The organism is Pseudoruegeria aquimaris (genome assembly GCF_900172235.1).
Classification (GTDB): Bacteria; Pseudomonadota; Alphaproteobacteria; order Rhodobacterales; family Rhodobacteraceae; genus Pseudoruegeria; species Pseudoruegeria aquimaris.
The window spans coordinates 56,497-151,962 of the sequence record NZ_FWFQ01000005.1 but is presented as its reverse complement, the minus strand read 5'-3'; the positions used below and the strand labels follow the sequence as shown (position 1 = coordinate 151,962).

The 95,466-nt window shown below is 65.2% G+C and carries 97 protein-coding genes and 1 pseudogene (1 of these 98 only partly in view); 47 read left to right on the top strand and 51 right to left on the bottom strand.

The window, feature by feature from the left end; all coding sequences use genetic code 11:
* The 11 genes from PSA7680_RS05510 to PSA7680_RS05465 form a co-directional block, all read left to right on the top strand.
* A partial coding sequence (locus PSA7680_RS05510; protein WP_217808310.1) for a transposase occupies positions 1–192 on the top strand: 192 nt, incomplete at its 5' end.
* Between the two features lie 11 nt (positions 193–203).
* On the top strand, positions 204–818 hold the full coding sequence (locus PSA7680_RS05505; RefSeq protein WP_275936518.1) for a FecCD family ABC transporter permease: 615 nt from the start codon (positions 204–206) through the stop codon (positions 816–818).
* Positions 818–1,831, top strand: coding sequence for a FecCD family ABC transporter permease (locus PSA7680_RS05500; RefSeq protein ID WP_139838561.1), 1,014 nt, complete (start codon positions 818–820; stop codon positions 1,829–1,831). The genes PSA7680_RS05505 and PSA7680_RS05500 overlap by 1 nt, the downstream gene beginning before the upstream one ends.
* 34 nt (positions 1,832–1,865) lie before the next feature.
* On the top strand, positions 1,866–2,657 hold the full coding sequence (locus PSA7680_RS05495) for an ABC transporter ATP-binding protein (protein WP_085867659.1): 792 nt from the start codon (positions 1,866–1,868) through the stop codon (positions 2,655–2,657).
* An 11-nt stretch (positions 2,658–2,668) separates the two neighbouring features.
* A complete protein-coding gene (locus tag PSA7680_RS05490) occupies positions 2,669–3,733 on the top strand; it encodes a siderophore-interacting protein (RefSeq protein WP_245824454.1) in 1,065 nt (354 codons plus the stop codon).
* Positions 3,734–3,744: 11 nt separating this feature from the next.
* On the top strand, positions 3,745–4,878 hold the full coding sequence (locus PSA7680_RS18930) for a MotA/TolQ/ExbB proton channel family protein (protein WP_245824452.1): 1,134 nt from the start codon (positions 3,745–3,747) through the stop codon (positions 4,876–4,878).
* A gap of 1 nt (position 4,879) precedes the next feature.
* Positions 4,880–5,254, top strand: coding sequence for an ExbD/TolR family protein (locus tag PSA7680_RS05480; protein WP_085867657.1), 375 nt, complete (start codon positions 4,880–4,882; stop codon positions 5,252–5,254).
* 3 nt (positions 5,255–5,257) lie between these two features.
* Positions 5,258–5,641: an ExbD/TolR family protein gene (locus tag PSA7680_RS05475; protein WP_085867656.1), complete on the top strand. Its 384-nt coding sequence runs from the start codon at positions 5,258–5,260 to the stop codon at positions 5,639–5,641.
* Entirely contained in the window at positions 5,638–6,513 is an 876-nt protein-coding gene (locus PSA7680_RS05470; protein ID WP_085867655.1) for an energy transducer TonB family protein, read from the top strand. Before PSA7680_RS05475 ends, PSA7680_RS05470 begins: the two co-directional genes overlap by 4 nt.
* Before the next feature lie 189 nt (positions 6,514–6,702).
* Entirely contained in the window at positions 6,703–6,888 is a 186-nt protein-coding gene (locus PSA7680_RS18475; RefSeq protein ID WP_139838560.1) for a hypothetical protein, read from the top strand.
* A 138-nt stretch (positions 6,889–7,026) separates the two neighbouring features.
* Complete coding sequence (locus tag PSA7680_RS05465) at positions 7,027–8,664, top strand: sulfatase-like hydrolase/transferase (protein ID WP_085867654.1); 1,638 nt, start codon at positions 7,027–7,029, stop codon at positions 8,662–8,664.
* Here the strand turns inward: PSA7680_RS05465 and PSA7680_RS05460 are convergent.
* On the bottom strand, positions 8,634–9,590 hold the full coding sequence (locus tag PSA7680_RS05460) for a formylglycine-generating enzyme family protein (RefSeq protein ID WP_085867653.1): 957 nt from the start codon (positions 9,588–9,590) through the stop codon (positions 8,634–8,636). The genes PSA7680_RS05465 and PSA7680_RS05460 overlap by 31 nt on opposite strands.
* Positions 9,591–9,743: 153 nt before the next feature.
* On the opposite strand from PSA7680_RS05460, the gene PSA7680_RS05455 reads away from it, so the two are divergent.
* The 7 genes from PSA7680_RS05455 to PSA7680_RS05425 all read left to right on the top strand — a co-directional run bounded on the left by PSA7680_RS05455 (position 9,744) and on the right by PSA7680_RS05425 (position 14,526).
* Entirely contained in the window at positions 9,744–10,502 is a 759-nt protein-coding gene (locus PSA7680_RS05455) for a DeoR/GlpR family DNA-binding transcription regulator (protein WP_085867652.1), read from the top strand.
* 88 nt (positions 10,503–10,590) lie between these two features.
* Positions 10,591–11,202: a ribonuclease D gene (locus PSA7680_RS05450; protein ID WP_085867651.1), complete on the top strand. Its 612-nt coding sequence runs from the start codon at positions 10,591–10,593 to the stop codon at positions 11,200–11,202.
* A 21-nt stretch (positions 11,203–11,223) separates the two neighbouring features.
* A complete protein-coding gene (gene lptC, locus PSA7680_RS05445; protein ID WP_085867650.1) occupies positions 11,224–11,847 on the top strand; it encodes an LPS export ABC transporter periplasmic protein LptC in 624 nt (207 codons plus the stop codon).
* An 8-nt stretch (positions 11,848–11,855) separates the two neighbouring features.
* Positions 11,856–12,371 (top strand): lipopolysaccharide transport periplasmic protein LptA, encoded by a 516-nt coding sequence (gene lptA / locus PSA7680_RS05440; protein ID WP_085867669.1) that lies wholly within the window; start codon positions 11,856–11,858, stop codon positions 12,369–12,371.
* Positions 12,368–13,153, top strand: a complete 786-nt coding sequence (lptB, locus tag PSA7680_RS05435; RefSeq protein ID WP_085867649.1) for an LPS export ABC transporter ATP-binding protein — start codon at positions 12,368–12,370, stop codon at positions 13,151–13,153. Before lptA ends, lptB begins: the two co-directional genes overlap by 4 nt.
* Positions 13,154–13,446: 293 nt before the next feature.
* Positions 13,447–14,022 (top strand): ribosome hibernation-promoting factor, HPF/YfiA family, encoded by a 576-nt coding sequence (gene hpf, locus PSA7680_RS05430; protein ID WP_085867648.1) that lies wholly within the window; start codon positions 13,447–13,449, stop codon positions 14,020–14,022.
* Between the two features lie 39 nt (positions 14,023–14,061).
* A complete protein-coding gene (locus PSA7680_RS05425) occupies positions 14,062–14,526 on the top strand; it encodes a PTS sugar transporter subunit IIA (protein WP_085867647.1) in 465 nt (154 codons plus the stop codon).
* Positions 14,527–14,592: 66 nt separating this feature from the next.
* On the opposite strand, the gene PSA7680_RS05420 is transcribed toward PSA7680_RS05425, so the two are convergent.
* The 8 genes and pseudogenes from PSA7680_RS05420 to cysQ all read right to left on the bottom strand — a co-directional run bounded on the left by PSA7680_RS05420 (position 14,593) and on the right by cysQ (position 24,222).
* A complete protein-coding gene (locus PSA7680_RS05420; protein ID WP_085867646.1) occupies positions 14,593–16,011 on the bottom strand; it encodes a nodulation protein NodH in 1,419 nt (472 codons plus the stop codon).
* A gap of 3 nt (positions 16,012–16,014) precedes the next feature.
* A pseudogene (locus tag PSA7680_RS05415) lies at positions 16,015–17,711 on the bottom strand (DUF5927 domain-containing protein).
* Entirely contained in the window at positions 17,708–18,718 is a 1,011-nt protein-coding gene (locus PSA7680_RS05410) for a glycosyltransferase family 2 protein (protein ID WP_085867645.1), read from the bottom strand. The pseudogene PSA7680_RS05415 and the gene PSA7680_RS05410 overlap by 4 nt, the downstream one beginning before the upstream one ends.
* Positions 18,719–18,763: 45 nt before the next feature.
* On the bottom strand, positions 18,764–19,903 hold the full coding sequence (locus PSA7680_RS05405; protein WP_176244083.1) for a glycosyltransferase family 4 protein: 1,140 nt from the start codon (positions 19,901–19,903) through the stop codon (positions 18,764–18,766).
* A gap of 70 nt (positions 19,904–19,973) precedes the next feature.
* On the bottom strand, positions 19,974–20,960 hold the full coding sequence (gene galE, locus PSA7680_RS05400) for a UDP-glucose 4-epimerase GalE (RefSeq protein WP_085867643.1): 987 nt from the start codon (positions 20,958–20,960) through the stop codon (positions 19,974–19,976).
* 25 nt (positions 20,961–20,985) lie between these two features.
* Complete coding sequence (gene galU / locus PSA7680_RS05395; protein WP_085867642.1) at positions 20,986–21,879, bottom strand: UTP--glucose-1-phosphate uridylyltransferase GalU; 894 nt, start codon at positions 21,877–21,879, stop codon at positions 20,986–20,988.
* Positions 21,880–22,066: 187 nt separating this feature from the next.
* Complete coding sequence (locus PSA7680_RS05390) at positions 22,067–23,308, bottom strand: glycosyltransferase family 2 protein (protein ID WP_085867641.1); 1,242 nt, start codon at positions 23,306–23,308, stop codon at positions 22,067–22,069.
* Positions 23,309–23,424: 116 nt separating this feature from the next.
* Entirely contained in the window at positions 23,425–24,222 is a 798-nt protein-coding gene (cysQ, locus tag PSA7680_RS05385) for a 3'(2'),5'-bisphosphate nucleotidase CysQ (RefSeq protein ID WP_085867640.1), read from the bottom strand.
* A gap of 141 nt (positions 24,223–24,363) precedes the next feature.
* Between cysQ and PSA7680_RS05380 the strand changes: the two genes are divergently transcribed.
* Positions 24,364–25,185, top strand: a complete 822-nt coding sequence (locus tag PSA7680_RS05380; RefSeq protein ID WP_085867639.1) for an ABC transporter permease — start codon at positions 24,364–24,366, stop codon at positions 25,183–25,185.
* Positions 25,186–25,197: 12 nt separating this feature from the next.
* Here PSA7680_RS05380 and PSA7680_RS05375 read toward each other — a convergent pair whose 3' ends face one another.
* Positions 25,198–25,809, bottom strand: a complete 612-nt coding sequence (locus PSA7680_RS05375) for an alpha-ketoglutarate-dependent dioxygenase AlkB family protein (RefSeq protein ID WP_085867638.1) — start codon at positions 25,807–25,809, stop codon at positions 25,198–25,200.
* A 207-nt stretch (positions 25,810–26,016) separates the two neighbouring features.
* Between PSA7680_RS05375 and dnaK the strand changes: the two genes are divergently transcribed.
* From dnaK to radC, 3 genes are all read left to right on the top strand, one after another.
* Positions 26,017–27,936, top strand: a complete 1,920-nt coding sequence (dnaK, locus tag PSA7680_RS05370; protein WP_085867637.1) for a molecular chaperone DnaK — start codon at positions 26,017–26,019, stop codon at positions 27,934–27,936.
* 85 nt (positions 27,937–28,021) lie between these two features.
* Positions 28,022–29,170 (top strand): molecular chaperone DnaJ, encoded by a 1,149-nt coding sequence (gene dnaJ / locus PSA7680_RS05365; RefSeq protein ID WP_085867636.1) that lies wholly within the window; start codon positions 28,022–28,024, stop codon positions 29,168–29,170.
* Between the two features lie 143 nt (positions 29,171–29,313).
* On the top strand, positions 29,314–30,075 hold the full coding sequence (radC, locus tag PSA7680_RS05360) for a RadC family protein (RefSeq protein WP_085867635.1): 762 nt from the start codon (positions 29,314–29,316) through the stop codon (positions 30,073–30,075).
* Here the strand turns inward: radC and PSA7680_RS05355 are convergent.
* From PSA7680_RS05355 to secA, 3 genes are all read right to left on the bottom strand, one after another.
* Complete coding sequence (locus PSA7680_RS05355) at positions 30,072–31,643, bottom strand: substrate-binding domain-containing protein (RefSeq protein WP_085867634.1); 1,572 nt, start codon at positions 31,641–31,643, stop codon at positions 30,072–30,074. The genes radC and PSA7680_RS05355 overlap by 4 nt on opposite strands.
* A gap of 21 nt (positions 31,644–31,664) precedes the next feature.
* Positions 31,665–32,651, bottom strand: coding sequence for a hypothetical protein (locus tag PSA7680_RS05350; RefSeq protein WP_085867633.1), 987 nt, complete (start codon positions 32,649–32,651; stop codon positions 31,665–31,667).
* A 125-nt stretch (positions 32,652–32,776) separates the two neighbouring features.
* Positions 32,777–35,512, bottom strand: a complete 2,736-nt coding sequence (gene secA, locus PSA7680_RS05345) for a preprotein translocase subunit SecA (protein ID WP_085867668.1) — start codon at positions 35,510–35,512, stop codon at positions 32,777–32,779.
* A 187-nt stretch (positions 35,513–35,699) separates the two neighbouring features.
* On the opposite strand from secA, the gene PSA7680_RS05340 reads away from it, so the two are divergent.
* The 4 genes from PSA7680_RS05340 (at position 35,700) to PSA7680_RS18695 (ending at position 38,507) form a co-directional block, all read left to right on the top strand.
* The gene (locus PSA7680_RS05340; RefSeq protein WP_085867632.1) at positions 35,700–36,545 is read left to right on the top strand and encodes a peptidylprolyl isomerase; all 846 of its coding nucleotides are present in this window, start codon (positions 35,700–35,702) and stop codon (positions 36,543–36,545) included.
* A gap of 20 nt (positions 36,546–36,565) precedes the next feature.
* Complete coding sequence (gene argJ / locus PSA7680_RS05335; protein WP_085867631.1) at positions 36,566–37,798, top strand: bifunctional glutamate N-acetyltransferase/amino-acid acetyltransferase ArgJ; 1,233 nt, start codon at positions 36,566–36,568, stop codon at positions 37,796–37,798.
* Complete coding sequence (mutT, locus tag PSA7680_RS05330; RefSeq protein ID WP_085867630.1) at positions 37,795–38,193, top strand: 8-oxo-dGTP diphosphatase MutT; 399 nt, start codon at positions 37,795–37,797, stop codon at positions 38,191–38,193. The genes argJ and mutT overlap by 4 nt, the downstream gene beginning before the upstream one ends.
* 176 nt (positions 38,194–38,369) lie before the next feature.
* Positions 38,370–38,507: a hypothetical protein gene (locus PSA7680_RS18695; protein ID WP_176244082.1), complete on the top strand. Its 138-nt coding sequence runs from the start codon at positions 38,370–38,372 to the stop codon at positions 38,505–38,507.
* 162 nt (positions 38,508–38,669) lie between these two features.
* On the opposite strand, the gene infB is transcribed toward PSA7680_RS18695, so the two are convergent.
* From infB to rimP, 4 genes are read right to left on the bottom strand one after another with little or no spacing between them, the layout of a single operon-like run.
* Complete coding sequence (gene infB / locus PSA7680_RS05325; protein ID WP_085867629.1) at positions 38,670–41,183, bottom strand: translation initiation factor IF-2; 2,514 nt, start codon at positions 41,181–41,183, stop codon at positions 38,670–38,672.
* Positions 41,180–41,812 (bottom strand): RNA-binding protein, encoded by a 633-nt coding sequence (locus PSA7680_RS05320; RefSeq protein ID WP_085867628.1) that lies wholly within the window; start codon positions 41,810–41,812, stop codon positions 41,180–41,182. Before PSA7680_RS05320 ends, infB begins: the two co-directional genes overlap by 4 nt.
* Before the next feature lie 26 nt (positions 41,813–41,838).
* Entirely contained in the window at positions 41,839–43,473 is a 1,635-nt protein-coding gene (gene nusA / locus PSA7680_RS05315) for a transcription termination factor NusA (RefSeq protein WP_085867627.1), read from the bottom strand.
* A 2-nt stretch (positions 43,474–43,475) separates the two neighbouring features.
* The gene (rimP, locus tag PSA7680_RS05310) at positions 43,476–44,066 is read right to left on the bottom strand and encodes a ribosome maturation factor RimP (protein WP_139838559.1); all 591 of its coding nucleotides are present in this window, start codon (positions 44,064–44,066) and stop codon (positions 43,476–43,478) included.
* A gap of 255 nt (positions 44,067–44,321) precedes the next feature.
* On the opposite strand from rimP, the gene mgrA reads away from it, so the two are divergent.
* Positions 44,322–45,350, top strand: a complete 1,029-nt coding sequence (mgrA, locus tag PSA7680_RS05305; protein ID WP_085867625.1) for an L-glyceraldehyde 3-phosphate reductase — start codon at positions 44,322–44,324, stop codon at positions 45,348–45,350.
* A 108-nt stretch (positions 45,351–45,458) separates the two neighbouring features.
* Here the strand turns inward: mgrA and PSA7680_RS05300 are convergent, their stop codons facing one another.
* Both PSA7680_RS05300 and pip read right to left on the bottom strand, forming a co-directional pair.
* On the bottom strand, positions 45,459–46,088 hold the full coding sequence (locus PSA7680_RS05300) for a CDGSH iron-sulfur domain-containing protein (RefSeq protein WP_085867624.1): 630 nt from the start codon (positions 46,086–46,088) through the stop codon (positions 45,459–45,461).
* A 72-nt stretch (positions 46,089–46,160) separates the two neighbouring features.
* The gene (pip, locus tag PSA7680_RS05295; protein WP_085867623.1) at positions 46,161–47,150 is read right to left on the bottom strand and encodes a prolyl aminopeptidase; all 990 of its coding nucleotides are present in this window, start codon (positions 47,148–47,150) and stop codon (positions 46,161–46,163) included.
* Between the two features lie 67 nt (positions 47,151–47,217).
* On the opposite strand from pip, the gene ubiG reads away from it, so the two are divergent.
* Positions 47,218–47,961: a bifunctional 2-polyprenyl-6-hydroxyphenol methylase/3-demethylubiquinol 3-O-methyltransferase UbiG gene (ubiG, locus tag PSA7680_RS05290; RefSeq protein ID WP_085867622.1), complete on the top strand. Its 744-nt coding sequence runs from the start codon at positions 47,218–47,220 to the stop codon at positions 47,959–47,961.
* Here the strand turns inward: ubiG and PSA7680_RS05285 are convergent, their stop codons facing one another.
* The 4 genes from PSA7680_RS05285 to PSA7680_RS05270 are packed head-to-tail and all read right to left on the bottom strand — an operon-like array spanning position 47,962 to position 50,253.
* Positions 47,962–48,402, bottom strand: coding sequence for a MarR family winged helix-turn-helix transcriptional regulator (locus PSA7680_RS05285; RefSeq protein WP_085867621.1), 441 nt, complete (start codon positions 48,400–48,402; stop codon positions 47,962–47,964).
* Positions 48,399–49,232 (bottom strand): carbon-nitrogen hydrolase family protein, encoded by an 834-nt coding sequence (locus PSA7680_RS05280; RefSeq protein WP_085867667.1) that lies wholly within the window; start codon positions 49,230–49,232, stop codon positions 48,399–48,401. Before PSA7680_RS05280 ends, PSA7680_RS05285 begins: the two co-directional genes overlap by 4 nt.
* Positions 49,233–49,234: 2 nt before the next feature.
* Positions 49,235–49,492, bottom strand: a complete 258-nt coding sequence (grxC, locus tag PSA7680_RS05275; RefSeq protein ID WP_085867620.1) for a glutaredoxin 3 — start codon at positions 49,490–49,492, stop codon at positions 49,235–49,237.
* 35 nt (positions 49,493–49,527) lie between these two features.
* Positions 49,528–50,253 carry a ComF family protein gene (locus PSA7680_RS05270; RefSeq protein WP_085867619.1) on the bottom strand — a complete coding sequence of 242 codons (726 nt, stop codon included), beginning with the start codon at positions 50,251–50,253 and terminating at the stop codon, positions 49,528–49,530.
* Between the two features lie 38 nt (positions 50,254–50,291).
* On the opposite strand from PSA7680_RS05270, the gene PSA7680_RS05265 reads away from it, so the two are divergent.
* Complete coding sequence (locus PSA7680_RS05265) at positions 50,292–51,140, top strand: methyltransferase domain-containing protein (protein ID WP_085867618.1); 849 nt, start codon at positions 50,292–50,294, stop codon at positions 51,138–51,140.
* A 56-nt stretch (positions 51,141–51,196) separates the two neighbouring features.
* The gene (gene hemH / locus PSA7680_RS05260) at positions 51,197–52,249 is read left to right on the top strand and encodes a ferrochelatase (protein WP_085867617.1); all 1,053 of its coding nucleotides are present in this window, start codon (positions 51,197–51,199) and stop codon (positions 52,247–52,249) included.
* A gap of 81 nt (positions 52,250–52,330) precedes the next feature.
* Here hemH and PSA7680_RS05255 read toward each other — a convergent pair whose 3' ends face one another.
* Both PSA7680_RS05255 and PSA7680_RS05250 read right to left on the bottom strand, forming a co-directional pair.
* Entirely contained in the window at positions 52,331–52,513 is a 183-nt protein-coding gene (locus PSA7680_RS05255; RefSeq protein WP_085867616.1) for a hypothetical protein, read from the bottom strand.
* A gap of 152 nt (positions 52,514–52,665) precedes the next feature.
* Positions 52,666–53,244 (bottom strand): L,D-transpeptidase, encoded by a 579-nt coding sequence (locus PSA7680_RS05250; RefSeq protein ID WP_085867615.1) that lies wholly within the window; start codon positions 53,242–53,244, stop codon positions 52,666–52,668.
* A gap of 167 nt (positions 53,245–53,411) precedes the next feature.
* On the opposite strand from PSA7680_RS05250, the gene dalA reads away from it, so the two are divergent.
* Positions 53,412–53,921: a divisome-associated lipoprotein DalA gene (gene dalA, locus PSA7680_RS05245; protein ID WP_085867614.1), complete on the top strand. Its 510-nt coding sequence runs from the start codon at positions 53,412–53,414 to the stop codon at positions 53,919–53,921.
* Positions 53,922–53,933: 12 nt separating this feature from the next.
* Here the strand turns inward: dalA and PSA7680_RS05240 are convergent, their stop codons facing one another.
* The 8 genes from PSA7680_RS05240 to hslO form a co-directional block, all read right to left on the bottom strand.
* On the bottom strand, positions 53,934–54,428 hold the full coding sequence (locus PSA7680_RS05240) for a L,D-transpeptidase family protein (protein ID WP_085867613.1): 495 nt from the start codon (positions 54,426–54,428) through the stop codon (positions 53,934–53,936).
* Between the two features lie 68 nt (positions 54,429–54,496).
* Positions 54,497–55,717 carry a class I SAM-dependent RNA methyltransferase gene (locus tag PSA7680_RS05235; protein WP_085867612.1) on the bottom strand — a complete coding sequence of 407 codons (1,221 nt, stop codon included), beginning with the start codon at positions 55,715–55,717 and terminating at the stop codon, positions 54,497–54,499.
* The gene (locus tag PSA7680_RS05230; protein WP_085867611.1) at positions 55,714–57,582 is read right to left on the bottom strand and encodes an ABC transporter ATP-binding protein; all 1,869 of its coding nucleotides are present in this window, start codon (positions 57,580–57,582) and stop codon (positions 55,714–55,716) included. Before PSA7680_RS05230 ends, PSA7680_RS05235 begins: the two co-directional genes overlap by 4 nt.
* On the bottom strand, positions 57,579–59,447 hold the full coding sequence (locus tag PSA7680_RS05225) for an ABC transporter ATP-binding protein (RefSeq protein ID WP_085867610.1): 1,869 nt from the start codon (positions 59,445–59,447) through the stop codon (positions 57,579–57,581). The genes PSA7680_RS05230 and PSA7680_RS05225 overlap by 4 nt, the downstream gene beginning before the upstream one ends.
* Positions 59,448–59,548: 101 nt before the next feature.
* Positions 59,549–60,148, bottom strand: coding sequence for a LysE family translocator (locus tag PSA7680_RS05220; RefSeq protein ID WP_085867609.1), 600 nt, complete (start codon positions 60,146–60,148; stop codon positions 59,549–59,551).
* A gap of 62 nt (positions 60,149–60,210) precedes the next feature.
* On the bottom strand, positions 60,211–61,365 hold the full coding sequence (locus PSA7680_RS05215) for a CCA tRNA nucleotidyltransferase (RefSeq protein ID WP_085867608.1): 1,155 nt from the start codon (positions 61,363–61,365) through the stop codon (positions 60,211–60,213).
* Positions 61,362–61,967 (bottom strand): CoA pyrophosphatase, encoded by a 606-nt coding sequence (locus tag PSA7680_RS05210; protein ID WP_085867607.1) that lies wholly within the window; start codon positions 61,965–61,967, stop codon positions 61,362–61,364. The genes PSA7680_RS05215 and PSA7680_RS05210 overlap by 4 nt, the downstream gene beginning before the upstream one ends.
* A complete protein-coding gene (gene hslO, locus PSA7680_RS05205; RefSeq protein ID WP_085867606.1) occupies positions 61,954–62,955 on the bottom strand; it encodes an Hsp33 family molecular chaperone HslO in 1,002 nt (333 codons plus the stop codon). Before hslO ends, PSA7680_RS05210 begins: the two co-directional genes overlap by 14 nt.
* A 78-nt stretch (positions 62,956–63,033) precedes the next feature.
* Here hslO and PSA7680_RS05200 point away from each other — a divergent pair, with 78 nt between their 5' ends.
* Entirely contained in the window at positions 63,034–63,510 is a 477-nt protein-coding gene (locus PSA7680_RS05200) for an NUDIX hydrolase (protein WP_085867605.1), read from the top strand.
* Positions 63,511–63,518: 8 nt separating this feature from the next.
* Here the strand turns inward: PSA7680_RS05200 and PSA7680_RS05195 are convergent, their stop codons facing one another.
* Positions 63,519–64,766 (bottom strand): PP2C family protein-serine/threonine phosphatase, encoded by a 1,248-nt coding sequence (locus tag PSA7680_RS05195; RefSeq protein ID WP_245824450.1) that lies wholly within the window; start codon positions 64,764–64,766, stop codon positions 63,519–63,521.
* 164 nt (positions 64,767–64,930) lie between these two features.
* On the opposite strand from PSA7680_RS05195, the gene PSA7680_RS05190 reads away from it, so the two are divergent.
* A complete protein-coding gene (locus tag PSA7680_RS05190; RefSeq protein WP_085867604.1) occupies positions 64,931–65,260 on the top strand; it encodes an Hpt domain-containing protein in 330 nt (109 codons plus the stop codon).
* Between the two features lie 89 nt (positions 65,261–65,349).
* Here PSA7680_RS05190 and ilvA read toward each other — a convergent pair whose 3' ends face one another.
* Complete coding sequence (ilvA, locus tag PSA7680_RS05185; protein WP_085867603.1) at positions 65,350–66,597, bottom strand: threonine ammonia-lyase IlvA; 1,248 nt, start codon at positions 66,595–66,597, stop codon at positions 65,350–65,352.
* Positions 66,598–66,737: 140 nt separating this feature from the next.
* Here ilvA and PSA7680_RS05180 point away from each other — a divergent pair, with 140 nt between their 5' ends.
* Positions 66,738–67,961 carry an argininosuccinate synthase gene (locus PSA7680_RS05180; protein ID WP_085867602.1) on the top strand — a complete coding sequence of 408 codons (1,224 nt, stop codon included), beginning with the start codon at positions 66,738–66,740 and terminating at the stop codon, positions 67,959–67,961.
* A gap of 168 nt (positions 67,962–68,129) precedes the next feature.
* Positions 68,130–68,801 carry a peptide-methionine (S)-S-oxide reductase MsrA gene (gene msrA, locus PSA7680_RS05175; RefSeq protein WP_085867601.1) on the top strand — a complete coding sequence of 224 codons (672 nt, stop codon included), beginning with the start codon at positions 68,130–68,132 and terminating at the stop codon, positions 68,799–68,801.
* Here msrA and PSA7680_RS05170 read toward each other — a convergent pair.
* Together PSA7680_RS05170 and PSA7680_RS05165 are read right to left on the bottom strand one after the other, a co-directional pair.
* Positions 68,792–69,670, bottom strand: a complete 879-nt coding sequence (locus PSA7680_RS05170) for a ribokinase (RefSeq protein WP_085867600.1) — start codon at positions 69,668–69,670, stop codon at positions 68,792–68,794. The two genes, msrA and PSA7680_RS05170, sit on opposite strands and share 10 nt — an antisense overlap.
* Complete coding sequence (locus tag PSA7680_RS05165; protein WP_085867599.1) at positions 69,667–71,928, bottom strand: NADP-dependent malic enzyme; 2,262 nt, start codon at positions 71,926–71,928, stop codon at positions 69,667–69,669. Before PSA7680_RS05165 ends, PSA7680_RS05170 begins: the two co-directional genes overlap by 4 nt.
* A gap of 332 nt (positions 71,929–72,260) precedes the next feature.
* Between PSA7680_RS05165 and mutS the strand changes: the two genes are divergently transcribed.
* Positions 72,261–74,888 (top strand): DNA mismatch repair protein MutS, encoded by a 2,628-nt coding sequence (gene mutS, locus PSA7680_RS05160; RefSeq protein ID WP_085867665.1) that lies wholly within the window; start codon positions 72,261–72,263, stop codon positions 74,886–74,888.
* Between the two features lie 96 nt (positions 74,889–74,984).
* Here the strand turns inward: mutS and PSA7680_RS05155 are convergent, their stop codons facing one another.
* Positions 74,985–75,593, bottom strand: a complete 609-nt coding sequence (locus PSA7680_RS05155; protein WP_085867598.1) for a nucleotide exchange factor GrpE — start codon at positions 75,591–75,593, stop codon at positions 74,985–74,987.
* Between the two features lie 7 nt (positions 75,594–75,600).
* Positions 75,601–76,668 (bottom strand): heat-inducible transcriptional repressor HrcA, encoded by a 1,068-nt coding sequence (gene hrcA / locus PSA7680_RS05150; RefSeq protein ID WP_085867597.1) that lies wholly within the window; start codon positions 76,666–76,668, stop codon positions 75,601–75,603.
* Between the two features lie 130 nt (positions 76,669–76,798).
* Here hrcA and rph point away from each other — a divergent pair, with 130 nt between their 5' ends.
* From rph to PSA7680_RS05130, 4 genes are read left to right on the top strand one after another with little or no spacing between them, the layout of a single operon-like run.
* Complete coding sequence (gene rph / locus PSA7680_RS05145) at positions 76,799–77,512, top strand: ribonuclease PH (RefSeq protein WP_085867596.1); 714 nt, start codon at positions 76,799–76,801, stop codon at positions 77,510–77,512.
* Positions 77,509–78,117 (top strand): RdgB/HAM1 family non-canonical purine NTP pyrophosphatase, encoded by a 609-nt coding sequence (gene rdgB, locus PSA7680_RS05140; RefSeq protein WP_085867595.1) that lies wholly within the window; start codon positions 77,509–77,511, stop codon positions 78,115–78,117. Before rph ends, rdgB begins: the two co-directional genes overlap by 4 nt.
* Positions 78,114–79,277 carry a radical SAM family heme chaperone HemW gene (hemW, locus tag PSA7680_RS05135; protein WP_085867594.1) on the top strand — a complete coding sequence of 388 codons (1,164 nt, stop codon included), beginning with the start codon at positions 78,114–78,116 and terminating at the stop codon, positions 79,275–79,277. Before rdgB ends, hemW begins: the two co-directional genes overlap by 4 nt.
* Positions 79,278–79,631: a YbaN family protein gene (locus PSA7680_RS05130; protein ID WP_085867593.1), complete on the top strand. Its 354-nt coding sequence runs from the start codon at positions 79,278–79,280 to the stop codon at positions 79,629–79,631.
* On the opposite strand, the gene PSA7680_RS05125 is transcribed toward PSA7680_RS05130, so the two are convergent.
* The 7 genes from PSA7680_RS05125 to hemJ form a co-directional block, all read right to left on the bottom strand.
* Positions 79,606–80,520: a ParB/RepB/Spo0J family partition protein gene (locus PSA7680_RS05125; RefSeq protein WP_085867592.1), complete on the bottom strand. Its 915-nt coding sequence runs from the start codon at positions 80,518–80,520 to the stop codon at positions 79,606–79,608. The genes PSA7680_RS05130 and PSA7680_RS05125 overlap by 26 nt on opposite strands.
* A 16-nt stretch (positions 80,521–80,536) precedes the next feature.
* Positions 80,537–81,346 (bottom strand): ParA family protein, encoded by an 810-nt coding sequence (locus PSA7680_RS05120; protein WP_085867591.1) that lies wholly within the window; start codon positions 81,344–81,346, stop codon positions 80,537–80,539.
* The gene (gene rsmG, locus PSA7680_RS05115) at positions 81,339–81,956 is read right to left on the bottom strand and encodes a 16S rRNA (guanine(527)-N(7))-methyltransferase RsmG (RefSeq protein ID WP_085867590.1); all 618 of its coding nucleotides are present in this window, start codon (positions 81,954–81,956) and stop codon (positions 81,339–81,341) included. Before rsmG ends, PSA7680_RS05120 begins: the two co-directional genes overlap by 8 nt.
* Entirely contained in the window at positions 81,953–83,821 is a 1,869-nt protein-coding gene (gene mnmG / locus PSA7680_RS05110) for a tRNA uridine-5-carboxymethylaminomethyl(34) synthesis enzyme MnmG (RefSeq protein ID WP_085867664.1), read from the bottom strand. The genes rsmG and mnmG overlap by 4 nt, the downstream gene beginning before the upstream one ends.
* 12 nt (positions 83,822–83,833) lie before the next feature.
* Positions 83,834–85,123, bottom strand: a complete 1,290-nt coding sequence (gene mnmE / locus PSA7680_RS05105) for a tRNA uridine-5-carboxymethylaminomethyl(34) synthesis GTPase MnmE (RefSeq protein WP_085867589.1) — start codon at positions 85,121–85,123, stop codon at positions 83,834–83,836.
* A gap of 25 nt (positions 85,124–85,148) precedes the next feature.
* On the bottom strand, positions 85,149–86,420 hold the full coding sequence (rho, locus tag PSA7680_RS05100) for a transcription termination factor Rho (RefSeq protein WP_085867588.1): 1,272 nt from the start codon (positions 86,418–86,420) through the stop codon (positions 85,149–85,151).
* Positions 86,421–86,545: 125 nt separating this feature from the next.
* Positions 86,546–86,998 (bottom strand): protoporphyrinogen oxidase HemJ, encoded by a 453-nt coding sequence (hemJ, locus tag PSA7680_RS05095; protein ID WP_085867587.1) that lies wholly within the window; start codon positions 86,996–86,998, stop codon positions 86,546–86,548.
* A 424-nt stretch (positions 86,999–87,422) separates the two neighbouring features.
* Here hemJ and PSA7680_RS05090 point away from each other — a divergent pair, with 424 nt between their 5' ends.
* Genes PSA7680_RS05090 through dnaQ form a run of 4 tightly spaced genes read left to right on the top strand, consistent with a single transcriptional unit; the run spans position 87,423 to position 90,139 of the window.
* Positions 87,423–88,022, top strand: a complete 600-nt coding sequence (locus PSA7680_RS05090; protein ID WP_085867586.1) for a Maf family protein — start codon at positions 87,423–87,425, stop codon at positions 88,020–88,022.
* Entirely contained in the window at positions 88,019–88,855 is an 837-nt protein-coding gene (locus tag PSA7680_RS05085) for a shikimate dehydrogenase (RefSeq protein ID WP_085867585.1), read from the top strand. Before PSA7680_RS05090 ends, PSA7680_RS05085 begins: the two co-directional genes overlap by 4 nt.
* Positions 88,852–89,451: a dephospho-CoA kinase gene (gene coaE, locus PSA7680_RS05080; protein ID WP_085867584.1), complete on the top strand. Its 600-nt coding sequence runs from the start codon at positions 88,852–88,854 to the stop codon at positions 89,449–89,451. Before PSA7680_RS05085 ends, coaE begins: the two co-directional genes overlap by 4 nt.
* Positions 89,444–90,139: a DNA polymerase III subunit epsilon gene (gene dnaQ / locus PSA7680_RS05075; protein WP_085867583.1), complete on the top strand. Its 696-nt coding sequence runs from the start codon at positions 89,444–89,446 to the stop codon at positions 90,137–90,139. Before coaE ends, dnaQ begins: the two co-directional genes overlap by 8 nt.
* A gap of 98 nt (positions 90,140–90,237) precedes the next feature.
* Here the strand turns inward: dnaQ and secB are convergent, their stop codons facing one another.
* Complete coding sequence (gene secB, locus PSA7680_RS05070) at positions 90,238–90,744, bottom strand: protein-export chaperone SecB (RefSeq protein ID WP_085867582.1); 507 nt, start codon at positions 90,742–90,744, stop codon at positions 90,238–90,240.
* A gap of 61 nt (positions 90,745–90,805) precedes the next feature.
* Entirely contained in the window at positions 90,806–91,333 is a 528-nt protein-coding gene (locus PSA7680_RS05065) for an FxsA family protein (RefSeq protein ID WP_085867581.1), read from the bottom strand.
* 108 nt (positions 91,334–91,441) lie between these two features.
* On the opposite strand from PSA7680_RS05065, the gene PSA7680_RS05060 reads away from it, so the two are divergent.
* The 3 genes from PSA7680_RS05060 (at position 91,442) to PSA7680_RS05050 (ending at position 93,746) form a co-directional block, all read left to right on the top strand.
* Entirely contained in the window at positions 91,442–92,110 is a 669-nt protein-coding gene (locus PSA7680_RS05060) for a Tim44/TimA family putative adaptor protein (protein WP_085867580.1), read from the top strand.
* Complete coding sequence (mltA, locus tag PSA7680_RS05055; RefSeq protein ID WP_085867579.1) at positions 92,107–93,144, top strand: murein transglycosylase A; 1,038 nt, start codon at positions 92,107–92,109, stop codon at positions 93,142–93,144. The genes PSA7680_RS05060 and mltA overlap by 4 nt, the downstream gene beginning before the upstream one ends.
* A 197-nt stretch (positions 93,145–93,341) precedes the next feature.
* A complete protein-coding gene (locus tag PSA7680_RS05050) occupies positions 93,342–93,746 on the top strand; it encodes a Smr/MutS family protein (protein ID WP_306372448.1) in 405 nt (134 codons plus the stop codon).
* Here the strand turns inward: PSA7680_RS05050 and PSA7680_RS05045 are convergent.
* The 3 genes in view from PSA7680_RS05045 to PSA7680_RS05040 are tightly spaced (each overlapping or abutting the next) and all read right to left on the bottom strand, a layout consistent with a single transcriptional unit that may run on beyond the window.
* The gene (locus tag PSA7680_RS05045) at positions 93,729–94,670 is read right to left on the bottom strand and encodes an MFS transporter (protein ID WP_245824446.1); all 942 of its coding nucleotides are present in this window, start codon (positions 94,668–94,670) and stop codon (positions 93,729–93,731) included. The two genes, PSA7680_RS05050 and PSA7680_RS05045, sit on opposite strands and share 18 nt — an antisense overlap.
* A complete protein-coding gene (locus PSA7680_RS18925) occupies positions 94,631–94,945 on the bottom strand; it encodes a hypothetical protein (RefSeq protein WP_245824444.1) in 315 nt (104 codons plus the stop codon). The genes PSA7680_RS05045 and PSA7680_RS18925 overlap by 40 nt, the downstream gene beginning before the upstream one ends.
* Positions 94,942–95,466: the final stretch of an alpha/beta hydrolase gene (locus PSA7680_RS05040; RefSeq protein WP_176244080.1), read on the bottom strand. 591 nt of this gene lie beyond the right edge of the window; 525 of the gene's 1,116 nt are visible here — the last part of the coding sequence; the start codon falls outside the window, past its right edge; its stop codon occupies positions 94,942–94,944. The genes PSA7680_RS18925 and PSA7680_RS05040 overlap by 4 nt, the downstream gene beginning before the upstream one ends.

Genomic DNA, 95,466 nt, shown 5'->3' with positions numbered 1-95,466 from the left:
AACGTCCGCGTGGTCAGGACCGTCGACCGAGACCTCTACCGCGAACGCAACAAGGTCGAACGGTTCTTCAATCGTCTCAAACACTTCCGCGGCATCGCAACGCGATACTTCAAAACCGCAGCAAACTTCCTCGCCGCACTTCACCTCGCTTGCTCAAGGCTCTGGATCAGACATTATGAGTCCACGACCTAGGCGGCGGCGCACTGGGATCTGCCCTGGTCTTTGCTCTTGGTGGCGGCGCGCAGGCCAGCCCGGCGCGACTCCTGCTCGCCGGGGCGGCAATATCGGCTTTCTTTTTCGCGATGATACGCGGCCTCGTGCTGATGAGCCGGCAGAGCCTTGAAACCTACCGGTTCTGGGTTCTGGGCGGGTTCGAAAATGTCACTGCCGAGTCGCTCGCCGCGCTTTGGCCCTTCTTTCTGGCCGGGGCGCTGGTGGCGCTGGCCGCCGCCGCGCTGATCGACGCGCTGGCGCTGGGAGAGGATGCCGCGCGGGGGCTGGGCGTGAATGTCGGTGGCGCAAAACTGCTGGCCGGGCTGGCCATCGTTCTGCTGGCCTCGAGCACCGTCGCTCTGGCCGGTCCCATCGCCTTCGTGGGCCTGATCGTGCCCCACATGGCGCGCGCGGCGGTGCGCAATGACATGCTTTGGCTTGCGCCCTGCGCTGGGGTATTCGGGGCGGCGCTGATGGTGCTGGCTGATCTCGCCGGACGGTCGCCGCTGTTTGGCGGCACCATGCAGGCGGGGGTCTTGTCGGCGCTGATCGGCGGTCCGGTCCTGATCTGGCTGGTTCGTCGAACCGGAGGGCGCAAGCTGTGATGCAGGCATTCCAGTTCGGACCCGTCTCCCTTCCTCTTCACCGGCGCACCCTCACCGTGGTGCTGGGGCTGTCGCTCTTCGTGGCGCTGGTGGCCCTGGCTGCCCTTTCCCTTGGCAGCTATCCGATCGGCGCCGCCGGGCTGTGGCAGGCTCTGACCGGCCGGGCCGATCCGATCCCCGCCATGATCGTTCTGGACCACCGCCTGCCGCGTATCCTCACGGCGATCGGGGCGGGGGCGGCGCTGGGGCTTGCTGGCGCCATGGTCCAGACCATGCTGCGCAACCCGCTGGCCTCGCCCGACATTATCGGCTTTACCGCCGGAGCCAACGCCGGAGCACTGCTCGCCGTGCTGCTGACCGGCGGGATGATCCTGACCGGCGCGCTGACGGGCGGGGCGTTGGTCGCCTGTGCCGTGATCGCGCTCGCCTGGCGCGGCGGGCTGGACACGCAACGCCTGATCCTCGTGGGCATCGGCGCCAGCCTGTCGCTCGGGGCGACGGCCGATCTGCTGCTCAGCTTCACCGACGAGAATACGGCCGCCGACATGGCGCGCTGGCTCACCGGCACGCTGCATGCGCGCGGGCCGGCTGACGTCGCCCTGATCTGGGGCGGGCTGGCGCTGCTGGCTCCGGCGACGGTCTGGCTCGGTTTCCCGCTCGGTCGGATGGCTTTCTCAGACGACATCGGTGTCGGGCTGGGTCTGCCGATGACCCGGCTCAGGCTGGCCGTCACCGGTCTGGCGATCATTCTGGTGGCGCTGGCCGTCAGCGTCGCCGGCCCGCTGCCGTTTGTCGCCTTTGTTTCGGGACCTATCGCGCGCCGCCTGACCCGAAGCGGCGGCCCGGCCCTGGCGGCCGCGGCCTTGACCGGGGCCACGGTCACGCTGGGGGCCGATCTCGCAGCGCGCGCGATTCCGGTCGTCCGACTGCCCGCCGGGGTCTTCACCGCGATGATCGGAGCGCCCGTTCTCGTCTGGCTTCTTTGGATTGAGGCGCGAAAGGGGCGGCTGTGATGTTTGTACGAACCGGACAAGAGGTCCTTTGAACATGGTACAAGACGGAACGAACTGCCGGTTGCGGGCCGAGGCGATCTCGGTCTCTTATCCCGGCCGAGCGGTGCTCGAAAGCTTGTCGCTGGGCATTCCCGAAGGGAAGGTCACGGCGATTGTCGGCCCCAATGCCTGCGGCAAGTCCACGTTGTTGCGCGCCCTGGCGCGGTTGACCCCGGTGACGGCCGGACAAGTCTCGCTCGATGGGCGCCCCATCGACAAACAACGCTCGCGCATCGTCGCCCGACAACTTGCCATTCTGCCCCAATCGCCCCTGGCCCCCGAGGGGTTGACCGTGCTGGACCTTGTCCGTCGCGGGCGCACGCCGTACCAGTCCGCCCTGCGCCAATGGTCCCGCACGGATTCCGAGGCGGTCGAGCGCGCGCTGGCCCTGACGGGGCTGAAGGATATGTCCTCTCGGATGCTTGCCACGCTTTCCGGCGGTCAACGGCAACGCGCCTGGATCGCCATGGCGCTGGCGCAGGACACCGATCTTCTGCTGCTGGACGAGCCCACGACCTACCTGGACCTGCCCCACCAGATCGAGCTGCTCGCGCTTGTCCGGCAACTCAACCGTGACACCGGCCGCACCGTCGCGATGGTGCTTCACGACATCAATCTCGCTGCCCGTTTCGCAGACCATATGGTCGCGCTGAAAGGGGGCAGGGTACGCTATCAGGGTGCGCCTTCCGAGGTCGTCACCGCCAAAATGACGCAAGACATCTTCGCGCTGCGCTGCACCGTGATCGCCGATCCGATCCATGGCCACCCCCATGTCATTCCAGCCTGAAGGAGATGCCCGTGACCCTGTCCCGTCATACCGATTTCGCCCATAGCGCCGAAACCGCGCTTCCCGGTCTAAGCCCGGCGTCCCTGCGAGACGCCATGTTGGCGGAAGCCCGCGAACACGGGTTGGAGATCCTCCACCATGACGGTGGAACACTGGCGGTCGTGACGGCGTACGGCCACTACCGGCTTATCTCCGAAGGTGAGAGCGCGCGGGCGGCGGTGGATTCGCCTCGGGCCGACTGGCTTTTCGCGTTGAAGGAGGCTCTGACCGAGAAGATCTCGGCACTGCATCCCGACGCAGCGGCGCGGATTCGCTGGTCAGATGCCCCGCCCGAAGGCAGCCGACCACCGAATTTCCAGTTCGTCGAGATCCGCTCGGTCGCGCCGCTTGGGCACGATTTTCTGCGCATCACCGTGGGCACCGAGGATCTGTCTGCATTCGGCGACGACGCCATCCATTTTCGCCTCGTGCTTCCGTCTCCGGGCGATACGGCCCCCGAATGGCCTCGAATCGGTGTGGGCGGCGCAACGATCTGGCCAAAGGGGGAAAAGGCGTTGCACCGCCCGGTCTACACGGTGCGCCATGCGGACGCGACGCGCGGCGAGCTGACCTTCGACCTGTTCGTGCACGAAGGCGGGCGGGCCACAGACTGGGCGCGGTCCGTCCGCATCGGCTCTCGGGTCGGGCTGACGGGGCCGGGTGGCGGTGGCATACCGCAGACCCGCAGGATCACGCTCTATGCCGATGAAACAGGCCTGCCTGCAGTGGCCAGGATACTCGAGGCCCTTCCGGCGGATGCGGCCGGCCATGCCGTCCTGAGCGCGGGCCGGGGCGCGGACTGTCTCTACCCCTTGCCGGTCCATCCCGGCGTGCAGGTGCACTGGCTGGAACGGGCTTCTTCCACGCAGCTTGCCGAGCGCGCCATCGCCGAACGCGCGCACCATTCCGGGCACAGCCTGTGGTTTGCAGCGGAAAAGGCAGGTGCGCAGCGATTGCGCGAATGGTGCAAGACCAACGGAGTCGACCTCCGTGATCAATATGTCGCCGCGTTCTGGACGCAGGGCGACCGGACATGAGGAAACCGGACATGACCCACTTCAAGTGCCCTCTGGCGATCGGCCCCTGCACCGCGCGGGTGGCATGGGCCGCCCTTGCGGTCTGCTCGGTTGCCACCGCAGCCGTGGCGCAGGAGTCATCGCTCCCGCCTGGCATAAGCGACGCGCCGTCGTTGATGGCGGCTCCCGCGGAGCCGCAAAGCTCCGGACCAACGCTCCCGGCTGCGCCCGAGACCGACCCGTCCGGGACGGCCCTCCAGGAGCTTGTGCCCGATCTTGCCGATCCGGACAAAGGGATCATGACCCGAGCGGCCGATGGTTCCCTCGGTGCAGCCGGGCAGCAGGCCGAACCGGACGTTGCCCCCGAGACCCCGGCGCAGGTACCAGATCCGCTTCCAGCCGCCACCGCGGCGACTGGGACAGGCCAGACCGGAACAGCCGAGACCGGGACGGACGGCGCGGCGCAAGCCGGGCCTTCGGAACATCGGAACACCACCGAGGCGACCCTGTCGGCGATGGAAAACGCCAGCCGGCAGGCGCTGACGTTCCTGCGCAATGGCGGTCCGGCGATCTGGGCCATCGCGGCGCTTTCGGTGGCGACACTTGCGCTGATCCTGTGGAAGGTCTGGCGCCTTGCCCTCATGGGCGCATGGTCACGTGGCAAGGCCGGGCGCGCGGTCGAAGCCTACCTGCGTGGCGATGCAACTGGCGCGCTGGCCCTGGTCGAGGCGCGGCGCGGCATCCGCTCGCAAGTCCTGGCCACCAGCTTACGCAGTCTCGAACGGCTTTCCGTCGAGGCGGCGCGCGAGGAAACGGCGCGTGTCGCCAAACGCCAGCTGGCCATGGCGCGCGATGGGCTGGGCGCGCTGGAGCTGATCGCCAGCATTGCGCCCCTGCTGGGCCTGCTGGGGACGGTGCTGGGCATGATTGCAGCGTTCCAGGCGTTGCAGGCCGCGGGGTCGCGCGCCGATCCGGCCCTGCTTGCAGGGGGTATCTGGGAAGCGCTGTTGACCACCGCCGCCGGCATGGCCGTTGCGATCCCGGCATCGGCGGCGCTGACATGGTTCGAGTCCGTGGTAGAGCGGATGCGCCGCGACATCGAGGACAACGCCATACGGGTCTTCATCGCGGCGCGGCCCGAGGCTCTCAAGCTGGCGGCCGAGTGAGATGCAGTTCACACTGCCCGCGCGGCCTCGGCGCAAGCCCAGCCTGACACCCATGATCGACGTGGTGTTCCTGCTCCTCGTCTTCTTCATGCTGGCGTCGCGCTTTGGGGTCGAGGCAATGATGCCGCTTCCCCTCGCAGCATCCGGTGGCGACGGCTACAGAGGCCCGCCGCGTCTGGTGGACATATCGCCGGACGCGGTGGCCCTGAACGGCAGGATCGTTCACGACCTGCCCGCCGCGCTGCAGCCTCTGATGGCGGCCCCGACCGACATGGTGATCCTCCGTGGCCGCGAAGGTGCCGACCTTCAGCGAGTTGTCAGCATCAGCGAACAGCTGCGCGACGCAGGGTTTACCGCGCTTGTTCTGGTGGAGTGAGACATGGACCTGAGCGAACCGGTCAAGCGCCCCCGCGGCGAATCCATCGTGCCCATGATCAACGTGGTGTTCCTGTTGCTCATCTTCTTTCTGATGACCTCTCAGCTTGCCCCCCCGGAACCCTTCGAGGTGACGCCACCCGAAGCCGAAACAGAAGCGGAGGCCGAAGCGGACCCGGTCCTTTTCGTCAGCCACGAGGGCAGGATCGCCTTTGACGGGCAGGAAGGGGCGCAAGCGATTGCGACCCTCGCCGGACAGCAGCCTCTGGCAGGGGTAATCCAGCTGCGTGCCGACTCCCGGCTTGAGGCGAGCAAGCTTGCCGCGATCCTGCGCGACTTGTCCGGCGCGGGCCTGTCGCGCGTCGAATTGGTGGTGGCGCACAAATGAAACGCTTCGCCGAAACCGCCGCTTTCGCGACGCTTGCGATGCTGGTGCACCTCATTCTTTTCGCCCAGACGTCAGATTTGGGCCACGAGGCAGGCGGCGCCGGTGGCGAGGCGCTGATCTCGCTCGAAGCGGCAGACGCGACCGTGGCCGAAATGGTCGAGGCCTGGGAACGCCCTCCGCAGACGCCGGTTCCCGAGCCGGAACTGAGCCCGTTGCCCGCGCAGGACAGCCATTCCGTCGACTTCCCGCGCATTGAGTTTGCAGAGGGTCCCCGCTCCGAAATGCGCGTGGCCGCGCTTCCGCCCGTTCAGTCGGACACCCGCCCTCAACTACCCCCGGAAACGGCACGGCCGCTGCCCGTTCCTTCGCGGAGCGAACCGCTTCCACCACCGTCCGAGATTGCCCTGACCGCGTCGCCGCGGCCGCCGAAGCGTCGGGACCCGCCGCCGACCGAGGCGCCCGAAACCGCGCGCAAGGCCGAGCAAAATGCGCCCGGCCGCGCGGCGCAGCGGGCTGCAGGCGCCGGTGGCGGCAGCCAGGCCGGACAGGCCGCGCGCACGGCGACGGCCACGGCTTCAGCGGGCCAGGAGGCCCGGGCCCAGGCCATCTGGGGAGCCAGGATCCGGTCCAGGATCGAGCGCGCCAAGCGCTACCCGCGTGGTACGCAGGCGTCGGGCGAGGTGCGCCTCGCGATCACTGTCTCGACGGGGGGCAAGTTGCTGGGCGTAAGGATCCTACGCTCATCGGGAAACCCGGTGCTGGATCAGGCGGCCCTAGACTCCGTGCGGCGCGCGGGCCGTTTCCCCGCAGCGCCCCGCGAATTGCCCCAAGACTCCTATGTCTTTTCGTTGGCCATCTTGCTGAAACGGTAACAGCAACCTCGCTCTGTTCAGGTAGGGGCCCGGCTATCCCGATCTGTTTGATCGCCCATGCCGGTCCAGTAAATCGCCATGCCATGGCTGCATTTCCGAGAACCGTGTCGAAAACGCAGGCCAACCGCGCGGCGACCCCCTTCACCCACAGAGCGTTCGAGACGATGTACCGCAAGGATCATCCCTTCCTTGAAGCGCTGCGACAGTAGCGCCGCCCACAATCCGACCTTCATGCAAGCCCGTGTCCCAGACACGGGCTTTTTTCATGCTGTCAGTGAGGCCGGCGGCATTCAAAAAAACTTCGAAAAAAGTTTGCGCGGGCTTATCGTTGCCTGCGCGGATTTATTGTTTTCGAGTAAATTTCTGGTTGAGTAACGCATTGAAAAAGCTTGGCTTTTCGAGATCTCCGAATCACCCTTTGTTCTATTTGCGCGCACTTCTGGTTGCTTTGGCAGCATTGATTTTTCAACCGGCCTCACGCCAAATTCGCACAAGCGCGGAAGGAGGCCGGTCTTGGCGAGGAATGTTCTGTTCATCATGTGCGACCAGCTGAGGTTCGACTACCTCGGCTGTGCCGGCCATCCCACGCTGCGCACCCCCAATATCGATGCGCTGGCCCGGCGGGGCGTGCGCTTCACCAACTGCTACGTGCAGTCGCCCATTTGCGGCCCGAGCCGGATGAGCACCTACACCGGGCGCTACGTGAAGAGCCATGGCGCGCGGTTCAACCAGTGCCCGCTCCGCGTCGGGGAATGGACGCTGGGCGATCACCTGAACCAGATCGGCGCGCGGGCGGTGCTGTGCGGCAAGACTCATATGCGGGCCGACATCGCCGGCATGGAGCGGCTGGGAATCGATCCTGACTCGCCCAAGGGCAGGCATATCGCCGAGGGCGGCTTCGAGGTTTGGGACAGGCTCGACGGCCTGCACCCGGACGGCGGCAAGGCGCCGAGCCACTACAACGACTACCTGCGCGCGCAGGGATTCACCGCCGAAAACCCGTGGCAGGCGTTCGCGGCATCGGCGGAAACTCAGGATGGAATGCGCCTTTCGGGCTGGCTGAACGAGAACGCCCATCGCCCGGCGCGCATCCCCGAGGCCCATTCGGAAACGGCCTACAGCACCAACCGCGCGATGGAGTTCATCGCCCAGGCCGGGGAAACGCCGTGGTGCCTGCACCTGAGCTACATCAAGCCGCACTGGCCGTTGCTGGCCCCCGCGCCCTACCACGCGATGTATGGCCCCGAGGATGTGATCCCCGTCGTCCGGTCGGAAGCGGAGCGCCAGGACGCGCACCCGTTCCACGCCGCCCACCGGGCCAATCACTACTCCCGCATCTACAGCCGCCCCGGCGCGCGGGAACGGATGATCGCCACCTACATGGGGCTGATCACCCAGATCGACGATCACATCGGCCGCCTCATGGCCTTTCTCGAAGCCAGCGGCCAGTTGCAGGACACGCTCATCATCTTCACCTCCGATCACGGCGACTACCTCGGCGATCACTGGATGGGGGAGAAGAGCTTCTTCCACGATGTCTCCGCCAAGGTGCCCCTGATCGTGGTGGATCCTTCGCCTGAAGCCGACGGGACCCGCGGAACGGAGGATGCGCGCCTGACGGAAGCCATCGATCTGGCTCCCACCATCGTGGAGGCCATGGGCGGCGTGCCGGCAGCGCATATTCTGGAGGGCCGCTCGCTGCTGCCGCTTCTGCGCGGGGAGGATCCGCCGTGGCGCGGCCATGTCATCAGCGAGATCGATTTCAGCGTCGAGCCCACGCGCCGCCACGCCGGGCGGGACGTAGATCACTGCACGATGACGATGATCTTCGACGGCCGGTTCAAATACTGCTACGCCGAGGGCGTGCGGCCGATCCTGTTCGATCTCGTGGAAGACCCCTTCGAGTTGCGCGATCTGGGCGCGGACCCGTCCCACGCCGAAACCCGCGCCCGGCTGCATGGCGCGCTCGCGGAATGGGCGCTCGCCCGGCACCCGCGCACCACCATGAGCCGGGCCGAGGTCGAGGCCGATCCGGACGCCACGGAATCCGGCATCCTGATCGGCTTCTGGGACGAGTCGGAGGTGCAGGCGGAGCTGGAGGCGCTGGCGCGCCATCGCGCTCAGGCCGGCCAGACCACGCGAAAACCCTGATGGGTCGTCGTGCTGTCGGGCGCATTGCCCGTGCGGGCCGCGATCCGGTAGCGGTAGCAATAGCTCGCGTGGCACAGGAAGGAGCCGCCTTTCATCAGGCGGTAGCCCTTCATCGCCGCCAGCCGGGCCTTCACCTCTTTCCTGAGGGACCGGATCGTGAAGGCCTCTGCCGTCCATTCCCAGGTGTTGCCCACCATGTTGTACAGCCCGTAGCCATTGGGCGCGTAGCTGCGCGCCGGTGCCGTTGTCAGGTAGCCGTCGGCACCGGTGTTCTCCTGCGGGAAGCGACCCTGCCAGATGTTGCACGGGAAGTGATCCCTGTCGTTCGGCTCGGCATCTCCCCAAGGGAAGCGCTGATCACCCCCGCCGCCCCGCGCCGCGTGCTCCCATTCAGCCTCGGTGGGCAGGCGCCCGCCGGCCCAGGCGGCGTAGGCGCGGGCATCGTTCCACGATACATGCACCACCGGATGATCCGGCTTCCAGGCTTCGGCCTGCGTGCCGGGGCCGTTGATCTCGCGCCAGTTGGCCCCGTCCACCCGGCGCCACCATTCCGCACCGGCCACGCCCCGCGTGTCCGGGTAGCCCTCCGGCACCTGCGCCCAGAACACGAAGGACCAGCCGAAGCGCTCCGCTTCGGTGACATGCCCCGTCGCCTCGACGAAGGCGGCGAACTCGGCATTCGTCACCGCCGTCGCCCCGATCCGGAAAGGCTTGATGCGGCTGCGCCGCAGCGGCGCCTCTCCGTCGATCGCAAGCTCAGGGCGATCCGTTCCGATGAAGCCTGAACCACCCGGGATTGCCACGGCCTCCCTGGCGAGATGGGCGGGGCCGCCCGCCCCCGCCGGGGCCGCCACGCCGCCCACCGCCGCGCGCCGCCCGGCCGTCGGTGAACAGCAGGCTGCCTGCTTCTGACCGTCGCTCTTCATGTGGAACCCTGCGTCGCCTTTTTCAGGGCACTTTAGGCGGCCTGCCACCGGAAGGCGAGGGCCGCCACGTCACCGCGGTTTTCGTTTTCGCTTTCTCTTGCGGAGCGGAACAGAAACGAACATCCTGCCCCAAATCACGCAACAGGCAGCCTCATGGTCCAGAATTTCCGCGAACCCCAGATCCTCGAAATCGCCCGCGCCGAAGGCAAGGTGAAGGTGGAAGATCTTGCCCGCCGATTCGACGTGACGGTGCAGACGATCCGCCGCGATCTCACCGAGCTGGCCGAAGCCGGAAAGCTCGAACGGGTGCACGGCGGCGCGGTGCTGCCCTCGGGCGTGTCCAACATCGGCTACGAGGATCGCCGCGGCCTGAACAGCGACGCGAAATCCGGGATCGCGCGGCTCTGCGCCCGCGCCATCCCCGAGGACGCCTCCCTGTTTCTCAACATCGGCACCAGCACCGAGGCCGTTGCCCGCGAGCTGCTGCACCATCGCAACCTGATGGTGGTGACCAACAACATCAACGTCGCCAACATCCTCGTGGCCAACCCCGATTGCCAGATCGTACTGGCCGGCGGCATCCTGCGCCGCTCCGACGGCGGGCTCACCGGGGATCTGACGACGCGCACCATCGAGCAGTTCAAGGTGGATTTCGCGATCATCGGCTGTTCGGCGGTGGACGAAGACGGCGACCTGCTCGATTTCGACGTGCAGGAAGTCGGCGTCTCCAAGGCGATCATCCGGCAGGCCCGGACGACCTTCCTCGTGGCCGACCAATCGAAGTTCACCCGCTCCGCCCCGGCCCGCATCGCCTCGCTCAGGGATGTCGGCGCCGTCTTTTCCGATGCGCCCCTGCCGGGCGATCTTGCGCAGAAATGCGCCGAATGGGGCACCGAGGTGCACATCAGCTGAGGCGCGATGCCGCCGCCGTCAGTTGAGTTTGCCCTCCGGACAGCTTATCTCCGCCGTAACGGAACTCACCGGAAGAAGGGCCCGGCACGTGGCGATACACCTCTACAATGGCGATCTGCCCGACGGCCTCGATCTGGGCCCGGCGGTCGCGATCGACTGCGAAACCATGGGCCTCAACCCGCACCGGGACAGGCTCTGCCTCGTGCAGCTTTCCGGCGGCGACGGCGATGCCCACCTCGTGCAGATCGAAATCGGCCAGACACGGGCCCCGAAACTCTGCCGCCTGCTCGAAGATCCGGGGGTGCTGAAGCTGTTCCACTACGGACGCTTCGACATCGCCGCCCTCTACAAGGCGTTCGGCGCCCTCGCGGCGCCGGTCTACTGCACCAAGATCGCCAGCAAGCTCGTGCGCACCTACACTGATCGCCACGGCCTGAAGAACCTCGTCTCCGAACTTCTGGGCGCGGATATCTCTAAGCAGCAGCAGAGCTCCGACTGGGGCGCCGAGACCCTGACGAAGGCGCAGATGGACTATGCCGCCAGCGACGTGCTCTACCTGCACCAGCTGAAGGAGGAACTGGACAGGCGGCTCGCACGCGAAGGGCGCAGCGAGATGGCGCAGGCCTGTTTCGATTTCCTGCCCACCCGCGCGAAGCTCGATCTGGCCGGCTGGCCCGAGATCGACATCTTCGCGCACTGACGAAGGCCCCGGTTCCCGCGTATGCAACGGCCCTCCGACAGCTACTCGCGCTTCGTGTCGCTCGCGAAGGTCCTGCTGCCCCTCGTGGCGCTCGGCCTGCTCGCCACCCTGTTCCTGGTATCGGCCCAGCGCGAGGAGGCCGGCGGCGTCCCCTATGCGGACGTGGAACTGGAGGAGATCGCGCGCGAACAGCGGATCAAGGCGCCCCAGTTTTCCGGCCTCACCGAAGACGGCGCATCGGTATCCCTTTCCGCTGCCACGGCCCGCCCCGAAGGCGCGGACGGCCGCTCGCTCGATGCGCAAGCGCTCACCTTCGTCTGGACGAGCCCCGACGGCCAGCGCGTGGACGTGATCGCCGACACCGGCGCCTATGCCGCGCAGAGCCGCACCGCGCGGCTGAAGGGGGGCGTGCAGATCCAGACATCCACCGGCCTGCTGGTCACTACCGAAGCGCTGGAGGCCGATCTTTCCACCACCCACCTGCGCAGCGAAGGCGAGGTTCAGGCCGTCGGGCGGATCGGAACGCTGGATGCGCAGCAGATGGAGCTGATTAGAAAAGACGGCCAATACGTTATGGTTTTCAGCGGGGGCGTTAAGCTGGTATACGACCCGGGCCAGAGTGCAGGAAAGACGACGGAATGGTGACGGGGTTCATGATGCGCATTTCAGCCAGTTTTCTCGCGGGCCTGATGCTGCTCGCCGCCACCTTTGCCCAGCCCGCCGCGGCGCAGGGAACGCAGATCGGCTTCGGCGGTTTCCAGGGCGATCCCTCCAAGCCCGTCGACGTGACGGCCGACCAGCTTGAGGTTGACCAGGCCGACGGTGCGGCGATCTTCTCCGGCAACGTGCTCGTCACGCAGGGCGAAATGACCTTGTCGGCCGATACGCTCCGGGTGGAATACGCCGAGGCCGGCAGCGATGCCGCCGGCGGCATCTCGCGCCTGATCGCCACCGGCAATGTCGTGCTCGTCAACGGCCCCGATGCCGCCGAGGCGGCGGAGGCCGTCTACACGATCGCCACCGGCATCGTCGAAATGCAGGGCAATGTGCTGCTCACCCAGGGCCCAAACGTGATCTCATCCGAGCGCATGACGGCCAATCTCGAAACCGGAACCGCACGGCTCGACGGGCGCGTCCGGACGACGCTCAAGAGCAGCCAGTCCGAATGAGTGACGCGAAGGCATTGCAGGCCGAGGCCCGCGCGAAGGAAGCCGCAACGCCTTCGGATACCGGGCTCGTCGTCCGGGCTCTGCGCAAGAGCTATCGAAAGCGCACCGTGATCCGGAACGTGGATCTCCACCTCAATCGCGGCGAGGTCGTCGCGCTGCTGGGGCCGAACGGATCCGGCAAGACGACCTGCTTCTACACGATCGCCGGCCTGGTGACGCCCGAGGGCGGGCAGGTGCTGATCGACGGCCGCGACGTAACGTTGCTGCCGATGTATCGCCGCGCCAAGCTGGGGATCGGCTACCTGCCGCAGGAGGTCTCGATCTTCCGCGGGCTTTCGGTGGAAGAAAACATCCTCGCCATCCTCGAAGTCTCGGTATCGGGCATCCACAAGCGCCGCGAGCGGCTGGACGACCTGCTCAGCGAGTTCTCCATCAGCCACCTGCGCCGTGCCCCCGCGATGGCGCTCTCCGGCGGTGAGCGCCGCCGCGTCGAGATCGCGCGCTGCCTGGCCGCGGATCCGAAATACGTGCTTCTGGACGAACCCTTCGCCGGCGTCGATCCGATCGCCGTGGGCGAGATCCGTGGCCTCGTCGCCGATCTGAAGAACCGCGGCATCGGCGTTCTGATCACCGATCACAACGTTCGGGAAACGCTGGAAATCGTGGACCGCGCCTACATCCTGCACGACGGCGCCATCCTGATGAGCGGCACCACGGAGGACGTGGTGAAAGACGAAAACGTGCGCCGCGTCTACCTGGGCGACAGCTTCTCGATCCGCTGAGTCGCCTGATCGCCGCGGCGCAGGAGAATACTTTTCTTTTTCCTTTGTTTTCAATGCGCCAGCCTTTCGCCGCGGCGCATCACCGCCGGAATCGATTGACAGCCCCCTGCAATCTGGCGCCAAATATCTTCATGGACAGGCTTCATTCGACAGGCCGGCTTCTGGAAGGCAGCAGCGCACCTCAGGCGCTGCGTCAGCTCACCTTAGAAAACGTGTTCCACCCGGCCTGGCGCTGGAGAGTGGCGCCGGTTGCAGGCGCCTGACTGTCCTGTTTTTGAAACAAAGGAGGTTTCATGCGGTACCAAATCAGTGGAAAGCAGATCGACATCGGCGCGGCGCTTCAGCAGCATGTCAAAGGCGAGCTCGGAAGCGTTGTCGAGAAATACGCGGAACGCCCGACGGAGGCGGTCGTCGTGTTCTCGAAGAACGCCCACGAGTTCGTCTGCGAAACCACTGTCCACCTCTCCACCGGGCTCACCGCCCAGGCCCGAAACCATGCCACCGAGATCTACGCCGCCTTCGACGGCTGCGCGGACAAGATGGAGAAGCAGCTCCGCCGCTACAAACGCCGCCTGAAGGACCACCACCGCGAGCGCGCGCAGCCCGTTGAACTTTACGGCGCATCCTCCTATATCCTCGCCTCGTCCGAAGAATCGGCCGATGGGGAGCCGGACTCCCTGCAACCGATGATCATCGCGGAGATGGAAACCAAGGTTCCCGAGCTCTCCGTGGGTGAGGCGGTCATGCAGATGGAAATTGGTGGCGCGCCGCTGTTGGTGTTCCGCAACGAAGGCAACAATGGAATAAACGTGGTGTATCGCCGGGACGACGGCAACATCGGGTGGATCGATCCTCAGAACGCGAAGTAACGCGCGCCGCTCGGATCGCAGGCAACGAAGCGAAGGCACATGGAACTATCGAGTATACTGAAGTCCTCGGCCGTAAAGGTCGTGTCCAACGCATCCTCGAAGAAACGGATGTTCCAGGATCTCTGCGACGTGGCCGAAGCCAGCTACGGCATCCCCGCAAGGGATGCCGTGGAAGCGTTGCTCGAGCGTGAATCCCTCGGCCCCACGGGTGTCGGCAACGGCATCGCCCTGCCCCACGCCCGGATGGAAGGCATCGACCGCGTGGTCGGCGTCTTCCTGAAGATGGACAAGCCGCTGGAATTCGAATCCGTCGACCGCAAGCCGGTGGATCTCGTCTTCGCGCTCTTCGCGCCGGTGGATTCCGGCGTCGAGCACCTGAAGGCGCTGGCGCTCGTGTCGCGCACCATGCGCGATCCGGCGATCTGCGCCAAGCTGCGGGCCAACGATGCCCCGTCGGTGCTTCATGCGATCCTGATTTCCGACCAAGGCGCCCAGGCCGCCTGATCGGCTCATCCGTTCATACTTTGCCAAACACGGGGCGGCCATCGGCCGCCCTTCCTGTTTTGAAGACTAGCGCCTGCCCCAGGGTTTGAACCCGAAGGCGAGGTAGTCGCGCCCGTAGACATCCTTGCACAGGCTTTCGAGCTCGTCGTCATGGATCTCGGCCAGATCGGGCGTGCCCCGAACGGGCTCCGCCAGCTTCGGCGCGTCCACGCCCTGCTCCGCCGCGAGATAGGCCAGACCAAGCTCGAGCGTCGGTTCCCGGATGATGAGATCGGGCGCCACCACCTGCGAAAAGCCCTGGATCACCGCCGACTGCGTGGAAAAGCCGGGATCGGTGCGCATCGGCGTCTGCTCCGCGAGATTGGCCTTCACGAACTTCAGGAAGGCCATGAAACAGGCGCGGTGGGTTTCGGCATCCATCGCCGCGATTTCCCCTTCGGCCGGCAAGGGGGCGGCGAAGGCGCGGGCGAGATATCCGCGGATCTCCATGAAGGCGCCATCGCCTGTGGGCAGGATACGTTCGCGAAACAGCCGGTGGGCACGCTCCATCGGGTGGGAGACGACGGTGAAGGCGCGGTGCGATTTGTGCCGGCGCAGCCACTGGCGCAGATCCTTCTGCGTCATGCCGGAGGTCAGATCGCCCCCGTTGATCGCCGCCAGCCACTGGCGCACGCGCTCAGTCGGCCCGGCCGGGATCGGCTGGAACAGAAGGGGTGGCGCATCGGCGGCCAGGTAGCTGGGCACGGCGGCGTTGCGCGCGGGCTCGATCCGGGGCGCAACGCCGAGGCCGTAGATGTCGAAGCGGGCCAGGGCCTCTTCCATCTCCGCCGGGTTCTTCACCTTGTCCCGCAACGAGCCCGGGTTCTGCCGTTTCAAACCCTTCTGAAGCTCAGGCAACGGCTCCGCCGCCCCGAGGTAGGCGCCCAGGCCGTTGATCACGTCGAGCGATTGCAGATCGCCGTAATCCACCCAGAAGGCCCCCTGCCCCGTCTCCTGAAGAGCGTTGCGGATCACCGCGTGGAATTCGGCGTTGTCGGATTGGAACTGCTGGAATTCGCCGGCATCGAACCGCACCTGCGCCACGCGGTGATGCTTCACGTTGGTGAGCTTCCACTGGCCCGTCTCCCGCGCGATCTTCCAGCTGACGTAGCTTTCCAGCGGATTGCGCGTGAGCACGATCTTGGCGCAGGCCGGATCCCCAAGGACATGGGCCAGCATCCGTGGATCGTGATCGTGGAAGAACCGGAAGCCCGGCACGACGCCGGGCTCGGCCTGCATCGCGGCCAGCAGGCGAAACGGGTCCGCGTCCCGGTCCGCCGCCGTCAGCCCGAGGAGGGTGTCGCGGTTGGGATAGCCGATGAAATGCGGGTTGAAGGCCTCACCGTGGCAGACGAGATCCGGGAAGGCGTTGAGATTGGATTCAAGGAAGTTCGAACCGGTGCGCATCCCGGCCAGAACCACGAAATATTTGAACGGCCCGGCCAAGGGCTACTTCACCAGGTAGGGTTTGCGGCGGCTCGATTTCCCCGGCGAGGGATCGCTGCCGACCGGGAAATCCCCATCAGGTAGGGATGCATCCCCTGGTTCTTCAGGTTCTGCAGGAACTGCCCGAAGCCCGTCAGATCCACCATGCGCGGGGCTTCGTTCAGGCGCCGCAGGGGGCGCGGCGCGATCTCGTCGATCACCGTCTGCAGCGGCTCCATCGGGGCCTCCACGAAATCCGCCATCGTCCAGATCCGGACCCGCGCCTTCGCCGTGGCGGCGCGCAGGGTTTCCAGATGCATGTTCTCGATCTTCTGAAGCTCCGCCGCCTGCTTGCGGATATCGGCGAAGTTCATGTTGGAGTTGAACAGCGGGATCGCCCAGGCGCCCGAGATCACGGCGATCTGGGCATTCGGGTCGCGCGCCAGGGTGGGGCCGATCTTCTGCACGTCACGCGGGCCGAACTGGAAGCACTGCCGCTCCCCGCGGGTGTTCCAGATCAGGCTCGAAAGGAAGGCCTTCGGGTTGTAGTCCCGCAGCGATGCGCTGTCGCTCAGGCAGCCGTTGTAGACACTCTGCTCCCCGGTGAAATGCACCCTGTCCTTCGCGAAGAGATGGCCGTGCACGCGCAGGCCCGTGGCCTTCGTCAGCCAGGCCTCGAAATCCACGAAGAGATCCGAGAAGCCTTCGAGCACCGCGTAGGGCGCCGCCGTCAGCCCATTCTCCCATCCCTCATGCGGAAAGCGGCTCTGCATCACGAGGCCCGGCCGCCCCTTCGCCCGGCGCTCCACGGCTTTCGAGAAGATCCTGTCGATCTTGCCGGGGTTCGGTTCAGCCCGGTTCATCGCCCCCTCCGGCGAGGAGAGGAAGGCCTCGTAGAGCTTGTTGGCCTCGGGCCAGATCTTGCGGGCCACGAAGCAGTCCGACCGGCGCAGAAGCTGGAGGTGATCGTCGTAGAAGATGTGCGGCTTGCCCTGGAAATCGAATTTCGACAGGGTCAGCGACCGGCTCTCGATCCGGGTGGAATAGAGCCTTGCCAGCGTCTGGTAGTAGCTTTCGTCGGGGATCCAGACCCGCCGGAAATAGGCGTCGTAGGTGGCGCGGTCCGGATCCTGCAGGATCGCCGACAGCGTCTGCCGTGTGAGGCACCACCACTGCGATCCCATGTGCGGAACCAGCCCCGGCGGAATGCGCCGCTTGAAGCGCACGAGCCGCTGCAGCCGGACGTAGGCGTCAAACAGCTTGCGGTGCTTCTTCCACGAGAAGGGGAAGCGCAGCGTGAAACGCTCCTTGTCGAGCCCGCCGACCGTCCAGGGCACGTCTTCCGTCGTCGCGGATTCGATGAAATCGGTCTTCGGCCGCTCGGCGAGATAATCGATCAGCTCCTGCACCGGGCGCAGGGGCAAGCAGGAGCCGGACGACAGGTAGACATGGCTGACCTGCGGATATTTCTCCAGCATCATCTCCGAAGCGATCTGGCTCGCCTCGACAAGCGACCACGTGCCCCAATCGCATTTGAGGCGACGGGTGAAGCGGATGTTCTCCAGTTCCGAAAGGCTGTCCACGAAGGGGCGGAACTCGTCATCCGGAACGCGCCTGTCCACGTGGATCACCACCGGGCAGCCGGCCGCATGCCAGTGCCGGGCCACCTGCGAGGCCCTGTGCAGCGCCGTATGGGCCAGCATGACGATCCCGACGGTCATGCCCAGTTCCCCTTCGACATCAGCCCGAGGATCTCGAGCTGGCGCCAGTTGATGTATTTTTCACTCCATTTGCACCAGAGATCCGGGTTGGCCTTCATGGCCTCGTTGTAGGCCTGGTATTCCTTGCTGTTGGCGAAATGCTGCTTGCGCTCCAGCTCTTCCTTGGCCTTCTTCCCGAAGGTGGAGAGGAACTTCGCATGAAGCAGGCAGCCGGAGGCCTTCTCGCCCCCCCATTCGTCATAGACGAGGTTCAGCCCCCGCGGCAGCAGCATGTGGGTCGAGCTTACGAAGGCGTAGCGGCGATCCCATTTCACCAGCGGCACCTTGTTGAGCGCCGGCGCCCGTTCGGGCTGGTCGGCAAAGAACATCCGCGCCCGCGGGCCGCCCTGGATCCAGAGATTTCCATAGAGCGCGTTGCGGCTCATCACGTAGTTGCCGGAGTCGAACCAGGATGCGATCTCGAACGGGTCCTGCCCGCTGCGGTAGGGTTGCTCGTCGATGCGCCCCTTCGGATACATGTCGAGGATCATGGCCCCGAAGCTCTTGATCGAAGAGGCGTCCAGCCAGTCCGTCAGAGCGCGCAGCGAGCGCGTGTCGCAGAACGGGTAGACGAGGAATTCGTCCACGTCCACGGTGAGGCACCAATGCTTGTGGCCGTAGCGCATCTGCAGCCAGTTCAGCCAATCCATGCCGAAGCGCGCGCGCTTGTAGCTTTTCTCGGTTGCCCAGAGCGAAACGTCGGGCTGATCTTCGAGAAACTCGCGGGTGCCGTCGGTGCTGCCGTTGTCCACGAAGACGAAGTGATCGACCCCGAGGTTGCGGTAGTATTTCAGGAAGAACGACAGGCGCACCTTCTCGTTGCGCACCGTGCTGAACACCAGGATGTCACCGGGGCGGATGTGGGAGGTGCGATTGCGCACGGCGGTCAGATCGCGCCGCTTGCGAAGGGCGCGGATCAGCCATTTTCTGCGCTGCAACCGCAGGCGATATGATTGTATCGCACTCACGCCTTGTCCTTGCCGGCCGGCTCCCTCCTCGCAGCTCCGCCCGGATCAGTTTCCGAAAACGGTTGCGAAGTGGTCGCGCCATTGTGGGGGGCGGAACCCGTCCGCGCTGTTTTTTCGTTCCGGAACAGAAGCTTCCGCAAGCTTTCTGACCGTATGGACCCATTGATACTGATCGGAGGCATCGGCGTAAATGGGAATGTCTCCAAGCGTCTCCCGATAAACCGGAAGTGTGTTGCACACGACCGGCACGCCCAGCGCCGCCGCCTCAATGGGGGGCAGGCCATATCCCTCGGCAAGGCTGGGAAACAGCATCGCGCGGGCCCCGGCCATCAGCGCGGCGAGCTCCGCGTCCGGAACGGCGCCCATCTCCCGCACGCAGCCCCGCCATCGCGCGGCCTCATCCAGCCGCGCGAAGACGGCGGCGTTGTTCCAGCCCCGCCGCCCCACGATGCAGAGCGTTGGGGCGCTGCCGGTCTCCGCCAACAGCCGTTCCCAAATGTCGAGCAGGAGCACATGGTTCTTGCGCGGCTCGATCGTGCCGACGATCAGGAAGTAGGGATCGGCGGGGAGGTCCCGCCGCCGCTCGCCGCCGGGCGCCGTGGCTTCGATGTCCACTCCCAGCGGCGCGACGACGGCCGGCGGCACCCGGCCCCAGGCCGCGAAATGGCGCTCGGCATCGGCGCGGGCGGCCCGGCTTGAATAGATGCAGCGGCTGGCCCCTTGGGAAACGGCCCGCATCTTGCGCGTGAACGACTCCACCGTGCCGGGGCGCTGGAACTGCGGATGATCCAGCGGGATGACGTCATGCACCAGAACGTGGCTTTCCCCACCCTGCATGGCCGACAGAACCTCGGGGGAAAGGTTGGCGTGCCCGGTGTTGAAATAGTCGAACCCCTCTGGAAAGGCCGTCCGCAGGCGGCCCCGCAACTGCCGGGGCAGGCAGCGGGCGATGCAGACCGCCCGCGCCGCCGTTTCAATCGCCTGTGCGTCAGCGGTCCTGCGCGGCGGAAGGCGCGAGAGCAGATCCCGCCGCACCAGGGTTTCGGGTGCGGCCAGCCAGCGCTTCAACGCGGAAAGCCCGGATCTGTCCAGCAGCAGGAATCCATAGCGGCTGCGCAGCAGGCCGAAAGCCGGCTCAGGCCGTTCGATCACTTCCGACAGATAGGCCGCCTCGACCCTGTCCACCCCCGTGAACGGACCCTTGCCGAACCGCGACACCAGCCGCGTGACATCCAGCAGCCGCGGGCGTGGGCCCCTATTTCTCGTAGTGGCCGTTCTGGTGCCATCTCCAGGCATCGGCGATCATCGTCTCCAGCGTCGAGCGGGTTGGAGTCCACCCCAGTTCCTTTTCCGCCCTTTCACTGCCCGACACAAGCTTGGTGCAATCCCCGGCGCGGCGGGGCCCCTCGGTGATCGGCACGGGCTTGTTCGTCACGCTGTTGGAGTGCTCCACGACTTCGCGCACCGAAAACCCCTTGCCGGTGCCGAGGTTGAACACCCGGTTGCCCTTGCCCTCTTCCAGCCATTTCAGCCCGAGCACATGGGCATCCACGAGATCCATCACGTGGACGTAATCCCGTATGCAGGTGCCATCCGGAGTCGGATAGTCCGTGCCGAAGATCGTGAGCGCGGGGCGCTTGCCCTCGATCGCGTCCAGCATCAGCGGGATCAGGTGGGTTTCAGGTTGATGGAACTCGCCCACTTCGCCTTCCGGATCGGCACCCGCCACGTTGAAATAGCGGAAGATGACGTGGTTCAGACCGTGGCTCGCCGAGAAATCCGCCAGGATCTGTTCGATCGCGAGCTTGGAGCCCCCGTAGGCGTTGATCGGATGCTGCGGCGTGTTTTCATCGAGTAGAACGTTGTCGTGCTCGCCGTAGGTGGCGCAGGTGGAGGAGAACACGAAGTTCTTGCACCCGGCCTCGACCGCGGCCTCCACGAGGTTGACCGCGCCAAGCACGTTCTCCCGCCAGTATTTTCCCGGCACCTGCATGCTTTCGCCGACCTGGCTCAGGGCCGCGAAATGCATCACCGCGATCGGGGCGTGCTCGGCCAGTGCGGCTTCGATCGCCGGCTTGTCGAGCAGATCGCCTTTCACGAGGGGGCCGAATTTCACCGCCTCCTCCCAGCCGGTGGAAATGTTGTCGAACGTGACGGGCACATAGCCCGCACGCGCGAGCGCCTTGCAGGCGTGCGAGCCGATGTAGCCCGCACCCCCGGTGACAAGCACTTTCTTGGACATCAAATAACTCCGGGAAAAGTGGCCGTTACTCGGCCACCTTCTTCATGTGCATCATTTCTTCGAGGAAGCCGGAAAGCTCTTCGCGCAGTTCGTCGCGCGCGAGACCGAAGGCTACGGTGGCCTGCAGGAACCCTGCCTTGGAACCGCAATCGAACCGCTGACCGCGGAACCGGTAGCCATAGACGTCACGCCCGGCCTCGATCTCTTCCGCGATGGCGTCGGTCAGCTGGATCTCGCCGCCGGCGCCTTCCTTCTTGGCATTCAGGTTCCGCATCACCTGCGGGGTCAGGATGTAGCGCCCGATCACGGCGAGGTTGGACGGCGCATCCTGCGGTTCGGGCTTCTCCACCATGCCCTTCACGGACACGATGCTGCCCATGTCTTCCTTGACGTCGAGCAGACCATAGGCCGAGGCCTTCTCCTGGGGCACTTCCATCGCGGCCACCATGTTGCCGCCGGTTTCCTCGTAGGCTTCCACCATCTGCTTCAGGCAGGACGTCTCCGCCGCAATCACGTCGTCCGGCAGGATGACGGCGAAGGGCTCGTTCGCAACCAGCCGCCGCGCGCACCACACGGCATGCCCGAGCCCGAGGGCATCGTGCTGGCGGATGTAGGCGATCGCACCGCTTTCCATGTTGGTCTTCTTCAACTCTTCCAGCAGAGCCGTCTTGTTCTTCTTGCGCAGGGAGCGCTCAAGCTGCGGGTTGGTGTCGAAGTAATCCTCCAGGGCGCTCTTGCCGCGGGAGGTGACGAAGATGAACTCCTTGATGCCGGCCTCGCGGGCCTCGTCGATCGCGTATTGGATCAGCGGGCGGTCAACGAGGGTCATGATTTCTTTCGGAACCGATTTCGTCGCGGGCAGAAAGCGCGTCCCCATACCGGCTACAGGAAAAATGGCTTTGGTTACTTTACGTCGCATGAGCGGGCCTTGTTACTAATAAGTTTGTATCCAGTAGGGCAGCAATTGCCTGAAGCGAGCATACGCCGCAGCGCAGAATACGCAAAACGGTAATCACTCCAGTGCATCATAGTGCCACGGGATAGTTACGCAGCTTCTGACCAATTTGCAAAACTTTGCTGAAGATTCGAGCATAGCGATCACCATTTCATTCCTTTTCGGGCCACCTCTGGCGCCTGATCCGTTCCTTTTCCAGGGCGGCGCGGCGTTTGATGCGCCATGTTGCGGGCATACCGACCTCCCGTTGAGATTTTCCGAATATGCCCCCGGTCTGGAGCCAAACGCCATCATCCCGGAAGGTGGCGTGGTGGCGCAAAGGGATAGCGCTGAAACGAAACAGGGTGACGACATCACCCGCTTGTCTTGCCGCCGCAGCGCGGGCTTCAAGTCCGGCCCGCTGGCTCCAGTGCCCGGCCAATGCGATTGCGCGGCGCGGTGGCGGCGTTGCCAAAAGAACCGGCTGGCCGGGCGCCGCGGGCAGCCCGTTCCTCGGCGCCAGCGCGATCCGCAGGCCTTCGTCGATGCCGCGCGACAGCCCTGAAAGCAGGCGGCCCACGTCATGCGGGGCAAGCGCGCCGGAAACCATGTGCGCGATCAGGCGCTTGCGCTGGCCGGCCACGAAGGAGCCCAGAGCCTGATCGATACCGGGCTGCGGCAGGTGCTTGCGCAGCAGAATGGCCTGGCTGCGGCCGATCTCGAAGAGATCGCGGGGGGCACGGTCCGCCCGGCGTGTCCTGTTCGCGAAATAGCCGTGATGCACCAAAGCACCGGGCGCGAACGCGGCCAGCATGCCGGCGCGGGCCATGCGCAGGTTCAGATCCGTCTCATCATTGAAGTAGCGAAAGGCCGGATCGAACCCGCCCACCCCGAGCAGCGCCTCGGATCTGAAGGCGCAATTCGTGCCCTGAGTTTTCGCCGCCCACCCCTCCGGCGGGTGCGCCACGAACGGTTCGCGCGATGGCTGCGCGAGGGCCATCTCACCGCCGTCCGGCGCCACCGCGCGCGCCGTCCATTGGTAACTGATTCCATTGCGCCCCAAGACGTAGCCGCCCACGGCCTGCACGCCCGGAAGATCGAAGCCGCGCAACAGCTCCTGCACCCAGATCGGCTCCGCAGCCGAATCATCGTCGATGAAAGCGATGAACGCACCATGCGCCGCCGCGATGCCGCGATTGCGCGCTTCGGAGATTTTGGCCTCATCGAACGGCAGAAGCACAATCCCCGCCTCGGCGGCCAGCGGCTCCACGAAACGGCAGGCAGCACTGTCGGCCACCACGACGACTTCCAGCGGCCGATGGTATTGCTGCAGGATCGACAGCAGGCACCGTCGCAGCGCGCGCGGGCGTTCGTGGGAAACCACGACAACCGAAACCAATGGCTGCTGCGTCATGTCCGGCCCGCTCCAACTCCGCCGAGATCGGCTCGATGGCCTGAGCCTAAGGCAAAAAGCCCCTGCGTGGCAGGGGCTTTCAGAAAGGCTTTCGCCGAGGACGGCCGCATCCGGTGTCAGGCGGGTTGAAGCTCGACGCCCGGCGCGTAGGCGATGAAGAACGTGTTGGCGTATCCGTCCTTGCCGTAGACCAGTTGCTTGTGGTCGTCGAAGGCGACAACGTTGCCGCCCGCGCCCAGCAGGACGGCATGGCCCGCGGCCGTATCCCATTCCATCGTCCGGCCGAGGCGCGGGTAGAGATCGGCCTCGCCGGTGGCCACGAGGCAGAACTTCAGGGAAGAGCCTGCGCTTTTCATGTCCTTCACGTTGTATTTGCCGATGTAGTCATCCGTGGCCTGATCCCGGTGGGATTTCGAAGCCACCACCATCAGCGCCCCCATGTCGGGCTTGGACACGGAGATGGGCTTGGTCGCGCCGGGCTTGTCCTTCGAGAAGGGGCCTTCTTCCTCAACGGAGGTGCCATCGGCCTGCGTGTAGAACAGGCGGCCCTTCGCCGGCGCGTAGACGACACCGCGCACGGGGATGCCGTTTTCGACGTAGGCGATGTTCACCGTGAAATCGCCCCGGCGCTTGATGAATTCCTTGGTGCCGTCCAGCGGATCCACGATCAGGAAGGTATCGGCCTTCTCCGCGTGGCTCGCGGCCTGCTCTTCCGTCACCAGCAGCACGTCCGGGAAGGCCGCGCGCAGGCCGGCGCTGATGATCGCGTCCGCGGCCTCGTCGGCCTCGGTGACGGGGCTGTCGTCCGATTTGACTTTCACGTCGAAGTCGTCGGCGTTGTAGATCTCCATGATCTTGTCGCCCGCTTCCAATGCCAGCCGCCGGCTCACCTCGGTGAGTTTCTCAAAATCCACGCACTTACTCCTTTTACGGCCCCTCGGGGCCGGTCTATTGTAAACAAACAACTTCTTTTTTATCGTTCCTCGCTAAGGGAACAACAAGAATTCCCGGCGATAAATGTGGCACAATGGCCCCATCCGGCAGGGAAAACGTGAATGTTTGGCAGCAAGGCAAAGAAAAACGGCTTCGAAGCGGCGTTCGGAACCCTTGCACTCATCTATCACTCCGCCGTGCGAAAGGTGCGGGACAAGCACAGGAACGCCTTCGTCTCCATCGGGGTGACGATCCTGCAGGCCTTCATCATGCTCGCCGTCTTCATGGTCATGTTCCTCGTGCTGGGGCTGCGGGGCACCACGATCCGGGGCGATTTCTTTCTCTACATCCTGTCCGGCGTCTTTCTCTACCTCACCCATATCCGGGTGGTGAACACGATCGCCAACTCCGAGGGCCCCACCTCGCCGATGATGAAACATGCGCCGATGAACACGGGTATTTCCGTGGCCTCCACGGCGCTCAGTTCGCTCTACGTTTCGGTGCTGGCCGTCATTCTCATGCTCTATTTCTACAACGTGCTGTTCGCGCGGATCTACATCTACGATCCGGTCGGCGTGTTCGGCATGTTCCTGCTCGCTTGGTTCTTCGGCGTCGCCGTCGGGCTGATCTTCCTCGCGATGAAACCCTGGGCGCCGACGCTGACGCAGACGCTCGTGCGCATCTACACGCGAGCCAACATGATCACCTCCGGAAAGATGTTCGTCGCCAACTCTCTGCCCGCATGGATGCTCGCGATCTTCGATTGGAACCCGCTGTTCCACACGATCGATCAGGCGCGGGGCTACATGTTCATCAATTACTTCCCGCACAATTCCTCGTGGAAATATGCGCTGATCGTATCGATCGTGCTTCTTGGCATCGGTATGCTGCTCGAGTTCTACACCCGCAAGAAAGCCTCGCTCAGCTGGAGCGCCACGCAGTAGGGCGGCTGGGGCTCAGTCCACCACCCGAAGGGTCAGGTTGATCCGCCCGCCGTTCTTCAGAAGGCTCGAGGTGCCGGGCCGGATCCTGTCTACGCCGTGGTAGGTCAGCCGCGCCTCGCCCCCCATCACGACGACATCGCCAGACCGCAGCCAGAGGGATTCCGTGCTGCCGCCGCGCGTCCGGTTGCCGATCCGGAACAGCCCTTCGTCGCCCAGCGAGATCGAAACGACGGGCCAGGAGAAATCAGCCTCGTCCTTGTCCTGGTGCATCCCCATGCGGGCGGCTTCCGAATAGAAATTCACGAGGCAGCAGTCCGGCGCGCGTTCGTGCGAGACGAGATCCCGCCAGACGCCCAGCACGCTTTCGGGGATCGGTGGCCAGGGCCGGCCCTGCGGGTGTTCCGTCACGTAGCGGTAGCCGCGGCGATCGGAGAACCAGCCGTATTTTCCCGCCGAGGTCATCCGCACCGACATCGGCCGGCCATAGGGCGTCATCGGGGAAAACAGCGGCGCTTCCGCCTGCACGGCGCGCAGGTCCTCCACCATCGCTTGCTGCCGTGAGGGATCCAGATACCCTTCGTGGATCTCGAATCCCCGCACGCAAATCGTCGCCTGCCTGCCCATTCCGTTCCCCCGCTGCACAGCACCGCATTTTTTTGGCGATTTTGGCCACCTTCAGAGCGCCTCCAACGCTTGCAGCGTCATTGCCCCCTCCTTATATACGCCGGGAAGCCTGATCGGGTAGCTGCCCGGTCGTAACTGGGATCGGAACCGCGATGCCTCAGAAGGGGGTCCGGCTCCTGCACATCGCCAAAGAAAAGGGTAAACATCATGGCTAAAGTCATTGGTATCGACCTCGGCACCACCAACTCCTGTGTTGCCATCATGGACGGCGCTCAGCCTCGCGTCATCGAAAACGCTGAAGGCGCCCGTACCACTCCCTCCATCGTCGCCTTCACCGACGATGAGCGCCTCGTTGGCCAGCCGGCCAAACGCCAGGCCGTCACCAACCCCAACAACACGATTTTCGGCGTGAAACGCCTCATCGGCCGTCGGTTCGACGACGCCGACCTCGCGAAGGACAAGAAGAACCTGCCCTTCAACGTGGTCGACGGCGGCAACGGCGACGCCTGGGTCGAAGCCGGGGGCGAGAAATATTCTCCGAGCCAGATTTCGGCCTTCATCCTCCAGAAGATGAAGGAAACCGCCGAAAGCTACCTGGGTGAGGAAGTCACGCAGGCCGTGATCACCGTGCCCGCCTACTTCAACGACGCCCAGCGTCAGGCCACGAAGGACGCCGGCAAGATCGCCGGCCTCGAAGTGCTGCGCATCATCAACGAGCCGACCGCGGCCGCGCTGGCCTATGGCCTCGACAAGAAGGAATCCAAGACGATCGCCGTCTACGACCTCGGCGGCGGCACCTTCGACGTGACCATCCTCGAGATCGACGACGGCCTGTTCGAAGTGAAATCCACCAACGGCGATACGTTCCTCGGCGGTGAAGACTTCGACATGCGGATCGTCAACTACCTGGCCGACGAGTTCAAGAAAGAGAACGGCGTTGACCTGACGCAGGACAAGATGGCCCTGCAGCGCCTGAAGGAAGCCGCCGAGAAGGCCAAGATCGAGCTGTCTTCGAGCCAGCAGACCGAGATCAACCAGCCGTTCATCTCGATGGATCCGAAAGGCGGTCAGCCGCTGCACCTCGTCATGAAGCTGACCCGCGCCAAGCTGGAAAGCCTCGTGGGCGATCTGATCAAGGCGTCGCTGAAGCCCTGCCAGGCTGCTCTGAAAGACGCTGGCCTCTCCACCTCCGACATCGACGAGGTGGTGCTGGTCGGTGGTATGACCCGGATGCCGAAAGTCATCGAAGAGGTGACCAAGTTCTTCGGCAAGGAGCCGCACAAGGGTGTGAACCCGGACGAAGTGGTGGCCATGGGCGCCGCGATCCAGGCCGGTGTTCTGCAGGGTGACGTGAAAGACGTCGTGCTGCTCGACGTGACCCCGCTGTCGCTCGGCATCGAAACGCTGGGGGGTGTCTTCACCCGCCTGATCGACCGCAACACCACGATCCCGACGAAGAAGCGCCAGATCTTCTCCACCGCGGAAGACAACCAGAACGCCGTGACGATCCGCGTGTTCCAGGGTGAGCGCGAGATGGCTGCCGACAACAAGCTGCTCGGCCAGTTCAACCTCGAGAACATCCCGCCGGCACCGCGCGGCATGCCGCAGATCGAAGTCACCTTCGACATCGACGCCAACGGCATCGTCTCCGTGTCCGCCAAGGACAAGGGCACCGGCAAGGAGCAGAAGATCACGATCCAGGCCTCCGGCGGTCTGTCCGACGAAGAGATCGAACAGATGGTCAAGGATGCCGAGGCCAACGCCGAGGCAGACCGGGAGCGCAAGGAGCTCGTCGAAGCCAAGAACCAGGCCGAGAGCCTCATCCACTCGACCGAGAAGTCGATGGAAGAGCACTCCGACAAGGTGGATCCGACCACGATCGAAGCCATCGAGCTGGCGATTGCCGCCCTCAAGGACGATCTGGAAAAAGACGACGCCGGCAAGATCAAGGCTGGCATCCAGAACGTCACCGAGGCAGCGATGAAGCTGGGCGAGGCCATCTACAAGGCCGAGCAGGCGAAAGCTGAATCCGCCGCTCCGTCGGAAGAGGATTTCGAAGCCGGCGCCAAGTCGGATGACGATATCGTCGATGCCGACTTCGAGGATCTGGGCGACGAAAAACGCTGAGATGAGGGCCTGACACAGGACCTCAGAAGGCCGGTCTGGTGCAACCGGGCCGGCCTTTTACTTGGTCCCAAGGGGGACATTCCAAATGTCGAAGAAAGACTACTACGAACTGCTGGGGATCCAGAAGGGCGCTTCCGCCGACGAGATCAAGAAGGCCTTCCGCAAGAAGGCCAAGGAGCTGCATCCCGATCGCAACGCAGACAATCCGGATGCGGAAGCGCAGTTCAAGGAAGTGAACGAGGCCTACGACGTCCTCAAGGACGCCGACAAGCGCGCCGCGTATGATCGCTACGGCCACGCCGCCTTCGAAGGTGGCATGGGTGGCGGGCGTCCGGGCGGCGGTTTCGGCGGCGGCCACGGCGATTTCGCCTCGGCTTTCTCGGATGTCTTCGACGATCTCTTCGGCGACATGATGGGCGGGCGCGCCGGCGGTGGCCGGCAGCGGGCCACCCGCGGCTCCGACCTGCGCTACAACCTTCGCATCGATCTGGAAGAAGCCTTCGCCGGCGTCCAGAAAACGATCAACGTGCCCACCTCGGTGGCCTGCGATGACTGCAGCGGCACCGGGGCGGAAGGCGGTGCGGAACCGACGACCTGCCCCACCTGTTCGGGCATGGGCAAGGTCCGGGCGCAGCAGGGCTTCTTCACCGTCGAACGCACCTGCCCCACCTGTGGCGGCATGGGCCAGATGATCAAGAATCCCTGCAAGGGCTGCGGCGGCTCGGGCCGTGTCGAGAAGGAACGCGCCCTTTCGGTGAACATCCCAGCCGGCGTGGAGACGGGCACCCGGATCCGGCTCGCCGGCGAGGGCGAGGCCGGCCTGCGCGGCGGGCCTGCCGGGGATCTCTACATCTTCATCGAGGTCCGCGAGCACAAGATCTTCGAACGCGACGGCACCGCCCTGTTCTGCAGGGTGCCCGTGAGCATGGCCACGGCCGCGCTCGGGGGCGAAATCGAGGTGCCGACCATCGAAGGCGGCCGCTCCCGGGTGAAGATCCCGGCTGGCAGCCAGTCCGGCAAGCAGATGCGCCTGCGCGGCAAAGGCATGCCCGCCCTGCGCGGCGCCGGCCGTGGGGACATGTTCATCGAACTGGCCGTGGAAACCCCGGTGAACCTCACCGCCCGCCAGAAGGAACTTCTGCGCGAGTTCGACGGGATCGCCGCGGACAACAACCCGAACAGTTCCAGCTTCTTCGCCTCGGTGAAGAATTTCTGGGACAGCATGAAGGGCTGACGGCCGCACGGCCCCGGGCGCGCAGAAAGGGCCCGCGCCCATTGCCCGCAACCAAGGCGGCGCCGCTCCAACCGGAGCGGCGCCGTTTTCACATGCGGATCACGGTTAACACCGCCTAAAGGGAATCGGGCCAGACTTGCGGCATGAGCCGGAAGAACAGCTTTGCCGAAACGCAGATGAATTTTCTTGCCGACGATGAGGCGCCGGCGCAGCCCCTGCCCGCGGGCCGGCTGCCCTCCTACATCACGGAGCACCGCCGCCGCCTGCGGGAGCGCTTCATGGTGGGCGGCGCCGATGCGCTGCCCGATTACGAGCTGCTCGAACTGCTGCTCTTCCGCGCGCTGCCCCGCAAGGACGTGAAGCCGGTGGCGCGGATGCTGCTGGAGACCTTCGGCAGTTTCGCCGCCGTCGTCTCCGCTCCGCCCGAGATCCTGCGCAAGGTGAAGGGCATCGGGGACGAAACCATCACCGATCTCAAGATCGTCGAGGCCGTGGCGCACCGGCTCGCCCGCTCGCGCGCCATGCACCGCAACGTGATTTCGAGCTGGGACGCCCTGCTCGACTACTGCCATACCTGCATGGCCCATCGGCAGACGGAGCAGTTCCGCGTCCTGTTCCTGGATCGCAAGAACGTGCTGATCGCCGATGAGGAACAGGGCCGCGGCACGGTGGATCACGTGCCCGTCTATCCGCGCGAAGTGGTGAAACGGGCGCTGGAGCTCAACGCCTCCGCGCTCATCCTCGTGCACAACCACCCCTCCGGCGACCCCACCCCCTCCCAGGCCGACATCACGATGACGCAGCAGGTACAGGCCGCCGCGGAGGTGCTGGGGCTTACGTTGCACGATCACCTCGTGATCGGCCACGAGCGCGAAGTCAGCTTCCGTGCCGAAGGGTATCTCTAGCCGTCCTGATCCATCTTCGGCCCGACCCAGACTTCCACGCGGCGGTTGATCTGGCGCCCGATCCCGCTCTCGTCGCAGGCCATAGGCATGGCCTCGCCGAAGGCCTCCGTGCGCATCCTCACACCGCCCTCCGGCAAGGCCCGTGCGGCCCGGCGCACCGCGTCACGCACCCGGCGCGCGCGGTTCTCCGAGATCTGGCGGTTCGTGGCCGCCGCACCTTCTCCGTCGGAGAAACCCACGAAGACGAGGGTCTGGCCGTCATACCGCCCGGCCTCCAGCGCTTCGGCCAGCAACAGCACGTTGGTGCGCGATTGCGCGTCCAGAACCGATGAGCCGGTTTCGAAACGGAAGGTCGTGGTCAGCCGTTCGTAGCCGGCAAGCGCGGTGACCATGCGCTGCAGCTCGCCGAGCGGCACCTCCGCGCCGGCGTTCAGGATGGCGGCGGCAAGCCTGTCCCCCTGCCCGGAGAGGGGCGCCCGCTCGGCGTCCAGATCGACGAAACCGTTGGCCCGGATAAGCGCCTGGGCCGGGGCCGTGTTCAGGTAGCGCAGGAAACCGCGAGCGAATTTCGGCAACCGGCGCGGCGGCGTGTAGAGAAGAAGCGGCAGGGTGAGCGGATAATCCTCGGCCTTGATCGCATGGGCCCCTTTCGGAAAGGCCCGCCCGCAGGCGCCGATCAGATCCAGGGGCCGCGCGTTGCCCTGTTCCGTCAACGTGCCGAACCCCAAGGCCAGCGGATCGCGCGCCACCGCATCGGCAAGGCTGGCCAAGGATTGGTGCCGCGTGACGGCGATGCCCCCGAGGGGTTCCAGCCGGTTGGAGATCGCCTGCTCCAGCCCGGAGTCCGCGGCGAGGGCGTGCAGCACGATGGGCGCATCCGCACCGCCGAGATCGGCCCAGTTCGCAACAAGCCCCGCCCGCACCGCCCGTGCCTGCGCCAGCGAAAGCCCCTGCACCGGGTTCTCCGGGGCCACCAGCAGCGCCAGCCCGTCCAGCGCGATCACGCGCCCACGGGCGGCGGCCTTCAGCCCCCCCAGCCCGGCTTCGCGCGCGGCGGCGAGTTCCTCGCGCGTCATCTCGCGCGCGGCCATCACGATATCGGCCTGATCGCGCAGCAGATCCCCGAATCCCTGCACCGTGGTGCCGAGGTGAAAGGCGATCTCGGCCACGGGCGAGCCGGAGCCCTCTTCCCAGAGCACGTAGTGAAAATTGCGATCGTCGCTGACGATGCGGCGGATCTTCAGCCCACGCTCCTGCGCATAGGCCTCCAGCAGCAGCGGCATCAGCTCCGCGCCGAGCATTTCGTCCCCGGCCACGGTGATCCGCGCGACGAACGTTTCGAGATCCGGACAGCCGGGGCCGGAGCAATCCACCCCGGACCCGTCGAGAACGAGCGGCCCGAACTCCGTCTGGACGCGGTAGAACTCCCCGTCAAACGAAAGCAGCGTTCCGCTCACCGAAAGCCCGCCCCCCTTGGCGGAAAGCGTCACGTCCTGCGCCGCTGCCGGCGCAGCGAGGCTGACAAAAAGGAAAAGTGCGGCGCTGAACGCCGCACGCAGGATCGCCATGGTGGTGCCTGTTGCTGCCCTCTAGTTTCGGGCGATCTTCAGGTCTCGCAGCAGGTTTTTCAACACCAGATAATCGCCGACGGCGGAACAATCGGGCATCGCGAGCGCGATCTCGACACTCGGCTCGGCGGCACCTGCGCGGATCTGGGTGCTGCGGGCGGCCAGGTCCTGGCCGCAGTTGGCCGGCGTCACCTCGGCCTCGACGCTCAGCCGCACAAGCCCGCTGCGCCCCATCAGGCCGCTCGGGAAACTGTAGATCTCCGCCCGGCGGGTGTGGTTCAGGTCGCGGGCGCCCAGCTCGGTGATGAAGCCGCCCAGCGCCCGTGCGGCAAAGCTCGGATCCCGCGGCGAGGCCGCGCTGACGTGGCCCTTCTCGCCGTAGCGGGCCCCGAATTCGAGCGCATGGATGGAGAGGCCGGCCTCCCCCTGCCATTGCAGGATCACGTGATCGAACAGCGCGGCATCCTCGACGCGCAGGGCGGTGGACAGACGGCTGCCATCCTCGAAGCGCACGTCGAGCGCGACGTCCTGCGAAAGTGCCGGCAAGGTGACCGCGAAATCGCCCGTCACGCTCGTCATGTCGGTGAAGGCCAGATCGCCCTGGGTCAGCGTGAAGAAGCGCTCGGGTTCGCAGGGGGCGGAAAGCTGCACGGCAACCATGCCGCCCGGCGCCGGCGCTGCCGCAAGGCGCGGGGTGCAGGGCAGACCGAAGGCGCTCAGCACGGGCTGCGCCGTCCGGCGGGCGTCGGGTTCGGCGCTTCCCTCGGGCAACGCCGGCGCGCGCAGCGGAGCGGCACCGAAGACCACCGAAGCCTCGGGATCGCGCGGCACGGACAGCGCGCCGCCATGCGCCGTCTCCACGGGTTGGTGGGCCGGCGTGGCGCCCTGCGGAGCGGAGGCTGTGACGAAACGGGAGGCGATGGCATCGGATTGCATCACGCCCATGGCCAGCAGGGCCGTCAGCACGGTCGCGGATGCGATCAGGGAATATCTGCGTTGGCTTGCCATGGGGCACCTCTTCCGAACACGGGATCAGAGGGTGTGATGGCAGGGAAATCGGGTGGAATTATGACCGGCCGGGGATCAATTGCGGATCTCCGGCCGGATTTCATGCTTTTTGGGCAACAATCGCCTCAGGCAAGGCGGCCGTGGCAGTGCTTGAACTTCTTGCCGGAGCCACAGGGGCACGGCTCGTTCCGCGAGGGGTTGCCCCAGGTGGCCGGGTCGCTTTCGTCGAAGCCCTCCACCAGCGGCACCGGGACCTCGGCGGCGGCTTCACCGGCGCCCACCGGCTCGGGCTGGGGCGTGGGGGCCGCGGCCTGCCGGGCGCGCTGCAGGCCCTGCTGCTGGGCGATCAGCTGCTGAATCATCTGCTGCTGTTCTTCCTCGGTCAGCGGGCGCACGCGGGAAAGCTGCTGGGTCACGTCCACCCGCAGGGCGTCGAGCATGGATTCGAACAGCTGGAACGCTTCGTTCTTGTATTCGTTCAGCGGATCGCGCTGCGCGTAGCCACGGAAGCCGACGACGGACCGCAGATGTTCCAGCGTCAGGATATGCTCGCGCCACTTGGCGTCGATCGTCTGAAGCAGGATCTGCTTCTCGATCGTGCGCATCGATTCCTCGCCGAAGGCTTCCTTCTTCTCGGCCATCAGCGCATCGGAGGCCTCGTAGAGGCGCTCGCGGATGTCGCCGTCGTCCACGCCTTCCTCCTCGGCCCAGCGGATCACCGGCACGTCCAGCCCCGCCTTCTCGATCAGTGCGGCATAGAGCCCTTCGGTGTTCCACTGGTCGGCATAGGTGTTGGCCGGCATGTAGGTGTCCACGAGATCATCGAGAACCTGGTGGCGCATGTCCTGCACGATCTCGCTGAGATCCTCGGCTTGCATGATCTCCATGCGCTGCTTGAAGATCACTTTCCGCTGATCGTTCATCACGTCGTCGAACTTCAGCAGCTGCTTGCGGATGTCGAAGTTGCGGCCTTCCACCTTCGCCTGCGCCCGTTCCAGCGACTTGTTCACCCAGGGGTGGACGATGGCTTCGCCTTCTTCCATCCCCAGCGTGGAGAGCACCTTCTCCAGCCGCTCGGAGCCGAAGATGCGCATCAGGTCGTCTTCCAGCGAAAGGAAGAAGGCGGAGCGGCCCGGATCGCCCTGACGGCCCGAGCGGCCGCGCAGTTGGTTGTCGATCCGGCGGCTTTCATGGCGCTCGGTCGCAAGGACGAACAGCCCGCCGGCATCCTTCACCGCCTGCTCGTCGGCCGCATGCGCGGCCTCGATCTCGGCGCGGATGGTTTCATGATCGCCGTCGGGGTTGGCCGCGATGGCTTCCATGATCTTGACCTCGACGTTGCCGCCCAGTTTGATGTCGGTGCCGCGGCCGGCCATGTTGGTGGCGATCGTCACCTTGCCCAGCTTGCCGGCATCGGCCACGATCTCGGCCTCGCGCTCGTGCTGGCGGGCGTTGAGCACGTTGTGCTCGATCCCGGCGGCGGTGAGCATCTGGGAGAGCATCTCGGATTTTTCGATCGAAGTGGTGCCGACGAGCACGGGCTGGCCCTTCTCGTGCGCCGCCTTGATCTCCTTGATGATCGCCTCGTATTTCTCGCGCGCGGTGCGGTAGACGGCGTCATTGTCGTCGATCCGGGCGATCGGCTTGTTGGTGGGCACTTCCACCACGCCGAGGCCGTAGATCTCCATGAACTCCTCGGCCTCCGTCGCGGCGGTGCCCGTCATGCCGGCGAGCTTGTCGTAGAGGCGGAAGTAGTTCTGGAACGTCACCGACGCGAGGGTCACGTTCTCGGGGCGGATATCGCAGCCCTCCTTGGCCTCGATGGCCTGGTGCAGCCCGTCCGAGAGCCGGCGCCCGGCCATCATGCGGCCGGTGAATTCGTCGATCAGCACCACCTCGCCGTCACGGACGATGTAATCCTTGTCCTTGGTGAACAGCACGTGCGCCCGCAGGCCCTGGTTCACGTGGTGCACGATGGTGGTGGATTCCGGATCGTAGAGCGATTGCTCCGGCGGCAGGATGCCGGCCGCGTGCAGGCGCTCTTCGAGGAATTCGTTGCCTTCGTCGGTGAAGGAAACGCTCTTGGCCTTCTCGTCGAGCGTGTAGTGCTCTTCGGTCAGTTCCGGGATCAGTTTGTCGATGGTGATGTAGAGTTCGCTGCGATCCTGCGCCGGGCCGGAAATGATGAGCGGGGTGCGCGCTTCGTCAATGAGGATGGAGTCCACCTCGTCCACGATGGCGAAGTAGTGGCCGCGCTGCGCCATGTCCTTCAGATCGGACTTCATGTTGTCGCGCAGGTAGTCGAAGCCCAGCTCGTTGTTGGTGGCGTAGGTCACGTCGCAGGCATAGGCCTCGCGCTTCTCCTCGTCTGGCTGCTGCGGATAGACGACGCCCGTCGTCATCCCGAGCGCGCCGTAGACCTTGCTCATCCACTCCGCATCCCGCTTGGCGAGATAGTCGTTCACCGTGACGATGTGCACACCCTTGCCGGTGAGCGCATTCAGGTAGGCCGGGAAGGTGGCGACGAGCGTCTTGCCCTCGCCCGTCTTCATTTCGGCGATGTTGCCCTGGTGCAGGAAGACGCCGCCCATGAGCTGCGTATCGAAGGCCCGAAGCCCCAGCGAACGGCGCGCGGCTTCGCGGCAGTTGGCAAAGGCTTCCGGCAGGATGTCGTCGAGGGACTCCCCGTCGGCGACCCGTTTCCTGAATTCGTCCGTCTTCGCGATGATGCCTTCGTCGGAGAGTGCTTCGAACTCTGGTTCAAGGGCGTTGATCTTGGCGATCAAGGGGCGAATGGACTTGATCTTGCGATCGTTCGGCGTGCCGAAGACCTTCTTGGCGAGTGTTCCGAAACCCAGCATGTTCTCTCTGCTTGCGGCGATTATCCATGTGTGGTCCTGTGCGGTGAGCCGCTTGCCTGCCTGCCGCATCGCCCATAGAACGGCGAAAAAGCGCGGACCGGCCATCGCAGACCTTTCAGCGATGTAAGGGCCTGCATAGATAGTGTCAACGTCACGCACCTCCGCGTGTCGCCCAGAGGAAACAAATATGCCCAAAAGCCCCAACCTGATGCTCGGCGCCATCTGCGCCATCGTCCTCGCTGCGCCCGCCGTCGCGGAGGAAGTCACGGCGGATACCGTGCTCGCCACCGTCGCCGGAAAGAACATCACGCTGGGCCACATCATCGCCGCCCGGGCCACCCTGCCCGAGCAGTATCAGTCCGCGCCCGACGACGCGCTGTTCGAGGGCCTGCTCGAGAACCTGATCCAGCAGGCCGTGCTCGCTGCCGCGCTGGAAGACGTGCCGCCCGCCATCACCCTGGCCGCCGAGAACGCCGCGCGCAGCCTCGAAGCCGGGGCCGCGCTGGATGCCGCCATCAAGGCCGGCGTCACCGAGGAGATGGTGAAGGAGGCCTACGAGGCCCGCATCGCCGAATTCCAGCCGCAGCCGGAGTTCAACGCCTCCCACATCCTCGTGCCGACGCAGGAAGAAGCCGCCGAGATCAAGAAGATGGTCGACGAGGGCGCCGATTTCGCCGCCACGGCGATGGAGAAATCGACCGGCCCATCCGGCCCCAACGGCGGCCAGCTCGGCTGGTTCGGCCTCGGCATGATGGTGCCGCCCTTCGAGCAGGCGGTGACGCAGCTTGAGCCGGGTCAGGTCTCCGAGCCGGTGCAGACGCAGTTCGGCTGGCACGTGATCCTGCTGAACGAAACCCGCGACAGCCAGCCCCCGGCCTACGCGGATCTGGAAGGCGAACTGCGCGCCGACCTTGAGCAGAAGGTGGTGGAGGAATACATCGCCTCGCTCAACGGCTCGACCGACGTCGAACGCGCGGACGTAAGCGCGATCGACCCCTCGATGATCCGCAACACCGACCTGATCGAGAACTGATCCACCGGAGCCGCCAAGCCATGGGCACCCAGAAAGAACAGATCGTTTCGCCGCTTGCACCCGCGGGCGGCTTCCCGGAGCTTCCGCCGATCAAGGGCGTGCGCTTCGCCGCCACGGCGGCGGGCGTGCGCTACCAGGGCCGCAACGACGTGATGCTCGCGGAGCTTGCGCCGGGCACGGCCGTGGCCGGCGTGTTCACCCGTTCCGCCACCCGCGCGGCGCCGGTTCTGGATTGCCAGGCCAAGCTTGGCGGCGACACCTCCGCAGGCGCGGCGATCATCGTGAACTCCGGCAACGCCAATGCGTTCACCGGCAAGAACGGGCAGAACGCCGTGGACAAGGTGACGGGCGCCGTGGCCGAAGCCCTTGGCCTGCCGCGCGCCCGCGTGTTCAGCGCCTCCACCGGGGTGATCGGTGAGCCGCTGCCGCACGAGAGGATCACGGCGAAGATCGCGGAACTGGCCGCCGGGCTGGCCCCCGACCGCCTGAAGGACGCCGCTGAAGCCATCATGACGACGGACACCTTCCCCAAGGGCGCCAGCGCCCGGGTCGGTGGCGTCACCATCTCTGGCTTCGCGAAGGGCTCCGGCATGATCGCCCCCGACATGGCGACGATGCTCGTCTACATCTTCACGGATGCGAAAATTGCCCAGCCGCTGCTGCAACAGGTTCTGTCGGAGCTGACCGACGTCACTTTCAACGCCATCACCGTGGACAGCGACACCTCCACCTCGGATTCGCTGCTGCTCTGCGCCACGGGTGCCGCCGATGCGGAGGAGATCACCGCCGCCAACATCGGCCCCTTCCGCGACGCGCTGCACGGGGTGATGCTAGATCTCGCCCACCAGGTGGTGCGCGATGGCGAGGGCGCGACGAAATTCGTCGAGGTCCGCGTCACCGGCGCGGCCAGCGATGCCGACGCCCGCAAGGTCGCCATGGCCACCGCCAACTCGCCGCTCGTCAAGACGGCGATCGCCGGCGAGGATCCCAACTGGGGCCGCGTCGTCATGGCGGTAGGCAAATCCGGCGCAGCCGCTGACCGCGACAGGCTTTCGATCCGTTTCGGCGACATCCTGGTGGCGGAGAACGGCTGGGTGGCGGAGAGCTACAGCGAGGCCGCCGGCGCCGCCTACATGAAGCAGCAGGAGCTCGTGATCGGGATCGACCTGGGGCTGGGCGACGGCAAATCCACCGTCTGGACCTGCGATCTCACCCATCGCTACATCGAAATCAACGCGGACTATCGCTCGTGAAAGTTGTGCTCGTCTCCGCCGTGGCGCTCGTCGATGTCGACGGGCGCGTGCTCATCGCCCAGAGGCCCGAAGGCAAATCCATGGCCGGGCTCTGGGAGTTCCCCGGTGGCAAGGTGGAGCCCGGCGAAACGCCCGAGGCCGCCTTGATCCGGGAGCTGCACGAGGAACTGGGAATCAATACCTGGGAAAGCTGCCTCGCGCCGCTCACCTTCGCCAGCCACAGCTACGAATCGTTCCACCTGTTGATGCCGCTCTACATCTGCCGGAAGTGGGAAGGCACGGTCGTCCCCCGCGAAGGGCAGACCATCAAGTGGGCGCATGTCAGGGAGCTGTCCAAGTACCCGATGCCGGCCGCCGATCTGCCTTTGATTCCGATACTTCGCGACTGGTTGTGATGTTTTCGCAACAGTTTTCCAACCCGTTGATCTACAACGGATTTGTGAATCTGACGTAACGAAATCCTTTCAGAAGTGTCAAAATGTTCAACTTACGTTGAGAAAACATGGTGTTTTGTTAATCAGTTTCCATATAAAATCCATCCACACCAATTTTGACTGGGGAGAAATTGGAAATGATGAAAACGATCACTCTGGGCAGTTATGTCTCGGTGCAGGGGACTTTCATCCGCGCACTGAGCAACGGGAAGATCGTCGTACGCGTCGGTTCGCGCGACTTCGAAGGCTACCCGGTGGCTGGCAAGGCTGCCTGATATCATCTCGGTCTCCGGACCAACGGAAAGAAAAAAGGACAAGGTGAAAGCCTTGTCCTTTTTCTTTTGTCCAGCCCGGCATTCCCACCCCAAAAGAGTCATCCCACAGCAAAAAAGGGCCGCCCGAAGGCGGCCCTTTGAATGCTTCCCGCTGTGCGGCGATCAGAGCGTGCGCTCAACTTCCTCGCGTTCGAAGATCTCGATCACGTCGCCGGGGCGGATGTCATCGTAGTTCTCGAAGGCCATGCCGCACTCCTGGCCAGACTGCACTTCCTTGACCTCGTCCTTGAAGCGCTTGAGCGTCTTCAGCGTGCCTTCGTGAATCACCACGTCGTCGCGCAGCAGGCGCACGCCGGCGGAGCGGCGGGCAACGCCCTCGGTCACGAGACAGCCGGCAACCTTGCCAACGCCCGTAACCTTGAAGACTTCCTTGATCGAGGCGTACCCGATGAACTTCTCGCGGATCTCGGCAGAGAGCAGGCCGGAAGCGGCCGCCTTCACGTCATCCACCAGATCGTAGATCACCGAGTAGTAGCGGATCTCGATGCCCTTCTGGTTCGCGGTGTTGCGGGCCGAAGCATTGGCGCGGACGTTGAAGCCGAAGACCGGCGCGCCGGAGGCTTCCGCAAGGCCGATGTCGGATTCGGTGATCGCGCCCACACCGGAGTGCAGCACGCGCACGCGCACCTCGTCATTGCCGATCTTTTCCATCGCCTGAACGATGGCCTCGGCAGAGCCCTGAACGTCGGCCTTCACGAGAATCGGCAGCTCGACCATGTTCTCGTCTTCTTTGGCTTTCGCCATCAGCTGTTCCAGCGTCGTCGCGGCACCGGCAGCAGCACGTTTGTCTTTCGCGGCCTGCTCACGGTATTCGGCAATCTCGCGGGCCTGCGCCTCGGTGTCGACCACGTTCAGCACGTCCCCGGCTTCCGGGGTGCCGTTCAGGCCCAGGACCTCGACCGGCACGGAGGGGCCCGCTTCATCGACGCGCTCGCCCTTGTCGTTGATCAGCGCACGGACCTTGCCCCACTGCTCGCCGACGACGAAAATATCGCCTTTGTGCAGCGTGCCGTTCTGTACGAGAACGGTGGCAACCGGGCCGCGGCCCACGTCCAGCTGGGCCTCGATGACTGCGCCGGAGGCGGCACGTTTCGGGTTCGCCTTCAGTTCCAGGATCTCAGCCTGCAGCGCGATGGCTTCCAGAAGCTCGTCGAGCCCCTTGCCGGTGATGGCGGAGACCTCGACATCCTGCACGTCGCCCGACATCGCCTCGACGACGACCTCGTGCTGCAGAAGCTCGGTGCGCACGCGCATCGGATCGGCCTCGGGCTTGTCGCACTTGTTGATCGCAACGATCATCGGCACGCCGGCGGCCTTGGCGTGATTGATGGCTTCCACCGTCTGCGGCATCACCGAGTCATCGGCGGCCACCACGAGCACCACGATGTCCGTCACCTGGGCCCCGCGGGCCCGCATGGAGGTGAAGGCGGCGTGGCCCGGTGTGTCGAGGAAGGTCAGAACCGCGCCGGAGTCCGTCGTCACCTGGTAGGCGCCGATGTGCTGGGTGATGCCACCGGCTTCGCCGGCAACCACTTTCGCATCGCGGATCGCGTCCAGCAGCGAGGTCTTGCCGTGGTCCACGTGGCCCATGATGGTGATCACCGGCGGGCGGGGCTCCAGATCTTCCGGCTTGTCCTCCACGGTATCGATCACGTCTTCCACGTCGGCATCGGAGACACGGACGATCTTGTGGCCGAATTCCTCGATGATCAGCTCGGCGGTATCGGCGTCGATCGCCTGGTTCTGGTTGACCATCATGCCCATTTTCATGAGCTCTTTCACGACGTCCGCCACGCGTTCGGCCATACGGTTGGCCAGCTCCGAAACCACGATGGTTTCCGGCAGCTGAACCTCGCGGATCACCTTTTCACGCTCTTGCGCGCCACCCATCGCCTTCTGGCGGGCGCGCTCCTGCTTGCGGCGCATCGCGGCCACGGAGCGTTGGCGGCCGTCGCCACCCGACAGAGCCTGGTTCAGCGTCAGCTTGCCGGAACGGCGGCCATCGTCGCGGCCACCCTTGCGGGCCGGGCGATCCCGGTTGTCGCGGTCGGACTTGCGATCGCTGGTGCCGGGCTTGCCGCCACCGCGGGGGCCGGTGTCCTCGCGGCCGGGTTGCGGCTGCGGCGCGGAGGCCGTGGCACGATCATCCTTCGCGCGGGCCGCTGCGGCGGCTTCGCGTTTCTTGGCTTCTTCCGCTTCCTTGGTCTTGCGTTCTTCTTCCTCGGCACGCTGGCGGGCGCGCTCCAGGCGCTCCTGCTCCTCGCGTTCCTTGGCTTCCTGCTCGGCCCGGCGGCGCTCGCGCTCCGCGGCGCGCGCTTCTTCCTCGGCCTTGCGGCGTGCTTCGTCCTCGGCTTCACGGGCCTTGGCGGCCTGGAGTGCCTTCAGACGGCGCTGCATTTCCGCATCGGAAATCCCGGCCGGGCGTTTGGAGGCGTCGCCACCCGGCGTTCCACCGCCGGCAGACTTCGTGGCGCCGGGCTTGGGCACCACAACGCGCTTGCGTTTGGTTTCCACGACCACGTTCTTCGTGCGGCCATGGGAAAAGCTCTGCTTCACATTGCCGGAACGCGGCCCGCCCCGCAGGCCCAGTGTCTTTTTGCCGTCGCTATCGCTCATGTGGTCTTCGTACCCTTTCCGGTGGACGTTCCACCGTTCTTATCGCGCAAACCCGTAAGTTTCGTGGCTTCCTCTACAACACGTGTCGTGAGTCCACCAGCCGCGAGCGCGCCATGTATCACATTTTCCCGCCCGAAAGCCAAACCCAATTCCGACGCACTCAAAACGCCGATATAGGCCCCTTCCCCGGGCGGTGGGCGCAGCTTTGATTTGCCACGCTCCGATCCGTCATTTGCCTGGATCAGGACCACCCCGTGGCCCGATACGATCCAGTCTTTCACCTTTTCGAAGCCCGTCACCGCGAGCCCGGCCTTCCGGGCCAGCGAGATCAGCTCGATCACACGCTGCGCCAGCAGCGCCTCGACCCGGTCCGCGAGCCCCTCCGGCACGTTCACCTGCTGGCGCGCGGCCCGGCTGAACAGCTTCTTGCGGGCCGCCAGATCCAGGGCCGCCCGATCCGCCGAAACCCAGAGCCCCCGCCCCGGCAGCTTGCCGGCCAGATCGGGCACCACGGAGCCATCAGGGCCGACGACGAAACGGATCAGCCCCGCCTTCGGCGCCACCTCGCCGGTGGCGATGCACCGGCGTTCGGGGTCTCCCCGCTGCTTGTCTCGGCCACCCCGCGACATGCGCTCAAGCCCTCCGAGGCCTGAAATCAGGCCTCGTCCTCCGCGGCGGCTTCTTCGCCTTCGGCAAGGGCGTCTTCTTCGGCGTCGTCCTCGCCTTCAAGCTCGACCGGATCCACCCAGCCAAGCTGGATGCGGGCCGTCATCACGAGGTTCTGCGCCTCTTCGAGGCTCACGTCGAATTTCTCGAGGATACCGTCGTCCTTGACGCGCTGCCCGTCCACGGTCGTCCAGCCACCGGCCAGTTCCCAATCCGCGCAGGTGGCGAAATCGTCGAGCGATTTCACGCCGTCCTCGGCAAGTGCCTCAATCATCTGGGGCGTGAGGCCCTCGAATTCAACCAGGCTGTCTTCGACGCCCAGCTCACGCGCGTGCTCCAGCGCCTTGCGGTTCTGCTCTTCGAGGTAGTCGCGTGCACGGGCCTGGAGTTCCTCGGCGGTGCCTTCGTCCACGCCGTCGATGACCAGAAGCTCGTCCAGTTCCACGTAGGCAACCTCTTCGAGGTTGGTGAAACCTTCGGAGACCAGCAGCTGGGCGAAGAACTCGTCCAGATCCAGCGTATCCATGAACAGCTTGGTGCGCTCTTCGAACTCGGCCTGGCGGCGGGCCGATTCCTCGGCTTCCGTCATGATGTCGATGTCGAGGCCTGTCAGCTGGCTGGCGAGGCGCACGTTCTGGCCGCGGCGGCCGATGGCGAGCGAAAGCTGCTCGTCGGGCACCACCACCTCGATCTTGCCGGCGTCCTCATCGAGCACCACCTTCGAGACTTCCGCCGGCTGCAGCGCATTCACGAGGAAGGTCGGTGCATCCTCGTTCCACGGGATGATGTCGATCTTCTCGCCCTGCAGCTCGTTCACGACGGCTTGCACGCGGGAGCCGCGCATACCCACGCAGGCGCCCACCGGATCGATGGAGCCATCGTAGGAGATGACGGCGATCTTCGCGCGGGAGCCCGGATCGCGGGCCACGGCCTTGATCTCGATGATGCCGTCGTAGATCTCCGGCACTTCCATCTTGAACAGCTCGGCCATGAATTCGGGCGCGGTGCGGCTCAGGAAGATCTGCGGGCCACGCACTTCGCGGCGCACGTCCTTGATGTAGCAGCGGATGCGATCGTTCGGGCGGTAGCTTTCGCGGCCGATCTTCTCGTTGCGGCGCAGCACGGCTTCGCCGCGGCCCACGTCCACGATGACGTTGCCGTATTCCTCGCGCTTCACCACGCCGTTGATGATGGTGCCGACGCGATCCTTGAATTCCTCGTACTGGCGGTCACGCTCGGCTTCGCGCACCTTCTGCAGGATCACCTGCTTGGCGCTCTGGGCGGCGATGCGGCCCAGTTCGACCGGCGGCACCTCGTCGCGCAGCTCGTCGCCGATCTGCGGGTTTTCCATGTATTGCTTGGCCTGCTCGACGGTGAGCTCGGCCTGGTAGTTCTCCAGTTCGTCGTCGGCCACCACGGTGCGCACGCGGGTGAACGTCGCCTTGCCCGTCTTGCGGTCGATGGAGACGCGGATGTCCATTTCGGCGCCGTAGCGCGACTTCGCGGCGCGGGCGAGGGACTCTTCCATCGCCTCGATCACCAGCGCCGGATCGATCATCTTCTCGCGGGCCACGGCCTCGGCCGTCTGGAGCAGCTCAAGCTGGTTTGCTGAGGTAATTGCCATGTTCACTCCTCCTCGGAAGCGGTGTCTTCGTCTGTTTCGATGTCGTCGAACTGATCTTCGTCGACGATGCCGGCGGCCTTGCGCTGGCGGAGCATTTCGTTGATGAGCTCGTCGGTCAGCACGAGCTTGGCGTCGGAGAGCCAGTCGAACTTGAGCCCGATGATGACGTCTTCGCCGTTGTTCTCGATTTCGATCAGCACTTCGTCATCCTCGGTGCCCTTGAGGATGCCCTTGAAGCGCTTGCGGCCGTCGATCAGCTCGCTCGTCTCGATCTTGGCCTCGTAGCCCTCGAAGGTGTCGAAATCCTTCAGCCGCGTCAGCGGGCGATCGATGCCGGGGCTGGAGACTTCCAGCGTGTAGTTGTCGGCGATCGGATCTTCCACGTCGAGGATCGCGCTCACCGCGGTGGAAATCGTCGCGCATTCGTCCACTTCGATGCCGCCCTCGGGGCGCTCGGCCATGATCTGCAGCGTCGAGGTCTTGCCGCTCATCAGGCGGATCCGCACGAGTTCGAAGCCCAGATCCTCGATCACGGGCTGGACGATCTCGGCAAGGCGCCTGTCGATGGCGGCTTTTGCGATCAGGTCAGACAAGGGTGTCTCCAAAACAAAAAAGCGGGCTTGCGGCCCGCTGAACTTTTTCGGTGGGGCTGACCGAGGCCAACCGCCGCTGTTAAGGGGGATATACGCCCTTGATCTCGAGTCTGCAAGGGGGCGCGTTCACAATGACGCGCACACGGGTTCGCATGCCCGCCGCACGGGTGGCCCGCCGCCGGAACCAAGGTTGACAGCCCCGAGGTCACCGCCCACACAAGGCGCAACACGCAACAGCCGTTTCGGAGCTTTCCCATGCCCTATGTTCCCGCCGCCGACCGCTACCAGACCATGCCCTACCGCCGCTGCGGGCGCTCCGGGCTGAAGCTGCCGGCGATCTCGCTCGGGCTGTGGCACAACTTCGGCCACGACACCCCGCATGACACCAAGCGCGCGATCTGCCGGACGGCCTTCGACAAGGGCATCACCCATTTCGACCTGGCCAACAACTACGGCCCGCCCCCGGGCAGCGCCGAGGAAGCCTTCGGCGAGATCCTGAGAACCGATTTCGCCGGCTACCGCGATGAGCTGGTCATCTCGTCCAAGGCCGGCTACATGATGTGGGACGGCCCCTACGGCGAATTCGGCTCGCGCAAATACCTGATGGCCTCCTGCGACCAGAGCCTCAAGCGCATGGGGCTCGACTACGTGGACATCTTCTACTCCCACCGCTTCGACCCGGACACGCCGCTTGAGGAAACCATGCAGGCGCTGCACGACATCGTGCGCGCGGGCAAGGCGCTCTACGTCGGCATCTCCTCCTACAACTCACGGCGCACCCGCGAGGCGGCGGCGATCCTCAAGGATCTCGGCACCCCCTGCCTGATCCACCAGCCGAGCTACAACATGCTCAACCGCTGGGTCGAGGAGGACGGGCTGAAGGACACGTTGAAGGAGCTCGGCATCGGCTCCATCGCCTTCACCCCGCTGGCGCAGGGGCTGCTGACCGCGAAATACCTGAACGGCGTGCCCGAGGGCAGCCGCGCCACGCAGGGCAAATCCCTCGATCAGGCGCTGGTGAACGCGGACTCGGTGAAGAAGCTCAACAAGCTGAACGAGATCGCGCAGGCGCGCGGGCAGACGCTGGCGCAGATGGCGATTGCCTGGGTGCTGCGCGACGGCGGCATCACCACGGCGCTGATCGGGGCCTCCAAACCCTCGCAGGTGGAGGATTGCGTGGGCGCCGTCGGCAACCTCGAATTCACCGCCGAAGAACTGGCCGCGATCGACGAGAACACCGATCTCGGGGAGATCAACCTCTGGGCGCGCTCGTCGGAGTCGTAGTATTTTTCGCCCAACAGGCACTGTTAGGCCGCGCCGTCCCGCCCCCACGGGGCGGCGCGCATGCGCCACCCCTCGGGACGGCGCTACCATGGCCCTATCGAACGATCCTCAAGTATTCCCGCTCTTCCACCCCGCGCTGCGGTGCGTGCCGTCGCAATAGGGCTTGTTGCCGGATTTCCCGCACCGGCACAGGATGTATTTCCGCTCCGAAACCCCTTCCGCGGTGGCATCCGTCACCACCGGCACCCCGGTGACCCAATAAGGCCCATCCTTCTGCACCGTGATCTGGGCGCGGGTTTCATCGACGATTGTCTGCGGCGGCGTGCCCATCTGAAGCGCCCCCGACGGGCAGGCCGCCACCACGGCCTCCACCTGCGCCACGGTGCCATTGTCGGGCTGCACCCAGGGCTTCTGGTTCACGTCGAAGATGTTGGAGGCGATCCGCCCGCATTCCGCCGCATGGCCGCAGAGGCGCGGGTTGAAAGAGACGGTCACCTCCCTGCCTTCATAGGTGAAGAACCGGTCCGGGCCTTCGGGCTTGCCGCCCCGGCTTTCAAAACCAATCTTGGTGTGCGTGCCATCACAGAAGGGCTTGTTCGCGCTCTGCCCGCAGCGGCACAGGGCCATGACCGGCTTCACCTCCAGCGCCGCGCCATCCTCGCCCGTCAGGCTGCGGATGTGTTTCGCGATGAGCGGCCCGTTCTCGCGCTCTTCGATTTTCGGGGTCTCGTCACTCATCGCTGGCTCCTCCTGCTGGCTTTACACAAAGGGTAACGCGGGTGGGTGCGCGATCAATGATCGTCCTGTGCGTCAGAGCATGAGTGCTGTGCGCCGCAGCCGCAGCGCGTTCATTTCCTTCACCAGCTCCGCCGTGATCCCGGCTTCCGAAAGCGCGTGGCCCGCAAGGTGCACCATCTTCAGGCGGGCGTGCGGCAGGGCCTTGGCAAGATCATAGGCCGAGCGCGGCGGGCAGATCATGTCGAACCGGCCCTGCACGATGGACACCGGGATATGGGCGATCTTCGGCAGATCGCGCAGGATCTGGCCATCCTCCTCGAGGAAGCCCTTGTTGACGAAGTAGTGGTTTTCGAGCCGTGCGAAGGCGCGGGCGTAGTCCGAAGGCGCTTCCATCCGCGCGCCCTGGTTGTGGATGGAAGCCAGCGCGTTCTCCCACCCGGCCCAGGCGCGGGCGAAGCGGGATTCCTGCACCCGGTCGCCGGAGAACAGGCGCGCGTGGTAGGCGGCAATCAGGTCGCCGCGCTCCTCCTCGGGGATCAGGCTGACGAAATCGTCCCAGATCTCGGGCCAGAAGGCACCGGCCCCGCCGCCGTAGAACCAGTCCAGTTCCCGCTGCATCATCAGGAACACCCCCCGCAGCACCAGCGCGGCGGCGCGATCGGGGTGGGTCTCGGCGTAGATCAGCGCCAGGGTCGCGCCCCAGCTGCCGCCGAAAACGATCCAACGCTCGATGCCGAGCGCCGCGCGGATGGTCTCGATGTCCCGGACGAGATGCCAGGTGGTATTGTCCTCCACCGAGGCATGGGGGCGGGAGCGCCCGCAGCCGCGCTGGTCGAACAGGATGATGCGATAGGCCTGCGGATCGAAATACCGCCGCATCGCAGGGCTGCACCCCCCGCCGGGGCCGCCGTGCAGAACCACCACGGGAATGCCGTCCGGATTGCCGCATTGCTCGACGTAGAGCCGGTGGCCTTCCCCGACATCCAGCGTGCGCTGGTCAAAGGGGGCGATCGCGGGGTAGAGAAACCCGCCTGCGCCGTTTTGGTCTGCGACTCTGTCCATATCCAACCTATATAAGCTGCAAAGGCGCCCTGCCATGGGCCCACAGGAGAAATCAACGGAGGCAAGGATGCAAGCCGCTCAAACCACCGTCGACCCGACGGAAGTCGCAAAGTTCGAGGCCATGGCCGCGGAATGGTGGGACGTGAACGGCAAATTCAAGCCGCTGCACATGCTCAACCCCTGCCGGCTGGACTACATCACCAGCCAGATCGCGCTGGAGTTCGACCGCGATCTCACGGGCCCGGAGCCCTTCAAGGGCCTGCGCCTGCTCGATATCGGCTGCGGCGGGGGGCTGCTCTCCGAACCGATGGCGCGGTTGGGCGCCGAGGTGGTGGGCGCCGATGCCGCCGCCGGCAACATCCCGGTGGCGCAGGTTCATGCCAAACAGCAGGGGCTCGAGATCGATTACCGCAACGTGACGGCCGAGGCGCTGGCCGAAGCCGGCGAACAGTTCGACGTGGTGCTGAACATGGAAGTCGTCGAGCACGTGGCCGATCCGCAGGCCTACATCGACGCCTGCGCCGCGCTGCTCAAGCCGGGCGGGCTGATGATCTGCTCCACCATCAACCGCAACCCCAAAAGCTTCATGATGGCCATCGTCGGCGCGGAGCACGTGATGCGCTGGCTGCCCAAGGGCACGCACGACTGGAACAAGTTCATCACGCCCGACGAGCTTTACGGGCTGATCGAAACCGCCGGGCTGCTGCCGGTGGATCGCAAGGGATTCGTCTTCAACCCGATCAGCTGGAGCTGGTCCATCTCGGATCGGGATCTCTCGGTGAACTACGTCACCGCCTCCACCAAACCCTGATCACGTCTCGCCGAGGTGCTCGCGCAGCTCGCGGAGCACCCGCAGCGTCGTGCGGGCGCTGTCGGCGCCGATGTCGGCGGTGGCATCCGCGAGAATCGGCGCGATCGCCTGGATCGCCGCCTGAAGTGCGGCGCGGCCGGCCGGGCTGATCGAGACGAACTTGCGGCGCGCGTCGTCCCAATCGGGGCGGATGTGCACATGGCCGGCCCATTCGAGCTTCGACAGCGTGTTCGTCATCGCCCCACGCGTCACGTGGAAGGTGGCCGCAAGCTGTGCCGGGGTGCGTTCGCCCTTCACGTGGTCGAGGTGGTTGAGCACGGAGAAATGGGAAAGCTCCATGCCCTTGGGCAGGGCCTTGGAGATCTGGCTGCGCGCCAGCTGCCCGGCCATGAACAGCTCGCTGAAGAGGGCGGCGGCCAAGGAGTCGTTCGGTGTGTTCATGCCGGCGGCCCGTATTCCCTGTCGTGCGTGATCGCGGGGATCTTGTGGCGACACTTCTCCACCAGCGACAGGTCAAGATCAACCACGCTCACGCCCGCAGCCGTGCCCGCATCGTGCAAAACCTCGCCCCAGGGCGAGACCACGAGCGAATGCCCGTATGTCTGGCGGCTTTTGCCTGCGGTCGCGGCATGATGGCCCGTCTGCGCCGGGGCCAGCACGAAGCAGCCCGTCTCGATCGCGCGGGCGCGCAGCAGCACCTCCCAATGGGCGGCACCGGACACGGGCGAGAAGGCTGCCGGCACCGTGAGGATCTGCGCGCCGGCCTTGGCAAGATCGCGGTGCAGATGGGGAAAGCGCAGATCGTAGCAGATCGTCATGCCGACCTTCGCGAAACCGGCATCGGCCACGACGGCCTGCCTGCCGGGCCGGTAGCCGGCGCTTTCGCGGTAGGATTCGGTTTCGCTGATGTCCACGTCGAACATGTGGATCTTGTCGTAGCGGGCGGCGATGGCCCCATCCGGCGCGATCAGGAACGAACGGTTGGCAAAGCGGCCGTCTGGATCATCCGTCTTGAGGCCGAGCGAGCCGATCAGCAGCCAGATGCCATGCCGGGCGGCGGCGTCGCGCAGTCCGGCAAGGGTCGCGTCTTCGCTTTCAGGCCGAAGCATGTCCTGCTGGCGGCGGCGCGAGGCCGAAAGGCAGTTCGTCACCTCCGGGGTCAGCACGAACTGCGCGCCCTGCGCCACGGCCTCCGCGAGCATGGCCTCCGTCACCGGCAGGTTCGCCGCCGGATCATCGGACACGTTGAGCTGGAGAAGGCCCGCGCGCAGCATCAGGCGGCGAGCAGCGGATCGAGTTTCCCGGCGCGCTCCAGTTCGAAGAGATCGTCGCAACCGCCGACGTGGATGTCGCCCACGAATATCTGCGGCACGGTGTGGCGGCCGTGGGCGCGCTTCATCATCTTCTGGCGAAGATCCGGATCGCGCGAGACGTCGAACTCGGTAAACTCGATGCCTTTCTTCTTGAGAAGGCGCTTGGCGGCGTGGCAGTAGCCGCAGAGCGGCGAGGTGTAGATTTCGACGGAAGCCATGAGAGATATCCTTGTTTGCGCGGAACTATAGGCATCTAGGCATCCTTCGCAACGCGTGCGAGGGCCAGAACGCAAACCTCGCCTGCGCCCACCGCAATGCAGGCCTCGGTGCAGGCCGCCAGCGTGGCGCCCGAGGTCATGACGTCATCGACCAGCAGCACCGGCCGCCCGGAAGCCAGTTCGGCGCGGCGGCGATGCGCCCGGATGGTGCCAGCCATCGCGGTGAACCGTTCCTCCGCGCCGAGCCCCTCCAGAACCGGCGTCGCCTTGTGGCGGACAAGCAGATCGGGGCAGTGGCCGAGACCCGCGCGGCGCGCGATGGCCCGCGACAGGAGCGCCGACTGGTTGTAGCGCCTGCGCAGGAAGCGGAACGGGTGCAACGGCACCGGCGCCACCAGCATGTCTTCGCGCAGAAGCGGCGCCGCTGCGCGCAGCATCCAGCCCGCGGCCGGCTCCACCAGATCGAACCGCGCGCTGCGCTTGAAGGCCAGCACGAGGCGGCGCGCATTGCCTTCGTAGAGAAGCGCCGCACGGCCGGACCGCCACGGGCGGGCCGTTTGGCGGCATTCGTCGCAGAACTCCACCGCCCCCGCCTCGGCCTCACCGGGCAGCGGCACGCCGCAGGCATCGCAGACCAGCCCCGAGATGAAGGGAGTTTCGCGCCAGCAGGGGCCGCAGAGGCCGCCATCCCCGGCCACCAACGCGCCACAGGCGAGGCAGCGGGGCGGGTAAATCAGGTGCAGGGCACTTTGCATCCGCATCGTTCCCTCCTATCTTGCCGCGAATCTCAGGAAAGAGCATGAGCAGCCCCACCCCGATCACAGATCCCAAGGCCCTTGCCCGCGCCCGTGCCCGCGCCGCGCGCGCGGCTGAGCCAGCGCTGTTCCTGCAGGAAGAGGCTCTGTTCGAGATCAAGGAAAGACTCGCCGAGGTTAACAGAACGTTTAGCAAGATCGCCGTGATCACCCCCTGGCCCGATCTCTGGGCACCGGCTTTCCCCGACGCCGAGGTGATCGTCGACGGCGCCGATGTGCTGCCCTTCCGCGATCCTCCCTATGATCTGGTGATCCACGCAATGGGGCTGCACTGGGCAGCGGATGTCGTCGGCCAGCTGATCCAGTGCCGCCACGCCCTGCGGCCGGACGGGCTCTTCCTCGGTGCCGCGCTCGGCGGGCAGACGTTGCACGAGCTGCGCGCGGCGCTGGCGCAGGCGGAAGCGCGCGTCTCCGGCGGTCTGAGCCCGCGGGTTCTGCCGATGGCTGAGATCCGCGATCTGGGCGGCCTGCTGCAACGCGCCGGCTTCGCCCTGCCGGTGGCCGACAGCGCCACGCAGACCGCGCTCTACCGCGACATCTTCCACCTCGCCGCCGACCTGCGCGCCATGGGTGAAACCAATGTGCTGTCCGCCCGGCGGAAAAACTTCACGCCGCGCGCGCTTTTCACCGAAGCGCAGGCGATCTACGCCGAGGCCTTCGGCCGCGACGCGCGCCTACCGGCCACTTTCGAGATGATCTTCCTCACCGGCTGGGCCCCGGACGAAAGCCAGCCCAAACCCTTGCGCCCCGGCTCCGCCGCCCGCCGCCTTGCCGAGGCGCTGAACACCGAAGAAACGCCCCTGCCCGGCACGAAATCATCCGGCGGAGATTGACACGGCGCTCAATGCCTTATCTTCCTCGCCACGAACGACAGACCAGGACGGACACGATGCCCAACCCAGATGCGACCTGCCCGGCCCATGCGCCGAAGGATCACCCGAAGCTTCCGACCCCGAAAATCGGCGTGCTTCTGGCCAACCTCGGCACGCCGGACGGCACCGACTACTGGTCCATGCGCCGCTACCTGAACGAGTTCCTGTCTGACCAACGCGTGATCGACTATCCGAAGTGGAAGTGGCAGCCGCTGCTCCAGCTCATCATCCTGTCCAAGCGCCCCTTCACTTCGGGCGCGGCCTACAAATCGATCTGGAACGAAGAGCTCGACGAAAGCCCGCTGGCGACGATCACCAAGGCGCAGGTGGCCAAGGTGGCCGAGGCCATGGAGGCGCTGCACGGCGCGGAGGTGGTGGTGGACTACTGCATGCGCTACGGCAACCCTTCGACGGAGTCCAAGGTGCGCGCGCTGGTGGAGCAGGGCTGCGAGAAGATCCTCTTCTTCCCCCTCTACCCGCAATACGCCGGCGCCACGACGGCCACGGCCAACGATCAGTTCTTCCGGGCGCTGATGAAGGAGAAATGGCAGCCCGCCTCGCGGACGGTGCCACCCTACTTCGCGCAGGAGTCCTACATCGACGCACTGGCGGCCTCGGTCGAAAATGCCTACGCCGCGATGGAGGAAAAGCCCGACATTCTCGTGTGTTCCTACCACGGCGTGCCGAAACGCTACCTGATGGAGGGCGATCCCTACCATTGCCAGTGCCAGAAGACGACGCGGCTCCTGAAGGAGCGCCTCGGATGGGGCGACGACGCGATCACGACGACCTTCCAGAGCCGATTCGGCCCCGAGGAATGGCTGAAACCCTACACCGTGGAAGAGGTCGCGCGGCTGGCGGAGAGCGGCAAGAAGAAGATCGCGGTGATCGCTCCGGCCTTCTCTGCGGACTGCATCGAAACGCTGGAAGAGATCAACGAGGAGATCCGCGAAAGCTTCGAGGAAGCGGGCGGCGAGAGCTTCACCTACATCCCCTGCCTCAACGACGACGACGCGCATATCGCCGCGCTGGTGGAAGCCATCCAGACCAACCTGGCCGGCTGGATCTAGCGGCCATCAGGCCCGGAATTTCCAATAAAAAAAGGCGGTGGCCAAGCGGCCACCGCCTTCTTTGTTCGTGTAGTGCCGATATTAGTTGGCAGCAACGGCAGCGGCCACGACGGCCAGCAGCAGAAGCGGAACAACCCAGCCGCCGGAAGAACCAGTGGTTTCTTCGACGATCACCGGCTCTTCGATGATCGGCTCTTCGTAGCCGCCAGCAAAAGCGGTCGAAGCAGCAGCGGTCAGCGCAGCGGCGAGAACGAGTTTCTTCATGTTAACCTCCAGTAATCACCTAACGCCGCGTTAAACAAAATGAGGACGGCGCAGGCAGTTCAGACTGTACCTCGTATTTTCCAATAAGCAGGCTATGTGTCCGATTGCAAATGTATCTTTCGAATTCCGCCATTTCCCGCCGTTTCGTGGCGTCAAATAAGCAACACTTGGGTGCCCGGGCCGGTCAACTGGTACAATTCGGCGATGTGCTCGTTGTAGAGGCCGATGCATCCGTTGGACGAACGGCGCCCGATCTTGCGCGTATCGTGGGTTCCGTGGATCCGGTAATACTTCCATCCGAGGTAGAGCGCGTGGGTGCCCAACGGGTTGTCCGGGCCGGGCGGCACGTAGCTGGGCCATTCCGGGTTGCGTTTCAGCATGGCCGGCGTCGGAGACCAGCTCGGCCCCTCCACCTTGCGCACGACGCTGGTGCGGCCCCGGCGCGTGAGATCCTCGGTGAGAGGCACGCTGGTGGGATAGAGCTTGTAGACCGACTGATCGGCCGACCAGAAGTGCAGCACGCGCGCGTTGACGTCCACGAGGATGGCGCCGTTGCGCAGGCTGCCGAAATGATCCTGCCAGCGCCGGGCCTGGAAGCCCGAAAGGTTGCGCGGGACGGTGGGTTCAAGCACGGTCTGGGCCAGCGCAGGGGCGGCGAGCCCGGCAAGAGTGGCGGCGGAAGAAGTAAGAAAAATGCGGCGGCCAAGGCGCCGAGAATCCTGTTGAGCCATGGAATGCCCCCCGATTCGGTCATGAAAAGCAGCCCTTGAATGTTATGGCCCCGATACCTCAGTCGCAAATTAAACACGGAATCTTGCGGGGTTGCCCCTGCCTCGGCGTTTGATCCGCGGGCCTTCGCCCTGTAATGAGGGTGCGTTCAGCTTATACGGTGGAGCCCATGTCGAAGCTTCTTGCTACCCTTTTTACCGGCCTTCTTTTCCTCGCCGCCTGCGAGCCGGCCACGCCGCCCGTCGGGCCAGATGGCCGTCCGGCGACCACCGTCTACAAGATTTCCAACCGGGATGCGGGGCAGATCCAGTTTCGCATGCTCGAAGGCGTCAACACGCTGCGCGCCGCCGCCGGCGTACCGCAGGTGCAGCTGAACACCGCCCTCAACAATGCCGCCGCCGCCCACTCGCGCGACATGTCGATCCAGAACCGCCCGTGGCACTTCGGTTCCGACGGCTCCTCCCCGCTGGACCGCGTGGCCCGCGCCGGATACCCCGGCCCTGCCGTCGGCGAAGCGATCTCGGAAACTTTCGAGACCGAGCTTCAAACCCTTGCCGCCTGGATGGAAGATCCGGGCTCGCGCGGCGTGATCCTCGATCCGGCGGCCCGCAATATGGGCTTCTCCTGGTTCCAGGAATCCAACGGCAAGATCTGGTGGACGCTGGTGATGGGCGGCTGACGCCCTCCACATTCACGGATAGATGGAGATCACCGTTCCGTCGTTGACCATCGCGTAGATGTCTTCGATCTCGTGGTTCTTCACCGAGATGCAGCCCCACGTCCAATCCCGGCCCTTCGGCTTGAAGGCGTTGGGTTGGCCGTGGATGAAGATGTCGCCGCCGGGCGATTTTCCCAGCGCCCGCGCCACTTCCACGTCGCGGGCATTGGGGTAGGAAATCCCGACCGACAGGTGGAACTTCGAATTCGGGTTGCGCCTGTCGATCGTGTAGTCGCCTTCCGGCGTGCGCCCGTCACCCTCGAACTGCTTGTGGCCCTCGGGCGCGAAACCGAGATCGATGTCGTAGGCTTTCAACACCTGGTCATGGTGCAGCAGATACATCTTGCGCCGCCCCTTGTAGACGACGACGCGGGTCACCTCGGGGCCGTTGTACGTCTTGAATTTCGAGCTGCAGGCCGCCAGCGGGGCAAGCAGCAGCGAAAGGAGGATGGATCTGCGCGAAACCATTGAAACACTGCCCGTACTCTTATTTTCTTGCGCGCTTTTTACACCAGAATCGCCTTGAAAAAAAGGCGTCACGCGCCCGGGCGGCGGAAGGCGGCGGCAAGTTCCACGTGGGGCGACCAGCGGAACTGGTCCACCACGTCGATCCACTGCAACTGATACCCCACGGCGCAGAGCGCGGCGGCATCGCGCGCGAAGCTCTGCGGGTTGCATGAGACATAGGCGATGCGCGCAACGTCCGTGCGCGCCAGCTCGGCGACCTGCGCCTCTGCGCCGGCGCGGGGAGGGTCCAGAACCACGGCATCGAATCGGGAAAGCTCGTCCGGCAACAGGGGCCTGCGGAACAGATCGCGGGTTGCCACCTCGACCCGCTTCAGCCCCTGCGCCCGGCGCCAGCCCCTGTCCAGCGCCGCCAGCATGTCGGCCTCGCCCTCCACCGCCAGCACCTCGGCCTGCTCGGCCAGAGGCAGCGAGAAGGTGCCGCAACCGGCGAAGAGATCGACGATGCGCGCCGATCCGCCCACCGCTTCGCGCACCGCGGCCAGAAGCGCCGCCTCTCCTTCCGCCGTGGCCTGAAGGAAGGCGCCCGGCGGCGGCGCGACCCGCGCCTTGCCGAAGGGCAGCACCGGATCCTGCCACTGGGCGATCGTCTCCCCGTTCCAGGAAAGCCGCGCCAGTCCGGCTTCCGCACCGAGCGCCGTGGCCTTTGCCCGCAGCGATTCATCGAGCGGATGCAGGCCCTCCGCCGCCAGATCCACGCCGCAGAGGGTCAGCGTTGCCGTCAGGCTCACCTCCCCCTTGCGCGAGGCGCCCAGCAGCACCAGCGCGGCCATCGTTTCCCGCAGGGCAAAAAGCTCCGGCCGCACCACATGGCATTCCGCGAGGTCCACGATCGTGCCCGAGGCGCGGCCATGGAAGCCGATCAGCGCGCCCCTCTTGGTGCGCCGGCCCGAAAAGACGGCCCGGCGGCGTGATTGGCGCGGCGAGGTGTGCACATCCCGGATCGGCGCCGGCAGCCCGTGGGCCGCAAGCGCATTGGCCACGATGTCGCGCTTCCAGCCGGCCACCAGGGTATCGCTGGCGTGCTGCATGGTGCAGCCGCCACAGGCCTTGAAATGCCGGCAGGGCGCCTTCACCCGCTGCTCCGAGGGCACGAGGATGCGCGGCGCGGCGATCCGGCCGTTTTCCACCTCCCCCTCGACGACCTCGCCAGGAAGGGTCATGGCGGCAAAGATCGGGCCCTCGGCGATCCCGTCCCCGAGATGGCCCAGTTTCTGGATGGTGATACTCACTCGGCTGCCTCTTGAATATTGAGAAATCCGCCGGACTGCCGCTCCCAGTAGCGGGCATAGAGGCCGCCCTTCGCCAGCAGCGCCTCGTGGCTGCCCTCTTCGGCGATGCGGCCCTGATCCAGCACGATGATGCGGTCCATCTGGGCGATGGTCGAAAGCCTGTGGGCGATGGCGAGCACCGTCTTGCCCTCCATGACCCGCTCAAGCGCGGCCTGGATGGCGGCTTCCACCTCGGAGTCCAGCGCGCTCGTGGCCTCGTCCAGCACGAGAATCGGCGCGTTCTTGAGAATGGCCCGCGCGAGCGCGATCCGCTGCCGCTGGCCACCCGAGAGCTTCACACCGCGCTCCCCGAGGTGCGCATCATACCCGGTGCGTCCCTTGTGATCGCGCAGCTGCAGCACGAACTCATGCGCTTCGGCGCGCCGGGCGGCCTCCTGCACCTCTTCCAGCGTCGCGCCGGGGGTGCCGTAACGGATGTTCTCGAAGGCGGACCGGTTGAACATCGCGGTTTCCTGCGTGACCGTCCCGATCTGGGCGCGCAGCGAGTCCTGCGTCACCATCTTGATGTTCTGCCCGTCGATCTCGACGCGGCCGCCCTCGGGATCGTAGAGCCGCAGCAACAGGTTCACGAGGGTCGATTTTCCCGCCCCCGAGGCCCCGACGATGCCGATCTTCTCGCCGCCGCGCACGTTCAGCGTGATCCCGTTCACGCCGCCCGACCGCTGGCCGTAGGCGAAGCGCACATCCTCGAAGGTGATCGCGCCCTCCGTCACCGCGAGCGGCTTGGCGTGGCGGCTGTCCGTCAGCCTGTGGGCCGGGGTGAGCGTGTTCATCCCGTCCTCCACCTCGCCGATGTTGGCATAGATCGCCATCAGCACGAAGCTCACCCAGCCCGTCATCTGCGCGATCCGCAACGAAACCGCCCCCGTGGCTGCGATGGCCCCGGCGGTGACTTCGCCGGCGTTCCACAGCAGCAGCGTGCTGCCGATCAGGATCACCGGCACGACCCCGGCCACCGCCATCAGGGCGAAGCGGAAGAAGGTAGCAAGCTCTCCGAAATGCACGGCGGTCTCCCGCCAGGCACTCATCGATTCATTCGCCGCGCTGTCCTCGTGGGCGTCATGCGCGAAGAGCTTGACCGTCTTGATGTTGGTGATCGTATCGACGATCTGCCCCGAAACCATCGCCCGCGCCGCGGCGCGCCTTCCAGAGCGCAGCCGGACGCGCGGCATGAACCAGCGGATCATCAGCAGGTAGCCCACCAGCCAGACCGAGAGAATCGCCCCGATGCGCCAGTCGATCCCCATCAGGAGCGCCGCCGCCCCCACAAGCGAGGCCAGCGCAAAGGCCACCACGTTGATCATTTCCATCGTCACGTCGGTGACGGCCCGGCTCGTCTGCATCTGCTTCTGGGCGATGCGCCCGGCGAAATCATTGTCGAAGAAATCGACGGAATGGCCCAGCGCGTAGCGGTTCAGGCGCGAGAGAACCAGCGGCATGACGTTGGGCGCCACCGCGAGGCTCTGGATCGCCGCCGAAGCCCCGAACACCAGCGGCCGCAGGACGAGGAAGAACGCGGCCACGCCCAGCAGCAGGGGCCATTCCTGCGCAAGCCCCCCGGCGCCGGCACGCAGGGCGCCGTCCACCACGAGGCCAAGCAGGAAGGCGCTGCCAACCTCGATCACCCCGGCCAGAACGGAGACGAAGGCGGCGAAACCGAGCACCGGCCAGCTGCCCTTGAGGCACCAGCCGAAGAAGGCCAGAAGCGTGCGCGGCGGCGAGCCGTCCGCCGGTTGCAGCGGATCGATCAGCCGGTCCAGCCTGAGCCTGTCGAGCAGGCGGGATGCCACGCGGTAGGGGCTCATTCGGTGGCCTCCCCGCTATCACCTTCCGGGGCGTCATCGGTGCCGATGAAGCCGCCGGACTGCCGGCTCCAGAAGGCCGCGTAGAGCCCGCCCAGCGCCAGAAGTTCGGCATGGGTGCCCTCTTCCGCGATGCGCCCTTCGTCGAGCACGACGATGCGGTCCATGTGGGCGATGGTGGACAGCCGGTGCGCGATGGCGATCACCGTCTTGCCCTCCATCATGCCGTAGAGCGTTTCCTGGATCGCGGCCTCCACCTCGGAGTCGAGCGCGCTGGTGGCTTCGTCCAGCACGAGGATCGGTGCGTTCTTCAGGATCACCCGCGCCAGCGTGATCCGCTGACGCTGCCCGCCCGACAGCTTCACGCCGCGCTCGCCGACGTGGGCGTCGTAGCCGGTTCGGCCTTCCGGATCTTCCAGATCAAGGATGAACTCATGCGCTTCGGCCCGCCGGGCGGCCTCGATGACCTCTTCCTCGGTTGCGTCCGGGCGCCCGTAGAGGATGTTGTCACGCACCGAGCGGTGCAGCAGCGCGCTGTCCTGCTGGACCATGCCGATGGCGGCGCGCAAGGAGGCCTGCTGCACCCGGGAGATGTCCTGCCCGTCGATCAGGATGCGCCCGGTCTCCACGTCGTAGAACCGCAGAAGCAGCTTGACGAGGGTCGATTTCCCGGCGCCCGAGCGGCCCACGAGGCCCACTTTCTCGCCCGGGCGGATCGCCAGAGAAATGGCATCCAGCCCCCCGGCCTCCCGGCCGTAATGGTGCGACACGCCCTCGAAGGTGATCGCGCCCTCCGTCAGCTTCAGCGGCTTCGCACCCGGCGCATCCACGAGGGTGATCGGCTGGGCGATGGTCTCCATGCCCTCGGACACCACGCCGAGCGAGCGGAAGAAGGTGGAAAGCGCCCACATGATCCAGCCGGTCATCGCGTTGAGGCGCAGGGTCAGCGCCGTGGCAGCCGCCACCGTGCCGATCGTCGCCGCATCGTTCATCCACAGCGCCACCGCCCATCCGACGACCCCGACGATCAACGCGCCGTTCAGCGTCACGAGGCCGAGATCCATCTTGGTGAAGATCCGCATCTCCTTCGCGAAGGTGCGGCGCGTGTTCTCGATCGCTTCCTTTGCATAGTCGATCTCGTGATCGTGGTGCGCGAAGAGTTTCACCGAATGGATGTTGGTGTAGCTGTCCACCACGCGGCCCGTCACCTCGCTCCGGGCATCAGAAGAGGCTTTGGAAGCCGGGCCCACGGTACGGATCGTCCAGCGCACGAGAAACATGTAGAGCACGAACCAGATCACCAGAGGGATCGCCAGCCGCGGATCGGAATCCGCCAGCAGGATCGCCGCCCCCACGAGATAGGCCACCGCGAAGGTCATCATGTCGAAGACCTGGAACACCGCGTCGCCCGCGGCGGGCGGCGTCTGCATGATCCGGTTGGCGATGCGGCCGGCGAAATCGTTCTCGAACCAACCCACGGACTGGCGCAGAACGTGTTTGTGCGCCCGCCAGCGGATGAGGGTGCCGAAGTTGGGCAGGATCGCGTTGTTGAGCAGCGCCACGTCCAGCGCCTGGATCACCGGGCGGGCGAAGAGGATGAACAGCGCAACCAGCAGGAATTCCAGCCCGTAATCGGCGCGCACACTCTCAGGCGTCCCGCTGGCAAGGATATCGACCACGCGGCCCATGTAGTAGATCAGCCAGATCTCGATCACCGCCACGACGAGCGACATCACCCCGGCATAGAGAAAGACACGGTGGAACGGCCGCGCGTATTCGCGCAGAAACGGCCACAGCCGCTGCGGGGGGCGGTCGCTCTCCTCATACTGCGTATAGGGATCGACGAAATTCTCGAAATACCGGAACACAGGAAAAACCTTCCGTCGCTGCCCGGTGGATATAAACCGTCCGGGCGGAAAGGGAAACCGCGGGCGGCGGATTCACCCTGGGGCGTGCTCCGGCGGCACCCTCAGTCGGCAAACAGCATCACCACGGAGGCTGCGATCATCGCCGCCATCGCGTAGTTGAACCAGCGCAGCCGGTTCTCCGTCGTCAGCCAGCGTGTCATCGCTTGCCCGGCGATGGCCCACGTCGAGGCCGAACTGAACCCCATGAAGACGAAGGTGAGGGCCACGATCAGCGCCGCCGTGACCCCACCCTGCCCGCTCACGAACTGCGCCGTCACGGCGATGGCCATGGCCCAGCCCTTCGGGTTGATCCACTGGAAGGCCGCCGCCTCGGTGGCCCGCATCGGCCGGGCGGCCCGGTTGCCCTTGCGCGAGAGCCCGCCGGAGCGCGCGATCTGGAAGGCGATGAAGAGCAGCAGCGCCGCGCCACCCCAGCGCAGCCCCTCCCGCAGCGCCTCGCTGCGGGAAAACAGCTCGCCGAGAAACAGGCCGACGATGAAGATCATAAGTGGAAACCCGAGGCCGATCCCCACGATATGGGGAATCGTGCGCCGGAAACCGAAGTTGGCCCCTGAAGCGGCCACCATCGCGTTGTTCGGCCCCGGCGTGAAAGCCGCGGTGAAGGCCAGCAGCAGAAGCGCAAGGTAGCTTTCGGGGGTCATCGGCGGGCCTGTTCTTTTTTGCAGGGGGAAGCCGGCCGAAGATATCGGCCCTCCCGCCGGGTTCAAGCCAGAAGTTCGTCCCGCGTCAGGGTGAAGCCCGAGGCGATCCACCGAGCTTCAAGCTCCTTCAGACGGGCGCCCAGCGCCGGGCCGGAATAGGCAGGCATGAGATCGGCTGCCGCCACCGGAAACGCCGCGCCCGCGCCCGCGCCGACAGCGTCGAGATCCGCCGCCGCCGCCGGAACTTCGAAGAGCGCCGCCCGCAGCAGCAGGACGTTTCGGGCCGTCTCAGCGCCAAGCCTGTAGCCCAGCGCGCCGGGCGCTTCGCCCGATCCGATCGCTTCCCGCATCTGGGCGAGCTGGCGGGCTTCCTGGCGGCTGAGGCGCAGCCGCGCGGCCACGTCTTCTCCGCCCAGAACGGCAAGCCGGCGCATCGGATCCGCCGGAAAGCCGTGTTCCGCTTCGAAGGCCACGAGGAGCGGCAGCCCGCGGGCATCGGCGCCGGGCAGCACCGCCGCCAGAACGCCGGCCTGCTGCATGGAGGCCACCGAGGGCGCCGGATCGGGCGCCGACAGCAGCTTCTTCATCTCCGCTCCGATCCGCTCTGCCGAAAGCGTCTCTATTCCGGCGGAATTTTCCGCACAGGCCGCCAAACCCTCGGCATCGATCCCCTGTTCGGGATCGCCATACCAGGCGTGGAACCGGAAGAAGCGCAGGATGCGCAGGTAGTCTTCGCGGATCCGCTGGGCGGGATCGTCGATGAAGCGCACCCGGCGGGCGTCGAGATCGGCGAGCCCGTCGCCAAGCGGATCGCTCACGTGTCCGGACGCATCGGCGTAAAGGGCGTTCATCGTGAAGTCGCGGCGCTGCGCATCCTCCTCGATCCTGTCCGCGAAAGCCACGACGGCACGGCGGCCGTCGGTTTCAACATCCCTGCGGTAGGTGGTGATTTCGAAGGGAATGCCGCCCGCGATCACCGTCACGGTGCCGTGGTCGATCCCCGTCGGCACGACGCGAAACCCCTGCCCTTCGAACAGCGCCGTCGTCTCCTGCGGGCGGGCGCGCGTCGTCACGTCCAGATCGCCCACCGGCGCGCCCAGAAGCGCGTTGCGCACGCAGCCACCCACGAAATAGGCTTCGTGGCCGGCATCGGCGAGCACGGCCATCACCGCCTGTGCCTCCGGCGCTTCGATCCACTCTCCAGTGACCCGCCTCATCGGGCCACCGCCCCGGCCAGCGATCGCAGCATCCGCGCCGTGGCGCCCCAGATGTAATAGGGGCCATAGGGAACGGTGAAATACTTGCGCTGCTGTCCACGCCAGAGGCGCGATTGAACGAGGAATTTCTCCTCATCCATCACATGCGCCAGCGGCACTTCGAAGACTTCCTCCACTTCGCCCGCCTCGGCAATGACATCGAATGGCGCGGTAACGAGCCCGACGATCGGCGTCACTAGAAAGCCCGTCACCGTCTCATGTGGGGCGAGTTCACCAAGGATAGAGACGTTTTCAGGTGGAAGGCCGATTTCTTCCCGCGCTTCGCGCAGCGCGGTATCGGTGAGCGTGGCGTCGCCCTCGTCCTGCTTGCCGCCGGGAAAGGCGATCTGCCCAGGGTGGTGCTTCAGCCCCGAGGCCCGCTTGGTGAGGATCAGCCGCAGGCCATCTTCCTGCCCGCCGATCAACGGCACCAGCACGGCCGCCGGGCGCAGCCTGCGGCCCTCCGGCAGCACGAGATCCGGGTGCAGGTCGTAGTCCGACGAGGCCGCGCCGCCCTGTTGAAGGGCGGCGCGGATCCGATCGATGGTTTCAGGAGTCCCCATCCGGCGCCTTTTCGGCCTCGAAGCCCAGCGTCGCAGGATCGAGCACGTAATGCGCCCCGCAGAACTGGCAGTCTGCGGTGACATGGCCTTCGTCCGTCGTCATGTGGGCGATATCCTTGGCTGAGTAAATCGAGAGGCTATCGCGCACTCTTTCTTCCGAGCAGGTGCAGCCAAAGCTCACCGGCTGGGCGTCGAACACCCGCGGCGCTTCCTCGTGGAACAGGCGCACGAGCAGATCCGTGGGCTGGACGGTCGGGCCGATCAGCTCAAGATCGTCCACCGTATCCAGCAGCGTGTTGGCCCGGACCCAATTCTCCTCGGCATCGGCATCCAGGATGTCGGAGGCGCTGAGCAGGCCACCCTCGGCGGAGCCGCCATCCTGTGCCACATGCGGGGAGGCCTTGGGCATCAGCTGGAGCATCACGCCCCCGGCGCGCCAACTTTCCGGGCCGCCTGCCAGCGTGGATTTGCCGAAACTCAGCTCGAAACGGGTCGGCAGCTGCTCGGACTGGGCGAAGTAGGTTTCCGCACAGGTGGCCAGCGATCCGCCCGCGATCGGGGTGATGCCCTGGTAGGGCGTGGTGCCCTTGCCCTGGTCGATCAGCACGGCGAAATAGCCCTTGCCGATCTGATCGTAAGGGTCGCCCGTGGGCTCCAGCCGCTCGGCGTCATAGCTGGCGTAGGCCCGGATGCGGGCCGGCTCGCCCTCCTTGCTGGGGCCGTAGTAATCCGTGGCGATCAGGCGCGCCGGGCCATCCCCACGCACCTGGAGCGAGAGCTTCCAGCGCAGCTTGATCGTCTGACCGATCAGGGCCGTCAGCAGAGCCATCTCCGCCACCAGCGCTTCGACGCTCGGCGGGTAATCGTGCTGCTTGAGGACCTCGTCCAGCACGCCATCGAGGCGCGCGACGCGGCCACGCACGTCCGAGCGGTCAAGCTGAAAGGGCAGGACGGTATCGTCCCAGGCGATTTTCGAACCAATCATAATGGGGTTTCCTTACGCGTCTCGCGTTGGCATACCGCGAGTATATAAGCCTCGCAACCGCTCCTCCAAGTCCCAGGGCCCATGATCAGACGATTCGGTGACACCCCGGCCCCCGGGCGCCGCTACCGGCAACGCCCTGGCGCCTACGCCATCCTGCCGCTGCGCGGCCGGATCCTCCTGACGTTCCAGGCAAGCCCGGCACCGGAGTTCCAGCTTCCCGGAGGCGGCATCGATCCGGGGGAATCACCGGTCGCCGCGCTGCACCGGGAGGCCTTCGAGGAAACCGGGTGGAAGATCACCGCGCCACGGCGACTGGGCGCCTTCCGGCGCTTCACCTACATGCCAGAATACGATCTCTGGGCCGAGAAGCTCTGCCATATCTACGTCGCGACGCCGACGCGGCGGCTCGGCCCCCCCACGGAGCCCGGCCACGCCGCATGCCTGCTGGACGGCGAGGAAGCCCTGCACCGGCTGGCCAATGACGGCGATCGCCATTTCCTTGCCCGGTTCCTGAAGGCAGGCCGGAACGGGAAGACGGGCCGCAACAGGGTGGCCTGAAACGCAGATCAGGCCATGTTCGAGCCGTATTCGAGCAGGACGCCCGAGACGTCGTCCCCGGGATCGCCCCCTTGGCAGAAGCTCTCGAGCGCCTGTTGAAGCGCGACGAAATAAGCCTGCCCCGCGGCCTGCGCATGGGCCTGCATGTGCTCTGAAAGACGGGTTTCGCCGAACAGGGCGCCATCCGGGGCGGCGGCCTCCGTCACGCCGTCGGAATAGAGCAGAAGCCTGTCGCCCGGAGTGAGATCGAAATCGAAGCCGGTGAACTGCGCGCCCGGAATGAGCCCCACCGGCAGGCCGCCTTCGCCGAGGAAGGCCAATTCGCCACCGGCGCGCCGCAACAGGGGCGCGGGGTGCCCGGCCTGGACCATCCGCCCTTGCCCGGTGGCAAGGTTCAGCACGCCCAGCGCGATGGTGAAGTAGAGATCGGTGTCCATCCCGTCGAGAATGGCTTCGTTCAGAAGCGCCGCCGTTTCTTCCGGCGGGCGCGGCGCGACCCCGCCGTCTTCAAGCCGGCGCAGCGCGATGTTGTGCTCCGGGTTGTCGGCACTCAGCATGCCGGCAAGGCGCAGGGTGAGCAGCGCCGACGGCACGCCGTGCCCTGAAACGTCCAGCGAGAAGAAGCCGACATCCCCCTCCCCGGCGCGGAACCAGCCCACCAGATCGCCGCCCACGTGGCCGCTGGGCTCCAGCAGGAAGGAAAGCGCCAGCGGCCCGCGCTGCACCTCCCGATCCCGTACGAGGGATTGCTGCAGTTTCCCGGCTTCGATCAGATCCTGATCGAGCTTGTCGTAGAGTTTCTGCAACTGCTCCATCTGGGCATTGAGCCGCCGCTGCATCAGCAGGATCCGCTCCGCTGCATTGATGCGGGCGCGCAGTTCGTCGGGGTTCACCGGTTTCGTCAGGAACTCGTCCGCCCCCACGTCGAGGCCCGTGGCGATATCCTGCTTCTCGTTCTTCGAGGTGACGAGGATGAAATAGCCGTAGCGATCGGTGGGCAGGCCGCGGAAAGCCCGGCAGAAGGCCAGCCCGTCCATTCCCGGCATCATCCAATCGCTGATGACGAGATCCACCGGCGCGCGGCGGCAGATCTCCAGCGCCTCTTCGCCGGAGGCCGCGGTTTCGAACGTGTATCCCCATCGTCGCATCATCGCCGACAGCAGCGAAAGCTGCGCACGGCTGTCATCCACCAGAAGCACGGTGTTGATCGCCCGCATGTCGCCCGACTGCTCCGCCGCCGCTGTGCTGAAATTCACTGTCGCCACGTTGCGCCCTTTTCCTGCATCTTTTCCGGAGTCTGCCAACCGCGCCTTAACATCGGCTGAACGCCCGCCGGATCAAACATTGAACAAGACGAACGAAATCTTAAGGAAGCGCGCGCATTCTGCCAGAGCCATGTGACAAAGGCGGGGTGCCACCGATGATAGACTGGAACCGGGTAAACGAATTGCGCGAGGAAGTCGGGCCGGAAGCCTTTGACGAGGTGGTCGAGATATTCCTGGAGGAGGTCGATGAAACGGTCCAGCGGCTGAAAGGGCAGATTCAGCCGGAGACATTCCGCGCGGACATGCATTTCCTGAAAGGCAGCGCGCTTAACCTCGGTTTCTCGGAGTTTGCCAGCCTCTGCCAGGAGGGTGAAACGGGCGGTGAAGTCAGCGAGCGCGATCCGACGTTTCTGCAAGCGCTTTTTGCCAGCTACGCCAATTCACGCACGGCCTTCCTCGCCAGCCTGCCCCTGCACCCGGCCTGACCGGGCCCGCCCGAGGACAACGACTCGAGAAACCCGCCGGGGATGCCGGCCCCTGCGAACCGGGCGGAACATCCTGATCCAAGCCCGGCTCAGACGACAAGGGCCGAAAGCGTCTCGTCGTTCGTGATGTCGCGGAAGGTGAATCCGGCTGCGTCCATGCGGCTGAACAAGGCTGGGAAATTGGCGGCATCGGTCGTTTCGAGCCCGATCAGAACGGAGCCGAAGTTGCGCGCCGATTTCTTGAGGTATTCAAAGCGTGCGATGTCGTCTTCGGGGCCGAGCATCCCGAGGAAATCCTTCAGCGCGCCGGGGCGCTGGGGCATCCGCAGGATGAGGTATTTCTTCAGCCCCCTGAATTTCTGCGCCCGCTCCTTCACCTCCGGCAACCGTTCGAAATCGAAATTGCCGCCGGAGGTCACGCAGACGATCCGCTTGCCCGTGATCTCCCCCGCGAGTTCTCCGAGCGCGTCCACCGCCAGCGCGCCCGCGGGCTCCAGCACGATTCCCTCCACGTTGAGCATGTCGAGCATGGTTGTGCAGATCCTGTCTTCCGGTGCCTGAAGCACCGTGGCCGGATCTACGTCTTTCAGGATGCCGAAGGGCCTGGCCCCGATCCGGGCGACCGCGGCACCATCCACGAAGCTGTCCACCTGCGGCAGGCTCACCGGCTCACCGGCGGCAAGCGCCGCGGCGAGGCTTGCCCCGCCGGCCGGCTCCACGAAGCGGAAGGCAACGTCCGGCGCTTCCGCCGCCATGTAGCGCACCACGCCCGAGGCCAGCCCGCCGCCACCGACCGGCAGGACGATCATGTCGGGCACGCCTTGCATCTGCGCCAGGATTTCCACCGCAACCGAGGCCTGCCCCTCGATCACGTCAGGATCGTCGAACGGAGCGAGGAAATGGCCGGAAGCCTCCTTGCAGAAGGCCTGCGCCGAGGCGAGCGTATCGTCGAAATAGTCACCGACAAGTCGGATTTCGACGGAATCCCCGCCGAAGATCCGCGTCTTCTCGATCTTCTGCTGCGGTGTCGTGACGGGCATGAAGATCACCGCGCGTACGCCGAAATGCCGGCAACAGTAGGCCACGCCCTGCGCGTGATTGCCCGCGCTGGCGCAGACGAAGAGATCCTGCTCCGGGTTCGCCGCGCGCACCTTGCGGATCGCATTGAAGGCACCCCGGATCTTGTAGGAGCGCACCGGCGTGAGATCCTCGCGCTTGAGCCAGATCTCCGCGCCGTATTTCGCGGAGAGATGCGCGTTCAGCTGCAAGGGCGTTTCCGTGAAGAGGCTGCGCATCCGGGAGGCGGCGGCAAGGGCGGTATCGGTGAAATCGGACATGACGGCAGCTTTGCCCCGTGCCGTGCCGCCGCGCAAGCCCGCTTTCGGCCGCCGCGCCGGGCCAAAGCCCCGCATCTTCTTGCCCCCGCGTCCAAAACCCGGTAACGCGCTTGGCGTAGTTCCAACCATGGGAGAAACGGATGTCCGCGCCCAAGAAAGTCGTGCTTGCCTACTCCGGCGGCCTCGACACCTCGATCATTCTGAAATGGCTCCAGACGGAATACGGTTGCAAGGTCGTGACCTTCACCGCCGACCTCGGCCAGGGAGAAGAGCTCGAGCCGGCGCGACGAAAAGCCGAGATGCTGGGCATCAAGCCGGAGAACATCTTCATCGAAGACCTGCGCGAGGAATTCGTGCGGGATTTCGTCTTCCCCATGTTCCGCGCCAACGCGGTGTATGAAGGGCTCTACCTGCTGGGCACCTCCATCGCGCGGCCGCTGATCTCAAAGCGGCTGGTGGAAATCGCCGAAGCCACCGGCGCCGATGCCGTCTCCCACGGGGCGACGGGCAAGGGCAACGACCAGGTCCGTTTCGAGCTTTCGGCCTATGCGCTGAACCCCGACATCAAGGTGATCGCCCCCTGGCGCGAATGGGATCTTTCGAGCCGCACCCGGCTTCTGGAGTTCGCCGAGGCGCACCAGATCCCGATCGCGAAAGACAAGCGCGGCGAAGCGCCCTTCTCGGTGGATGCGAACCTGCTGCACACCTCCTCCGAAGGCAAGGTGCTGGAGGATCCGGCCGAGATGGCGCCGGATTACGTCTACCAGCGCACCGACAGCCCTCTGACCGCGCCGGATGAGCCCGAATTCATCGAGATCGGTTTTGAAAAGGGCGATGCGGTTTCGATCAACGGCACCCCGATGAGCCCGGCCACGCTTCTGACCGCGCTCAACGAGTATGGCCGCAAGCATGGCGTGGGCCGGCTCGATTTCGTGGAAAACCGGTTCGTCGGCATGAAATCCCGCGGCATCTACGAAACGCCGGGCGGCACGATCCTGCTGGAAGCCCACCGCGGCATCGAGCAGATCACGCTGGATTCCGGCGCCGGCCACCTGAAGGACAGCCTGATGCCGCGCTACGCGGAGCTGATCTACAACGGCTTCTGGTTCTCCCCGGAGCGCGAGATGCTGCAGGCCGCGATTGACAAATCGCAGGAGCATGTCACCGGCACCGTGCGCGTCATGCTGTTCAAGGGCAGCGCACGCACCGTGGGCCGCTGGTCGGATCACTCGCTCTACTCCGAAGCCCATGTGACCTTCGAAGATGATGCGGGCGCCTACGATCAGAAGGATGCCGCAGGCTTCATCCAGCTCAACGCCCTGCGCCTGAAATTGCTGGCCGCGCGCAACCGCCGCGTAAAGTAAGCCGTTCCGGCCGCGCCTGACACAGGGCGCGGCCGTTTTTCACCGTTCAGGCGTAACAATCCCCCCGAAATCGGTCACGCCCGATCACCAGACGGTGAACTCACCATCCGGTGAATTGCCCGGAGCCGTATTGCCTGTAACCAACAGGGCATCACGGAGGGCAAACCCATGTACATTCTCACCGACTACGCCAAGGCCATGTTCCTGAGCCTCGCCATCACTTTCGGCTTCTTGCTGAGCTGCGCCGAGGCGCGGGCGCAGAGCACGGAAACCGCGATTTTCGCCGGGGGGTGCTTCTGGTGCGTCGAAAGCGATTTCGAAAGCGTAAGGGGCGTGATCGAGGCCGAGAGCGGCTTTACCGGGGGCGCGGTGTCCGATCCCAGCTACAAGCAGGTGACGAAGGGCGGCACCGGGCACTACGAGGCGGTGCGCATCACCTATGATCCCGCGCAGGTAAGCTATGCGCAGCTGGTGGATCTCTTCTTCCGTTCGGTCGATCCGACGGACGCCGGCGGCCAGTTCTGTGACAGGGGCGACAGCTACCGCACCGCGATTTTCGTCTCTGATCCGGCGCAGAAAGCCGCTGCCGAGGCCGCCAAGCGCAAGGCCCGTGCCGCGCTTGGCCAGGAAATCGTGACGCCGATCCTCGAAGCGCAGCCCTTCTACCTCGCCGAGGCCTACCACCAGGATTACTACAAGGGCAGCAAGCGCGTGCTCACCCGTTTCGGCCCGAAGAAGCAGTCAGACGCCTACAAGCTCTATCGCAACGCCTGCGGCCGGGATCAGCGCGTGAAACAGCTTTGGGGTGATGCCGCGCCCTTCGCCTCCGGTCACTCCTGAGCGGCGATGAAAGCTTCAACCTCCGCGCGTGTCGGGATGGCATCCGCCGCCCCCGCGCGGGTCACCTTCAGCGCCGCTGCCCCCGCCGCCAACCGCATCGCCTCGGGCACGGCGAGCCCTTGCTCGCAGGCTGCCGCGAAATAGCCGGCGAACGTATCCCCGGCAGCGGTCGTGTCTTTCGGCGTCACGCTGAAGCTCGCCACCACGTGGCGCTCCCCTGAAGCCGCACGCCAGACAGCCCCCTTCGCACCTTGCGTGATAAGCGTTTCCGGCACTTCCAGTGCTTCGGGCGTGGTGCCCAGCGCCTCCGACAGCTGCGCCGCCTCGATCTCGTTCATCGCCAGCAGATCCACATGGGGCAGCACCGCCTTCACCGCCTCAACCGAGAAGGGCGCGGCGGAATAGACGACCCGCACGCCTTTGGACCGGGCGATCCGCGCGGCTTCGGCCTGGTGCGCTGTCTCGTTCTGGAGCAGCAGCACGTCGCCCACGCCCGCGTGAGCGAGCGCAGCCTCCACGAGGGCGGGATCGAAGGCGAAGTTCGCCCCTTTCAGAAGCACGATCGCGTTCTCGCCGCCGGCATCCACATTGATGATCGCATGGCCCGTGGGGCCCTGCACCGTGGCCACGTGATCCACGTTCACGCCGTAGCCCGCGATCCGCTCCCGCGCCCAGGCGCCATCGGCACCGACGGCGCCGATATGCACCACGTGGCTGCCGGCCCGCGCGGCGGCCACCGATTGATTGGTACCTTTGCCGCCCAGCCCGATGTTCAGGCTGTCGGCGGCCAGGGTCTCCCCCGGCCCCGGCAGATGCGGGACCGAATAGACGTGATCGGCGTTGATCGAGCCGAGGTTGTAGATCGTCATGCACGCACCTTGCAGGCGGCCAGAAGCGCCATGTTCAGGATGTCGCCCGCGGTGGAGACCGTCGAGCAGATCTGCACCGGGCGATCCACGCCGGCGAGGATCGGGCCGATCACCGTGGCGCCGGCCATCTCCTGCATCAGCTTTACCGAGATCGAAGCCGAGTGCCGTGCGGGGACCACCAAAACGTTGGCCGGGCCGGTCAGGCGCGAGAACGGATATTGCTCCGCCGCCTTCGGGTTCAGCGCCACGTCCACCGTCATCTCGCCCTCGTATTCGAAATCGACGCCCCATTCATCCAGCACCCGCGGCGCATCGTGCATCTTGGTCGCGCGCTCCGTTACCGGGTAGCCGAAGGTCGAGAAGCTGACGAAGGCCACGCGGGGCTCAAGCCCCAGGAGCCGCGCCACCTCTGCGCCGCGCACGGCGATGCGGGCCAGATCCTCTTTCTCGGGCCATTCGTGCACCAGCGTATCGGTGATGAGCACGATCCGCCCCTTGTGCAGCAGCGCGGTGACGCCCACCGCGCCATCCTCGGCGCGCGCATCGATCACGTGGTTGATCAACTCCAGAACCTGCGCCGATTTGCGCGTCGCGCCGGTGATCAGCCCGTCACCATGGCCATGCGCCAACATCAGCGCCGCGAACACATGGCGATCCCGCGCCGCGAGGCGGTGGATGTCGGCCCCGTCGAACCCTTTGCGTTGCAGGCGGCGATAGAGGAACTCCTTGTAGTCCTGCAGATAGGGCGTGTTGCGGGCATTCACGATCTCGATCTCGCCGAAGGCATCGCCGAGTCCGGCGGTCTCCAGCCGCTGCTTCACGTCGTCTTCCCGGCCCACCACGAGCGCCTGCCCGTAGCCCGAGCGCTGGTAGTTCACCGCGGCACGGAGCACGCGGTTGTCATCCCCTTCGGCGAAGATCATCCGCGCCTGCGCCGCGCGGGCGCGGGTGTTGATGGAGCGCAGCACGGAAGCGGTCGGATCCATCCGGGATTTCAGGGCGTGCTCGTAGGCATCCATGTCGATGATCGGGCGGCGGGCCACGCCGGTGTTCATCCCGGCCTTCGCAACCGCAGGCGGGATCACGTGGATCAGGCGCGGGTCGAACGGCGTCGGGATGATGTAGTCGCGGCCGAAGGTCAGCTTGCGCCCGTAGGCCATGGCCACTTCGTCCGGCACGTCTTCGCGCGCAAGCTGGGCCAGCGCATGGGCGCAGGCGATCTTCATCTCGTCGTTGATGGCGCGGGCGTGGATGTCGAGCGCGCCGCGGAACAGGTAGGGAAAGCCAAGAACGTTGTTCACCTGGTTCGGGTAATCCGAGCGGCCCGTGGCGACGATGGCGTCCTCCCGAACGGCGTGGGCCTCCTCGGGCGTGATCTCCGGATCCGGGTTGGCCATGGCGAAGATCACCGGGTCCGGCGCCATGGACTGTACCATCTCCGGCGTCACCGCGCCCTTCACGGAAACGCCGAGGAAGACATCGGCACCTTTCATCGCCTCTTCGAGCGTGCGCAGCTCTGTGGTGATCGCATGGGCCGATTTCCACTGGTTCATACCCTCGGTGCGGCCCTGGTAAATCACGCCCTTGGTATCGCAGACGATGCAGTTCTGATGCTTCGCGCCCATCGCCTTGAGCAGCTCGATACACGCAATGCCCGCCGCGCCGGCGCCGTTGAGCACGATCTTCACGTCCTCGATCTTCTTGCCGGAGATCTTCAAGGCATTGATCAGCCCGGCGGCACAGATCACCGCGGTGCCGTGCTGATCGTCGTGGAAGACGGGGATGTCCATCTCTTCCTTGAGGCGCTGCTCGATGATGAAGCACTCCGGTGCCTTGATGTCTTCGAGGTTGATGCCGCCGAAGCTGGGGCCCATCAGCTTCACGGCATTGATGAAGGCGTCCGGATCCTCGGTATCCAGCTCGATATCGATGGAGTTCACGTCGGCGAAGCGCTTGAACAGAACGCTCTTGCCTTCCATCACCGGCTTGGAGGCCAGTGCGCCGAGGTTGCCAAGCCCGAGGATCGCCGTGCCGTTGGAGATCACCGCAACGGTGTTGCCCTTGGTGGTGTAGTCGTAGGCGGACTCCGGGTTCTCCGCGATCGCCTCCACCGGGACGGCCACACCCGGCGAATAGGCGAGCGACAGGTCGCGCTGCGTCGTCATCGGTTTGGTCGCCACCACTTCCCATTTCCCCGGTTGGGGGTCCAGGTGATAGGCCAGCGCCTCTTCGGGCGTCACTTTCGTTCTGGATGCCATTCTTGCCTCTCTCTCTCGTCCCACCGGCGTAGGCCACTGGCGGCGCTCATTCAATACGAAGCCGGTCGTTCCTGCCCAGTTTTTTGATTGTTGCGCCAGAATGCCCCATTTCTTTCCGCTTCCACCCGGATCTCGCCCACCAGCAACATATTCGTGCATTCGTCGTGTTATGCCCCTGCCCCCCGCCACTGCCGGCAGCTGTGCACATCGGCCACTTTTTGCGGTCGTGTTCGCGCGTCCGAGGGATTAGAAAGAATGAAATGGCCACGCGGGCTAATGAAGAAGATCTCTGGGGGAAAAGAGTGAACCAGGCGAAATCGGGCGTGACGCCGATGATGGCGCAGTTTCTCGAAATCAAGGCCGAATATCCGGACGCCCTGCTGTTCTACCGCATGGGCGATTTCTACGAGATGTTCTTCGACGATGCCGTCGAAGCGGCGGCGGCGCTCGACATCGCGCTCACCAAGCGCGGCAAGCACCTCGGTGAGGACATCCCCATGTGCGGCGTGCCGGTGCATTCGGCCGAAAGCTACTTCCTCACGCTGATCCGCAAGGGTTTCCGCGTGGCCGTCTGCGAGCAGTTGGAAGATCCGGCGGAAGCCAAGAAGCGCGGCTCCAAATCCGTGGTGAAACGGGGCGTGGTGCGGCTGGTGACACCCGGCACCCTGACGGAAGACACGCTGCTCGAAGCGCGTCGCCACAACTTCCTTGCCGCCTATGCCGAATTGCGCGGCGAAGGGGCGCTGGCCTGGGTGGACATCTCCACCGGAGCGTTTCACGCCATGCCCTGCCCGCGCGTGCGGCTGGGGCCCGAACTGGCGCGGCTGGCCCCGAAGGAAATCCTGCTGTCGGAGGGCGCGGAACAGGATCTGGCCGGAATCGTCTCTGAATCCGGTGCCGCCTGCACGCCGATGGCCCGCGCCGCCTTCGACAGCACCTCCGCCGAGACCCGCCTCACCGAGCTACTTGGCGTGAGTGCGCTCGATGCCTTCGGCCAGTTCGACCGGGCCGAGATCTCGGCCATGGGCGCGCTGGTGGAATACCTCGAGATTACCCAGAAAGGAAAACTGCCGCTGCTGCGCCCGCCCCGGCGGGAGTCGCTTGGCAGCGCCATGCAGATCGACACCGCCACGCGGCGCAATCTCGAACTGACACAGGCCTTGAGCGGCGGGCGCGAAGGCTCGCTGATCTCGGTGATCGATCGCACCGTGACCGCTGGCGGCGCCAGACTTCTGGAGCGCAGGCTTTCGGGCCCCTCCACCGATCTCGCCACGATCCATGCGCGCCTCGATGCCGTGTCCTACTGCACCGAGCACCCCGGTTTCCGTGAAACGCTGCGCGAGATCCTGCGCAAGGCGCCGGATATGGACCGCGCGCTCTCCCGCCTCGGACTCGACCGTGGCGGCCCGCGCGATCTGGCCGCCGTGCGCAACGGGCTGGCCCAGGCGCAGGCGCTATCGGAGCAACTGGCCGGGTTGGAACTGCCGGCGCTGCTGCGCCGGAACGCCGCCGCGCTCTCCGGCCACGATGCGCTGCTGGACCTGCTCGACCAGGCCCTCGTGGCCGAACCGCCCCTGCTGGCGCGCGACGGTGGCTTCATCGCGCCCGGCCATGACGCCGAGCTCGACGAGGCCCGCACCCTGCGCGACGAGGGCCGCGGTGTGATCGCCTCCATGCAAGCGCAATATGCCGAGCTTTCCGGCGTCTCCTCGCTGAAGATCAAGCACAACAACGTGCTGGGCTATTTCATCGAGACCACGGCCACCCATGCCGACAAGATGCTCTCCCCGCCCCTGTCGGAAACCTTCATCCACCGCCAGACCACAGCCAATGCCGTGCGCTTCACCACGGTGGACCTGTCGGAACTGGAAACCAAGATCCTGAACGCCGGACAACGCGCGCTGGAGATCGAGAAAAGGCTCTATGACAGCCTGAAAAGCGCCGTCTTGGCCGAGATCGGCACCATCGGCGCCACCTCCCAGGCCTTGGCGGAGTTCGATCTCAGCGCCGCGCTGGCCGATCTCGCCGCGCGAGAGGACTGGTGCCGGCCCGTTGTCGATGACAGCCGCGCCTTTCTCGTGGAACAAGGGCGGCACCCGGTGGTGGAAGCGGCCCTGCGGCGGCAGGGCGGCGCACCCTTCATCGCCAACGACTGCGACCTCTCCGACGGCAGCAAGCCGGCCGACATCTGGCTTCTGACCGGCCCGAACATGGCCGGTAAATCCACCTTCCTGCGGCAGAACGCACTTATCGCCCTGCTGGCGCAGATGGGCAGCTTCGTGCCCGCCCGCAGTGCCCGGATCGGCCTCGTCTCGCAGCTGTTTTCCCGCGTGGGTGCGGCGGACGATCTGGCCCGTGGCCGCTCCACCTTCATGGTGGAAATGGTGGAAACCGCGGCCATCCTGAACCAGGCGGATGACCGTGCCCTCGTGATCCTCGACGAGATCGGCCGCGGCACAGCCACGTATGACGGCCTGTCCATTGCCTGGGCGACGCTCGAACACCTGCACGACGTCAACCGCTCGCGCGCGCTCTTCGCCACTCACTACCACGAGATGACGGCGCTGGCCGGCACGCTTGAGGGCGTGGAAAACGCAACGGTGGCCGTGAAGGAGTGGGAAGGCGAGGTCATCTTCCTGCACGAGGTGCGGCGCGGTGCGGCCGACCGCTCCTACGGGGTGCAGGTGGCGCAGCTGGCGGGGCTTCCGCGCGCCGTGGTCGAACGCGCGCGCGCCGTGCTCGAAGCTTTGGAAAAAGGCGATCGGGAGAGCGGCGCGAAGCCCAAGGCGTTGATCGATGATCTGCCGCTGTTCTCGGCAGTGGCCGCAGCCCCCGCGCCCGCACCGAAACCCGAGGAGCTTTCGCCCGTCGAAGCGCGCCTGCGGGAAATCCTCCCCGACGAACTGACCCCACGCGAAGCGCTGGATCTGGTCTACGAGCTGAAATCCCTGCTGAAATGAAAAACCCCGGCACATGGCCGGGGTTTCAGTCTGGGTCTTTTTCCCTGAAAACAGGCTCGCTTTCGCCCGCCATGCAAGGGCGGAGGAAGCGGGAGATCAGGACTTCTGCGTGGAGGAAACCCCCACCTGCGCCGGGCGCAGGAGGCGTTCGTGGATCTGGAAGCCCACCGCCATGACCTGGATGATGTCGCCGGCCTGCGTGCCGGGAACCGGAGCCTCGAACATCGCCTGGTGATGCTTTGGATCGAACTTGTCGCCCACCTGGGGCTCGATCTTCTCGATGCCGTGCTTGGAGAAGATGTTCAGAAGCTCGCGCAGGGTCAGTTCCACGCCTTCGATCAGCGCCTTGTTGGCCTCACGGCTTTCTTCAGGCACCGCCGCGATGGCGCGGTTGAGGTTGTCGTAGACGGGCAGCATGTCGCGCGCCAGCTTGGAGCCGCCGTATTGCTCGGCCTCGCGCCGGTCGCGCTCGCTGCGCTTGCGGGAGTTTTCCGCCTCCGCCAGCACGCGCATCACGCGATCCTGCAACTCGTCCCGCTCCGCGCGCAGGGCGGCGAGCTCTTCGGGATCCGCCTTGCTCGCCGGCTTGCTCGGCTCTTCGGAGGCCTCTTCGGACATGATGTCGATCGGCTCTTCGCCATAGAGCTCTTCTTCGAGCGCTTCGATATCGTCCAGAAAATCGTCTTCTTTCTTCGGCTCAGCCATATCTCACCTATTGCCTCTGATCGGACAGCAGCCGGCCGACCAGTTGTGCCGTGTAATCCACGATCGGCACGATCCGTCCATAGTTCAGGCGCGTCGGGCCGATGACACCGACGGCACCCACAATCTTTCGATCCGCGTTCATATAGGGAGAAACCACCAGAGAGGAACCCGAAAGTGAAAAGAGTTTGTTCTCCGAGCCGATAAAAATGCGAACCCCCTCGCCTTCCTCGGCCAATTCGAGGAACTGGGCGATATCCCGCTTGCGTTCGAGATCGTCGAACAGGCTTCTGACACGCTCAAGATCCGCGGCTTCGGCGCTGTCCTGCAGAAGATTCGCGCGGCCCCGCACGATCAGGCGGGGGTTCGTATCCCCTTCGTTGTCCCATACGGCCATGCCGTTCTCGATCATGTCGCGGGCTAGGTCATCAAGCTCCTGCCGCCGCTGCCCGATCTCGGTGGCCACCGCACGGCGCAGTTCGCTCAGGGTGCGCCCCTCGGCGATGGCATTCAGGAAGTTCGCCGCCTCGCGCAGAGACGACGGCGTCTGACCAACGGGCGGGCGGAACACCCGGTTCTCGACGTGGCCATCGGCGAAGACGAGAACCACGAGCGCGCGATCCGGGGCAAGGGAAACGAATTCGATGTGGCGGATCGGCGCTTCGTGCTTGGGCGCCAACACGAGGCTCGCGCCGTGGGTGACGCCCGAAAGCGCCTGCCCGACGCGATCCAGCATCTCGCCCACGTCGGCCCCGGAACCGCCCATCGTCGTGTCGATCTTTTCGCGGTCGTCCTCCGTCAGGTTCTCGACCTCCAGAAGCCCGTCCACGAACAGGCGCAGGCCGGTTTCCGTCGGGATCCGGCCGGCCGAAACATGGGGCGCCTCCAGAAGCCCGAGATATTCCAGATCCTGCATCACGTTGCGCACCGTTGCCGCCGAGACCTTCTCGCTCAGCGTCCGGGACAACGTGCGCGAACCAACTGGGCCGCCGGTTTCAAGGTAGCCCTCCACGACGCGCCGGAACACTTCCCGGCTGCGGTCGTTCATCTCTTCGAAGATTTTGCTGCGTTCCGTCATCTGTATCCGCATTCCTGGGGCCCCTTCGGGCCGCACCATTAAAGAGCACACATCCGGAAGGTCAATCGGGCTTGCCTTCGGCCACACGCGGCGGGTATCTGGACCGCAACTCTTGCAGCAAGGAAAGCCCATGCGTCCGTCAGGCAGAAACGTAAGTGAAATGCGCCCGATTTCAATCGAAACCGGGGTCACGAAACACGCAGAAGGCTCCTGCCTGATCAAATGCGGCGACACGCACGTGCTCTGCACCGCCACGATCGACGAACGCGTGCCCCCCTTCCTGAAGAACTCGGGCCTCGGCTGGGTCACCGCCGAATACGGGATGCTGCCGCGCGCCACCAACACCCGGATGCGCCGCGAGGCCAAGAACGGCCAGTCCGGCCGCACCCAGGAGATCCAGCGCCTGATCGGCCGGAGTTTGCGCGCCGGCGTGGATCGCGTGGCCCTCGGCGAACGCCAGATCACCGTGGACTGCGACGTGATCCAGGCCGACGGCGGCACCCGCTGCGCCTCGATCACCGGCGGCTGGGTGGCGCTGAAACTGGCCGTCAACAAGCTGATGAAGGCCGGCGACGTGATCTCCGATCCCCTCATCGAGCCGGTGGCTGCCGTCTCCTGCGGCATCTACGGGGGCCAGGCGGTGCTTGATCTCGACTACCCGGAAGACAGCGAGGCCGGTGTGGACGGCAACTTCGTCATGCTGGGCAACGGCCAGCTCGTGGAGGCCCAGATGTCGGCCGAGGGCGCGACCTTCTCCCGCGCACAGATGGACGAGCTGATGGCGCTTGCGGAGAAAGGCGTTGCCGAACTCGTCGCCGCGCAGAAAGCGGCCGTGGGCGCATGAGCAGGAAGCTCACCGAGAAGAAGATCGTGCTTGCCTCGCACAACGCGGGCAAACTGCGTGAAATCGGCGCCCTGCTGGCCCCCTACGGCGTGGAGGTCGTCTCCGCCGGGGCGCTCGGCCTTGAGGAACCGGCCGAAACAGAGACGACTTTCGCCGGAAACGCGCGCATCAAGGCGCATTTCGCCGCCAAGGCCTCCGGTCTGCCCGCGCTGTCGGATGACAGTGGCCTCGAAGTCGATGCGCTTGACGGCGCGCCGGGCGTCTACACCGCCGATTGGGCCGAAACCCCCAATGGCCGGGATTTCCCCATGGCCATGGCCAAGGTGCAGGCGCTTCTCGACGAAAAAGAGGCCCCCACCCCGCGCACCGGCCGTTTTTGCTGCACCCTGTGCCTCGCCTGGCCCGACGGCCATGACGAAATCTTCGCCGGGACCGTGGAAGGGCAGCTCGTCTGGCCGATGCGCGGCGACAACGGCTTCGGCTTTGATCCCGTCTTTCTGCCCAACGGCGAGACCGAGACCTTCGGCGAGATGGATCCAGACAAGAAGCACGGCATGAGCCACCGCGCGGAGGCGTTCCGCAAGCTCGTAGCAGGCTGCTTTTGACGGAGGACTGGCAGAACGCCGGCTTCGGGCTCTACGTCCATTGGCCGTTTTGCCAGTCGCTTTGCCCCTACTGCGATTTCAACTCCTACGTGGCCGCCTCGATCGACCAGCGGCAATGGGAGGAGGCCTACGTCCGCGAGATCAAGCGCCTCGCCGCCGAAACCGGCCCGCGCGTGCTGAGCACTGTGTTCTTCGGCGGCGGCACTCCGAGCCTGATGGCGCCGGAGACCGTCCACGCGATCCTCGATGCCGTGCGCACCGCCTGGCCCATGGCCAATGACGCAGAGATCACGCTGGAAGCCAACCCCGGCTCCGTGGAAGCAGGGCGCTTCCGCGGCTATCGCGAAGCCGGGGTCAACCGGGTGTCGATGGGGGTGCAGGCGCTCAACGATGAAGATCTCAAACGGCTCGGACGGCTGCACGGCGTGGCGGAGGCGCGTGCGGCCTTCGATGTGGCCCGCAGCACCTTCGATCGCGTCAGCTTCGATCTGATCTACGCGCGCCAGCACCAGACGGTGGATCAATGGGCCGCCGAACTGCGCGAGGCGCTGTCGATGGCGATCGACCATCTTTCCCTCTACCAGCTCACCATCGAGCAGGGCACGGCCTTCGGGGATCGCTACGATGCCGGGCGCCTGCGCGGCCTGCCCCCTGAAGATGACGCCGCCGAGATGTATGAACGCACGCAGGAGATTTGCGCCGCAGCCGGTATGCCCGCCTATGAAATATCCAACCATGCGCGGCCCGGTGCGGAATCCCGGCACAACCTGCTCTACTGGCGCTACGGCGATTACGCCGGCATCGGCCCCGGCGCTCACGGGCGGCTCACGCTGAACGGCCGCCGCTTCGCCACGGAGACACACCTTCAACCCGGCAAGTGGCTGGACGCCCAACGCTCAACGGGCAGCGGGGAAAGCCTGAGAGAAGAGATTTCGCCAGCGGATCAAGCCGTCGAATACCTTCTTATGGGTCTGCGGATCAGTGAGGGGATCAGCCTGGAGCGTCTTCACGCGCTCGATCCGAACGCGTTAAATATAAACAAATACAATGACTTAATTTATTCCGGGTTGATCGAAGCCGCCGGAAGGCAGCTCCGCGTCACCGGCAAGGGGCGCCCGCTTCTCAATGCGATCCTGCGTGAACTGTTGAGCGAGGATTGAATGCGCTATCTCTGGCTTTGCCTTGGCATCATCGCGCTGGGACTGGGGGCCATCGGCATCCTTCTGCCACTTCTGCCCACGGTGCCCTTCCTGCTGCTGGCGGCCTTCTTCTTCGCGCGCTCCTCGGAACGGCTCCACAACTGGCTGATCGCACATCCCCGGTTCGGCCCACCCATCGAGGATTGGAATCGCTCCGGCGCCATCGGACGCGGCGCAAAGAAACTCGCCACCCTGTCGATCGGCGCGGCCTTCGGGCTTTCGCTTCTTCTCGGGGTGCGGCCCATGATCCTGATGATCCAGGCCGCAACCCTGCTTTGCGTGCTGCTGTTTATTTGGACGCGTCCGGAGAGCTGACCGAAAGAATCCGGCACAACTCGTCGAGCTGCTCGAGCGATTTGTAGGTGATCGACACTTTCCCGCTCTCTTTGCCGGCATCGTGATCCACCGAAACGCGCATTCGCAGAGTGGCCGAAAGATCGCCCTCAAGCGCAATCGTGTCAGCGTCCTTCTGAACTTTCGGCCCCTTCGGCCGCATCGGTTTCGCGCCGGCACCTTCCTGTTTGGCAAGCCGCTCGGTTTCCCGCACCGAGAGCCCCTTGGCGACAACGATCTTCGCGAGGGCGGACGGATCCTTGGTCGTGATCAGCGCGCGCGCATGCCCGGAGGTCAATTTACCCTCCCGCAGCAGATCCTGCACGTCGTCCGGCAGCGTCAACAGGCGCAGGAGGTTGGCAATGTGGGAGCGGCTTTTGGAAAGCGCTTCCGCCAGTTTTTCCTGCGTATGGCCGAACCGGTCCATCAACTGACGGTAGCCCGCAGCCTCCTCCACCGGGTTGAGATCGGCCCGCTGGATGTTCTCGATGATCGCGATTTCCAGGACTTCGGTATCGTCCAGATCCCGGATGAGCACCGGAACTTCGTGAAGCTGCGCCATCTGGGAGGCGCGCCACCTACGCTCACCGGCAACGATTTCATACATCCCCGCTTCCCGCGGATCCGGCCGCACGATCAGCGGTTGGATGACACCTTTTTCTCGAATGGATTCAGAGAGTTCCGCCAGCGCCTCGGGCGAAAAAGCCCGCCGCGGCTGATCCGGATTCGGGCGGATCTTTTCCACGGGCAGCCTGGAATCGGGCTTCGGCTTCGGCGTGTCCGCGGTCGGCGTCTCGTTGAGGTTCACATCCGCCATCAAGGCAGACAGCCCGCGGCCCAGCCCACGGCGTTCCGGTTTCTTTTCGGCCATCGTCAGCCTCCCCTATTCAGGCTTGTACGGAGTGAGAGCGGCGGTCGAGCTCTGCCGCCATGCTGCGGTAGGCTTCGCTGCCCTTGGAATTCGGATCGTATTCGAGCACCGGAAGCGCGAAAGACGGCGCTTCGCTCACCCGGACGTTGCGCGGGATCACCGTCTTGAACACGAGATCCCCGAGGTTTTCGCGTGCATCCAGTTCGACCTGGCGGGAGAGATTGTTCCGCCCGTCATACATCGTCATCACCACGCCTTCGATGCGCAGATCCGGATTGGCTGTCTGCCGCACCTCTCGAATGGTGAGCATCAGTTGCGACAGGCCTTCCAGCGCGAAGAATTCGCTCTGCAACGGCACCAGCACCGAATGCGCCGCCACCATCGCGTTCACCGTCAACAGGTTCAAAGACGGCGGGCAATCGATCAGGATGTAATCCAGCGCGAAAGCGTCGATCGCCGGCTGTCGCAGCGCATCACGCAGGAGAAACACCCTTTTTTCGTTTGAAAACAGCTCGATATCCGCGGAGCTCAGATCCGTGGTCGCTGGAATGATGCCGAGATTGCGCACCGCGGTATCGGCGATCACATCCCGAAGCTCGGCCTCGCCCACGATCAAGTCATAGGTCGTGAATTTCCGCTGGCTCGCCGCGATGCCGAGGCCTGTCGAAGCATTGCCCTGCGGATCGATGTCCACGATCAGAACGCGCTTGCCCCTTTCGGCGAGCGCCGCGGCCAGATTGATCGTCGTCGTCGTTTTTCCAACGCCGCCCTTCTGGTTGGTGACGGCAATGATCTTGGGCCCCGGGGGCCGGGTTGGATCAGACACGCTCGAGTCCTCCGATGGAAAGAACAACTGCTTTTCCATCAGTGATACTCGGGATCACATCCGCCGAGAAGTGCCATCGCGCCCGTGCCTCCTCGATTTCTTGTTGATAACTCTCCCCTTTCGGGAAAAGCGCACGCCCCGTGGGTTTCAGGTGACACTCAGCGAATTCGAACAGCTTGTCGAGCGACGCCAGCGCACGCGCGCTGAGCACATCCGCATTCTGAGGAGGCACGGATTCGATTCTTTTCGCTAGGACATCCACCTTTGCGCCGGTGTCCCGCGCCACGGTCCGCAGGAAGGCCGCCTTGCGTTGATCGCTTTCGATCAGGGTAAATCTGCACCCTCCCCGCTTTTCCGCGGCAAGAATCGCGCAGACCATCCCGGGAAATCCGCCGCCGGAGCCGATGTCCACCCAGTGATCGACGGTTTCGGGTGCCCGCGAGAACACCTGCACGGAGTCCACGATGTGGCGTTGCCACAGGTCGCCGAGCGTGGATTTTGCGACGAGATTTATGGCCGGGTTCCATTTTTTCAGGAGCGCGGCGTAGATTTCCAGACGCTCCATTGTTTCACGTGAAACATCGGCAAGGGCGTCAGGTTTGGATGTCATGCGGATTTCTGTTTTTGATGTTGGCGAATTTTGGCGAGGATCAGCGTCAGCGCGGCCGGGGTCATCCCATCGACACGCCCGGCCTGGCCGAGCGTCTGCGGGCGTACTTTTTCAAGCTTCATCTTCAACTCGTTGGAAAGCCCCTGCATGTTTTCGTAGGAGAAATCCGCCGGGATCACTTGGGCTTCGTCCCGCGCAAGCGCATCCACATCCTTCTGTTGGCGCGATATGTAGTTGGCGTATAGGGCATCACGCGCAATTTGTGCCCTCGTCTCGCCGTCGATGTCGGCAAAATCCGAAGAGAGCGCATCCAGAACATCAAAGCTCATTTCGGGAAGTGAAAGTGCTTCATAGGCCGTGCGACGCGGGCCGTCCGGATTGACCTTCACACCATGTTGGGCGAGCGCACGGGGCGTGACGGAGTAGGAACCGAGCGTAGCCTTGGCGCGCTCCAGCCGCTCCATCTTTTCCGCAAAGGCCGCTTTGCGCTCTTCACCGATGAGGCCGAGGCGCTCGCCGAGCGGTGTCAGGCGTTGGTCGGCATTGTCCGCCCGCAGAGAGAGCCGGAATTCCGCACGGGAGGTAAACATCCTGTAGGGTTCCGTCACGCCACGGGTTACCAGATCGTCAATCATCACGCCGATGTAGGACTCCATGCGCGAGAAGGTCACGCCCTCTTCTTCGCGTGCGCGGCGTGCTGCGTTCAAACCCGCCACTAGCCCCTGCGCTGCCGCCTCTTCATACCCGGTGGTTCCATTGATCTGCCCAGCCAGGAAAAGCCCGGGCACATCTTTCAGTTCCAGCGTCGGTTTCAGCGCACGAGGATCGACGTAGTCATATTCGATGGCGTAGCCCGGTTGCAGAATCTTTGCGTTCTCAAGCCCGAAGATCGAATGCACGTAGTCTTCCTGCACATCCTCGGGGAGCGAGGTCGAAATACCGTTCGGATAGACGGTGTGATCGTCCACGCCCTCGGGCTCCAAAAAGATCTGGTGCGAGGATTTCTCGGAGAAGCGCACGATCTTGTCTTCGATCGAAGGGCAATACCGCGGGCCAACGCCCTCGATATGCCCGCCATACATCGCCGAACGCTCCAGGTTGGCGCGGATGATTTCGTGGGTTTTCTCGTTGGTATGCGTGATCCCGCAGGAAATCTGCGGTGCGCTAACGGATTTGGACAGAAAGGAAAACAGCGTCGGTTCATCATCTCCGGGCTGGGATTCGAGAAGATCCCAGCGGATCGTCCGCCCGTCGAGACGGGGCGGCGTACCAGTTTTCAGGCGCCCAAGCGGGAGGCCGAAACCATCCATGCGCTCCGCAAGGCGCACGGAGGGTTTATCCCCCATCCGACCACCTGGGCGGGAGACGTCACCAATATGGATGACACCGCGCAGGAAAGTACCCGTCGTAAGTACGACGGATTTCGCCGCCAATGCGCTCCCGTCAGCCAAGAGCACGCCGGTCACGGCCTCCCCTTCCATCAGGAGATCGGCAACTTCACCTTCGATGATGTCGAGGTTCTGCTGAGCGGCAAGCTCGGCCTGCATGGAAAGGCGATAGATCTTCCGATCCGCCTGCGCCCTCGGGCCCTGAACGGCTGGCCCCTTACGCCGGTTGAGCAGGCGAAACTGGATGCCGGCCCTGTCTGCGACGCGGCCCATGACGCCATCCAACGCATCAACTTCCCGTACGAGATGCCCTTTGCCAAGCCCCCCGATAGCAGGGTTGCAGCTCATCACGCCAATCGTGTCTGCCCGCAGCGTTACCAGAGCGGTGCGTGCGCCGGTTCGTGCAGCCGCATGGGCTGCATCGGCGCCGGCGTGGCCACCGCCCACTACGATCACATCAAAGGTCGAATGTTTCACGTGAAACACTCCTTACTTACCAAGACAGAAACTGGCAAAGATCTCGTCGAGGATCTGCTCTACATCGACGCGCCCCACCAGGGAGTCCAAAGCCCGCACCGCCGTGCGCAGCTCTTCCGCGGCAAGCTCGGCGCGATCAGGCCCGTTCAATACTTCAATCCGCGCTGATTCTAAAGCCCGGATTCCCTGCTGGATCGCCTGCCGGTGCCTTGCACGGATCGCCGTCCCCGCCCCGGCGGCCCGCGCCTCCAGCGTTGCCGCCAGTTGGCGGACCAGATCACCGACCCCCTCCCCCGTTTTACCAGAGACCGCCGGCCCCTCCCAATCATGCGCATCCGCCTTGCCAAGAACGGAAATGTCGCCGGGTTGCGCTGGAATTCCAAGATCTTCGCCCGGATAGGACAGAAGAAAGACGCGGAGATCCGCGGCCTCGGCGCGGCTGCGCGCGCGCTCGATGCCCAGCCCTTCCACGAAATCCTCGGTGTCGCGAATGCCGGCCGTGTCCAGAACGGTGACAGGCAGCCCGCCCAGATCCATCCGGACTTCGATAACATCCCGCGTCGTGCCGGCCACCTCGGAGGTGATCGCCGCCTCCCGGCCCGCAAGCGCATTGAGCAAGGTGGATTTGCCCGCATTCGGGGCACCGACGATGGCCACCTCGAAGCCTTCCCGAATCCGCTCCGATATGACGGATCCCTCGGCCTCGCCGTGCAGTTCCGCCAAAGTGCCGTCGAGCAGATCGAGCACTTCCGGGCTAACGTCCACGGGCACTTCCTCATCGGCGAAATCGATTGTGGCCTCAAGGAGCGCCGCCGCGCGGATCAGCTTCCGCCGCCAACCCTCGGCCTTCTCTCCAAGTGCGCCGGACAGGACGCGAAAAGCCTGGCGCCTCTGGGCCTCGGTTTCCGCTTCGATCAGGTCGCTGAGCCCCTCGACCTGCGCGAGATCGAGCCGCTCGTTCTCAAGCGCGCGGCGGGTGAACTCTCCGGGCTCAGCAAGGCGCACGCCCTCGCACCGCGAAAGCTCGTCCAGAACGCTGGAAACGACGGCCAGGCTTCCGTGCAACTGAAACTCGACCACAGGTTCACCGGTGAAGCTGTGCCCTTCTTCGAAACACAGCACCAGCGCCTCGTCCAACGGCGCGCCATCGGAGCCCCTCAAAACGCGCAAACCCGCGCGACGCGCGGGTGGCAGGGAACCAGCAAGGCTGGCCGAAGCTTCGAAGGCTTTCTCGCCCGAGATCCGGATGACGCTGACGCCAGCCTTCCCCCGGGCCGAAGCCAGGGCATATATAGTTTCCATTACATATCAACCACTTACGTGATCATCACGCATTCATGGAGTCGAAGAACTCTTCGTTCGTCTTGGTCTGTTTCAGCTTCGAAAGCAGGAATTCGATCGCATCCGTCGTGCCCATCGGGTTCAGGATACGGCGCAGCACGAACATCTTCTGAAGATCCTTCGGATCAACAAGCAGATCCTCTTTCCGGGTGCCGGACTTGAGAATGTCGATCGCCGGGAAGACGCGTTTGTCCGCCACCTTGCGATCCAGCACGATCTCGCTGTTGCCGGTGCCCTTGAACTCTTCGAAGATCACCTCGTCCATCCGCGAACCGGTATCGATCAGCGCGGTGGAAATGATGGTGAGCGAACCGCCCTCCTCGATGTTCCGCGCCGCCCCGAAGAAGCGCTTGGGCCGTTGCAGGGCGTTGGCGTCCACACCACCCGTCAGCACCTTGCCGGAGGACGGCACCACGGTGTTGAAGGCACGGCCCAGGCGGGTGATGGAGTCGAGCAGGATCACCACGTCGCGCTTGTGCTCGACGAGGCGCTTGGCCTTCTCGATGACCATTTCCGAGACCGCCACGTGGCGCGTCGCCGGCTCGTCGAAGGTAGAGGAGATCACCTCGCCCTTCACGGAGCGCTGCATGTCCGTCACCTCTTCCGGGCGCTCGTCGATCAGCAGAACGATCAGGTAGCACTCGGGGTGGTTCTTCTCGATGCTGGTGGCGATGTTCTGCAGCAGAACCGTCTTACCGGTGCGCGGCGGTGCCACGATGAGCGAACGCTGCCCCTTCCCGATCGGCGCGACCAGATCAATGATGCGGGCCGAGCGATCCTTGATGGTGGGATCCTCGATCTCCATCTTCAGGCGCTCGTCCGGATAGAGCGGCGTGAGGTTGTCGAAAGCCACCTTGTGGCGCGCCTTTTCGGGATCCTCGAAGTTGATCTTGGTGACGCTCGTCATCCCGAAGTAGCGCTCGTTCTCACCGGGAGCGCGGATGGCACCTTCCACGGTGTCACCGGTGCGCAGCGAATACTGGCGGATCATCTCCGGCGAAACATAGATGTCATCGGGGCCGGGCAGGTAGTTCGCCTCCGGGGACCGCAGGAAGCCGAAGCCGTCCTGGAGAACCTCCAGCACGCCTTCACCGGCAATCTCCCACCCTTCTTCGGCGCGCTCCTTCAGGATCGAGAACATCATCTCGCCCTTGCGCATGGTCGAGGCGTTTTCGATCTCCAGTTCCTCGGCCATCGCCAGGAGGTCTTTCGGGCTTTTCGCCTTCAGGTCGGAAAGGTTCAGTCGGTTTTCGCTCATGGGAAGTCCTGCACCGGCCAGGAATATGGCGCGCGGTTTCTGGATTGGAATCGGAAAGTGCATAGGCCGGACGGCCAAGCGTCGGATCCTACTTAGGGGCCGCGCCAAGAGGAGTCAACATTGGCTTAGAACGGGCGGGCGATCACCGAAACGACAATGACGATGAGCAACAAGGTCGGAAGCTCGTTCATCATGCGGTAGGTGCGCCCGCTGCGCGTGTTCTCGCCCCGCACGAATTCCTTCCGGCGCTTCCCGAGCCAGTGATGAAACCATGTCATGGCCAGAATGGCTGCGGCCTTCGTGTAGGGCCAGACGGCGGTCCAATCCACGATGCCCGGCGTGAAGGCAAGCATGAGCCCGAAGATCCAGGTCGCGATCATGGCCGGGTTCATGATCGCACGCAGGAGGCGCACTTCCATCGTCTGGAACAGCTCGTCCGTTTCGCTGCCGGTTTCGATGCGCTCGGCGTGATAGACGAAAAGCCTCGGAAGATAGAACAGGCCGGCCATCCACGCGATCACGGAGATCACGTGGAGCACTTTCGTCCAGGGATAGAAGTCCGCAAGCAAGCTTGTCATGGCGATGTTCCTTCGGGTGATCCTCCGGCCCCTCTTATTAATAAATATTATAAGAAAAAAGGATGATGATTTTGTAGGGAGACAAGAATCGGTGGATTAAATCTTATCCCTCGATTCAACCCCCGTGGAAGGCTCATGTGGGAAACTTTGGGGAAGGCCGCTGGATTTTCTTGGATAGTCCAGAAAGTAAAACAAAAACAGAGGCTTGTCGGCGGGTCGCGGCTGGGAAAACTTGGTGGAAAACCCTGTTCAAAGGTTTTCGCTTGACGATTCCCCCACAGAAGCGGGTTTTCCTTTTCCACCCTGTAGAAAACCCGCAAGCCCGTTGACAAACATCGCGCCTCCGGGGGATGACCCGGCGAACCGGGAAAATGTTCCAAAATGTGCAAATTTTCTCCGGCCGGTTTTCAGCGGAGTTATCCACATGTCCGAACCCATCGTTCTCGCGTCCGGCTCTTCGATACGGCGGAAGTTGCTGGAGAACGCGGGCCTCAGCGTCAGCGTGGCCCCCGCCCGCATCGACGAGTCCGCGATCAAGGCGGCGCTACTGGCCGAAGGCGCCAAGCCGCGCGACGTTGCCGACACGCTCGCCGAGTACAAGGCGCGCAAGGTGGCCCAGAAAGCGCCGGGCGCACTGGTGATCGGTTGCGACCAGGTGCTGGATGCAGGCGGAACGCTTCTGTCCAAGCCGGCGAGCCCGGACGACTGCAAGGCACAGCTGCGCAGCCTGCGTGGCAAGCGGCACAAACTGCTCTCGGCGGCGGTGATCTACGAAGGGGATAGGCCGGTCTGGCGGCATGTCGGCGAAGTGCGGCTCCACATGCGCGACTTCTCGGACACATATCTCGAAGACTATGTTGCCCGGAACTGGGAGTCTGTGCGCGAAAGCGTCGGCGGATATAAGCTCGAAGAAGAGGGGGCGCGGCTGTTCACGCGGATCGAAGGAGATTACTTCACGGTCCTGGGGCTGCCGCTGCTGGAGCTGCTGAACTACCTGACACTGCGGGGGACACTGCCGAAATGAGTGAAGACGCGATTCCACTGGCCGGGGTGATCGGTCACCCCATCGCGCACAGCCGATCGCCGGCGCTTCATGGCCACTGGCTGCGGCGCTACGGGATCGATGGCCACTACATCCCGATGGACGTGAACCGCGAGCATCTGGAAACCGTTCTGCAAACTCTGCCCAAGATGGGCTTCGTGGGGGTGAACGTCACCATTCCCCACAAGGAGCGGGCGCTGGCGCTCGCCGACGTGGTGACGGACAGGGCCGCCCTGATCGGCGCGTCCAACACGCTGATTTTCCGCAAGGACGGCAAGCTGCTGGCCGACAACACCGATGGCTACGGGTTCATCGAAAACCTGAAACAGGGCGCGCCCAATTGGCGCGGTCCCGATGGGCCGGCCATCGTTCTTGGCGCCGGCGGGGCGTCGCGCGCCGTTCTGTCCGCCCTGATCGAGGCGGGCGTGCCCGAGATCTTCCTGGCCAACCGCACGAAGGCGCGTGCGGAGGCGCTGAAGGATGAATTCGGCGCCAAGGTGAAGGTGATCGACTGGGTGCAAGTGAGCAATGTGCTCCCCGATGCGGCCCTGCTTGCAAACACCACCTCGCTCGGGATGACCGGCGCGGCCGAGATGCGCCTGCCCCTCGACAACCTCACATCGAAAACCGTGGTGACGGACATCGTCTACACGCCGCTGCGCACGCCACTGCTCGATGCCGCCGAAATGGCGGGCTGCACCACCGTGGACGGCCTTGGCATGCTGCTGCACCAGGCGGCACCGGGGTTCGAGCGGTGGTTCGGCCAGCGCCCGGACGTGGACGACGCCCTGCGCGCGGCGGTGCTCGCCGCATGACGCGGCCCTTCCTGATCGGGCTCACGGGCTCCATTGGCATGGGCAAATCCACGACGGCCGAGATGTTCGCCGAGGAGGGCGCGGCCGTGTGGGATGCGGATGCCGCCGTTCACCGGCTCTATGCCCGAGGCGGTGCGGCGGTTGCGCCGATGCAACGCAGATTTCCCGGCGCTGTGAACGAGGCTGGGGTGGATCGCGGCGCCCTGAAGGAACTGATCGCCGAGGATCCATCCGTTCTGAAGCAGATCGAGGCGATCGTGCACCCGCTCGTCGCCGCCGATCGCGCCGCCTTCATCGCGGCGCGCCCGGCCGATGTTCTGGTTCTGGACATTCCGCTGCTCTTCGAGACGGGGAGCGCCGATCAATTCGATCTCGTCGCCGTCGTCTCCGCCCCGCCGGAGCTTCAACGCGCCCGTGTGCTGGCCCGGCCCGGAATGACCGCCGCGCAATTCGAAACGATCCTTGCAAAACAGCTGCCGGACGCGGAGAAACGGGCGCGGGCGGATGTCGTCATCCCGACGGAGACGCTCGAAGGCGCACGGAAGGTGGTGCGCGAGATCATGGCGCAGGCAAGAGGAGAAGCGGAAGATGCGTGAAGTCGTCCTCGATACCGAAACCACCGGTTTCGATCCGGAAAGCGGCGACAGGATCGTCGAGATCGGTGCCGTCGAGCTTTGGAACCACGTTGCCACCGGCAAGACGTATCACGTCTACATCAACCCGCAGCGTTCGATGCCGCAGGAGGCGTTCGAGGTTCATGGGCTGGGAGACGAGTTTCTCGCCGACAAGCCCCTGTTCAAGGACATCGCGCAATCCTTCGTGGATTTCGTGCAGGATTCGCCGCTGGTGATCCACAACGCAAGTTTCGACATGAAGTTCCTGAACGCGGAGCTGAAGTGGGATGGCCGCCCGCCTCTGCCGATGGATCAGGCAATCGATACGCTTCTCATCGCGCGCAAGAAATTTCCCGGCTCGCCGGCCTCTCTCGATGCGCTTTGCCGGCGCTTCGGGATCGACAACTCCTCGCGGACGCTGCACGGCGCCCTGCTCGACTCCGAGATTCTCGCGGAGGTCTATCTTGAGCTGATCGGCGGGCGGCAACCGGATTTCGGCCTGTCGGCCGCACCCGGCGAGGATGCCGGCGGTGACACCGGCGGCTCTTCGTGGCGGCCCGGAAAACGGCCGACGCCCCTGCCCTCGCGCATCACGCCCGAGGAAGCCGAGGCCCATGCAGCCTTCATCGCCAAGATGGGGGATGATGCGCTCTGGAAGAAGCTGGGCTGAGGCCGCCCCTGAAACGCAGCCCCTGAAACGCGAAGCGCCCACCGGGATCCGGCGGGCGCTTTTTCTTCGAGCAAGGGGCGCGGGAAAAACCCGCCGCCTCAGTTTGCCGGCGTTTCTTCCTCGCTGGCCTTCTTGGCCGCGGCCGCGCGCAGGGCGAGGTTCTGGCGATAGATGGCCACGAAATCGATGTTCTCAAGGTTCAGCGGCGGGAAGCCACCGTCTCGGGTGACATCGCCCACGATGCGGCGGATGTAGGGGAACAGCATCCGCGGGCATTCGATGAGAAGATAGGGGTGCAGCTGGTCTTCCGGCACGTTCTCGACGTGGAAGATGCCGGCGTATTCAAGCTCGAGCAGGAAGAGCGCTTCGCCGCCTTCCTTGTTCTGCGCGGCGATGTTGAACTTGGTCAGAACCTCGTATTGGTTTTCCGCCGAGCGCTTCTTGGCGTCGAGGTTGACGTTCACTTTGACGTCCGGCTGCGGCGTGCCCTGGACGCCGCGCTGCGCGAGCGCGTTCTCGAAGGACATGTCGCGGATGTATTGCGCCAGAACCTGCATCTTCACCGGTTCGGGTTGTGCAGGGGCTTTGGTGCCGTTCTCGGCCATTACTCACTCTCCCATTGGGTAAAATCCGTTACGTGCGGTGTATCACCCTGTTGGGGAAGCCTCAATGCTTGGTCCAGCCCGAGGGGCGATGCGTGGGCTTCTTCACGAGGTATTCGTCACCGGGCTCGTAGCTGTCCGGCTCCGTGATGGGCGGCTCCGGTTCGTTGACGGCGTGAAACTCGCCGTCGATCACCGAGCTGTCGCCTTCGTAGGTGTGCATCCCCGACATCGAGAAATTCTGAACCACGACCCGCGCCCGCAGGTAGCGGTAGGCGGCGGCGCGGAACGGCGGGAACAGCAGCAGGAAGCCGACGGCATCGGTGAAGAAACCGGGAGTGAGCAGCAGAACGCCGGCGATCAGGATCATCGCGCCATGGGCGAGCGGCTCCGTCGGGTCGCGCATCTCGGAGAAACTGTTGCGCATGTCGTTCATCGCCATCCGCCCCTGCGAGCGCACGAGGTGGGTTCCCAGCACCGCGGTGACGACGACGATCAGAAGGGTCGGCCAGAGGCCGATGAACCCGCCCACCTGGATGAACAGGGCGATTTCGATCAGCGGGACGGTGAGGAATGCGATGAACAGCCACATGGTGGGCCTTCTCCTTGATCTTGCGCGCGGTAGACTTGACCGCGCCCCTGACTTACATATGTCCGGAACGCGACGGTTACTACAGTTTTACTCAGAAAGAGGCCCCGGATGAGCTCTTCCGCAATTCAACTTCTGGTTCTCGCGGGGATCGCTATCTTCTTGATTCTCAAGCTGAGAAACGTGCTCGGGACGCGAGAGGGCTTCGAGAAGCCGCCCGCGCCGGTCGGCGACAAATCGCCGGCCTCCAGTCGCAGCCGCGCGAACCTCGAAGTGATCGAAGGTGGCCCCGACGAAGATATCACCGATCACGTTGACGAGAGCAGCCCGGCCGCGAAAGCCCTGGCCGCGATGAAACGCCATGATCCCTCTTTCAACGTCGGCGGGTTCCTGCAGGGCGCCCGTGGCGCCTACGAGATGATCCTCATGGCCTTCGAGAACGGCGAGCTCGAGCCCATCGTTCCCTTCGTTTCCAAGGACGTGTTCGACAGCCTCTCCGAGGTGGTGGATCAGCGCGAGGCGCAGGGCCTGACGATCGAGGCCAACTTCGTGGGCGTGCGTGAAGTGACGCTGGTGGCCGCCGAGTTCGACGAAACCACCCGCATCGGCGAGGTGACGGTCAAGTTCGTCGGCGAGCTGACCAGCGTGGTGAAGAACGCCGCTGGCGAGGTGATCGAGGGCAACCCCAATGAAATCAAGCGCCAGAAGGACGTCTGGACCTTTGCGCGCGAAATGGGCTCTGACGATCCCAACTGGCAGCTTGTCGCCACGGGCGAATGAAGCGTGCACTGCGGGCGGCGTCCTTGTTGGCGGCGCTCGCCATGACGCCACTCGTTCAGGCCGAAGGCGTGGATTACACGCTGCTGTCTTTCGAGGATCTCCACGGCTGGGCCGAGGACGATCACGAGCAGGCGCTTGAAGCCTTTCTCGAAACCTGCGGCGATCTGAAAGATCCCGCCTGGGCACCGCTCTGCGAGGTCGCCCGTACGCGGCCCGGCGCGCGCAGTTTCTTCGAGCTGTTCTTCCGCCCGGTGATGATGCGGGACGGAAACCCACCGCTCTTCACCGGATATTTCGAACCCGAACTGGACGGATCTCTCACCCCGTCCGATCGCTTTCGCTACCCGCTCTACCGCACGCCCCCCGAGGCGCGCGCTGGCCCCTTCGTGAGCCGCCGCGAGATCGAGGAGCAGCAGCTGCTTGCGGGCCGCGGGCTGGAAATCGCTTGGGTGGACGACCCGGTGGAGCTGTTCTTCCTCCAGATCCAGGGCTCGGGGCGGATCCGGCTGCCGGACGGTCAGGTCCTGCGTGTGGGGTATGGCGGCAACAACGGGCATTCCTACCGCTCCATCGGGCAGGAGCTCGTGCGGCGCGGCATCTACGGGGCGCACCAGGTTTCGGCACAGGTCATCCGCAACTGGGTGCGCCGCAATCCCGCGCTGGGGCGGGAGCTGCTCTGGCACAATCCTTCCTACGTATTCTTTCGGAAGATCCGCAACGTCTCGGCCGAAAAGGGGCCGCTCGGGGCCATGAACCGCTCGATCACGAGCGGCCGCACCGTCGCCGTGGATCCGGCCTTCACGCCCCTCGGCGCCCCTGTCTGGGTGGAGAAGGCGGGGCGCGATCCCTTCAACCGCCTCATGATCGCGCAGGATACCGGATCGGCCATCAAGGGCGCGCAACGGGCGGACATCTTCTATGGCACCGGCGACGAGGCCGGGCGCATTGCCGGCCAGGTGAAGGATCCGGGTCGCATGGTGGTGCTGCTGCCGATCCAGACGGCTTTCGAACTGGTGCCGGAGGGCGAGGGATGAAGCGACGGCCCCGCCATGTCTCGCAGGAGGAAAAGGCGCTTTGGCGCGAGGTGACGAAGCACGACACCCCGCTTCACCCGCCGCGCCCCGCACCCGCCGCGGCGGAGCCCGCCGCGGCGCCGAAACCCGCACCGAAGCCGGCAAAGGGAAAACCGGACCCTCTGCCCGCCTTTCGCATCGGATCAAAAGCGCGGGGAGTGGCACCGCAGGACGATCTCCAGCCCACCCTGTCGCGCCGGCTGGCTCAGGCCCCGTTGGCGATGGACCAGAAAGCCTACGCCCGTCTGCGCCGGGGCAAGCTTGAGCCGGAGCGGCGCATCGATCTGCATGGCATGACGCTCTCACAGGCGCATCCGGCCCTGACCCAGTTCATTCTATCGTCCCAGGCCCGCGGGCTGCGCCTCGTGCTGGTGATAACGGGCAAGGGGAAACCGGGCGAGGACGAAGGGCCGATCCCGCGGCCGCGCGGGGTGCTCAAGCACCATGTGCCGCAATGGCTGCGCGTCGCACCGCTCTCGGCGCTGATCCTCCAGGTGACGGAAGCCCATGCGAAGCACGGTGGCAGCGGGGCCTACTACGTCTACCTAAAGCGCCACCGGTGAAAGGGCACGCAGCCGCCGGGCCAGCACCGAAAGGGCCGCGCTGACGGCGAGGAACACGAGGGCGATGCCCCAGCCCTGCGTGTTGAAAGCGATACCGGCATCAATCAGCAGGCCGCTCAGGACCGGCCCGATGGCGGAGCCGAGCACCATGAGCGCCGTGGCCGCCGCCTTGATCGCGCCGAGGTGGCGGGTGCCGAAAAGATCCGCCATCACGGCGGCCGGGATCGGGGCGTTGGCGCCGTTGCTGATCGCCATGAGGCCCATGGCCAAGGCAAGGCCGGGAAGGCCTCCGACGGACGCCAGCGCCAGGAAACCGAGCGCCATCGGAACCTGGTAGGCCGCCAACAGGCGGGCCGCGCCGAACCTGTCCACCGCCCAGCCGGTGGCAAACATGGAAAGGACGGACACCCCCGTGTAGAGCGGGAACAGGGCCACCAGCGACAGATGCGCCACATCCCTGCTTTCGGCGAGGTGCACCTGTTGAAAGAAGAACGCCGTCACGAAGCACGACGGCGCAACGAGCGCGGGCGCCAGCAGCCAGAAACCGGCCGAGCGCAGCGCGTCGCGCCGGGAGAGGTTGCGGCCATCGAGGGAGAGCCCGCCCTCCTCCTCGGCAAAGCTCTGCGGCTGCCGCTCCCGTGCCAGAAGCCGACGCAGCAGGACGGTGGCCAGCACGAGCAGCCCCGCGGCCAGATACCAGAGGGATTGCCAGGCGGCGGCTCCCATGAGGGCCACGAAGATGATCGGCAGAAGCGCCTCCCCTACGGAGAAGCCGAAGGCCGCGAGGGCGATGGCCTTGCCCCGGTTTGAGGCGAACCAGCGCGCCATCGCGATCATGGCCACATGGCTGGCCATCCCCTGCCCGAACAGCCGCAGGAAGAAGATCACGACCGGCAGCATCCAGACCTGCGAGGCCATGCCCATGGCGACGCAGGAAAGAGCAAGCCCCAGAAGAACGACGCTGCCCAACCCCCGCAGGCCAGCCCGCCGGCCCAGAGCATCACCGCCGCCGATGCCAGCGTGCTGCCGGCGTAGATCGCGCCCCAGGATCCGTGGCTCAGACTGAAATCTGCGCGGATGTTGCCTGCGAAGATCGAGATGAAATAGGTCTGGCCGAAGCCCGAGCACAGGGCCATCAGCGCCCCGGCGCCGATCCATCGGGCGTTGGCCCGCGCGAAGGCGAACGCGCCGTCGCTCACCGCTCCACGCCGTCCACGGATTCATAGGCCAGCCGCGTGGCCTCCTGCACCGAAAGGATCGCGCCCGAAAGCGGCCCGGTGCGCCCGCGCGTCTCGCGGAGCAGATCGTCGTGAAGCCCGGCCAGCCGGGTGAAGGCGTCGATCGCTTCCTCCGAGGAGAAGGTGATCATGTGGTTGCCCAGATCCCCGTCGGTGAATTCCGAAACATCGATGACGAGCACGTCCAGCCCTTCGATCTGCTCCGGCTCCCGCAGGTTGCCGATACGCGCTTCGGCGCCGGTGATCGTGGCGGATACGGCCAGCGCCCTGTCGAGCGAAGAGGAAAGGACGAGGATCGGCTGCGGCAGCGGCCCGATGTCTTCCATCTGCGCGCGAAAGACATCCACGTCGATGTCGGGGGAGATCAGCACCACTTCCGAGAACAGCCGCGCCTTGTCGGCCGGGGATCTGAGGGCAACCTGCCGGAGGGTTTCCATCACCAGGTGCGAGCCGACGCTGTGGGCCGAGACCACGATCTGGCG

Bases quoted from the DNA above. Each gene is read 5' to 3' on its own strand.
- PSA7680_RS05500 (WP_139838561.1), top strand. From the start codon at position 818: ATGCAGGCATTCCAGTTCGGACCCGTCTCCCTTCCTCTTCACCGGCGC.
- PSA7680_RS05495 (WP_085867659.1), top strand. From the start codon at position 1,866: ATGGTACAAGACGGAACGAACTGCCGGTTGCGGGCCGAGGCGATCTCG.
- PSA7680_RS18930 (WP_245824452.1), top strand. From the start codon at position 3,745: ATGACCCACTTCAAGTGCCCTCTGGCGATCGGCCCCTGCACCGCGCGG.
- PSA7680_RS05480 (WP_085867657.1), top strand. From the start codon at position 4,880: ATGCAGTTCACACTGCCCGCGCGGCCTCGGCGCAAGCCCAGCCTGACA.
- PSA7680_RS05475 (WP_085867656.1), top strand. From the start codon at position 5,258: ATGGACCTGAGCGAACCGGTCAAGCGCCCCCGCGGCGAATCCATCGTG.
- PSA7680_RS05470 (WP_085867655.1), top strand. From the start codon at position 5,638: ATGAAACGCTTCGCCGAAACCGCCGCTTTCGCGACGCTTGCGATGCTG.
- PSA7680_RS05460 (WP_085867653.1), bottom strand. From the start codon at position 9,590: ATGAAGAGCGACGGTCAGAAGCAGGCAGCCTGCTGTTCACCGACGGCC.
- PSA7680_RS05455 (WP_085867652.1), top strand. From the start codon at position 9,744: ATGGTCCAGAATTTCCGCGAACCCCAGATCCTCGAAATCGCCCGCGCC.
- lptC (WP_085867650.1), top strand. From the start codon at position 11,224: ATGCAACGGCCCTCCGACAGCTACTCGCGCTTCGTGTCGCTCGCGAAG.
- lptA (WP_085867669.1), top strand. From the start codon at position 11,856: ATGATGCGCATTTCAGCCAGTTTTCTCGCGGGCCTGATGCTGCTCGCC.
- lptB (WP_085867649.1), top strand. From the start codon at position 12,368: ATGAGTGACGCGAAGGCATTGCAGGCCGAGGCCCGCGCGAAGGAAGCC.
- hpf (WP_085867648.1), top strand. From the start codon at position 13,447: ATGCGGTACCAAATCAGTGGAAAGCAGATCGACATCGGCGCGGCGCTT.
- PSA7680_RS05425 (WP_085867647.1), top strand. From the start codon at position 14,062: ATGGAACTATCGAGTATACTGAAGTCCTCGGCCGTAAAGGTCGTGTCC.
- galE (WP_085867643.1), bottom strand. From the start codon at position 20,960: ATGTCCAAGAAAGTGCTTGTCACCGGGGGTGCGGGCTACATCGGCTCG.
- galU (WP_085867642.1), bottom strand. From the start codon at position 21,879: ATGCGACGTAAAGTAACCAAAGCCATTTTTCCTGTAGCCGGTATGGGG.
- PSA7680_RS05390 (WP_085867641.1), bottom strand. From the start codon at position 23,308: ATGACGCAGCAGCCATTGGTTTCGGTTGTCGTGGTTTCCCACGAACGC.
- PSA7680_RS05380 (WP_085867639.1), top strand. From the start codon at position 24,364: ATGTTTGGCAGCAAGGCAAAGAAAAACGGCTTCGAAGCGGCGTTCGGA.
- PSA7680_RS05375 (WP_085867638.1), bottom strand. From the start codon at position 25,809: ATGGGCAGGCAGGCGACGATTTGCGTGCGGGGATTCGAGATCCACGAA.
- dnaK (WP_085867637.1), top strand. From the start codon at position 26,017: ATGGCTAAAGTCATTGGTATCGACCTCGGCACCACCAACTCCTGTGTT.
- dnaJ (WP_085867636.1), top strand. From the start codon at position 28,022: ATGTCGAAGAAAGACTACTACGAACTGCTGGGGATCCAGAAGGGCGCT.
- radC (WP_085867635.1), top strand. From the start codon at position 29,314: ATGAGCCGGAAGAACAGCTTTGCCGAAACGCAGATGAATTTTCTTGCC.
- PSA7680_RS05355 (WP_085867634.1), bottom strand. From the start codon at position 31,643: ATGGCGATCCTGCGTGCGGCGTTCAGCGCCGCACTTTTCCTTTTTGTC.
- PSA7680_RS05350 (WP_085867633.1), bottom strand. From the start codon at position 32,651: ATGGCAAGCCAACGCAGATATTCCCTGATCGCATCCGCGACCGTGCTG.
- secA (WP_085867668.1), bottom strand. From the start codon at position 35,512: ATGCTGGGTTTCGGAACACTCGCCAAGAAGGTCTTCGGCACGCCGAAC.
- PSA7680_RS05340 (WP_085867632.1), top strand. From the start codon at position 35,700: ATGCCCAAAAGCCCCAACCTGATGCTCGGCGCCATCTGCGCCATCGTC.
- argJ (WP_085867631.1), top strand. From the start codon at position 36,566: ATGGGCACCCAGAAAGAACAGATCGTTTCGCCGCTTGCACCCGCGGGC.
- PSA7680_RS18695 (WP_176244082.1), top strand. From the start codon at position 38,370: ATGATGAAAACGATCACTCTGGGCAGTTATGTCTCGGTGCAGGGGACT.
- infB (WP_085867629.1), bottom strand. From the start codon at position 41,183: ATGAGCGATAGCGACGGCAAAAAGACACTGGGCCTGCGGGGCGGGCCG.
- PSA7680_RS05320 (WP_085867628.1), bottom strand. From the start codon at position 41,812: ATGTCGCGGGGTGGCCGAGACAAGCAGCGGGGAGACCCCGAACGCCGG.
- nusA (WP_085867627.1), bottom strand. From the start codon at position 43,473: ATGGCAATTACCTCAGCAAACCAGCTTGAGCTGCTCCAGACGGCCGAG.
- mgrA (WP_085867625.1), top strand. From the start codon at position 44,322: ATGCCCTATGTTCCCGCCGCCGACCGCTACCAGACCATGCCCTACCGC.
- PSA7680_RS05300 (WP_085867624.1), bottom strand. From the start codon at position 46,088: ATGAGTGACGAGACCCCGAAAATCGAAGAGCGCGAGAACGGGCCGCTC.
- pip (WP_085867623.1), bottom strand. From the start codon at position 47,150: ATGGACAGAGTCGCAGACCAAAACGGCGCAGGCGGGTTTCTCTACCCC.
- ubiG (WP_085867622.1), top strand. From the start codon at position 47,218: ATGCAAGCCGCTCAAACCACCGTCGACCCGACGGAAGTCGCAAAGTTC.
- PSA7680_RS05285 (WP_085867621.1), bottom strand. From the start codon at position 48,402: ATGAACACACCGAACGACTCCTTGGCCGCCGCCCTCTTCAGCGAGCTG.
- grxC (WP_085867620.1), bottom strand. From the start codon at position 49,492: ATGGCTTCCGTCGAAATCTACACCTCGCCGCTCTGCGGCTACTGCCAC.
- PSA7680_RS05270 (WP_085867619.1), bottom strand. From the start codon at position 50,253: ATGCGGATGCAAAGTGCCCTGCACCTGATTTACCCGCCCCGCTGCCTC.
- PSA7680_RS05265 (WP_085867618.1), top strand. From the start codon at position 50,292: ATGAGCAGCCCCACCCCGATCACAGATCCCAAGGCCCTTGCCCGCGCC.
- hemH (WP_085867617.1), top strand. From the start codon at position 51,197: ATGCCCAACCCAGATGCGACCTGCCCGGCCCATGCGCCGAAGGATCAC.
- PSA7680_RS05255 (WP_085867616.1), bottom strand. From the start codon at position 52,513: ATGAAGAAACTCGTTCTCGCCGCTGCGCTGACCGCTGCTGCTTCGACC.
- PSA7680_RS05250 (WP_085867615.1), bottom strand. From the start codon at position 53,244: ATGGCTCAACAGGATTCTCGGCGCCTTGGCCGCCGCATTTTTCTTACT.
- dalA (WP_085867614.1), top strand. From the start codon at position 53,412: ATGTCGAAGCTTCTTGCTACCCTTTTTACCGGCCTTCTTTTCCTCGCC.
- PSA7680_RS05240 (WP_085867613.1), bottom strand. From the start codon at position 54,428: ATGGTTTCGCGCAGATCCATCCTCCTTTCGCTGCTGCTTGCCCCGCTG.
- PSA7680_RS05230 (WP_085867611.1), bottom strand. From the start codon at position 57,582: ATGAGCCCCTACCGCGTGGCATCCCGCCTGCTCGACAGGCTCAGGCTG.
- PSA7680_RS05220 (WP_085867609.1), bottom strand. From the start codon at position 60,148: ATGACCCCCGAAAGCTACCTTGCGCTTCTGCTGCTGGCCTTCACCGCG.
- PSA7680_RS05215 (WP_085867608.1), bottom strand. From the start codon at position 61,365: ATGAGGCGGGTCACTGGAGAGTGGATCGAAGCGCCGGAGGCACAGGCG.
- PSA7680_RS05210 (WP_085867607.1), bottom strand. From the start codon at position 61,967: ATGGGGACTCCTGAAACCATCGATCGGATCCGCGCCGCCCTTCAACAG.
- PSA7680_RS05200 (WP_085867605.1), top strand. From the start codon at position 63,034: ATGATCAGACGATTCGGTGACACCCCGGCCCCCGGGCGCCGCTACCGG.
- PSA7680_RS05190 (WP_085867604.1), top strand. From the start codon at position 64,931: ATGATAGACTGGAACCGGGTAAACGAATTGCGCGAGGAAGTCGGGCCG.
- ilvA (WP_085867603.1), bottom strand. From the start codon at position 66,597: ATGTCCGATTTCACCGATACCGCCCTTGCCGCCGCCTCCCGGATGCGC.
- PSA7680_RS05180 (WP_085867602.1), top strand. From the start codon at position 66,738: ATGTCCGCGCCCAAGAAAGTCGTGCTTGCCTACTCCGGCGGCCTCGAC.
- msrA (WP_085867601.1), top strand. From the start codon at position 68,130: ATGTACATTCTCACCGACTACGCCAAGGCCATGTTCCTGAGCCTCGCC.
- PSA7680_RS05170 (WP_085867600.1), bottom strand. From the start codon at position 69,670: ATGACGATCTACAACCTCGGCTCGATCAACGCCGATCACGTCTATTCG.
- PSA7680_RS05165 (WP_085867599.1), bottom strand. From the start codon at position 71,928: ATGGCATCCAGAACGAAAGTGACGCCCGAAGAGGCGCTGGCCTATCAC.
- mutS (WP_085867665.1), top strand. From the start codon at position 72,261: ATGATGGCGCAGTTTCTCGAAATCAAGGCCGAATATCCGGACGCCCTG.
- PSA7680_RS05155 (WP_085867598.1), bottom strand. From the start codon at position 75,593: ATGGCTGAGCCGAAGAAAGAAGACGATTTTCTGGACGATATCGAAGCG.
- hrcA (WP_085867597.1), bottom strand. From the start codon at position 76,668: ATGACGGAACGCAGCAAAATCTTCGAAGAGATGAACGACCGCAGCCGG.
- rph (WP_085867596.1), top strand. From the start codon at position 76,799: ATGCGTCCGTCAGGCAGAAACGTAAGTGAAATGCGCCCGATTTCAATC.
- rdgB (WP_085867595.1), top strand. From the start codon at position 77,509: ATGAGCAGGAAGCTCACCGAGAAGAAGATCGTGCTTGCCTCGCACAAC.
- PSA7680_RS05130 (WP_085867593.1), top strand. From the start codon at position 79,278: ATGCGCTATCTCTGGCTTTGCCTTGGCATCATCGCGCTGGGACTGGGG.
- PSA7680_RS05125 (WP_085867592.1), bottom strand. From the start codon at position 80,520: ATGGCCGAAAAGAAACCGGAACGCCGTGGGCTGGGCCGCGGGCTGTCT.
- rsmG (WP_085867590.1), bottom strand. From the start codon at position 81,956: ATGACATCCAAACCTGACGCCCTTGCCGATGTTTCACGTGAAACAATG.
- mnmE (WP_085867589.1), bottom strand. From the start codon at position 85,123: ATGGAAACTATATATGCCCTGGCTTCGGCCCGGGGGAAGGCTGGCGTC.
- rho (WP_085867588.1), bottom strand. From the start codon at position 86,420: ATGAGCGAAAACCGACTGAACCTTTCCGACCTGAAGGCGAAAAGCCCG.
- hemJ (WP_085867587.1), bottom strand. From the start codon at position 86,998: ATGACAAGCTTGCTTGCGGACTTCTATCCCTGGACGAAAGTGCTCCAC.
- PSA7680_RS05090 (WP_085867586.1), top strand. From the start codon at position 87,423: ATGTCCGAACCCATCGTTCTCGCGTCCGGCTCTTCGATACGGCGGAAG.
- PSA7680_RS05085 (WP_085867585.1), top strand. From the start codon at position 88,019: ATGAGTGAAGACGCGATTCCACTGGCCGGGGTGATCGGTCACCCCATC.
- coaE (WP_085867584.1), top strand. From the start codon at position 88,852: ATGACGCGGCCCTTCCTGATCGGGCTCACGGGCTCCATTGGCATGGGC.
- dnaQ (WP_085867583.1), top strand. From the start codon at position 89,444: ATGCGTGAAGTCGTCCTCGATACCGAAACCACCGGTTTCGATCCGGAA.
- secB (WP_085867582.1), bottom strand. From the start codon at position 90,744: ATGGCCGAGAACGGCACCAAAGCCCCTGCACAACCCGAACCGGTGAAG.
- PSA7680_RS05065 (WP_085867581.1), bottom strand. From the start codon at position 91,333: ATGTGGCTGTTCATCGCATTCCTCACCGTCCCGCTGATCGAAATCGCC.
- PSA7680_RS05060 (WP_085867580.1), top strand. From the start codon at position 91,442: ATGAGCTCTTCCGCAATTCAACTTCTGGTTCTCGCGGGGATCGCTATC.
- mltA (WP_085867579.1), top strand. From the start codon at position 92,107: ATGAAGCGTGCACTGCGGGCGGCGTCCTTGTTGGCGGCGCTCGCCATG.
- PSA7680_RS05045 (WP_245824446.1), bottom strand. From the start codon at position 94,670: ATGGGCATGGCCTCGCAGGTCTGGATGCTGCCGGTCGTGATCTTCTTC.